The sequence below is a fragment of the Cupriavidus sp. SHE genome (genome assembly GCF_000812445.1).
Lineage (GTDB): Bacteria > Pseudomonadota > Gammaproteobacteria > Burkholderiales > Burkholderiaceae > Cupriavidus > Cupriavidus metallidurans.
Genome location: NZ_JWMB01000047.1, coordinates 114,506 through 206,800, shown reverse-complemented (window position 1 = coordinate 206,800; position 92,295 = coordinate 114,506). Strand labels below are relative to the sequence as shown.

General features: G+C 64.0%; 99 protein-coding genes and 4 tRNA genes (1 of these 103 running past the window's edge). 64 read left to right on the top strand and 39 right to left on the bottom strand.

Annotation, left to right across the window (positions count from 1 at the left end):
• From RN01_RS34370 to RN01_RS22625, 25 genes are all read left to right on the top strand, one after another.
• On the top strand, positions 1-189 hold a 189-nt coding region (locus RN01_RS34370; RefSeq protein ID WP_197067582.1), incomplete at its 5' end, for a hypothetical protein.
• On the top strand, positions 186-554 hold the full coding sequence (locus RN01_RS22725) for a phage protein NinX family protein (protein WP_024569420.1): 369 nt from the start codon (positions 186-188) through the stop codon (positions 552-554). The genes RN01_RS34370 and RN01_RS22725, both read left to right, overlap by 4 nt.
• The gene (locus tag RN01_RS32565) at positions 547-1,170 is read left to right on the top strand and encodes a hypothetical protein (protein ID WP_017514730.1); all 624 of its coding nucleotides are present in this window, start codon (positions 547-549) and stop codon (positions 1,168-1,170) included. The genes RN01_RS22725 and RN01_RS32565 overlap by 8 nt, the downstream gene beginning before the upstream one ends.
• Positions 1,171-1,379: 209 nt before the next feature.
• Complete coding sequence (locus RN01_RS22715) at positions 1,380-1,661, top strand: hypothetical protein (RefSeq protein WP_017514731.1); 282 nt, start codon at positions 1,380-1,382, stop codon at positions 1,659-1,661.
• 208 nt (positions 1,662-1,869) lie between these two features.
• Positions 1,870-1,946: transfer RNA gene (locus RN01_RS22710), tRNA-Met, on the top strand.
• A 208-nt stretch (positions 1,947-2,154) separates the two neighbouring features.
• Positions 2,155-2,688, top strand: coding sequence for a helix-turn-helix domain-containing protein (locus tag RN01_RS22705; RefSeq protein WP_017514732.1), 534 nt, complete (start codon positions 2,155-2,157; stop codon positions 2,686-2,688).
• Positions 2,688-4,016 carry a hypothetical protein gene (locus tag RN01_RS32560; protein ID WP_017514733.1) on the top strand — a complete coding sequence of 443 codons (1,329 nt, stop codon included), beginning with the start codon at positions 2,688-2,690 and terminating at the stop codon, positions 4,014-4,016. The genes RN01_RS22705 and RN01_RS32560 overlap by 1 nt, the downstream gene beginning before the upstream one ends.
• A gap of 1 nt (position 4,017) precedes the next feature.
• A complete protein-coding gene (locus tag RN01_RS22695) occupies positions 4,018-5,502 on the top strand; it encodes a phage portal protein (protein WP_024569421.1) in 1,485 nt (494 codons plus the stop codon).
• 68 nt (positions 5,503-5,570) lie between these two features.
• On the top strand, positions 5,571-5,846 hold the full coding sequence (locus tag RN01_RS22690; RefSeq protein WP_017515431.1) for a hypothetical protein: 276 nt from the start codon (positions 5,571-5,573) through the stop codon (positions 5,844-5,846).
• The gene (locus RN01_RS22685; protein WP_017515430.1) at positions 5,843-6,442 is read left to right on the top strand and encodes a hypothetical protein; all 600 of its coding nucleotides are present in this window, start codon (positions 5,843-5,845) and stop codon (positions 6,440-6,442) included. The genes RN01_RS22690 and RN01_RS22685 overlap by 4 nt, the downstream gene beginning before the upstream one ends.
• 100 nt (positions 6,443-6,542) lie before the next feature.
• A complete protein-coding gene (locus RN01_RS22680; protein ID WP_017515429.1) occupies positions 6,543-7,871 on the top strand; it encodes a hypothetical protein in 1,329 nt (442 codons plus the stop codon).
• A 50-nt stretch (positions 7,872-7,921) separates the two neighbouring features.
• Positions 7,922-8,161 (top strand): hypothetical protein, encoded by a 240-nt coding sequence (locus RN01_RS22675; protein ID WP_024569422.1) that lies wholly within the window; start codon positions 7,922-7,924, stop codon positions 8,159-8,161.
• A 1-nt stretch (position 8,162) separates the two neighbouring features.
• Positions 8,163-8,339, top strand: a complete 177-nt coding sequence (locus RN01_RS34040; protein ID WP_017514389.1) for a hypothetical protein — start codon at positions 8,163-8,165, stop codon at positions 8,337-8,339.
• Positions 8,336-8,644, top strand: a complete 309-nt coding sequence (locus RN01_RS22670; RefSeq protein ID WP_017514390.1) for a hypothetical protein — start codon at positions 8,336-8,338, stop codon at positions 8,642-8,644. The genes RN01_RS34040 and RN01_RS22670 overlap by 4 nt, the downstream gene beginning before the upstream one ends.
• Before the next feature lie 8 nt (positions 8,645-8,652).
• A complete protein-coding gene (locus tag RN01_RS22665; protein WP_017514391.1) occupies positions 8,653-8,916 on the top strand; it encodes a hypothetical protein in 264 nt (87 codons plus the stop codon).
• 2 nt (positions 8,917-8,918) lie between these two features.
• The gene (locus tag RN01_RS22660; RefSeq protein WP_017514392.1) at positions 8,919-9,305 is read left to right on the top strand and encodes a hypothetical protein; all 387 of its coding nucleotides are present in this window, start codon (positions 8,919-8,921) and stop codon (positions 9,303-9,305) included.
• A complete protein-coding gene (locus RN01_RS22655) occupies positions 9,306-9,950 on the top strand; it encodes a hypothetical protein (protein ID WP_017514393.1) in 645 nt (214 codons plus the stop codon). It abuts the gene before it with no gap.
• 11 nt (positions 9,951-9,961) lie between these two features.
• Positions 9,962-10,171, top strand: coding sequence for a hypothetical protein (locus RN01_RS22650; RefSeq protein ID WP_017514394.1), 210 nt, complete (start codon positions 9,962-9,964; stop codon positions 10,169-10,171).
• Positions 10,164-11,039, top strand: a complete 876-nt coding sequence (locus tag RN01_RS22645; protein ID WP_017514395.1) for a hypothetical protein — start codon at positions 10,164-10,166, stop codon at positions 11,037-11,039. The genes RN01_RS22650 and RN01_RS22645 overlap by 8 nt, the downstream gene beginning before the upstream one ends.
• Before the next feature lie 7 nt (positions 11,040-11,046).
• The gene (locus RN01_RS34035; RefSeq protein WP_017514396.1) at positions 11,047-11,217 is read left to right on the top strand and encodes a hypothetical protein; all 171 of its coding nucleotides are present in this window, start codon (positions 11,047-11,049) and stop codon (positions 11,215-11,217) included.
• A 64-nt stretch (positions 11,218-11,281) separates the two neighbouring features.
• Positions 11,282-12,808, top strand: coding sequence for a phage tail sheath C-terminal domain-containing protein (locus RN01_RS22640; RefSeq protein WP_017514397.1), 1,527 nt, complete (start codon positions 11,282-11,284; stop codon positions 12,806-12,808).
• Between the two features lie 55 nt (positions 12,809-12,863).
• Positions 12,864-13,295: a hypothetical protein gene (locus tag RN01_RS22635; protein ID WP_024569424.1), complete on the top strand. Its 432-nt coding sequence runs from the start codon at positions 12,864-12,866 to the stop codon at positions 13,293-13,295.
• 98 nt (positions 13,296-13,393) lie between these two features.
• Positions 13,394-13,792: a hypothetical protein gene (locus tag RN01_RS22630; protein ID WP_024569425.1), complete on the top strand. Its 399-nt coding sequence runs from the start codon at positions 13,394-13,396 to the stop codon at positions 13,790-13,792.
• 71 nt (positions 13,793-13,863) lie between these two features.
• Positions 13,864-13,995: a hypothetical protein gene (locus RN01_RS34935; RefSeq protein ID WP_255354652.1), complete on the top strand. Its 132-nt coding sequence runs from the start codon at positions 13,864-13,866 to the stop codon at positions 13,993-13,995.
• Positions 13,992-14,468, top strand: coding sequence for a hypothetical protein (locus RN01_RS22625; RefSeq protein WP_017515425.1), 477 nt, complete (start codon positions 13,992-13,994; stop codon positions 14,466-14,468). Before RN01_RS34935 ends, RN01_RS22625 begins: the two co-directional genes overlap by 4 nt.
• On the opposite strand, the gene RN01_RS22620 is transcribed toward RN01_RS22625, so the two are convergent.
• Positions 14,453-14,698: a hypothetical protein gene (locus tag RN01_RS22620; protein WP_017515426.1), complete on the bottom strand. Its 246-nt coding sequence runs from the start codon at positions 14,696-14,698 to the stop codon at positions 14,453-14,455. The two genes, RN01_RS22625 and RN01_RS22620, sit on opposite strands and share 16 nt — an antisense overlap.
• Positions 14,699-14,734: 36 nt before the next feature.
• Between RN01_RS22620 and RN01_RS22615 the strand changes: the two genes are divergently transcribed.
• The 9 genes from RN01_RS22615 (at position 14,735) to RN01_RS33255 (ending at position 23,670) form a co-directional block, all read left to right on the top strand.
• The gene (locus RN01_RS22615; protein ID WP_024569426.1) at positions 14,735-16,654 is read left to right on the top strand and encodes a hypothetical protein; all 1,920 of its coding nucleotides are present in this window, start codon (positions 14,735-14,737) and stop codon (positions 16,652-16,654) included.
• Between the two features lie 2 nt (positions 16,655-16,656).
• The gene (locus RN01_RS22610) at positions 16,657-17,610 is read left to right on the top strand and encodes a hypothetical protein (protein WP_024569427.1); all 954 of its coding nucleotides are present in this window, start codon (positions 16,657-16,659) and stop codon (positions 17,608-17,610) included.
• On the top strand, positions 17,603-18,748 hold the full coding sequence (locus tag RN01_RS22605; RefSeq protein WP_029699930.1) for a phage late control D family protein: 1,146 nt from the start codon (positions 17,603-17,605) through the stop codon (positions 18,746-18,748). The genes RN01_RS22610 and RN01_RS22605 overlap by 8 nt, the downstream gene beginning before the upstream one ends.
• On the top strand, positions 18,745-19,398 hold the full coding sequence (locus RN01_RS22600; RefSeq protein WP_017514014.1) for a phage baseplate assembly protein V: 654 nt from the start codon (positions 18,745-18,747) through the stop codon (positions 19,396-19,398). Before RN01_RS22605 ends, RN01_RS22600 begins: the two co-directional genes overlap by 4 nt.
• Positions 19,395-19,796: a hypothetical protein gene (locus tag RN01_RS22595; RefSeq protein WP_017514013.1), complete on the top strand. Its 402-nt coding sequence runs from the start codon at positions 19,395-19,397 to the stop codon at positions 19,794-19,796. Before RN01_RS22600 ends, RN01_RS22595 begins: the two co-directional genes overlap by 4 nt.
• 57 nt (positions 19,797-19,853) lie before the next feature.
• On the top strand, positions 19,854-20,981 hold the full coding sequence (locus RN01_RS22590) for a baseplate J/gp47 family protein (protein WP_024569429.1): 1,128 nt from the start codon (positions 19,854-19,856) through the stop codon (positions 20,979-20,981).
• A gap of 83 nt (positions 20,982-21,064) precedes the next feature.
• Positions 21,065-21,655: a hypothetical protein gene (locus RN01_RS22585; protein WP_111733350.1), complete on the top strand. Its 591-nt coding sequence runs from the start codon at positions 21,065-21,067 to the stop codon at positions 21,653-21,655.
• Positions 21,656-21,721: 66 nt separating this feature from the next.
• A complete protein-coding gene (locus RN01_RS34725) occupies positions 21,722-23,473 on the top strand; it encodes a hypothetical protein (protein WP_017514011.1) in 1,752 nt (583 codons plus the stop codon).
• 8 nt (positions 23,474-23,481) lie between these two features.
• Positions 23,482-23,670 (top strand): hypothetical protein, encoded by a 189-nt coding sequence (locus tag RN01_RS33255; protein ID WP_197067581.1) that lies wholly within the window; start codon positions 23,482-23,484, stop codon positions 23,668-23,670.
• A gap of 49 nt (positions 23,671-23,719) precedes the next feature.
• On the opposite strand, the gene RN01_RS32555 is transcribed toward RN01_RS33255, so the two are convergent.
• From RN01_RS32555 to RN01_RS22560, 3 genes are all read right to left on the bottom strand, one after another.
• On the bottom strand, positions 23,720-24,415 hold the full coding sequence (locus RN01_RS32555) for an SGNH/GDSL hydrolase family protein (RefSeq protein WP_080672748.1): 696 nt from the start codon (positions 24,413-24,415) through the stop codon (positions 23,720-23,722).
• 5 nt (positions 24,416-24,420) lie between these two features.
• Positions 24,421-24,702, bottom strand: coding sequence for a hypothetical protein (locus RN01_RS22565; protein ID WP_017512819.1), 282 nt, complete (start codon positions 24,700-24,702; stop codon positions 24,421-24,423).
• Between the two features lie 114 nt (positions 24,703-24,816).
• A complete protein-coding gene (locus RN01_RS22560) occupies positions 24,817-25,008 on the bottom strand; it encodes a hypothetical protein (RefSeq protein WP_017512820.1) in 192 nt (63 codons plus the stop codon).
• Positions 25,009-25,113: 105 nt separating this feature from the next.
• Between RN01_RS22560 and RN01_RS22555 the strand changes: the two genes are divergently transcribed.
• The 7 genes from RN01_RS22555 to RN01_RS34930 all read left to right on the top strand — a co-directional run bounded on the left by RN01_RS22555 (position 25,114) and on the right by RN01_RS34930 (position 27,793).
• The gene (locus tag RN01_RS22555) at positions 25,114-25,515 is read left to right on the top strand and encodes a hypothetical protein (RefSeq protein ID WP_017512821.1); all 402 of its coding nucleotides are present in this window, start codon (positions 25,114-25,116) and stop codon (positions 25,513-25,515) included.
• Positions 25,508-26,056 (top strand): glycoside hydrolase family 19 protein, encoded by a 549-nt coding sequence (locus RN01_RS22550; RefSeq protein ID WP_017512822.1) that lies wholly within the window; start codon positions 25,508-25,510, stop codon positions 26,054-26,056. Before RN01_RS22555 ends, RN01_RS22550 begins: the two co-directional genes overlap by 8 nt.
• Positions 26,053-26,394, top strand: a complete 342-nt coding sequence (locus RN01_RS22545; RefSeq protein ID WP_017512823.1) for a DUF6527 family protein — start codon at positions 26,053-26,055, stop codon at positions 26,392-26,394. Before RN01_RS22550 ends, RN01_RS22545 begins: the two co-directional genes overlap by 4 nt.
• A gap of 62 nt (positions 26,395-26,456) precedes the next feature.
• Positions 26,457-27,014, top strand: a complete 558-nt coding sequence (locus tag RN01_RS22540) for a hypothetical protein (RefSeq protein ID WP_017512824.1) — start codon at positions 26,457-26,459, stop codon at positions 27,012-27,014.
• Positions 27,001-27,420: a hypothetical protein gene (locus RN01_RS22535; protein ID WP_017512825.1), complete on the top strand. Its 420-nt coding sequence runs from the start codon at positions 27,001-27,003 to the stop codon at positions 27,418-27,420. Before RN01_RS22540 ends, RN01_RS22535 begins: the two co-directional genes overlap by 14 nt.
• Positions 27,417-27,671, top strand: coding sequence for a hypothetical protein (locus RN01_RS22530; protein ID WP_017512826.1), 255 nt, complete (start codon positions 27,417-27,419; stop codon positions 27,669-27,671). Before RN01_RS22535 ends, RN01_RS22530 begins: the two co-directional genes overlap by 4 nt.
• A complete protein-coding gene (locus RN01_RS34930) occupies positions 27,662-27,793 on the top strand; it encodes a hypothetical protein (RefSeq protein ID WP_017512827.1) in 132 nt (43 codons plus the stop codon). The genes RN01_RS22530 and RN01_RS34930 overlap by 10 nt, the downstream gene beginning before the upstream one ends.
• Before the next feature lie 595 nt (positions 27,794-28,388).
• Here RN01_RS34930 and msrA read toward each other — a convergent pair.
• From msrA to msrB, 3 genes are read right to left on the bottom strand one after another with little or no spacing between them, the layout of a single operon-like run.
• Positions 28,389-29,120, bottom strand: a complete 732-nt coding sequence (gene msrA, locus RN01_RS22525; RefSeq protein ID WP_017512829.1) for a peptide-methionine (S)-S-oxide reductase MsrA — start codon at positions 29,118-29,120, stop codon at positions 28,389-28,391.
• A gap of 27 nt (positions 29,121-29,147) precedes the next feature.
• Entirely contained in the window at positions 29,148-30,938 is a 1,791-nt protein-coding gene (locus tag RN01_RS22520; RefSeq protein ID WP_017512830.1) for a cytochrome c biogenesis protein DipZ, read from the bottom strand.
• A 36-nt stretch (positions 30,939-30,974) separates the two neighbouring features.
• On the bottom strand, positions 30,975-31,490 hold the full coding sequence (gene msrB, locus RN01_RS22515) for a peptide-methionine (R)-S-oxide reductase MsrB (protein ID WP_017512831.1): 516 nt from the start codon (positions 31,488-31,490) through the stop codon (positions 30,975-30,977).
• 151 nt (positions 31,491-31,641) lie between these two features.
• Between msrB and RN01_RS22510 the strand changes: the two genes are divergently transcribed.
• Entirely contained in the window at positions 31,642-32,385 is a 744-nt protein-coding gene (locus RN01_RS22510; RefSeq protein ID WP_017512832.1) for a response regulator transcription factor, read from the top strand.
• The gene (locus RN01_RS22505; protein WP_024569434.1) at positions 32,382-33,896 is read left to right on the top strand and encodes a HAMP domain-containing sensor histidine kinase; all 1,515 of its coding nucleotides are present in this window, start codon (positions 32,382-32,384) and stop codon (positions 33,894-33,896) included. The genes RN01_RS22510 and RN01_RS22505 overlap by 4 nt, the downstream gene beginning before the upstream one ends.
• Here the strand turns inward: RN01_RS22505 and RN01_RS22500 are convergent.
• On the bottom strand, positions 33,817-34,716 hold the full coding sequence (locus RN01_RS22500; protein WP_024569435.1) for a LysR substrate-binding domain-containing protein: 900 nt from the start codon (positions 34,714-34,716) through the stop codon (positions 33,817-33,819). The two genes, RN01_RS22505 and RN01_RS22500, sit on opposite strands and share 80 nt — an antisense overlap.
• 119 nt (positions 34,717-34,835) lie before the next feature.
• On the opposite strand from RN01_RS22500, the gene eno reads away from it, so the two are divergent.
• Positions 34,836-36,113, top strand: a complete 1,278-nt coding sequence (eno, locus tag RN01_RS22495) for a phosphopyruvate hydratase (RefSeq protein ID WP_024569436.1) — start codon at positions 34,836-34,838, stop codon at positions 36,111-36,113.
• A gap of 4 nt (positions 36,114-36,117) precedes the next feature.
• Here the strand turns inward: eno and RN01_RS22490 are convergent, their stop codons facing one another.
• A complete protein-coding gene (locus RN01_RS22490; protein ID WP_008650459.1) occupies positions 36,118-36,378 on the bottom strand; it encodes a hypothetical protein in 261 nt (86 codons plus the stop codon).
• Between the two features lie 125 nt (positions 36,379-36,503).
• Between RN01_RS22490 and RN01_RS22485 the strand changes: the two genes are divergently transcribed.
• From RN01_RS22485 to RN01_RS22475, 3 genes are all read left to right on the top strand, one after another.
• Positions 36,504-37,007, top strand: a complete 504-nt coding sequence (locus RN01_RS22485) for a hypothetical protein (protein WP_017514691.1) — start codon at positions 36,504-36,506, stop codon at positions 37,005-37,007.
• Positions 37,008-37,064: 57 nt separating this feature from the next.
• Positions 37,065-37,304, top strand: coding sequence for a hypothetical protein (locus RN01_RS22480; RefSeq protein ID WP_017514692.1), 240 nt, complete (start codon positions 37,065-37,067; stop codon positions 37,302-37,304).
• A gap of 69 nt (positions 37,305-37,373) precedes the next feature.
• Positions 37,374-37,769 (top strand): hypothetical protein, encoded by a 396-nt coding sequence (locus tag RN01_RS22475; protein ID WP_017514693.1) that lies wholly within the window; start codon positions 37,374-37,376, stop codon positions 37,767-37,769.
• Between the two features lie 21 nt (positions 37,770-37,790).
• Here RN01_RS22475 and RN01_RS22470 read toward each other — a convergent pair whose 3' ends face one another.
• The 5 genes from RN01_RS22470 to RN01_RS22450 form a co-directional block, all read right to left on the bottom strand.
• Positions 37,791-42,662 (bottom strand): NAD-glutamate dehydrogenase, encoded by a 4,872-nt coding sequence (locus tag RN01_RS22470; protein WP_024569437.1) that lies wholly within the window; start codon positions 42,660-42,662, stop codon positions 37,791-37,793.
• Positions 42,663-42,782: 120 nt separating this feature from the next.
• Complete coding sequence (locus tag RN01_RS22465) at positions 42,783-43,304, bottom strand: hypothetical protein (protein ID WP_017514406.1); 522 nt, start codon at positions 43,302-43,304, stop codon at positions 42,783-42,785.
• 407 nt (positions 43,305-43,711) lie between these two features.
• Entirely contained in the window at positions 43,712-44,050 is a 339-nt protein-coding gene (locus tag RN01_RS22460; RefSeq protein ID WP_024569438.1) for a hypothetical protein, read from the bottom strand.
• Between the two features lie 174 nt (positions 44,051-44,224).
• Entirely contained in the window at positions 44,225-45,205 is a 981-nt protein-coding gene (locus RN01_RS22455; protein ID WP_020379899.1) for a tripartite tricarboxylate transporter substrate binding protein BugE, read from the bottom strand.
• 253 nt (positions 45,206-45,458) lie between these two features.
• Positions 45,459-45,534 (bottom strand) — tRNA-Lys (locus tag RN01_RS22450).
• A gap of 121 nt (positions 45,535-45,655) precedes the next feature.
• Here RN01_RS22450 and RN01_RS22445 point away from each other — a divergent pair.
• On the top strand, positions 45,656-46,555 hold the full coding sequence (locus RN01_RS22445) for a LysR family transcriptional regulator (protein WP_017514410.1): 900 nt from the start codon (positions 45,656-45,658) through the stop codon (positions 46,553-46,555).
• Positions 46,556-46,682: 127 nt separating this feature from the next.
• Entirely contained in the window at positions 46,683-48,074 is a 1,392-nt protein-coding gene (locus tag RN01_RS22440) for an 8-oxoguanine deaminase (RefSeq protein WP_024569439.1), read from the top strand.
• A 193-nt stretch (positions 48,075-48,267) separates the two neighbouring features.
• On the opposite strand, the gene RN01_RS22430 is transcribed toward RN01_RS22440, so the two are convergent.
• Positions 48,268-48,343: transfer RNA gene (locus tag RN01_RS22430), tRNA-Lys, on the bottom strand.
• Between the two features lie 249 nt (positions 48,344-48,592).
• On the opposite strand from RN01_RS22430, the gene RN01_RS22425 reads away from it, so the two are divergent.
• A complete protein-coding gene (locus RN01_RS22425; protein ID WP_008650441.1) occupies positions 48,593-48,856 on the top strand; it encodes a DUF1488 domain-containing protein in 264 nt (87 codons plus the stop codon).
• Positions 48,857-48,975: 119 nt separating this feature from the next.
• On the opposite strand, the gene RN01_RS22420 is transcribed toward RN01_RS22425, so the two are convergent.
• The 5 genes from RN01_RS22420 to folD all read right to left on the bottom strand — a co-directional run bounded on the left by RN01_RS22420 (position 48,976) and on the right by folD (position 55,184).
• On the bottom strand, positions 48,976-50,787 hold the full coding sequence (locus RN01_RS22420; RefSeq protein WP_017514934.1) for a SulP family inorganic anion transporter: 1,812 nt from the start codon (positions 50,785-50,787) through the stop codon (positions 48,976-48,978).
• A gap of 3 nt (positions 50,788-50,790) precedes the next feature.
• Positions 50,791-51,588, bottom strand: a complete 798-nt coding sequence (xth, locus tag RN01_RS22415) for an exodeoxyribonuclease III (protein WP_017514935.1) — start codon at positions 51,586-51,588, stop codon at positions 50,791-50,793.
• A complete protein-coding gene (locus RN01_RS22410; RefSeq protein WP_024569440.1) occupies positions 51,585-52,040 on the bottom strand; it encodes a hypothetical protein in 456 nt (151 codons plus the stop codon). Before RN01_RS22410 ends, xth begins: the two co-directional genes overlap by 4 nt.
• A 38-nt stretch (positions 52,041-52,078) precedes the next feature.
• A complete protein-coding gene (locus RN01_RS22405; RefSeq protein WP_024569441.1) occupies positions 52,079-54,181 on the bottom strand; it encodes a M3 family metallopeptidase in 2,103 nt (700 codons plus the stop codon).
• Between the two features lie 145 nt (positions 54,182-54,326).
• Positions 54,327-55,184, bottom strand: a complete 858-nt coding sequence (gene folD / locus RN01_RS22400) for a bifunctional methylenetetrahydrofolate dehydrogenase/methenyltetrahydrofolate cyclohydrolase FolD (protein WP_024569442.1) — start codon at positions 55,182-55,184, stop codon at positions 54,327-54,329.
• Positions 55,185-55,353: 169 nt separating this feature from the next.
• Between folD and RN01_RS22395 the strand changes: the two genes are divergently transcribed.
• The gene (locus RN01_RS22395; protein ID WP_024569443.1) at positions 55,354-56,049 is read left to right on the top strand and encodes an energy-coupling factor ABC transporter permease; all 696 of its coding nucleotides are present in this window, start codon (positions 55,354-55,356) and stop codon (positions 56,047-56,049) included.
• A gap of 98 nt (positions 56,050-56,147) precedes the next feature.
• Here the strand turns inward: RN01_RS22395 and RN01_RS22390 are convergent, their stop codons facing one another.
• Together RN01_RS22390 and RN01_RS22385 are read right to left on the bottom strand one after the other, a co-directional pair.
• On the bottom strand, positions 56,148-56,780 hold the full coding sequence (locus tag RN01_RS22390) for a response regulator transcription factor (protein WP_008650428.1): 633 nt from the start codon (positions 56,778-56,780) through the stop codon (positions 56,148-56,150).
• A gap of 137 nt (positions 56,781-56,917) precedes the next feature.
• Positions 56,918-59,530 (bottom strand): PAS domain S-box protein, encoded by a 2,613-nt coding sequence (locus RN01_RS22385; RefSeq protein WP_017513727.1) that lies wholly within the window; start codon positions 59,528-59,530, stop codon positions 56,918-56,920.
• A 437-nt stretch (positions 59,531-59,967) separates the two neighbouring features.
• Between RN01_RS22385 and aceE the strand changes: the two genes are divergently transcribed.
• The 4 genes from aceE to lpdA all read left to right on the top strand — a co-directional run bounded on the left by aceE (position 59,968) and on the right by lpdA (position 66,990).
• Positions 59,968-62,655 (top strand): pyruvate dehydrogenase (acetyl-transferring), homodimeric type, encoded by a 2,688-nt coding sequence (gene aceE / locus RN01_RS22380; RefSeq protein ID WP_017513728.1) that lies wholly within the window; start codon positions 59,968-59,970, stop codon positions 62,653-62,655.
• 201 nt (positions 62,656-62,856) lie between these two features.
• Positions 62,857-64,512: a dihydrolipoyllysine-residue acetyltransferase gene (gene aceF, locus RN01_RS22375; protein ID WP_039016771.1), complete on the top strand. Its 1,656-nt coding sequence runs from the start codon at positions 62,857-62,859 to the stop codon at positions 64,510-64,512.
• Between the two features lie 63 nt (positions 64,513-64,575).
• Complete coding sequence (locus tag RN01_RS22370) at positions 64,576-65,172, top strand: MFS transporter (protein WP_024569450.1); 597 nt, start codon at positions 64,576-64,578, stop codon at positions 65,170-65,172.
• A 39-nt stretch (positions 65,173-65,211) separates the two neighbouring features.
• Positions 65,212-66,990 (top strand): dihydrolipoyl dehydrogenase, encoded by a 1,779-nt coding sequence (lpdA, locus tag RN01_RS22365; RefSeq protein ID WP_011515978.1) that lies wholly within the window; start codon positions 65,212-65,214, stop codon positions 66,988-66,990.
• 272 nt (positions 66,991-67,262) lie between these two features.
• On the opposite strand, the gene phaP1 is transcribed toward lpdA, so the two are convergent.
• The gene (gene phaP1 / locus RN01_RS22360) at positions 67,263-67,841 is read right to left on the bottom strand and encodes a TIGR01841 family phasin PhaP1 (RefSeq protein WP_011515979.1); all 579 of its coding nucleotides are present in this window, start codon (positions 67,839-67,841) and stop codon (positions 67,263-67,265) included.
• A 434-nt stretch (positions 67,842-68,275) separates the two neighbouring features.
• On the opposite strand from phaP1, the gene RN01_RS22355 reads away from it, so the two are divergent.
• From RN01_RS22355 to pbpG, 4 genes are all read left to right on the top strand, one after another.
• On the top strand, positions 68,276-69,199 hold the full coding sequence (locus RN01_RS22355) for a histone deacetylase (RefSeq protein ID WP_017513884.1): 924 nt from the start codon (positions 68,276-68,278) through the stop codon (positions 69,197-69,199).
• A 106-nt stretch (positions 69,200-69,305) separates the two neighbouring features.
• Positions 69,306-69,752, top strand: a complete 447-nt coding sequence (locus RN01_RS22350; protein ID WP_024570904.1) for a thioesterase family protein — start codon at positions 69,306-69,308, stop codon at positions 69,750-69,752.
• A 32-nt stretch (positions 69,753-69,784) separates the two neighbouring features.
• Entirely contained in the window at positions 69,785-70,480 is a 696-nt protein-coding gene (locus tag RN01_RS22345) for a nitroreductase (RefSeq protein ID WP_024570903.1), read from the top strand.
• A 307-nt stretch (positions 70,481-70,787) separates the two neighbouring features.
• Positions 70,788-71,969, top strand: a complete 1,182-nt coding sequence (gene pbpG, locus RN01_RS22340) for a D-alanyl-D-alanine endopeptidase (protein WP_017514839.1) — start codon at positions 70,788-70,790, stop codon at positions 71,967-71,969.
• 98 nt (positions 71,970-72,067) lie between these two features.
• Here pbpG and RN01_RS22335 read toward each other — a convergent pair whose 3' ends face one another.
• Complete coding sequence (locus tag RN01_RS22335; protein WP_008648598.1) at positions 72,068-72,853, bottom strand: IclR family transcriptional regulator; 786 nt, start codon at positions 72,851-72,853, stop codon at positions 72,068-72,070.
• A gap of 240 nt (positions 72,854-73,093) precedes the next feature.
• On the opposite strand from RN01_RS22335, the gene RN01_RS22330 reads away from it, so the two are divergent.
• The 3 genes from RN01_RS22330 to RN01_RS22320 are packed head-to-tail and all read left to right on the top strand — an operon-like array spanning position 73,094 to position 75,517.
• Positions 73,094-73,819, top strand: a complete 726-nt coding sequence (locus RN01_RS22330) for a (Fe-S)-binding protein (RefSeq protein ID WP_011515983.1) — start codon at positions 73,094-73,096, stop codon at positions 73,817-73,819.
• A 22-nt stretch (positions 73,820-73,841) separates the two neighbouring features.
• Positions 73,842-75,254 (top strand): LutB/LldF family L-lactate oxidation iron-sulfur protein, encoded by a 1,413-nt coding sequence (locus tag RN01_RS22325; protein ID WP_024570901.1) that lies wholly within the window; start codon positions 73,842-73,844, stop codon positions 75,252-75,254.
• The gene (locus RN01_RS22320; protein ID WP_008648602.1) at positions 75,251-75,517 is read left to right on the top strand and encodes a hypothetical protein; all 267 of its coding nucleotides are present in this window, start codon (positions 75,251-75,253) and stop codon (positions 75,515-75,517) included. Before RN01_RS22325 ends, RN01_RS22320 begins: the two co-directional genes overlap by 4 nt.
• Before the next feature lie 56 nt (positions 75,518-75,573).
• On the opposite strand, the gene RN01_RS22315 is transcribed toward RN01_RS22320, so the two are convergent.
• From RN01_RS22315 to RN01_RS22290, 6 genes are all read right to left on the bottom strand, one after another.
• Positions 75,574-76,368: an ABC transporter ATP-binding protein gene (locus RN01_RS22315; protein ID WP_024570900.1), complete on the bottom strand. Its 795-nt coding sequence runs from the start codon at positions 76,366-76,368 to the stop codon at positions 75,574-75,576.
• 1 nt (position 76,369) lies between these two features.
• Entirely contained in the window at positions 76,370-77,266 is an 897-nt protein-coding gene (locus RN01_RS22310; protein ID WP_011515986.1) for an ABC transporter permease, read from the bottom strand.
• A gap of 102 nt (positions 77,267-77,368) precedes the next feature.
• Entirely contained in the window at positions 77,369-78,340 is a 972-nt protein-coding gene (locus RN01_RS22305; protein WP_008652195.1) for an ABC transporter substrate-binding protein, read from the bottom strand.
• Positions 78,341-78,632: 292 nt separating this feature from the next.
• On the bottom strand, positions 78,633-79,691 hold the full coding sequence (locus tag RN01_RS22300) for an aldo/keto reductase (RefSeq protein ID WP_017514993.1): 1,059 nt from the start codon (positions 79,689-79,691) through the stop codon (positions 78,633-78,635).
• Positions 79,692-79,736: 45 nt separating this feature from the next.
• Positions 79,737-80,771, bottom strand: a complete 1,035-nt coding sequence (locus RN01_RS22295) for a quinone-dependent dihydroorotate dehydrogenase (protein WP_017514992.1) — start codon at positions 80,769-80,771, stop codon at positions 79,737-79,739.
• 73 nt (positions 80,772-80,844) lie between these two features.
• Positions 80,845-81,633, bottom strand: a complete 789-nt coding sequence (locus RN01_RS22290; protein ID WP_017514991.1) for an arginyltransferase — start codon at positions 81,631-81,633, stop codon at positions 80,845-80,847.
• A 177-nt stretch (positions 81,634-81,810) separates the two neighbouring features.
• Here RN01_RS22290 and RN01_RS32550 point away from each other — a divergent pair, with 177 nt between their 5' ends.
• Entirely contained in the window at positions 81,811-82,242 is a 432-nt protein-coding gene (locus tag RN01_RS32550; RefSeq protein ID WP_024570898.1) for a hypothetical protein, read from the top strand.
• Positions 82,243-82,357: 115 nt separating this feature from the next.
• Here RN01_RS32550 and aat read toward each other — a convergent pair whose 3' ends face one another.
• The 9 genes from aat to RN01_RS22240 all read right to left on the bottom strand — a co-directional run bounded on the left by aat (position 82,358) and on the right by RN01_RS22240 (position 90,807).
• Entirely contained in the window at positions 82,358-83,107 is a 750-nt protein-coding gene (aat, locus tag RN01_RS22280; protein ID WP_024570897.1) for a leucyl/phenylalanyl-tRNA--protein transferase, read from the bottom strand.
• 59 nt (positions 83,108-83,166) lie between these two features.
• Positions 83,167-83,751: an NUDIX hydrolase gene (locus RN01_RS22275; RefSeq protein WP_008652183.1), complete on the bottom strand. Its 585-nt coding sequence runs from the start codon at positions 83,749-83,751 to the stop codon at positions 83,167-83,169.
• Between the two features lie 151 nt (positions 83,752-83,902).
• Positions 83,903-83,978: transfer RNA gene (locus RN01_RS22270), tRNA-Met, on the bottom strand.
• A 122-nt stretch (positions 83,979-84,100) separates the two neighbouring features.
• Entirely contained in the window at positions 84,101-84,865 is a 765-nt protein-coding gene (locus RN01_RS22265) for an RES family NAD+ phosphorylase (protein WP_029700539.1), read from the bottom strand.
• A complete protein-coding gene (locus RN01_RS22260) occupies positions 84,825-85,214 on the bottom strand; it encodes an MbcA/ParS/Xre antitoxin family protein (RefSeq protein WP_017512978.1) in 390 nt (129 codons plus the stop codon). The genes RN01_RS22265 and RN01_RS22260 overlap by 41 nt, the downstream gene beginning before the upstream one ends.
• A 105-nt stretch (positions 85,215-85,319) precedes the next feature.
• On the bottom strand, positions 85,320-86,567 hold the full coding sequence (boxA, locus tag RN01_RS22255) for a benzoyl-CoA 2,3-epoxidase subunit BoxA (protein ID WP_017512979.1): 1,248 nt from the start codon (positions 86,565-86,567) through the stop codon (positions 85,320-85,322).
• Positions 86,568-86,593: 26 nt separating this feature from the next.
• The gene (gene boxB / locus RN01_RS22250) at positions 86,594-88,018 is read right to left on the bottom strand and encodes a benzoyl-CoA 2,3-epoxidase subunit BoxB (protein ID WP_017512980.1); all 1,425 of its coding nucleotides are present in this window, start codon (positions 88,016-88,018) and stop codon (positions 86,594-86,596) included.
• Between the two features lie 41 nt (positions 88,019-88,059).
• The gene (gene boxC / locus RN01_RS22245; protein ID WP_017512981.1) at positions 88,060-89,736 is read right to left on the bottom strand and encodes a 2,3-epoxybenzoyl-CoA dihydrolase; all 1,677 of its coding nucleotides are present in this window, start codon (positions 89,734-89,736) and stop codon (positions 88,060-88,062) included.
• 120 nt (positions 89,737-89,856) lie between these two features.
• Positions 89,857-90,807 (bottom strand): helix-turn-helix transcriptional regulator, encoded by a 951-nt coding sequence (locus tag RN01_RS22240; protein ID WP_017512982.1) that lies wholly within the window; start codon positions 90,805-90,807, stop codon positions 89,857-89,859.
• Between the two features lie 248 nt (positions 90,808-91,055).
• Here RN01_RS22240 and RN01_RS22235 point away from each other — a divergent pair, with 248 nt between their 5' ends.
• Positions 91,056-92,295 carry the 5' portion of a benzoate-CoA ligase family protein gene (locus tag RN01_RS22235; protein ID WP_024570895.1) on the top strand. It continues 410 nt past the right edge of the window, so only the first 1,240 of its 1,650 coding nucleotides appear in the window; it begins with the start codon at positions 91,056-91,058; the stop codon falls past the right edge of the window.

The following is a 92,295-nucleotide window of genomic DNA, read 5'->3' as shown; positions in this document are numbered from 1 at the left end:
CCTGCGTACATGTATCGCGACCCCGCCGAGGTCTACGAGCAGAACGAGGCCCGCAGCTGCAAGGGCTGCGTCTACGAGAAGTCCGCCAGGCTGATGGGCACGGTGCACACGGTCTGCACGAAGCTGCTGCCGAACGGCAAGCGAAGGAATCACGGCAAGCGTTGCCAGTTTTTCGGGGAAAAGGAATGAAGGTATCGGAATTGGAGGGCTATCTCCTGAACTACTGGGTAGCGCGCGCTGATGGCCTACGCTGCGAGATCCGCAAGCGCCAGCCATGCGAGACGATGCACGCGTACATCTTCATCGACACGGCCGTACACACGGGATACCCGCGCATCTACTCGGCATCGACCTACTGGAATGAGGGTGGCGAGATCATCGAGCGGGAGAGGATTGGCTTGATGCCGGCAGTGGAGGGCGGCGTGGCGTTTTGGATTGCTGCCCATCCGGACTATAGCGATCCCGTCCGGGGAAGTACGGCGCTGATCGCCGCAATGCGCGCCTATGTCGCCAGCAAGTTCGGAAACGAGGTCACGGAGGCCGCCCATGGATAAGCCGCTGTTCGCAGATGTCTCCCACGCCCTGCATGTGTCCTACCTGGTGCTGTCGATGCCGCCACGGCAGAAGGCGCCATTCCGCAACATGTTGATCCAGCTGCTCGAGGCAATTGACGAACCAACGGCCGCGCAGGAGAAGTGGCTGGCCGAGCTGCGCGGGCCGCAGGGAGACTTCGACCCTGACCGGTTGAGCATGGATGAATATCGCGCCCAGTACGCGATGATCACGGACGCGGCGAAGACGCGCCTGCCCACCCCGGAATACGCAGCGGTGCTGGCCCGCTATGGCCACGGCGAGGAAAAGCTGGCCGGCTGCAAGCGCCTGGCGCTGTATGCCCGGCGCGCGTGCGGGATGACTGCGCTGGCGCTGCTGCTCGACCTGGTGATCCGCCACTACCTGCCGAAGGAACAGCGCGAGGACTACACGCTGCGCGCGATCGCCGAGAAGCGCAAGGTCACGAAGGACAAGGTATTCCGCGCGGCGAAGTGGATGGAGGCAAATTTCCGGTCGCTGGAGCTCATGGCCCTGCAGCGCCTTGAACCGTCTTTCGTGGCGCACGGTCTCGTTCCGGACCGTACAGCATGCGAAGAGGCGGCAGGCGTTGCCACATAAGGGCTGGCGGCGAAAATCTCCTTGCCTTTTTGCGACAAGCGTTGTATGTTTCACCCAGACTCGCCGCAAGAGTCCCCAAAAGCCCGCCCGGTTCGCGCCGCGCGGGCTTTTTCCATTGGAGCCCGCCATGTTCTGGATCACCTACTGGTTCCTGCTGTGGGGTGTCTCGGCACGTGCCTGCTGGCCCAACAACGATGGCTAAGGCAACCATGGCAAACACCTACAACTCCACCATCTCCCGCTGGTCGCGCATTAGCACCGCGCTGCGCCTGTTCGCCGTGTCGATCGCCACTGCGGTGACCGACTTTGCCCGCTACGTCGTGCGCCATGTCGTCGGCTGGGTGCGTCGCGCCGCCGGTCGCCCGTATCTGGCTCTGGCCGAGCGTGAGCCGCTGGCCGGCCTGAACGCCCGCGAGTCGTTCCACCTGCGCGCCGCCAAGCGTGGCCGCCCGACGGTGATGCCGCGCTGGCGCATGTGCGCATCGGTTTAAGCCTTTCAGCAGTACCTGGCTCCTACGGGAGCCTTCTCAGCCAAGCGGGCAGCGCCGACGAGGTCGGATGATCGGGTTCCGTGCGAGCCAACGACTCGCCCGCTTGGCTGAGGGAATGCGCAGGCTGATGCGCCAGGGAGCATACGCACCTCAAACGCTCCGTCATTCCGAGGTGCATGCCGGAGATCAGCGCCGGCCCCCAATTCTTTGGCGGTGTAGCTCAGACGGTAGAGCGATGGGCTCATAACCCATAGGTCGGTGGTTCGAGTCCACCTGCCGCAACCAGTGTCTCCATCCACACTCCCTGTGGACTTTGCCCGCCCAGTGCGGGCTTTCTTCTTCTGGGATCTTGGCTCTGTCGAGATCACCCCCGGCCGGCGGTGGGGCAAAACACCGGCAGCCGCCGACGTAACGTAAGCCAGTCTCCTCCCTGCTCTGCGGTGCAGGTCCTCGATGGCGACGGGCGGCGGCAACACCCCTCTCTGGATCGAATATGGGCCGCAAGTCGAAATTAAGCGATGCCCAGTGGGAGGACATAGGCAAGCGCCTCGCTTCCGGCGAATCCACATCGGCGCTCGCCAAAGAGTTCGGGGTAAGCAAGTCGGTCATTTCCACACGGTTTTCAAAACGTACGGAAACGATAAAAGCCGTTGCTAATCAACTGTTTGAGGCCGAATCGGCTTTTGACAAGCTCGGCATTTCTGAACAGATTTCCGCCCGTTCGCTTGCGGATGAGCTGAAAGCCGTGTCTGCCCATCTGGCAGGTGCTGCCAAGTTCGGTGCAATGACCGCGCATCGGCTCGCCGGTATTGCCCACGGCCAGGTGCACGGCATCGATGACGCTCAGCCAGAGAAGTCGATGGAAGCTCTGCAGCGCATTGGCGTCCTGACCAAGATGGCGAATGCCTCCAGCGAGATCGGGCTGAATCTGCTCCGGGCGAACAAGGATGCCATCGACAAGATGAACAAGCCGGAGACTGACAGCGCGCAGTTGCTCAAGGACATCGCCGAACACCTGCCTGACTGATGACTCTCAGCCTCCAGACAAAGCGAGAGCTTGAGCGCTGGTACAAGCTGATCGATCACCCGGTCCAGACGGATCTGATCCACGCGGTGGCAAACGGCGTCCGGTTCCCGGTGGTTCCTGCTGGCCGCCGCTCTGGCAAGACCGAGCGCGCCAAGCGTTTCGTGGCCAAGATGGCCATGAAGAACCCGGGCGAGATGTACTTCATTGCTGCGCCGACGCGCGACCAGGTGAAGAAGATCTACTGGGCCGACATGAAGCGGCTCTGCCTGACCAGCCTGTGCAGCAAGCCGCCGTCAGAGACCGAGCTGACGATCTTCATGGATAACGGCACGCAGGTGCAGTTGATCGGGCTGGACCGCCCCGAGCGTATCGAGGGCGTGTTCTGGTCGGGCGGCGTGATCGATGAGATCGCGGATATCCGCTCGGAAGCGTGGGAAGCTAACATCCGCCCCGCGCTCGATACGTTCAACCCGTCTCGTCCTGGATATCGGGCGTGGTGCTGGCTCATCGGTGTGCCTGATGGCCTGAACCACTATTACGAGATGGCGCAGTACGCGGAGACTGCGAACGATCCTGACTGGAAGGTTTTCCACTGGAAGAGCTCGGAGATCCTGCCGGCCGAGACCATCACCGCGGCAAAGCGGCAGATGTCGGCAAAGCAGTACAAGCAGGAATACGAGGCCAGCTTCGAGACCGCCTCGGGGCGGATCTATGAGGACTACAGCAAGGACAACTACACGCTGGAGACGATCCAGCCGCACGAGCAGCTTCTCTGGTACCACGATTTCAACTTCACGCCGCTGTCGTCTGGCATTGGTGTGCGGCGTGCTGACTCGCTGTATCTGCTGGAGGAGATCATCCTCACGTCGGCGGTGGCGCGCCAATCTGCGCTTGAGTTCGTCGAGCGCTACAAAGAGCACCAGAACCGGAACGTGGTGATCTACGGCGATCCGGCGGGCAAGGCTGGCGAGAAGCATGGCCACGCCTCGGACTACACCGAGATGGAGAAGATCCTCCGCGAGCACGGCTGGAAGTTCACGCGCAAGGTGAAGCCTGCCGCGCCGGCGATCAAGGACCGGCAGAACGCCGTGCGCGCCAAGATCAAGAACGCCTCCGGCCAGGTCTCGCTGTACGTGAACGCCAAGCAGGCGCCGTACACGCACAAGGGCCTGGCGACGACGCAGCTCAAGGAAGGCTCGACGTTTCTGGAAGAAGAAACGGACTACCAGCACATCACGACCGCGATCGGCTACATGGTCGATGTCGAGTTCCCGGCTCTGAGGCCGACGCCGACACACACAACGCACCTGCCTCACATGGGCCGCTGACATGCCTGACTTCAAGACCCTGCAGGCCACATACCAGCAGGACAAGGACTATCCGGAGCGCACGTTCCGGCTGTCGTCGCTGACGCGCGTGCTCGATGGCACGCTGTACGACGAGCTGAAGCACCCATTCAGCGAAGAGAAGAACGGCGCTGGCGAGTATGTGCCGCTGGCTGATCGCCGCCCGTCGGCGCGCACGCGGATCTGCCGCACCGTGGTCAACGATTCGGTGTCGCTGCTGTTCTCCGAGGGTCATTTCCCGGCCGTGGAGTGCGCCGACGAGGCCACTCGCGACGCCCTGACGCTGATCGTCAAGGAGACGCAGCTCAACCAGGTGATGATCGACGCGGCCACCACCGGCTCGGTGGGCTCGGTCGCGGTGTTGATGCGTGTGCTGAAGGGGCGCGTGTTCTTCCTGGTGATGCCGACGGCGTACCTCACGCCTGAGTGGGACAAGGACGCGCCCGACACGCTGGCGAAGGTGACCGAACGGTACAAGGTGCAGGGCAGGACGCTGAAGGCTGACGGCTATGCGATCGCCGAGAGCGATCTCAAGACGGACTTCTGGTTCCAGCGCATTTGGGACACCAGCGCCGAGACCTGGTACCAGCCGCAGACGCTAAAGGATGCCAGCGACGGCAAGGCACCGGCGGTCGATAAGGCGCGCACCACGTCGCACAACCTCGGTTTCGTGCCCATCGCATGGGCGCGCAACCTGCCCGGCGGTGACAGCACCGATGGCTGCGCGACGTTCCCCGGCGAGGCGATCGACACGCAGATTGAGGCCGATTACCTGCTCAGTCAGGGCGGTCGCGGCCTGAAGTACCAGTCCGATCCGACGCTGCACATCAAGGAGCCGGCGTTCGACGCGAGCGGCGGCGCCAAGGTCGTGAAGGGCGCGGCCAATGCCATCGTCACCAGCGAACAGGGCGACGCCAAGCTGCTGGAGATCAGCGGCGAAGCGGCCAAGGCGGTGATGGACTGGGTGAAGGGCCTGCGCGAACTGGCGCTGGAAGGTGCCGGCGGCAACCGGTCGAACGCGGACAAGCTGTCTGCCGCCCAGTCTGGCCGGGCCATGGAACTGATGAACCAGTCGCTGATCTGGCTTGCCGACAAGCTGCGTATCAGCTACGGCGAGGGCGCACTGCTGTCGCTGCTGGACATGGTGGTGCGCGCGTCGAAGAAGTACCCGCTGAAGGACAAGAAGGGCCGCGAGATCGGTGCTCTGAGCCAGGACAAAGACTTGTCCCTGCGCTGGCCACAGTGGTACGCGCCGACCTACGCCGACAAATCCACGCAGGCGACGACGCTCGACGTGCTGCGCGGTGCTGGCCTGTTGTCCCGCGAGACCGCGGTGAAGTCGATCGCGCCGAGCTACGACATCGCCGACCCGGCCGACGAGATCCGGCAGATCGAAGCCGATCCGCCGCCGCCGAACAGCATGGCCGCGAAGCCGAAAGATCCGCCGCTGTCGGAATCCAATGACTAGCCGCTGGGCCTGGTGCCCGGCGATCTGTAACCCCCGCCCTGGTGGCGGGCTTTGACTCTGGAGTCCCGATGGACCTGCCGCAAGACATTCACTTGGGGAATGTCGCTCCCGCGATTTGCCACAAGCTCAGCGTTGCTGGCTGTGTGGTGCTGACGCTCAACCACGATGGAACCATTGGCATGGCTGGCCACGGTGTCAACCACGCCAAGGCCAACGAGCTGCTGTCCGTCGGCATCCACATGAACCTCACGCAGATGGACAACGCCATCGCCGCCGGTGCGGCCGGCGAGGAAGCTCAGGAACAAGAGCTCCGTCTGCGCGCCCTGCGTAAGGAGGCCGCATGAAAGGTCGCGCACTGAGCCACCTGATGCGCGGCCTGATGAGCCGCTACATGGCACCAGAGGGTGATCCGCCTGCTGGCGGCGGAGGCGGTGGTAATAACCCTCCTGCCCCAGCCCCTGCGCCCGCTCCCGAGTCGTTCTCAAAGGAGTACGTCCACGAGCTGCGCAAGGAGAATCAGGGCTACCGGCTCCGGTACCAAGAGAGCGAGAACAAAGCCAAGGCGGCCGACGAGCGTGCCACCAAGGCTGAAACGGACGCGGACGCAAAGGTAAAGGCAGCCCAGGAGGCAGCTGACCAGCGCATCATCCGCGCCGAACTGAAGGCCGCCGCCCTGAAGGCTGGCATGGTCGACCTGGACGGTCTGAAGCTGGCCGACCTGTCGGGCGTGAAGCTCAACGAGGCCGGCGAGGTCGAGGGCGCTGAAGCACTGATGGAAGCCCTCAAGAAGTCAAAGCCGTATCTGTTCGGTGCGCCGAGCAGCAGCACGCCTGGCACACCGCCCTCGCCGAAGACTCCCGAGGCCAAGAAGGCCACGGAGATGACCGACGAGGAATACCAACAAGCCAAGGCCGCGCTCCTTCGGGGTGGCCGCCGCTAAGCAGTAACGCAGTGCCTCGCGCTTCGGCGCGGGGAAGCTCACCGGGGCCAGACGCCCATGGAGCTGACAACTCAACGTCAACCTTCATGGAGTCTGCCTCATGGGCATTCAGAACTTCCCGGCCTCCCTGCAGCCGATCATCCAGCAGAACTTCCTGCAACGTGAGTTTCAGGATGGCATCCAATCGATCCTCGGCTTCCGTGAGATCGCCCGCCGCGAGCCTTTCCCGAACAAGATTGGTGAAACCGTCACCAAGACCCGTCCGGGCCTGAAGGCGCCCGTCACCACCCCCATCACGCCGTCGACGAACACCAACCTCGACAACGGCATGACCCCGTCCACCTGGACTGTCGAGCAGTACACGTTGTCGATCAACATGTACGGCGACACCATCGACCTGAACACGGTCACTGCCGGTGTCGGCATCGCCAGTCAGTTCCTCCAGAACGCCAAGACCAACGGCGTCCAGTCAGCCCAATCGCTTGACCGTCTGGCCCGCAATGCGCTGTTCAATGCCTACATGGGCGGCAACACGCGCGTGCGCACCACGCTGGGCGCGCCGGCAGCTACCATCAGCGTCGACGACGTCCGTGGCTTCCAGCAGGTGTTCGTGAACGGCCAGCTGACCGCTGTGTCCGGCACCAACACCATGCAGGTCACGGTGGGATCGAACGTCTACACCCTGAACGGTGTGGCTGTCGACGGTTCGAACGTCTCGACCGCGCCTGGCGGCATTTCCGGTACGCTGACCTTCTCGGGTAACGTGACCGTCGCCGACGGCACGGCCGGCAACACCGTGACCGCCTACAACGGCGGCGCTGGTGTCGCTCCGTTCATCCTGCGCCCGAACGGCCGCGGTAACACCTCGGCCATTGTCGGTACCGACCTGCTCACCATGGGCAGCGTGCTGGATGGCGTGGCCTACCTGCGCCGCAACGGTGTGCCGACGGTCAACGGCATGTACAACTTCTACCTCGACCCGGTCTCGGCCCGGCAGTTCTTCGCCGACCCCGACTTCAAGCAGCTCTTCCAAGGCGCCACTGCGGCTGCCAAGGAGTTCCGCATGGGTCGCGTGGTTGAGCTGGTCGACGTGCGCTGCATCCCAACCACCGAGGCCTACGTGCAGGCGCTGGGCGGCGTGACCGTGCGTCGCCCGATCCTGGTTGGCGCTGAAGCGCTCGTCGAAGGTGACTTCGAGAACATGGGCAAGGAAGAAACGCCCAACGACAACGCCGTCATCGACATCGTCGACGACATCGTGCACGTCACTCGCGAGCCGCTGGACCGCCTGCAGCAGATCATCGCCCAGTCGTGGTACTGGATCGGCGGCTTCACGGCTCCGACCGACCAGACCGTCAACACCAACATCGTCCCGACCGCCAGCGCGTCGTACTACAAGCGCGCCGTCGTGTTCGAGCACGCCGGCTGATCGTTGCTGGTAACGGCGAGGGCTTCGGCCCTCGTCCCCTGGAGGTCATGATGTCCGATTCCTACGGCAACCCAAATTCCATCCCGCACGCGGTCGGCAACGGCCAGTTGCAGGAACTGACCCCCGCGCAGCTCAGCACGAAGTACGGCGCTGGCAACATCAAGACGCCGACGGCGAACTTCAACATCCCCTACAAGGGCACGCACCTGGTTGGCTACAAGGGCGTCCCCATCGTGTGTGATGCCGCGCTGCTGGCTGCCCTGACCGCCGCCGGAGCTCCGGTGTCCTGACATGGCGAAACTGAAAGACGAACAGTCGGCGCTGCCGTCTTCCATCCTGCTCGATGAGTCGATCGGCTGGATGGAGAACGGCATCCTGCGCCAATTCCACGAAGGGCAGCACGTCACCAATCGGGCTGATATCGCTGCCCTGATTCAGCACGGCGCGCAATACCTGGAGCTGAAATGAGCGATGGCGTCTACACCCGCCAAGGCAAGGGCTCGTACCTGAACATCGCCGCCGCGACGGTGGTGGCCACGGTGCCTAAGGACTTCGCGCTCGGCCAATGCCGCCTTGTACGCGTCCAGGTGCTGGTGGCTGGCTCGGCCGGCGGCGCGGCCTATGACTCGGCGAGCCTGACCGGCAACAGCGCGGCCAACCAAGTTGGCGCGTGGCCGAATACGGTCGGCTCGTATCTGATCGACATGCCCTGCCTGGCTGGCATTTGCATCGTTCCCGGTGCTGGCCAGACGGTGGCGGTTTCCTACGACTGAGGTGAGAAATGGACCAGAACACTGAACTGAACCAGCAGGGCGGCGAAGGCGCCGGCGTCCCAACCAAGCAGCCCGACGCCGCGCCGAAGAAGCCCGACGCCGCGCCGAAGGCCAAGCTGCCGAAGAAGATGATCCTGCAGGCGCTGTACGGCTTCTACGACGACGCCGGCCGGCTCTGGCAGTGGGTGGAAGGGCAGATCGTCGACGATGTCGAGCACATCAAGATGCTCGTCGAGCGCAAGGCTCCGGCCGTGGAGCACAAGGAAGACTGACCATGGCATTCACTACCGCCGAGAAGGTCGATATCCGCCGGCACTGCGGTTACCCGATGTACGGCGGTACGCCATCGTCATTCCAGTCCTACCGCTTCTTCACCGCCTACGGCACCCTCGAATACCGCATGAACAACATGCTGGCCGAGGAAGAGGCGGTGGTGCGCACGACGTACCTGGCCAACCTGACCACGCTGGAGACTGCCATCCCCGCCGCTGGCACGAATCTGGACACGGATCAGGCGGCGGTCTGGACGCACAACAAGAACGAGGTGCGCGATCGCGCGACGCTGTTCAACAAGTGGCGCCGTGATCTTTGCTCCTTCATCGGCGTGCCGCCCGGGCCCGGCCTCGGCGGTGGTGAAGGATCGGTTCAGCTGGTGGTGTAAATGGACGGCACAACGCTCAACTCCCGCGTATGGGCCGGCTACGCCAAGGCGGCCAAGTACATCGGCACGACCTACCAGCATTACCGGCCAAACGGTCCGAACTCGCCGCTCGCCGCCGGCAATCGCCTGGCCGACATGCCGGTCAGCCTGAACGCCGAGGATCCGCGCTTCGCGCGCCCGAACGTGTATGGCAAGGCGACCTGGTATGCGGTCGCGGACGGCGCGCAGTTGCAGGTCGGCGACTACATCGTCGGCGTCGAGGGCACGCTATTCGTCGCAGCGCTGCAGCAGTTGCTTCCGATCTTCATGGTCGACTGCAACCGCACCGTGTCGCTCCTGCGGCCGGCACAGCAGTCTGGTGTCGGCGCTCAGGGATATGGCGGGGACACCACGGCCACCGAGTTGCCGCTGATGACTGGCTGGCCGGCGAGCGTCCTTCAGGGCACCAAGGGCGAGCGCAACGATGTGGGCCTGCCGGGCGACGTGAAAACACCGTGGTGGATCGTTCTTCTGCCGCAATGGGCTGGCGTGACGCTCCGGACGTCCGACATCATCACCGACGATCTTGGCCGTCGCTACGTGATCTCCAGCGCTGAGCTGACCGATCTGGGATGGCGCCTGACTGCAATGCAAGCGCAAACGTGACAGGAGACGCAATGTCGAGCGGCAGATACAAGATCATCAGCGACGGCACTGCGACGGGCACGCATCTGTTCGATCCGGACGGCAAGGACATCACGCGTCATTGCACTTCCATCGAATGGAAGGTCGAGGCCGATGGCTTTGGCATTGCCACTGTGAAGTACAGCTTCGTCGATGTGAACGTCGAGGCTGTGTTGGAAGTCGAGGTCGGTGAGGATGGCTGATCTTTCCGACGTCTCCGATGCGCTGGTCGCGCTGATCGCGAGCACACTTTATCCGAACGGTACCGGGGGCGGCCAGAACTCGGTGGCGGGCTTGCCGTGCCGCATCTATGCCGGGTGGCCTACGCCCGCGCAGCTCGACGCGGATCTGGCCGCAGGCACCGCGCACGTGACGGTGTTCAACCGGCCGGAAGCCAAGAACACGACGCGCTACCAGACGGTCCCGCAAGAACAGACCACCACGCCGCCCGCGCTGACGCTGACCATCAATGGCCGCACGGTCACGGTCGGCGGCGCCGTGGCTGCGGGCGTGAACACGGCTGTCATCGTCGGTACGAAGGGGTATGTCTACCAGACGCTCGGTACCGACACGCTGAACAGCGTCGCCACGACGTTGGCCGGGTTGATCAACGCCGACTTCCCAGGCACCACGGCCACCGGCGCGGTCATTACGCTGCCATCCGCTGGCCCTGCGATCACCGCGGCGCGCGTGGGCGGCTCTGGCCAGCAGGTCACGGAAGTGGGGCGGATCGAGCAGAGCTTCCAGATCACGATCTGGGCGAACACGCCGGCCAACCGCAAAGCGATCGCGAGCCTCGTGGCTCCGACGCTCATGAACTCGCGTTTCATCACGCTGGCGGACGGCTCAGCTGCGCGCCTGATCGTCAAGCGGCAGTGTGATGACGACATGCGCCAGAAGGCGGTGCTGTATCGCCGCGACATTGTGGCGACGATCGAGTACGCGGAGACCCTGACAACCACCTCGACGGCTGTGGTCGACATCGTCGAGAACATTTCTGTCGGCGTGAACGGATACAACGGCACGACGAACAGCCAGCTGTACCCGAACACCACCACGACCAATATCTGAGGACTCCATGGACTTCCATCTGATCGTCAAAGAGCCGTTCGGCGGCTACGCGAAAGGCGACGAAATCACCGATTCTGCCGAGGTAGCGCGCGTGCTGGCCTCGGAGAACGAGAACCACGTGATCAAGCGCGCCGCGCCGCCGGCCGAGCCGGCCAAGGCGGGCAAGACCGCCGACTGAGCCGCCCCTTACCTCAAAGCCCTGAAGGCCCGCCAAGCGCGGGCCTTTTTCATTGGAGTCTCAGATGACCCAGATTGTCCAGTACGGGCAGGTCAACACGACGGCGCTGATCGTTCCCGACCTGATCGTGCAGATCATTGCGCCCCAGGTGGCGCAGCTCAACGGCGTGCCGACCAACGTGGCCGGCTTCGTCGGTACCGCCCAATGGGGCCCTGTCAACTCGCCGACCATCGTCGGCAGCATGGCCGACTATGCGCGCAACTTCGGCGCGATTCAGAACCGCCTGTACGACATGGGCACGGCCGTCGCTGCTGCTGTGCTGCAGGGTGCGAACAACTTCCGCTGCGTGCGCGTGACGGACGGCACCGATACGGCCGCAAGCATCATCGCGCTGGCGACCTGCATCACGTTCACGAGCAAGTACACCGGTACCCTTGGCAACAATGCTCAGGTGCAGGTTGCTCCTGGCTCGCAGGCCAACACGCAGAAGGCGATCGTGTCGATGCCTGGCCAGACGCCGGAAGTGTTCGACAACATCCAGGGCTCTGGCAACGCGCTGTGGGTCAACATGGCGAACGCCATCAACAATGGCCAGGTCGGCGCGCGCGGTCCGTCGCAACTCATTGTCGCGACGGCGGGTGCTGGAACGACTGCTCCGGCCGCGGCGACGTACTCGCTGACTGGCGGCACGGACGGCGTCACCACGATCACCAGCGCGATCCTGCTGGGACAGGACACCATCCCCCGCAAGGGTATGTACGCGCTGCGCGGCACTGGCGCCTCGGTCGCGGCGCTGGTCGATGTCTCGGACACCACCACCTTCGCCAACCAGGTCGCCTACGGTCAGTCCGAAGGCACGTACATGGTCGGCGTCACGCCAGCGGGCGACACGATCACCAACGCCGTGTCGACCAAGGCGACGGCCGGTATCGACAACTACTCGTTCAAGTACCTGTTCGGCGATTGGGTCTACTTCAACGACCCGGTCAACGGTGGCGTGCGCCTGATCTCGCCGCAGGGCTACGCAGTCGGTGTGATCGCCAACCTGGGCCCGCAGCATTCGTCGCTGAACAAGCAGCTGTACGGCGTCGTCGGCACGCAGAAGTCGTTCCAGAACCAGCAGTACAGCTCGGCGGAACTGCAGACGCTCGCGCAAGCAGGTATCGACCTGATCACGAACCCGATCCCTGCAGGCAACCAGTTCGGATTCCGGATCGGGCACAACAGCTCGTCCGATCCGACGCGCAACGGCGACAACTACACGCGGATGACCAACTACCTCGCGGCCACCACGGCTGCCGGCATGGGCATCTACGACGGGCGCCTGCAGTCGTCGCAGCCGACGGACCCGCTGCGCCGGAACGTGAAGGCCACGCTGGACAACTTCTATCTGGGGTTGCAGCAGCAGAACATGATCGACGACTTCACCGTCCAGTGCGATCTGAACAACAACCCGCTGGCGCGCATTGCGCAGGGGTATCTGCAGGCCGATGTGCGTGTCCGCTACCTGGCGGTGGCCGAGAAGATCCTGATCAACCAGGAAGGCGGCCAGTCGGTGACGATCACGCGCCAGCAATTGCAGAGCTTCTAACCCATCCCTGACCTGAGCCGCCTCCGGGCGGTTTTCCCATTTCTGGAGCTGATTCATGTCTATCGGTCCATTCAATACCGGTCGGGACGTGGTGCTGGACGTCACGCTGCCCACCGGCCCGCTGCGCCTGCCGAGCACCACCACTGGCTGGGAGGCCAAGCCAAAGTACAAGCAGATCGAGAGCATCGCCATCACCGGCGAGAACAACCACGCCAATATCCCCATCGGCTGGACGGGCACGATCGAACTTGATCGCACGGACAACGTCGTCAGCGACGCGTTCGCCACGATCGAAGCGAACTACTACGCCGGCATCAACATCGGCTACGCGACCATCACCGAGACGATCAGCGAGTCGAACGGCTCGGTGACGCAGTATCGCTACACCAAGGTGTCGCTGCGCCTCGAGGAGAACGGCAAGTTCGTGGGCGACGACCGCGTGCAGGTCAAGATCGGCTTCGACGCGTCGCGCCGGATTCGCCTGTAAGCCTTTCCGGCTGCGGATAGATTGGCCGATCGACAAGCGCGCATCCCTGAGCGCGTTTCCGCAGCCCCTTATCAGGGGTTTTACAGGGGAAACCCAACATGTCGAAAATACCCACCCTCGAACTGACTCCTGGTCAAGACGCGCCGGCGCCAGAAGCGCCGAAAGACGACAACATCGTCATCGATTCGACGGGCCGCGTCCTGAAGCTCGCCGAACTCGATGTGCTCGCCGAGAGCCGCCTGATCCGTCTGGTAGGCGCCGAGGCGGCGATCAACCAGGCTTACATGCAGCTCTACGTGATGCCTGCGATGGCGGTGGTCGAGATCGATGCCGAGCCGATGCCGCTGCCTCAGACGCAACGCGAGATCGACGCCGCGATCAGCCGACTCGGGCACCATGGCATCAATGCTGTCATCAAACACTGGGCCAAGCAGCGCGAGGACAAGGCGGATCAGGCCGACAAAGAAGCCGCCGAGAAGGCCGCGCTAAAAAACTAGCCCGGAACCCTGCCTTTCAGGAGGCCTGCCTGCTCATGAAGAGCGGGGTTCCATTTCACACGGCTCTGCGCATGCCCAAGGAAAGGGCCGACACGTTGCAGCTTGAACGGCTGGAGCGCCAGGCCTTCGCCATCAACTTCTCGATTCTGAACGGCGCCCAGTTCGACTGGGATGCTATGCGGTTCAAGGAGCCGAACGCATGAAGCAATTCAACAGCTTCGGGGCCTTCGCTGCGCACCTCGAGCGTCTGGCCGCTGCCGGGCCGGCCGTGACGCATCACATCGCGGACAAGGCTGCGGAGGAGATCCAGAAGACCGCGCAGGGCATGATCGGCGACTACCAGGAGGCGGTCGGCCCCTATCCCAAATGGGAAGAGCTGGCCGACTCGACTAAGGAAGAGCGCGCGCGGCTGGGGTTCTCGGAGAACGACCCGGGCTACCGCTCCGGGGCGATGCAGGCCTCCATCGAGCGCACGGTGCACGGTTCCGAGGCCGCGATCGGCTCGAACGATCAGCACCTGGTCTGGTTCGATCTGGGCACGCCGAATCAGCCCCCGCGCCCGGTGCTCGGGCCGGCGGCGATTCACAGCGAGGGCAGGGTGAAGAAGATCATCGGCGCCACGGTCTTCGCGTGGCTGACGGGCAGGGGCTGGCGCAGGCCTCAGCGCTTGAAGTAGACGAACAGGAAGACGGCGGCAAGGATCGCCAGATAGACCCCCACGCGGGGGACAAACAGCATCGCCGTTGGCAGGCATATCGCGACGGCAGTGTTCATTTTCGGGCGCAGTTGCCAGCGCAGGCGCCAGCCGTGGGCGTGGCCACTGAGACTCCGGACGCGCGGTTTCGGGTACTGGATCCAGCTAACCCGGTCTGCCAGCCACTCTTGGGCGCGGTAAATGAGGTCCATGGAGTCTCCCTGTAAGTTCTTGATTGTAGTGCACACATGATCAACGTCTACGAGATCGGCTCCACGCTGAAGCTGACGGACCTCGTCACGCCCAAGCTGCTGCAGCTGTCGCGCGAGTTCGCCAAGGTTGATTCGACCATCCTGCAGATCAACAAGCGCCTCCAGAAGATGGGGGCGGAAGTGGTTGGGGTCCGCAACCTTGCCGCCTCGGCCAAGTCGCTGGGCGGCAGCCTGAAGAATATCGGCGACCAGGCGAAGATCGCCGAAAGCCGGATGTTCGCCATGCGCGGCGCGTTGCCGGCTGGCGGTCTGGGCATCGAGGCAGAGCTGATCGCCGCGAATGCGCAGGCAAAGGCGCTTGCGGCCACGCTGACCGGCATCCGTGGCATTGGCCGTGGTGGCGCGCCGCTCCTGCCTGGTGCCGGTGGCGGCGGCGGTGGCCGGCACGGCGGCCGCATCCATGTCGGCAACATGCACGTCGGCCCGAACGGGTTCGGCATCGGCGGCGTCGGTCTGGGCATGGCCACGAACATGCTGGTGCCGCTCGCAGCCGCTGGCGCCGCAGTCTACGTCGGGCACAAGCTCTACGATTCGGCCAAGGATCTCCAGACTGAGCAAGCACGCTTCCGACTCTATGGTCTGAGCGACGAGCAGAACCGCAGCGCCTACGAATTCGCGCACAAGCTGCGCCCGTTCGGCACGTCTGAGATCCAGACGATGCACTTCATGAACGAGGCGCAGGGCGTGTTCCGGGAGTCTGGGGCCAGCGGCGAGCACGCGCTGGAAGGCGCCAAGATGGCTGCGCCGTTCCTCGCCAAGATGATGTCGGCCAGCTCGGTCCTGTCAAGCGAGTCCAAGGCGAAGCTGGAGCACGAGTCGCTGGCCATGCTGCGCGCGGTCGAGCTGCAGGGCGGTGCCCGGGATACCGCGCAGTTCAGCAAGCTCGCTGACTTCGGCTTCCGCATGACGCAGACGTCCGGCGGCCAGGTGAACTGGGAACAACTGCGGCAGTTGTATCGGACTGGCGGTGTTTCGGTGCAGCGCATGAGCATGGATGCGATCGCCGAGCTCGAACCGCTGATCGGCGAATTCAAGGGCGGCCCGTTCGCCACGTCGATGCGCACGGCCTACAACCGCATGAACGGCATCGTCAAGCTGCCGAACCAGGCTACGCACGAGCTGATGAACGCGGGGATCTGGGATGCGTCCAAGGTCCAACTGAACGCCAACGGCGGCATCAAGCGTTTCCTCGGTAATCCGCTGCAGCACGCCGATGAATACGCGACGAACCCGGCGGAGTACTACTTCAAGTACGTCAAGCCCTACTACGACAAGCAGGGCTACAAGGACACCGAACGCGATCGGATGAACGCCATGTTCTTCGGCAGCACCGGCGGCGCTCTGTTCTCGAAGTTCGATCAGCAGGAAGAGGTGATCAAAAAGGCCGGCGAGGCATTCCGCAAGGCCCTCGGGATCGACGCCGCGCTGGAGATCGCCAAGGGCACGGCAACGGGTGCGGAACAGGACTTCCAAGCGGCCTGGACGGACTTCAAGACGGAGTTCGGCAAGAACGTGTTGCCCGCGGTGACCAGCATGCTGAAGGGCGGCGCGGACATCCTGAGAAAGATCACGGATGCGCGCGGTACAACCGAGGGACAGGCGCAACTGGCGGCCGGCGGCTCGGTATGGCACGCCTACACGTGGCCCTGGCGTGCGGCGAGCAATGCGCTGTTCGGCAATGCCGAGGCCAAGACCCCGGGGCAGGATAGCCCGTATGTGAAGACAGGGCCGCAGCAGCCGATCAAGCTGCAGGCAACGATCAACCTCGACAAGCAGAAGGTCGGTGAGGTGGTCGCGGATTACCTTGCCGGTGGGCTTGGGCATGCGCAGACCACCAATTCTGGCTTCGACTTTACCCGCACGGCGCCGCCGATCGGGCACTCATACGCGAAATAGGCATGGCGACCATCCTCTCCCTTGGCGACGTGCTGTTTAACGATCTGGAAGCGCCTGAGCGCATTCCGTTCGGCGGTAGCCAGCAGTTGGTCGTGCACAAAATGGTCGGAGGCACGCGCACGGTCGATGCAATGGGCCGCGACGACTTGCCGTTAGGCTGGTCTGGCACCTTCATGGGGAAGGACGCTCTTTCGCGCGCACGGTACCTCGATGCGATGCGGATTGCCGGACAGGCGCTGCCTTTGGCATGGTCGGAATTGCTCTATACGGTGGTCATCCATCGCTTTTTGCCAGTTTTCGAGCGTGAATGGATGATCCCCTATTCGATCGTCTGCGAGGTGGTGGCAGACCATTCGCAACCGCAGACGTCGCTATCCGGCCCGTCGATCAATGACCTGATCGGCGCGGATCTGTCGACGGCGAACTCGCTGACAGCATCGATCGGAAACGGCACGCTGACGGGCCTGATGGGCACGGTCAACACGGCCATCGCTGGGGTGTCGAGCCTTGCCAACGCCGCGCAGAGCACGATCAACGGCGTGTTGGCGCCGATCGCAGCCGTGCAGACGCAGGTATCGACGCTGATCGCCAGCGCCTCGAACACGATCGCCAATGTGTCGACGCTCGGCGGGATCGTGCCGAACAATCCGATCTCGGTCGCGGCGGCCAAGCTGACGTCTCAGGTCACGGCGTACCAGAGCCTGCCGACGCTCTACAACCTGCAATCGGTGATGGGGCGCATGTCGGCCAACCTGGGTGGCGTCTCTGGCGCCGCGCAGCAGATCACGATGGCCGGCGGCAACCTGATGCAACTCGCGGCCAATGTCTACGGCGACGCCAAGGCATGGACCGGCATTGCCAAGGCCAACAAGATCACGGACCCGGTGGTACAGGGCGTGCAGACGCTGAATGTACCGGTGCGGCCGGACAACGCTGGCGGAGTGCTGAGTGGCTAACAGTCTGAACATCGTCCCGGCCGTGCCAAGCGCACGAGCGCCGCGGGGGATCGTCCTGCTCGGAGACCCGAACCAGCCTGGTACCCGCGTGCCGTGGGTGGACTGGGAGGTCGAGCAGAACGTCTGGCACTCGGCCAGCACGTTCCGCATGCGGTTGCCGATCTCCGCGCTGTCCGACCCGATCAACCTGAACTACATCCTAGGCACCAACCCGATTCAGGCACAGGTCTATGCTGGATTCCCCCCTAACCCGGACCAGTACGGCACATCGGACCTGCAGCAGCTGATCCTTGGCAACGTCGACAGCGTCAACTTCGATCCGTCTGGGCGGACGGTGGATATTTCAGGGCGGGACTACACGTCGCTGCTAATCGATTCGAAGACGTTTGACCGGTGGGCGAACCAGACGGCAAGCCAAATCGCGACGACGCTGGCCAAGCGGCACGGCCTGACGCCGCAGGTTACGCCGACCACAGGGCTCGTCGGCAAGATCTACGAGATCGACAAGATCCACGATCGCCACGGCACAACCGAGTGGGAGTTGCTGACTTGGCTTGCTGGCGTCTATGACTATGTGGTCTATATCCAGGGCATGACGCTTTACTTCGGGCCCAAGCCGGATCCAAAGACGGCGACACCATACCTGATCCAGTGGCAGAACCCCGACCAGAACAGCGCGTTCTTCCAGGCGAACGTGCTGGATCTGGGGTTCTCGCGCACGTTGACGGTAGGCAAGGGCGTGATTGTCCAGGTGCACAGCTTCAACCACAAGCAGAAGGCCGGATTCTCCGTGACCTACCCGCAGGGGAAGGCGAAGGGCATCACGCCGGGCACGGCGAAGGCGCCAGCGCAGGTCTACAGCTACATCATCGCCAATCTGAGCCAGCAGGACGCCCAGGAGCGGGCCGCGAAGATCTACAACGACATCATCCGGCACGAGCTCAAGATGAACGCCAACCTACCGGGCGACAACATCCTGGTGCCAAACGTGATGGTGCAGGTGTCCGGTACGCAGACGCCGTTCGACTCGCTCTACTACGTCGAATCGGTGGCGAGGCGGATGAGCTTTGATGGTGCCTACCGGATGTCGGTGCGCGGCAAGAACCACAGTCTTGATACCTCGGTGATCCCGTCATGAGCGTCTCTCACTTCGCCAACATCATGCGCGCGCATGCGCAGATGGCGCAGGGCGAGAAAACCACGCACCGGGTCGGGCAAATCACGGCTTATGACCCGAGTAAGTACGCCGTCCGGGTGAAGTTCTGGCCGGACACCGTGGAGAGCTCTGGCTGGATCCCGCTGGCCTCGACCTATGTAGGCGCGGGCTGGGGGCTGGTGGCTGCGCCGACCATCGGCGACCAGGTGATCGTCGCGTTCGATCGCGAGGATCAGGATGCCGGGGTTGTGGTCGGCCGGTTCTTCACCGATGTCGAGCAGCCGCCAGCCGCGCCGTCCGGTGAATTCTGGCTGGTGCACAAGTCGGGCTCGTTCCTGAAGTTTCACAACGACGGCACGGTGGAGCTTACGGCGAACAGCACCATGAAATACACGGCCACGCAGCATCACTTCGTCGGGCCAGTGCAGATGGATAGCACGCTGAACGTCAACCAGACGATCAGCGGCGAAGGCGGCATGTCGATCTCAGGCGACAACGGCAGTGGTCACGCTTCGACGGTTACCGGCAACACCAATTTCGTTGGCGGTGTAACGGCGAACGGTCACGACATCGGCAGCACGCACCAACACATCAACTCCGGTGGCTCTGGCCTCGGCGGGGTGCCGCAATGACCGTCCAATTACTCAACGACCTGAACCATCTCTGGGGCCAGGACATAGTCACGAGTCCGACCGGGGACCTTGGCGTGGTGAGCGCGGGAACGCGCAGCCAGCAGCGAGTGATCCGTCGGCTCTTGACCAACCCGCTCGATGCGAATGGGCCGCCGGATTATCCGTTGCACCCGACCTATGGGGCCGGGCTCGCGCGGTACGTCGGCCAGGCCGTCGACGCGGGCAAGCTGCGCGCGCTGATCCGCGGCCAGATGCTGCTGGAGGATTCAGCGGCAAGGAATCCCGAGCCGCAGATCACCGTGACGCGCCCTGACCCGTCAACGATCTCGGTCTATATCCGGTACACGCTGGCCGGGACGGGCGCGCCGGTAACGCTCTCATTCAACGTGAACGCATAAGCGCTCACTGCCTGACAACTGGGCCGCCTTCGGGCGGCTTTTCCATTCCTGGACGCCATGCCTCAAATCACTTCGTGGGATCTGCCGACGACCATCCAGAACATGGCCACGTCGGTGCAGCAGAAGGCCAAGGTCCTGGTCGACTTCACGGTCGGCTCCGTGACGCGCGCGGTGGTCGAGGCGACCGCGCAGGTGGTGATCTGGCTGGAAAGCCTGATCCTGCTGTTACTGCAGGCCACGCGCGCGGCGACGTCGAGCGGCGCGGATCTCGACAGCTGGATGCTCGACTACGGCCTGACTCGCCTAGCGGCCACAGCGTCAACGGGCCAGGTCACGTTCTCGCGCTTCACGCCGACCTATCAGTCCGTCATTCCCGTGGGCACGGTCATCCAGACGTCCGACGGCACGCAGCAGTTCACGTTGATCGCGGACACGACGCAGTCTGCCTACAGCGCGGCGCTCGGGGGCTATGTGATCGCGGCGGGGATTGCCAGTGCTGTGGCCACCGTCCAGGCGGTGAATACCGGCTCCGTGACCAACGTGCTCGCCAATACGATCACGACGCTGACGCAAGCGGTCCAGTACGTGGACACGGTGACGAATGCGGCAGGCTTCACGAACGGCACCGACGCTGAAACGGACGGCGCCTTCCGCGCACGGTTCATCACCTACATCAACGGCCTGTCCAAGGCCACGAAGACGGCGATCGGCAACGCCATCCTGGTTGTCAAGCAGGGCTTGAGCTATGTGCTGGTCGAGAATCAGACTTATGGCGGCGTTTCTCAACCCGGTTACTTCTATGCCGTGGTCGACGATGGCACGGGCAGCCCACCGAGCACGCTGCTGTCGTCGGTGTCCAATGCCATCGATGCGGTGAGGCCGTTCACATCGACCTTCGGGGTCTTCGCGCCTGTGGTCGTGACGGCGAACGTGGCCATGACCATTACCACGGCGGCAGGCTATAGCCATTCCGCGGTGGTCACCCTAGTGCAGGCCGCGTTGCAGAGCTATATCAACTCGCTGGCAATCGGTCAGACCCTGAGCTACAGCCGCCTGGCGCAAGTAGCCTACGACGCCTCTCCGGGCGTTACCAACGTGACCGGCACCACGCTCAACAGCGGTACCGCCGACCTGGCGGCGACCAACCAGCAGATTGTGAAGTACGGGACTGTGACGGTGGCGTGATGGCGACAGGCGACAACAACGATATCTTCGCGCGCCTGAAGTCAGCGCTGCCATCCCGGTGGTTCGGATCCACGGCCGACTCCATGCCGGTCGTCGACTCACTGCTGGCGGGCATCGCGACGGCGCTCAGTTTCGTCTATTCGCTGTATGTCTACGCGAAGCTGCAGACGCGGATCCTGACCGCGACGGATGGCTGGCTTGATCTGATCGCTGCCGACTTCTTCGGTTCGGCTGTCCAGCGCAAAGCCAACCAGTCCGACGCATCGTTTCGCGCCAACATCATCGCGAACATGTTTCGCGAGAGGGCGACCCGGAACGGGATGGTCAAGGTCTTGAAGGATCTGACCGGGCGCACGCCGACGATCATCGAGCCGGCAAGGCCGGCGGATACCGGCTCTTATGGCGGCCCGTTGATCGGCTACGGCGTGGCGGGAGCCTACGGTTCGCTGCTGATGTCGTACCAGTGCTTCGTTGTCGCTTACCGTCCCTTCGGGTCTGGCATTCCTAACGTTGCAGGATATGGGGTATCCACAGGCGCCTATGGGACGCCATCCCAAGCCGAATACGCATCGCTCTCGATGATCCAGGGCAGCGTCACGGACGCCGACATCTACGCCGCGATTGAGGCGACAAAGCCTGTCGCTACGACCATCTGGACAGCGATCCAGAACTGATACCGACCCTACCTTTCGAGCAAGCCCGCCATAGCGCGGGCTTTTTTCATTCTTGGAGCCAGTTGAATGGACCGCCAGATCATCTATCCGGGGCAGATTCCCCTCGAAACGGACCTGCTGAACACCAACAAGAACACCATGATCGCACTGTCAAAGCTGGCTGCGGCCGTGCTTGGAACGACGATGCTCGTCAATGGCTTGAGCGTTGGCCCGAACAGCCCGGCCGCGTTGAACGTCGTTGTGTCGCCGGGGGAGGTCTACGCGCTCGCAAACGTCGACACGAACCCATATAGTTCGTTGGCCGCCGACACAACGCACCTGGTGATGAAGCAAGGCGTTGCGCTTGATGCGGTGACGGTCGCGTGCCCGGCTCCAACGACGAGTGGGTTCTCGATCAACTATCTGATCCAGACGGCATTCACCGAGTCCGATGGTCTGCCGGTGACTCTGCCGTACTACAACGCCTCCAATCCGTCGCAGGCGTTCAGCGGCCCCGGCAACAACGGCGCAGCGCAGAACACCAGGCGCTTCGGCATCGTCGTCACGAACGCCAAGGCCGGGACCGCCGCCCCGACCGGCTCGCAGACGACGCCATCGCCGGATCCGGGCTTCGTCGCGCTGGCGATCGTGACCGTTGCATACGGCCAAACCACCATCACGACGACGAGCATCGCGGTTGCTACCACTGCGCCTGTTATTCCATCTGGCGGTCTTCTGCCGGCAGTTCAGGCGAGCAGCCTCACCGTGGCCGCTGACGTGGGTGCGGCGAACGTCTGTGTCGTGAACTACCAGCCTCCGGTCTACGCACTGACCGACGGCATGGTGTTGTGGTTCAAGGCGAAGGCGGCGAATACCGGCGCTACGACGCTGAACGTCAACGGGCTGGGCGCATTCCCGCTGATCGGTGGCGCGCACCAGGCGCTGACCGGCGGGGAGATTATCCCGAACGGAAAGTGCCAAGTCGTCTGGCGTGCCGACATCAACTCGTTCATCCTGGTCGAGTGCACGGGCGGCGCTCTGCAGGTGTCGCCAGGCATCAACATCAACCATGGCGCCCAGTTCGGCCAGTTGACCGGTGTCGTTGGTTCGGCAAGGAATCTCAAGGCTTCGGTGTCGGGGGCGGCAGCATCCAGCGTTGCCTATACCGCCGACGAAATCATCGTCGAATCCGCGCTTGGCGGTCTGCAGTACAAGCTCAGCTCGTTCAGCCAGACGCTGAACGTCGCGACGACCGGTATCGGCGGGATGGACACGGGCAGCGCGCCAGTGAGCGGGTATGTCGCCATCTATGCGGCTTACAACCCGTCGACGAAAGCGGTCGGTATCTTCGCGCAGAACGCTCCTGCTCTAGCGGTTATGGGGAACGTGTATGGAGGGGCAAACCTCCCGGCGGGGTACACCGCAACTGCGCTGATTGGGATCTGGCCGACGAATGGCAGCGGTCAACTGATCGTCGGGAACCAGTTCGACCGCACGTTTTGCTTCGTCCCTATCCTGCTGATCAGTACCGCGACCCAGCAAGCAACCTATTCCGGCCTGAACGCGACGCCGGCAATCCCTGCAAACGCGAAGACGTGTCGTCCGACTGTCTCTATCACTTGCAGTTCTACAGGCGGCACCTTAGTGGCGAAGATCGCCAGCGCATCTTCTGGAATTGGGGAGGAAGCTGTGTCGGGCGTCTCGGCTGTCGCTAGTGCTGGCGTTCAGGTGCCATTGCCGCATGTGCAAATCACTTCCGCCCAGCAGTTGTTCTACGTAGCCACAGCATCAGCAGGAACCATGACCTTCAGCGTCCAGGTATCCGAATACACTTTCTAAGGAAAGCCATGCAGACAATCTATGTGCAATTCTCCGATGAATCTGAGTCGACGGTGGCGAGTTACTTTGCAGGGCCGCAAGACCCAGAAGATCATCCTCATCAAGGAGAATTGGCTGCGTCCGATCCGCGTTGGGCGAGTTTCTACAATGAAATGCCGGCGATCATGAAGGGCAGCTTACCGGCGCCCACGGCATAGGGTTGCGCACGCTGGCTTGTCCACCGCGCGCTTCCGGCTTCGCTTGGCGTTATTGCCGCATGGCCGCGACAGTTGACCACATGACCGCGGCCATGCGCTCACCCATCGCAGCATAGGTCGCAGCGGTAGGGTGGATGTTGTCGGGTGTGACGGCAGGATAGGCGTAGTTCGGCACCAGGGGCGTATTGGTTGCCGCGGCTACATCTCGCATGACCGTGACGTATGCCGCCATGTTGGGCCGGTTGACGGGATCGTTGATCATGTTCGGCTCGACAAGGAAGATGGTCTTGCCGGCGCCCAGTGCGATGTCAATAATCTGCACCAGCAGCGCGCGGTATTGCTCGGGCGACTCGTTGTTGGCGAGGTATGCATCATTGATGCAGAAATTAATGGCGACGATCTGCGCCGTTGAATTCGCCATCAGTTGCTGCCAGGGCAAGTGCTTGCCGTCCGTGCCGTTGATGAGGTTTGCCGCATTCGTGCCTGGCACACCTTCATTGACGACCGTAACAGTTTGGCCGTAACCGGCTTGCAAGGCTGCCTGCGCGCTCGACGGCTGCGTAACACTAGCCTGTATAACGGGCGGTTGCGCCCCATCTTGCCCCCACATCGTGCTGTCACCGTATGCCTCAATCTTGACAGTCTTCGGAGCAGCGGCAGGCGCACTGGCTGCCTGTTGAGGCGCGGCATCACCTCCACCGCCGCACCCTGACAATAGGAACGCGCCAACGAGGCCCGCGAGCATCCCCTTCAAGATTGAGGCTCGCTGAAATCGAATGCCGCTCCCAGTTCGCGCATCTTTGCCAGCACTGCCCCGAATTGCTCGTCGCTGAGTTCCATGCGCGCAGCGATCCAGAACAGCATGTGCGGTCCAACGCTGCGTGGCGTGTGCCCACCTGTGTACTTCCGCCACTGATTGGAGCCAGCGACCGCCGCCAGTTCCGCCATCTGCTCGCCGGTCATCGACAACCGCGCTTTCAGGGCGGCCAGATCCTCCGTCGACGGCGCGACGTAGTTGCGAAGGGTTTTCATGGGAAATGCGGATGGGAGTCATGAATCGTCCTTTCGGGTTGGCGGGCTGCGCGATACGCTACCCTTTGAAAGAAAATAGCCCCGATGGGGCTACGTGTCAAGGGGAAGATAGCACTACTTTCTCCTGCCCCAGGATTTCTCGCTGCTCACCCACAGCACCAGGCCAGCAAGCGACATGAGCACGGAGTCCGTGCTGATGGGGATCGCATCAAAGCCAACAGCTTCGCCAAGGCGCAAGCCGATGATCGCGAGCGATATGAAGCCGGCGACGCGAACGAAGAGTTTCGGAAAGCTGAACTGTTCCATGGCCGCGATTGTAGCAGCGACTGAAGGCTGCCCTATGGGGCTAATGTCAAGTTTCGCTAATCACAGCCCGCCTCGAGCGGGCATTTTCATTTCCGGGGTCTCAACATGTCCGATCCAATTACGGCGACTGGCGTTGGCGGCGCTGCCGGCTGGAAACTTCTCGGCGGCGCGGCGGGCGCTGGCGCAATCGGTGCGGGCTTAGCTTCCATCGTCGTCATGTGCATAACAACTCCGCGAAGCCCGAAGGAATGGGCGGTAGGGCTGGTTTCGACTGTCGTCGGATCGATCGGCGGCGGGTCGGCCGTGATCATGAAGTTCGGCCTGCAGTCGTGGGCGCACGATCCGTTCGGCCTGGTGGCCATGCTGGGTCTGGTGTTCGCCTGCGGGCTGCCTGCCTGGTCCATCGTCCGATGGGTGTTCAACTGGATCGAGAAGCGCAAGGACAAGGACCTGGCAGAGGTGGTGCAGGACGCGCGCGACGCGGTGGCGGGAGCGAGGAATGGCTGACGCGCTGATCACTGCCGCGCAACTGCGCAAGATCATGCCGATGGCCGGCGCGCGCGCGGACGTGTTCGCGCCATACCTGTCGGCGTGCATGCTGCAGTTCGAGATCAGCACGCCGACGCGCTCGGCCGCGTTCCTCGCCCAGGTCGGACACGAATCCGGCCAACTGCGCTTGCTCCGCGAGATCTGGGGACCGACGCCGGCACAGATCCGGTATGAGGGTAGGGCTGACCTTGGCAACACCGAGCCCGGAGACGGAAAGCGGTACATGGGACGCGGCCTGATCCAGATCACCGGTCGCAAGAACTACCTGCTGTGTGGGTTCGATCTGCACCTCGACCTGATCGCCCACCCCGAGTTGCTCGAGCAGGCGGAGCATGCCGCGGCGTCGGCAGGATGGTACTGGCACACCCACAACCTAAACCGCTTCGCCGATGCCGGCGACTTCGTCGGGCTGACGCGAGCCATCAACGGTGGCACGAACGGCATCGCCGATCGCCGCGCGCTGTGGAACACGGCAAAGCAAGTACTGGAGGCCGCATGAAGATCGAAGAACTGAAGCGCAACGACGCCATCCGGACGATGCTGTTCGAGTGCCCCGGTTGCGGCATGGGGCACCATGTGCATATCGCCGGCACCGGCGTTCCTGTGTGGGGCTGGAACGGCAGCATGGAGCGGCCCACATTCACGCCCAGCGTGCTTGTGACTGGCGTGGCCCAAATGACTGACGACGAGCACGCAGCCTACATGCGCGGCGAAGGGTTGCCCGCAGCGCGCCCATTGCGTTGCCACTCGTTCGTGACGGACGGCCGTATTCAGTTCCTCGGCGACTGCACGCACGCTCTCGCCGGCCAGACAGTCGAGCTGCCCGAAGTCGCCTGACTCCACCCATCCCCATCTGAGCCCCGCCGCGCGCGGGGCTTTTTGCTTTTCTGGAGGGCCACATGGCCGTCACCGATACCCACGAAGAGAAAGAGACGCTGGCCGTCGACGTCCTGCTGCCTGGCCACGAGGCGCGCACCACCACGCCGCTGTTCCTGCATTCCAAGAAGGCGCTGATCGCGCGTGAGGGCGGACGCTGCTTCATCTGCAACGCGACGGCAGAGGAGTCCGGCCATCCACTCGAGGCTCATCACCACCCGATTGAGCGGTCGCTGGCCAATCTGATCGACTGGGACCGCGTGGCAGCCCAAGCCAAGGGCGGCGAGTTCGGAGAGCGCGCCGCCGCGTTCGACTGGGTCGGCTTCTTCAAGGGCGCCAAAACGGTGACGGTGGCCGGTGAGACGCCGCTTCACCCTGACGTGCATTACAAGGTTCCGGCCGATCCGTACCTGTTCGTCGACGACATGACGGTGAACGGGCTGCTGCTCTGCAAGGAGCACCACACCGGCAAGGACGCTGGTATCCACGACATGCCTTTCCCGCTCTGGATTGCACAGAAGTACGCGCGCGAAGGCTACCAGTTCAGCCCCACGGAGGTGATCCACCATGCTGATACTTGACGCCATCGGCACCGCACTGAAGGCGATATTCGCCACGCCGCAGCGGATCTTCGTCGCGGCGGTGCTGGTCATCCTGGCCGTGGCCGGTGGCGCTGTTCTGGTCTACCGGGATGAGCGGGACACGGCGCGCGCGGCGCTGAAGACGGCACAGGCAGACCTCGGCAAGGCGCAGGCGGCCAATCGGGAACTGACCGGCATGCTTGGCACGCAGAATGCCGCGGTGGCCAACCTCGCGGCGCAGGCCAAGCTGCGCCAGTACCAGGCCGCCAAGGCCGATGCCGATGCCCAGGCCGCGCAGTCGAAGTACACCCTGCTGGCCGGGAAGATCCAGGCGCAAGCCGCCGGCGCAGACCAATGCGCGTCGCTGCATGGCCTGCGGCTGACCTACGTGAAGGAGCGCCCATGATCCGCGCGCTGATGTTGTGTCTGCTGCTGGCAGGCTGCGCCGCGCCGCAAGTGGTCGAGAAGCCGGTGGAGGTGAAAGTGCCGGTCCCGGTGCCGTGCAAGACGGCCGAGATTCCGGAGCCGGACTGGCCGCTGGCCAAGGTCGCCGCCACTGCCAGCGATTTCGAGTGGTTCAAGGCTGCGCTTGCCGAGCTGGCGCTCCGCGCAGGCTACGAGGCTCGCCTGAAGGCGGCAGTCGCGGCATGCCAGTGATCCGCGTGCTGGTTGCCGTCGGCGCGGCTGTGCTGCTTGCCGCCTGTGCGGCGCTGGACTGTGGCGCCGACGGCGGCAATGGCGGCTACGAGGCCGAGTGTAGTGCTGAAATTCGCTTCTGATTGGCATCCAATAATTGGACTAGAGTCGCCCGGAAACCCGCATGCTGTCGTGCTCACTAATTGAGCACTTTCTTGGATGGATTCCGCGCCGCGCCTTACTGCATAAGGCTTTGCTGCCGTTTTTCACTCTGCATGGGGTGCAGGTGGTCGGAGGTTCAAATCCTCTCGCCCCGACCAGAAAATGAAAGGCCTGACAGGTTTCCTGTCAGGCCTTTTGTCTTTTTGGTCCCGCCGGTCCCGCAAATGGAAGGTTTGGAATCTGAGGCTCCGTAGCCGGCACTCGTGTTGTGAGTTCGAGCGGCAAGAATGCGGGGTAGGAACTCCTCTTTCATCTTGTAACGCTGTCCGAAATAAAGCGCAGCACGTTGCAATCCTTCCTTACATTTCGGACATAGGTTCTCACCCTGTCATCGACTAGCCTTTCCCCATTGCATCGACACGGCAGCTTGCGCTGTCGGAGTAGGAACGGATGAACTGGCGAGACATATTTCTGATTGGTTTTGGATGGGTGGGGGCCTGCCTGGCTGCGGGCTGGTTCCTGACGATAGCGGTCAAGGTGCTGGGCTGACCCTGGCGCCATCTCTCACCGATCGCTTCAACCTCCCTTCGATACCAGCACCGCATCATTCCGATACACGTCCGGGAACATCGTTTTCAGATTGCCGATCTTCGGCAGGTCATTGATGACGATGTACGGATAGCTCGGATTCTTGACGAGAAAATCCTGGTGATAGTTCTCGGCCGGAAAGAACCCCTTGTAATCCTCGACGCGCGTGACGATCGGCGCGCGGTACGCTTTTGACGTGTCGAGCTGGGCGATATACGCCTCGGCAATCGAGCGTTGCACCGGCGTGCGCGGGAAGATCGCCGAGCGGTACTGCGTGCCGTGATCGGGCCCCTGATAGTTCAGTTGCGTGGGATTGTGCGCGACCGAGAAGAAGATCTGCAGCAGCTTGCCGTAGCTGATCTGGGTGGGGTCGTAGCGGATTTCGACCGACTCCGCGTGTCCGGTCATGCCGGTGCCCACCATCTCGTATTGCGCGTTGCTGGCCGAGCCGCCAGAGTAACCGGACGTTACCCGTGTAACGCCGCGGACATGTTGGAACACGCCTTGCACGCCCCAGAAGCATCCACCGGCGAACACGGCGGTCTCGGTATGGCTCGTGCCGGCTCTTTCGTCGACGGCCGGCGCGGGGATCTTCACGGCGGCCTCGGCCGAGATCGCGGGTAGCTCCCACATTGCGGCCGCCACCATCAGCACGGCCAAGCTTGCGAGCTTCAGCGCGGTGGGGCGGGTCCAGCGTTGCAGTGTTGTCATGGCATCCATGGTCAGACTCCTTGAAAGAAGCGTAGATCAGCCGAACGTGAACGCATAGGCCTGCACGCCGGGGTCGAGGAACTCGATGGCGAACGTGCGATCGGCGACGTCGCCTTGCTGGCGTACGAGTTGATACAGGCGCTGTCCGGTGACGGTCCCGCTGCCGTCCGCGGCGACATCGGTGCCGTGCGATGCGCCCGGTGCCTTGCCGTCGATCGTCACGCGGAAGCGCACTGGCTTGCCGTCCGCAGCGGGGCCGAGCACTAGGTGCAGGTCGCGGGCGTGGAAGCGATAGACGATCTTCCCGCTGGCCTGTTCCAGCGTTGCCTGTTCCTCGCCAACCTTCCAGTTGCCCGCCAGGCCCCACTCATTGAGCGTGGGGCGGGCCGGCGCAGCGTATTCCTTCGATTGATCCGGCCGGGCGCCACCCGGAGACGCGAAGTTCTCGGCACGGGCGTAGCCCACATAGGTCTCCTGCGAACGCAGCGCGCTGGCATCGGCGGGCATCTCCACGCCGTGCATGGCGTTGTCCGCGGTCATTGCCACCTTCGTCACGTCCACGTGGCCCGCTTCGGCCAGCAGTTGCCGGATCACGGCTTCCGATTTCTCGTATTCGCCTTCGCCGAAATGATGGAAGCGCACGCGTCCCTGCGCGTCGATGAAGTAATGCGCCGGCCAGTAGTTGTTGTTGAACGCGCGCCAGATCGCGTAGTTGTTGTCGATGGCCACCGGGTAGGTCACGCCGAGATCCTTCGTGGCCTTGCGGACGTTGTCGATATTGCGTTCGAACGCAAACTCGGGGGCATGGACGCCGATGACGACCAGGCCCTGATCCCGGTACTTCTCTGCCCAGGCCTTTACGTAGGGCAGCGTGCGCAGGCAGTTGATGCACGAGTACGTCCAGAAATCGACCAGCACGACCTTGCCGCGCAGCGCTTCCGCAGTCAGCGGCGGCGAGTTGAGCCATTCCACCGCGCCATTGAGGCCCGGGAACTGGCCTTCCACTGGCAGTGTGGCGGGACGGTCGACGGCTCGCATCATCATGGCTCCGCCTTCTGCTGGAACGCTGGTGGCGGCCATCATCGCGCCGCCGCTACGGTCCTTGTGTCCCAGTGCGTCGACCAGGCGCTGCTCCAGGCCGCCGGTGGCCACGGTCGAGACGCGTGTCAGGATGCCCGTGTCGAGTCCGAGCGCGATTGCCGCCACGCCGGCCAGCATCGCCACGCCGATCCCCCGGCGAACCCATTCGCCGGCGTCGAGCGAACGCTTCATCGCGGTGAATACGCGTCCGCCGATCAACAGGGCCACCGCCAGCGATGTGGCCGCGCCTGCGGCGTAGGCCAACAGCAGCAGCGTGGTGCCCAGGCTTGCCCCCTGAAGGGCTGCGCCGGTCAGCACGAGACCGAGGATCGGGCCCGCGCATGGCGCCCACAGCAGGCCGGTGGCAATGCCGAGCAGGAAAGACGAGGCAGGGCTGGCGGGCTTGCCGTCGGCCTGCGCGAAATTCGACAGCCGGCTGCCCGCATTCACCAGCGGCCGCATCAGGCGTTCGGCAAGCCGGGGCAGCAGCAGCGTCAGTCCGAATACGGCCAGCAGCGCGATGGCGAGCCAGCGGCCATATTGGTTGGCTTGAGCGACCCAGCCGCCACCGACCGCGGCGAGCGTGGCCACGCCGGCGAAGGTGAGGCCCATGCCGGCCAGCAGAGGCAGGCCGCTGCGCACGAATGGTTGATCGGCGCGCGCGAACACGAACGGCAGTACGGGCAGGATGCAGGGGCTCAGGATCGTGAGCGCGCCGCCCAGGTAGGAGAGGATCAGTAGCAGCATGGCAATGGGTCCGTGATGGGTCTGCGATAGGCCTGGTCAGGCGGATGCGGGGCGGAACGTCATGGCTACGCCGTTCATGCAGTAGCGCAGTCCCGTAGGCTTGGGGCCGTCGTCGAACACGTGGCCAAGGTGGCCGCCGCAACGGCGGCAATGCACTGCCGTGCGCGCCATGCCGAACGTGCGGTCCTCGGTGGTGCCCACCGCGTTGGCCAGCGGCGCCCAGAAGCTCGGCCAGCCAGTGCCGCTGTCGAACTTGGTCGACGACGAGAACAGGTCGAGCTGGCAGCCCGCGCACGAGAAAACGCCCTTGCGATGCTCATCATTGAGCGGGCTGCTGAAGGGGCGCTCGGTGCCTTCGTGGCGCAGTACCGTGTACTGGGCCGGCGTCAGCTTCTGGCGCCACGCCTCGTCGCTCAATGTGACTTCGAAGGATTGGGCGCCGGCTCCGGCGGCGTTGGCATTGCCGGCGGCCAGCAGCCGCCAGCCGCCGATGGCGGCAAGCGTAGCGGTCAGCGAGCCGCCCGAAAGCAGAAAGCGTCTGGTGATGCGCATGGTGGTCTCCGTGCTCAGGATGGGTTGAACGCATGGTAGGCAACCATCCATGGCGGAGTCCTCGCCAAACCTTAAACAATTCGTGATAACTGGACTGGCGGATTTCTGCACAATAGAGCCAGTTCAGAACCGAGGGCCAAGCCGCCGCACCATGGAACACGCCAAACGCATCCTGCTGGTCGAAGACGATGTCGGTATCGCCAACGTGCTGGCCATGCACCTGCGCGACGAGCGCTACGAAGTCGTGCATAGCGCCGATGGCGCCGAGGGGCTGCGCCTGCTGGAGCAGGGCGGTTGGGATGCGCTGGTGCTGGACCTGATGCTGCCCGGCGTGGATGGTCTCGAGATCTGCCGCCGGGCCCGGGCGATGACGCGCTACACGCCGATCATCATCACCAGCGCGCGTTCCAGCGAGGTGCATCGCATCCTGGGGCTCGAACTCGGTGCCGACGACTATCTGGCCAAGCCGTTCTCGGTGCTGGAACTGGTGGCGCGCGTCAAGGCGCTGCTACGTCGGGTGGAGGCAATGGCGCGCGACGTGCGGGCCGATGCCGGCAGTCTGGAGCTGGCCGGACTGGCCATTGATCCTCTCGCGCGAGAGGCCGCTGTCGACGGCAAGCGCCTCGACCTGACCCCGCGCGAGTTCGATCTGCTGTACTACTTCGCGCGCCATCCGGACAAGGTGTTCTCCCGCATGGATCTGCTCAACGCGGTATGGGGCTACCAGCACGAGGGCTACGAGCACACGGTGAACACGCATATCAACCGGCTGCGCACCAAGATCGAGGTCGATCCGGCGCAGCCGAGGCGCATCCTGACTGTGTGGCGGCGCGGCTATCGGTTCGTGGCCGATCCGCAAGCCGACGCCACGCAGGACGAAGGGGAAGCATCGTGAACCTGTCCCTGACACAACGGCTGTCCGCCGTTTTCGCCGCGTTGTTGCTGGCCTGCTGCGGGGCCTCCGCCTGGCTGCAGGTGCGGGCCAACGCGATGCATGAGAAGGAGGTGGTCCAGGACATATCGCGCGGGCTCGCCGCATACATCGCGCGCAATGCGCTGCTGGAGGATCAGAGCGCCATCGCGCCGCAGGCATTGCGCCAGCTCTTCGGGCAGTTGATGGTCGTGAATCCGAGCGTTGAGGTCTATCTGCTCGACGATCAGGGGCGCATTCGCGGGCACGATGCGCCGACCGGGCACCTGGTGCGCGATCACGTGAACCTGGCGCCGGTGAAGAAGCTGATCGACGGTGGGGCGCTGCCGATCTTTGGCGACGACCCGCGCAGCGACAGCGGGCGGAAGGTGTTCAGCGCGGCGCCGTTGCGGCAGGGCGGCTATATCTACGTGGTGCTGCAGGGCGAGGCGCATGACAAGCTGGCCGCGCTGGCATCGCGCGACGCGGTCATGCGGACCACGCTCTGGTCGATGGCGTTGGTGGCCGCGCTCGGGCTGGTGGCGGGGCTGGTGGCTTTCGGCCTGATCACGCGCCCGCTGCGACGCCTGACGCTAGAGATCCGGCAATTTGATTCCGGCGATGCCGGCGATTTGCGGGGTTCAGGCATCCCGGGCGCCGGAGCTGCCGACCGGATACAAGAGCCGATGCAGCGCGACGAGATCGCCGCGCTACGCACGGCGTTCCGTCAGATGGCCGACCGGATCGAGACACAATGGCGCGCGCTCAAGCAGCAGGATCAGGAGCGGCGCGAGATGGTGGCCAATATCTCGCACGACTTGCGCACACCGCTGACGTCGCTGCACGGGTATCTGGAAACGCTCTCGCTGAAGGCGGACAAGCTCAGCGCCGAGGAACGCCAGCGCTACCTTGCCATCGCGCTGGCGCAGAGCGCCAAGGTGGGCGGGCTGGCGCAGTCGCTGTTCGAACTGGCGCGGCTCGAACACGGCATGGTCCAGGCGATACCCGAGACATTCTCGATCGTCGACCTGACACAGGACGTGCTCGAGAAATTCGCCCTGCCGGCCGAGGCCAAGCATCTGCAATTGCGCGCCGGCGTGCCGCCCGTGCTGCCTGCCGTCACCGCCGACCTCGGCATGATCGAGCGCGTGCTGACGAACCTGCTCGACAACGCGATTCGCCATACACCGGCGGGTGGCACTGTCGAAGTCGACCTGACCAGCCAGAATGGCAGCGTGGCGGTGACGGTCAGCGATACGGGACCGGGGATTCCGCCGGCCTTGCGCGAGTCGTTATTCCAGCGGCCGTTTCCGTCGGGCGGCGCGCACCGGGGCGGCGGGCTCGGTCTGCTGATCGTGCAGCGAATGCTCCAGTTGAACGGCAGTCAGGCGCGGCTGGTCGAGGGGCAGGTGGGCACTACGCTCCGTTTTGTCCTGCCTGTCGCGGGGCGCGAGAGTCGGCCGGCGGCAATAGCCGACGCTGCAACCACGCGATAAACACATCGGCATCGGCCGGCACGTCGCGCGTGGCCGGGACCGCCATCAGACCGCCGCCAAACGCGGTGAATCCGTAGGGCGCCACGAGGGTGCCTGCCGCCAGTTCCGCCTGGATCAGCCGTTGCTCGATCAGCGCCACGCCCAGCCCCGACAGGGCGGCCTGGATGCAAAGATGCGTGTGCGGAAACGTCAGCCCTGCGCCGGGTGCGATGTGATGACCGGTCAGCGCTTCCCACTGGTCCCACGCGCTCGATGTGAAATCGTGCGTGATGCGCGCGCCGGTGGCCACTTCCGGCGCATAGGCGGGCGCGCAGACCGGGCCGAAGGCGACCGGCGCCAACTGGATCGCGCGTTGCCGTTCGGCGGCGGGGTACGACGACAGGTCCCAGGCAATTACCACGTCTGCGCCTTCGGTGCGGATCTCGCGCGCCGATGTCATCGAGAGCCGGATACGGATATCGGGCCGCAGCCGATAGAAATCGACCAATTCGGGTACCAGCCAGCGCATCGCGAAGGTCGCGCTACAGGCCACGTGCAGCGTGGGCCCGCGCGCTTGATCGAGCAGACGACCGTAACCTTGTTCGAGCTGGTCCAGCGCCGTGCGTACCACCTCATAGAGCGCCTGGCCGTGCTCGTTCAGGCGCAGACCGGTCCCCTCGCGCTCGAATAGCTCCACGCCCGCATGTTCCTGCAATTGGCGCAACTGCCGGCTGACTGCGCCGTGCGTGCGAAATAGCTCTTCGGCGGCGCGGGTCACGGAGCCCGTACGGGCCGTGGCCTCGAACGCGCGCAAGGTTGACATTGGGGGCAGGGTTCGCACCGTATGCTCCGACTATGTGAGAAAAACTGACGAATTGAGGAAAATAACGCGATATTCAGCTTGGTGAAAGCCTTTTAGGATCGACGTATCTTCATTTTTCTCACAAAGGGAGTGCGCGAATGAGCAAGGTGGCTGAGATCCGGGGGCTGGAGGTGCTGGATAGTCGGGGGAATCCGACGGTGGAGGTGGAGGTCGTGCTCGACGACGGCGCGGTCGGCCGGGCCATTGTGCCGTCGGGGGCATCGACCGGCGCGCGCGAGGCCGTGGAGTTGCGCGATGCCGATCCACGACGCTATCTGGGGCGGGGTGTGTCGCGGGCGGTTCAGGCCGTCAACACCGAGTTGCGTGAGGCATTGCTCGGGCGTGATGCCGGTGACCAACCCGAGATCGACACGATCATGATCGACCTCGACGGCACCCCGGATAAGCGTCGGCTTGGCGCCAATGCGTTGCTCGGCGTGTCCTTGGCCGTGGCTCATGCGGCTGCGGTGTCGAATGGTCTGTCGCTATTCACCTACCTTGGCGGAGAGCGTGCTTCGTTGCTGCCCGTGCCGCTGATCAACGTGATCAATGGCGGAGCCCATGCCGACAATGCGCTCGATTTCCAGGAATTCATGATCATGCCTGCCGGAGCACCGACCTTCACCGAGGCGGTACGTGCCGGCTCGGAGGTTTTCCATACACTACGCGGCATGCTGAAGGCTGCCGGCTATACCACCAACGTGGGCGATGAGGGTGGCTTCGCGCCCGAATTTCACGCTGCCGAGGAGGCGTTGGACATTCTGGTCGCAGCCATCGCCAAGGCGGGCTATCGCCCCGGCGAGGACATCGCGCTGGCCATCGACCCCGCCGCCAGCGAGCTATATGTCAATGGCAGCTATGTCTATCAGGGGGAGGGCGTCGAGCGCTCGCGCGAGGAGCAGGTGGCCTATCTGGTACGCCTCGCGGACCGCTATCCGATTGTTTCGATCGAGGATGGCATGGCCGAAGACGATGCGATGGGCTGGCAATTGCTGACGCGGCAGCTCGGCAAGCGGTGCCAGCTTGTTGGCGACGATGTGTTCTGCACACATCCGACCTTGCTGAGGCAGGGGGTGGAGCAGGGTATGGCCAACGCCATCCTGGTCAAGGCCAACCAGATCGGCACGCTGAGCGAGATGCGCGAGACGGTTCGCGTGGCCCATGGTTACGGGTATTCGGCCGTGATGTCACATCGTTCGGGTGAAACCGAGGATGTGACGATCGCCGACCTTGCTGTGGCGCTGCGATGCGGGCAGATCAAGACGGGGTCGATGTCGCGTGCGGATCGCACTGCCAAGTACAACCGCCTGCTGCGCATAGAGCGCGAGCTTGGGTCGCGTGCCGAGTACGCGGGCGCGTTGCTGCGGCGCCGCTAGGGTACTAGAGCAGCGCGAAGCGCGCGGCCTGTGGCCCGATCACGGCGGGGCGGCTGACCGGGTAGCGATGGTGGTCGCCGCCATCGCTGAACGAGAGGTAGTCCGGCGTCCAGCGCAGCGCATGCAGATGCCGGATCTCCACGCCATCGACGAGAATTGCGCCGCTCTGAACCGTGACGCTCGCGCAAGGCAGGCGCAGCATCTCGGCATCGTCACCGAAGTAGTGGGCTTCCAGCAGGATCGAGGCAGGCTGATAGGCGGGCATGGCAGGGCGGCGGCGAAGTGATGGTTTGGGGATGTTTCGGAGATGTTTTGGAGATTTCCGATACTGTATGGATGTACAGTATATCCAGCTTGTCCACCCATTGCACGTGCCGGATTCTGATTTTCATGGAGGACCGCGTGTGCGACGCGGGGCTGGCTTCGACGTCGCATTGGTGTAACCTGAAACGCAACGAAGCTCCGGACATCCGTCCGCAGACGGAGATGCCGATGTTGCAGCGTGATGCGCAGTTCACGAGCAGGATCTGCTGGTTCGCGGCGGGCCTTCTGGCAGGCGCGCTGGCCGCCAGCCTGTGCGCCGCGCTAGGGATGCGTCGCGCGCGGCAAGTTGCCGATGACGATGACGCAGCCACGGCGCAGGACCCCCGCGCGATGGTGCGGGCGTCCATCTCGCCGGAAAGCGGCTCGGACATGTTCGAATACCGGGGGTTTGTCGTGCACCTGTTCTGGCAGGCGCTGGGCAGGGAACGATACAAGGCGTGGTGCGACATCTGGGAAGCCGGCGCGGTGGTGCAGGAGGCGGGTGGCCCGCCTGCCACGTACCCCACGGCCGCCGAGGCCCGCATGGCGGCCGGCGCATGGGCGCGGCACTGGGTCCAGAACAACGGCTAGGCCGCCACCGCTGGCGGGGTCGCATGTTACGATTCGCCGCAATTTCCGGAGTCGACAATGTTTTTTTGCCACAACCAGTCTTGCGGTGCGCGCTGGGCGCCCGACGAGGTGGATATCCACAACGAGGGGCAGGGCCCGCTTTTTCGCTGCCCGCTCTGCGGCGCGCGTAACCACCTGAAGGCCAATCAAGGGCGCGATGGCGCCGTCACCTACAAGCAGATTCCGCGCGAGCATGTCGCGAAGACGCCGCCCAGCGCCGAGGCGAAGCGCGCCACACCGCCGCGCCGGCGAAGCTGACTTCCCCTCCTAAGGGGGAGCGTGGCGGTTGCGGCTCAAGCCAGCGTGCACGGGGCCGTTAAGAAAGCCATGGAAATCAGCGACCTATCCCACGACTCCGCTTCTAACGCCGAGGTCATCGGCTGGGCGGCCGCATCGCCGCAAGTCATCGCGCGCGTGCTCAATACCGCGCTCGTGGCGCAGGACCTGTCGGGTTTTGCAGCCCTGCTGTCCGACATTGCGCGCGATCGCGGGCTCAAGGGGGCGCGCGGCACGCACCAGTCGATCTACGACATGCCCTACGCCAGCTTGCTGCCACGGCAGAAGCATCTGCTGGCGGACGCGTTCGACCTGTTCCTGCGGCTTGGCCTCGAGTTTCGCGCGCGGGGCGGCGAGCCGGATGACCTTTCCGATGACGACGACCTGGCGCCGCTGCGCGACATGGACGATGACGACGTCATCGATGACGAGGACGGTCACGCCTGAACCCATGGGTGGCAGCCGGATTCAGGCGCGTTCGAGCAAGCCGATCTCCCTGACCGCGACCGACAGCATCGACAAGGCCGCCACGCCTGAAACGCCCAAGGCGCGTTGGTCGGCCAGCATCTGGGCATAGCGGTCCAGCGCCGCCTGACGGGTGCCACGCCAGCCCTCGATGAGCGCCTGCGGGTCATCCGTGTCGCGCGACTGGCCCAGCACGCTCGTCGTCAACGCACGCTTGAGCCGACCCAGATCGTCGAGCGTGGTCGTGCGCGCCAGCAGATCCCAGTGCGTCTCCGCCGGCAGAGACAGCGCGCGCTCGCGCAGCCATCCGAAGTTGAGTTCGGTGTCCAGGGCGAAGTAGACCCCCGCCACGGCGCCAAGGCTGCGGCCGCATGTTCCAGAGACCTCCGCGATGTCGAGCGCCGCCGCCGCGATATCGCTGGCCGCCACACGTAGCGCCAGATCTTCGTCGACGCCGGCTTCGGTCAGGGCCATGGCGCGTTCGGCCATGGCCTGCGATGGCTCGGGCGGCAGCAGCGTCGGCAATTGTGGCGTGAGCCAGTGCGCTGCATCGACGAACCTGGCTGCACCCGGCTCCACGGTACCGCCCGCCCGCAGATAGCGGATGAACCAGAGCGTGGCGCGTTCGAGTAGCCGCGCCAGATCGCCAAACATGCGCGCCTGCACGGCGTCTTCGACGCGATTGTCGAGCGCGTCGATCCGTTCCCAGAGCCCGGTAAGCCCGAACACATCGCGGGCCAGCAGACAGGCGCGCACGATGTCAGCGGGCCGCGCGTCGGTTTCTTCCATCTGGTGATGGACGAACGTGGCACCGACGCGGTTTACCAGCATGTTGGTCAGGTGCGTGGCCAGGATCTCGCGCCGCAGCGGATGGCGCTGCATGGCCTCCGCGTAGCGCTGGCGAAGCGGCTGCGGGAAGTAGTCGGCCAGCAGCCCGGCCACGAGCACATCCTCGGGGATATCGGATGCAAGCAGTTCGTCGTAGAGCCACATCTTGCTGTAGGCCAGCAGCACCGCGCGTTCGGGCGATGTCAGTCCGGCGCCCAGCGCCTTGCGTTCGGTGATGTCCTCGTCCGTGGGCAGAAACTCGAGCGGCCGGTTGAGACGGCCCGCGCGTTCCAGCCAGCGGATCAGCCGCGCTTCGGCATCGACCAGCACCGGCGCCACGCGGCCCGCGACCGAGAGTGCCTGGGTCTGGAAGTAGTTGTCCTGCAGCACCAGCAGGCCGACTTCGTCGGTCATCTCGGCCAGCAGCTTGTTGCGTTGCTTCTCGGTCATCTCGCCATCGGCCACTACGATGCCAAGCAGGATCTTGATATTGACCTCGTGGTCGGAGCAGTCGACGCCGGCGGAATTGTCGATGGCATCCGTGTTGATACGGCCGCCGTGGCGGGCAAACTCGATACGCCCGAGCTGGGTGAAACCGAGGTTGCCGCCTTCGCCCACCACCTTGCAGCGCAGTTCGTTGCCGTTGACACGTACCGGGTCGTTGGCGCGATCGCCGGCTTGCTGGTGGGTTTCGGTACTCGCCTTGACGTAGGTACCGATGCCGCCGTTGTAGAGCAAATCCACAGGGGCCATCAGGATCGCGTGGATCAGTTCGGCCGGAGGCAACGATGCCGCCGTGATGCCGAGCACGGCCTGTACCTGCGGCGAGAGTGCGATCGTCTTGGCCGTGCGCGGATAGATGCCGCCACCCGCGGAAATCAGCGTGGCGTCGTAATCGGCCCAGCTCGAACGCGGCAGATCGAACATGCGCGCGCGCTCGGCCAGGCTCTTCGCACAGTCCGGATCCGGGTCGAGGAAGATATGGCGATGGTCGAACGCAGCCACGAGCTTGATGTGGGGCGACAGCAGCATGCCGTTGCCGAACACGTCGCCAGACATGTCGCCAATGCCGACCACCGTGAATGGCGTGGCCTGGATATCGGTGCCCATCTCGCGAAAGTGCCGCTTGACGCTTTCCCATGCGCCGCGCGCGGTGATGCCCATCTTCTTGTGGTCGTAGCCAACCGATCCACCGGAGGCGAAGGCGTCGTCGAGCCAGAAACCGTATTCGGCCGAGATGGCGTTCGCATAGTCCGAGAACGTGGCCGTGCCTTTGTCGGCTGCCACCACGAGGTACGGGTCCGAATCGTCATGACGCACCACCTCGGGTGGCGGCACGAGGTTGCCGGAGACGAGGTTGTCGGTCAGGTCGAGCAGGCCGCGCAGGAAGGTCTGGTAGCAGGCCACGCCTTCGGCGAGGAACGCATCGCGATCGGTGGGCGGCGGCGGCCGCTTGACGACGAAGCCGCCCTTCGAGCCGACCGGCACGATGACCGTGTTCTTGACCATCTGCGCCTTCATCAGGCCCAGCACCTCGGTGCGGAAATCCTCGCGCCGGTCCGACCATCGCAAACCGCCACGCGCCACGCGTCCGCCGCGCAGGTGCACGCCCTCCACCCGTGGCGAGTAGACCCAGATCTCGAACATCGGTCGCGGCTCGGGCAGCCCCTGTACCAGCGCCGGATTGAACTTGAACGAAATGTAGGGGCGTGGATGACCGTCCGCGTCGTGATGGAAGTAATTGGTGCGCACAGTTGCGCTGATCACGTTGAGGAACAGCCGCAGGATGCGATCCTCGTCGAGATTCGGTACCTGGTCGAGCGCGGATTCGATATCGGCCAGCAGCTTGCGGCAGCGGGCATCGTCGGGTGTGCCGGCGGCGGCAACGGCCGGGTCGAAGCGGGCGACGAACAGCGAGACCAGCATCGCCGCGATACGCGGGTTTGCCGCCAGCGCCTGTTCGATATAGGCGTTGCTGAACGTGGAGCCCACCTGGCGCAGGTACTTGGCGTAGGCGCGCAGGATCGTCACGTCGCGCGCGGCGAGGCCCGCCCGCAGCACCAGCCGGTTGAAGTCGTCGTTCTCGATCTCGCCATTCCAGGCGCGTCCGAAAGCGTCTTCGAACAGCGGCTTGGCGCGCTCGATCTCGATATCGACCGGCTGGCCTTCATGGTCGGCGGCGATCTCCAGGCCGAAGTCGTGAATCCATATCGGGTCGCCGGCGTCGGGTTCGATCAGGTAGGGACGTTCCTCGTCGACGCGCACGCCCAGGTGTTCGAGCATGGGCAGGCTTGCCGACAGCGCGATCGGCAGGCCAGCGCGGAACACCTTGAAGCGAAACGCGCCAGGGGCGGCTTCGATCGGGCGATACAGGTTCATGGCCAGGCCGTTCGGATGCTGGCGCGCGTGCTCCATCAGTTCGATATCGCGCACGGCGGTACGCGCGGGATAGTCCTCGCGATAGCCGGCCGGGAACGAGTCGCCATAGCGGCGCAGCAACCTGTTGCCGTGCTCCTCTCCACGGGTCTCGTGCAGCGCGGCGGACAGGTCGTCCTGCCAGCGGCGCGTGGCCTGCACGATCCGCTCTTCGAGCTCGCGTGTATCGGCCTCTGGCATCGTGCCGGGCTGCCCGCGCACCGTGATCTGGATACGTGCCAGCGGGGATTCGGATAGCAGCGGCGTGAATTCGCAGCCCGTGCCGTTGAACGCCTGCATCAGCAACTTCTGAATGCGTTGGCGCAGGTCGGTGTTGTACTTGTCGCGCGGCACGAACACCAGGCAGGAGATGAAGCGGTCGAAGCGGTCGCGCCGAACGAACAGGCGCGTGCGCTGGTGTTCCTGCAGCCGCAGGATGCCGAGCGTGATGTCGAACAGCTCGTCTTCGTCGGCCTGGAACATGTCGTCGCGTGGGTACTGTTCCAGGATGGTGATCAAGGACTTGTATAGATGACCCTTGGTCAGGAAGCCGGCGCGCGACAGGATGTTGGCGCACTTGCGGCGTACCAGCGGGATCTCGCTGGTGCTGACCATGTAGGCCGTGGACGTGTACAGGCCCACGAAACGGCGTTCGCCGAATAGCTTGCCGTTAGCGTCTAGCAGCTTGACCCCAACGTAGTCGAGGTAGCCGGGTCGATGCACCGTGGCGCGCGAATTGGCCTTGGTCAGGAAGATCGGCGTGGCGCCTTCGATGACGCTGCGGGCGGCCGCGGGCAGGGACGTGAGGTCTTCGGCCGCAGGGTCGCGCAGGGCCTCGCGCAGAATGCCTGCGCCGGAGCCGGGCACGCCGCGCAGCCAGAACTGGCCATCGCGCGAGATCAGCTCATAGTCGCGATGCCCGAGGAACGTGAAGTGGTCGTCCAGCATCCATTCCAGGAACGCGCGTGCTTCCACCGACTCCGGCGTGGCGGCATCTGGGGCCTGGGCCATGCCGCCGATTGTGTCGCGCGCAATCTGTTGCATGCGCGGCCAGTCTTCCACGGCTACCCGCACATCGCCGAGGACGCGCGCGATGGCATTGCGCAATGCTTCGAGTTGCGTGGCCTCGCCTGTGCGGTCGACTTCGAAATGGATGAACGATTCGAGCCGGCAGTTGGTGGCGCCCATCTCGCCGCCGCCAAGGCCGATGCTCTCGATGCCGCCGCGCGCGTCGCGGCAGACGCGAAAGACCGGGTGGATGGCCGAGTGCAGTGTCAGTCCGTGCCGGTTGATCTCCGTGGTGACCGAATCGACCAGGAACGGCATATCGTCGTTGACGATCTCGACGATGGAGTGGTCCGAGTGCCAGCCGTGTTCCTCGAGGTTCGGGTTGTAGACGCGCAATCGGGCGGTGCCCGGCACGAACTTCTGCGCCGTCTGCCAGTGCGCCATGACGGCGCCGTAGAGATCGGCCACGTTGCGTGCGAGCAGGTCCTCGCCATCCGCCAGGTCGTAGTAGTGCCGCAGCAGGGGTTCGACGATCCCGAACGTCGCAGCCGGTAGCCGTTCGTGCGCGAACGCGACCAACTCATCCAGCAACTGCGCAACCTTTTCTTCGTTTTCCGGGGGCATGGCGTCTCCTCGGCGGCGTGCCGGTGCATGATCACACTGTAGGAAAGAATTGCCTTGCCCGGGTGACAAAACAGAAACGCCCCGCGCGGGGCGGGGCGTCATGGCTGCGGTGCGGGTCGGTCAGGCGGCGATAGCCTGTTGCGCGACGCGGCGGAGTTCGTCCGGCACGACCATCGACATCTCGTCGCGTTCCCACGCCGCATGGCGAATATGGCGCGCAACGTGGTCTTCCAGCGTGGTGGTCATGCGATGCAGCAAGCTGCTTAGCGCCGCGCGCTCCGAGGTGCTGAACTGACCAGCGGATACCGAGTGCAGGGCCTTGATGGCCTGCGCCGCGCGTTTCATCCGCGCGACCGACGCCGGCGCGATGCGAGGCGTGCCGTCGGCATCGAAACTGAGCCAGCCATCGTCGCTCAGTTCGCCCAGCATATGCTCGCTCTGCGCGACATCGAGAAAGATGGCGGTTTCGCACGGCTTGCCGCGTACGAATTCCTCGTGGCGGATTGCCCGCAATAGCAGCCATTTGGGATAGGTCAGCCCCGATACGCCCAGGGTCTGTTCAAGCGCGCCTTGCCAGGCCGTGACGGCCTCGACCAGCGCGAGCACTACGGGTTCGTGGGTATCGAGTGCTTTGGGCTGCATTAGCTCAGGTCTCCCATATTAGGGTTGCCGCCTGATGCAATCTGGGCCGGTGCATTGGCCGGCCCGGGCGGCTTGGGTGCCTGCCTCTCAACGCGGGCAGGTCACGCCTGGTACTGCTCGAAATCATTGGTAGGCCGAACACTAGCAGCAATGTAGAGACATTGGTGTGACAGGTCGGGTATGTCCTAGTCAGTCTTTCGGATGAGGCGAACCGGGCGCCGCTTGGTGCGCTGGAAGGGGGCGGGAAACCTGCGTGACAGCGGCAACGCAGTGACGGATCTCAATCGCGTGGGAGCGACGGCTAATCCACTCGTGGGAGGCGGGGGAGGGGTAATGCGGAAGGGGAAATGCGGAAGGAAAGAGAAACATGGCCCCCGCCTGAGAACGGGGGCCATGAAGGACGACGCTTACTGCTTCTTGGCGCCGTCGGTGTACGGGTCGAACTTGCCGGACTTCGCGCCGTCAGTGTACGGATCGAACTTGCCGGACTTCGCCCCGTCAGTGTACGGGTCAGCCTTCTTGCCCGGAGCCAGTTCCGACTTGGTCGACTTCTTGGCGCCGTCGGTGTACGGATCGAACTTGCCGGACTTGGCCGCGCTCTTGTTCGGGTTGGCCTTGTCCTTCGAGTGGGCCCCGCTGTAAAGATCGCCGCCGTCCGTGTAGTTCTTCTGCGCATGGGCCAGTTGCATGGTGCCCAAGGCAGCCAGGGCGGCAACAACCAGCGTCGGTACGGTCTTCTTCAGCATCATCATCCTCACAGGTAACCGCCGGGCTTACGGGCCCGGCAAATAGGAAAAAAATGACTTCATCTGTACTGTACCGGTGATCGTGGACACTCGCCTAGCGAAAGTTGTAGTAACAATGTTCAGGCGGCGAGACAGCCACGTCACAAGGCCGGCATACGGTACTTATTGCGCCATTTACTCCAGGGTAATGTTCTGATCGACGGCGATCTTCTTGCGCAGTTCCAGTTCACGCTTGATCTGTGCCGCGTACTGTTGCGGCGTGTTGCCGTCGGGGTAGGCGCCGGCGTCGTGCAGACGCTTCTTCACATTGGGATCCTGCAGGGCCTTGACCGCCGCATCGTGCACCTTGGTGATGATGGCGGCAGGGGTGCCCGCCGGGGCCACCAGGCCATACCAGGCCATGTTGTTCATGTCCTTCATGCCTTCTTCCGCGAACGTCGGCACGTTGGGCAGGCCTTCCACGCGCCTCGGCGCGGCGACGGCCAGGGCGCGCAACTTGTCGCTCTGGATGAACGGCATCGACGACGGCAGGTTGTCGAACTGCGCGTTGACCTGTCCGGCCAGCGTGTCATTCAGCGCCGGGCCCGATCCACGGTACGGGATGTGGACCATATCGGTCTTGGTGATGTACTTGAACAGCTCGCCATCCAGGTGCGAGATGCTGCCCTTGCCGGCTGACGCATAGCTGTACTTGCCGGGGTTCGATTTCACCAGGGCAATGAATTCCTTCAGGTTCTTTGCCGGCACCTTCGGGTTCACGGTCAGCACGTTCGGCACGTTCACCAGGTTGGTGATCGGCGCGAAGTCCTTGATCGGGTCGTACGGGTTCTTGGGGTTGGTGGCCGGGTTCGTGGCCATCGTGCTGACCGTGGCGATACCCAGCGTATAGCCATCAGGCGCGGACTTGGCCAGCGCGTCGGCGCCGATCGCGCCGCCGCCACCGCCGCGGTTTTCCACCACCACCACCTGACCCAGTTCACGGCCGATCGCGTCAGATACGGCACGGCCAACGATATCGGTGGTACCACCGGCGGCGAACGGCACGATCAGGCGGATCGGCTTGGTCGGATACGCTTGTGCGTGGGCGATGCCGGTCTGGGTCAGGCCGAGGGCGGCGAGGGCGGCGATGGCGCCCGTATTCAGAACTGCTTTCAAAAGATGCCTCCAGGTGTTGCTAGTACGTGTTGCTAGTTGTGCTGGTTCCGCAATACGGAACTTCGTTCCGTGATGTACGTCGACGGGCATTCAACCGTGAAATGGAGGGGGCGGGGAATCGGGGAGAACCCGTGGATACGCGAGGGAGAGCGTAGCGGGTGAGCAATGACGCGCGTATGAAGCAGGAAACTCTGCGGGAGCGCCAAAGCAAAAGGCCGAAAGCAATGCTGCTTTCGGCCTTTTCTGAATTCGCTGGTGGGGCGTGAGTGACTCGAACACTCGACCTACGGATTAAGAGTCCGCTGCTCTACCAACTGAGCTAACGCCCCAACGAAGAAAGAGATTCTATCAAGGTACCGAATACTGCGCAAGCCCTTGCTCGCATTTTTTTCATCGGCATGTCAGGTGCCGCTTACAATGCGCCCACTGTCTCAATGGCTCCCATCCGTCATGCACGCCCGTGTCCTGCGCTATCTCGATGAAGTTGTGCGCCGTGGTTCGATCCGCCGCGCCGCCGAGCATCTGCACGTGGCGCCAACTGCGATCAACCGGCAGATCCTTGAGTTGGAGGCGGAGTTGGGGGCGCCGCTGTTCGATCGGATCAATCGCCGCTTGCACCTGACGCCGTTGGGCGAGATGGTGCTCGCTCACGTGCGGCAGACGCTGCGCGAGCATGAGGCGCTGCAGGCGCGCGTTGCCGAGATCAAGGGCGCGCGGCGCGGCATGGTCACGGTTGCGACCACGTCGGGTCTGGCGGGCTCCCTGCTGCCATCTCTCGTGCACGACTTCCGCCAGCATCATCCTGGCATCGTGGTGCGTGTGGCGGACCTGCCCGTGGCCGGCATTGTGGCGGCGGTGGAGCAGGGCGACGCAGACCTGGGGCTCGGCTACGACTTGCCGGAGGTGGCGGCGTTCCGCGTGATGGCCAGCCGTGACTGGTCGATTGGCGCGGTGGTGGCGCCGGGGCATCCCCTGGCCACGCAGCCGTCGACACGGCTGGCGGAGTGCGCCGGCTATCCATTGATCCTCCCGGCGCCTTCGCTATCAATCCGCGCGCTCGTCGACGACGCCTTCGCGCGCCAGTCGGTCGAGGTGACGTCCGCTGTGGAATCGACCTCGGTCGTGTTGATCCAGCGACTCGCGGCGGCCGGGGCTGGCGTGGCGCTGCTCAATCCGCTCGATGTGATGGATGAGCGCGCGCGTGGCGCCGTGGTGTTCGTGCCGCTGCGCGACAGCGATCTACGGCAGCAAGCGTTGAGGATGGTTGCGCGGGTGCGGGCGCCGCTGAGTCCCGCAGCCGAACTGATGGCGGAGCGTATCGGCACGGCGCTGGACGGCCTGTTCCGTTAGTTCCGCCCGTCCACGGTTCACGATCCAGGTGTCCTCATTTTGTGGACACCAAGCGCGAAATTCTGCGCTTTTGGTGCGTACTGGCGTTGCGTAGACTGCGCAACGTTCACAACCCATGCACATCACCATGACTTTGATCCTTCAGCACGCCGACGTACTCGTCACCATGGACGCGCAGCGGCGCGAAATTGCCGATGGCGCGCTGGTCGCGAACGGGCCAGCGGTGGAGTGGGTGGGGCCCACGGCCGAGTTGCCCGAGCAATACCGCCGGCTTGCCGACGAGGGGCGCGCCGAGGTCATAGATATGCGCGGACATGTGGTCATGCCCGGGCTGGTCAACACCCACCACCATATGTACCAGAGCCTGACGCGCGCCGTGCCGGCCGCGCAGGATGCCGAGCTATTCGGGTGGCTGACCAATCTCTACATGCTCTGGTCGCACCTGACGCCGGAGATGATCCGCGTGTCGACCCAGACTGCGATGGCCGAGCTGATGCTGTCCGGATGCACGACTACCAGCGATCACCTGTACCTTTATCCGAATGGATCGCGCCTGGACGATTCGATCGACGCGGCGCGCCAGATTGGCATGCGTTTTCACGCGGCACGCGGTTCGATGAGTGTCGGCCGTAGCCAGGGTGGCTTGCCGCCCGATGTCGTCGTGGAAACCGAGGCAGCGATCCTGCGCGACAGCCAGCGGCTGGTCGAGCAGTATCACGATGCGTCGCGGCACGCGATGCTGCGTGTGGTGCTGGCCCCGTGCTCGCCGTTTTCAGTGTCGCGCGACCTGATGAGAGAGTCCGCGAAGATGGCGCGCCACTACGGCGTGTCGCTGCATACGCACCTTGCGGAGAACGACAACGACATTGCCTACTCGCGCGAGAAGTTCGGCATGACGCCCGCGCAGTACGCGGAGGATCTGGGCTGGGTTGGGCACGATGTCTGGCACGCGCACTGCGTGAAGCTCGATGAGGAGGGGGTGGCGTTGTTCGCCCGTACCGGCACGGGCGTGGCGCATTGTCCTTGCTCCAACATGCGGCTGGCATCCGGCATCGCGCCGATTCGCCGGATGCGCGACGCCGGCGTGCCTGTGGGCCTCGGCGTCGACGGCAGTGCATCGAACGACGGCGCGCACATGCTTGGCGAAGCCCGTCAGGCGATGCTGCTGCAGCGGGTCGGGTATGGCCCGGCCGCGATGAGCGCGCGCGAGGCGCTCGAGACTGCCACGCTTGGCGGGGCCAAGGTGCTGAATCGGGATGACATTGGCGCGCTCGCGCCGGGTATGTCGGCGGATATCGTCGCCTTCGATATGTCTGGCGTCGGCTACGCCGGGGCTGGGCACGATCCGGTGGCGGCCCTGGTGTTCTGCACGCCGGGCAATGTGTCGATGAGCGTTATCAATGGCCGCGTGGTGATTCGCGACGGACATCTGCTGACTGCGGATCTGCCGAACGTGCTGTCAGATCATCGGCGCCTGGCGCGCACGCTGTTCGAGCGCGCGCAGGCGGCGGGTGCGTGATTCGTTGAAAGCGCCCGGCGTTTGATGAGCGGATGACATCAACGCCGGTCGGTGCTGGGGCTGGTGTGCCGCGATGGCGCATGCGCTGGACGGCACCGGCGCGACATCGGTGGCTCGGGACTCGGCATTGAGCGGCGCCAAGCCATCAAAGCAAAAGGCCGGAAGCATTGCTGCTTCCGGCCTTTTTGGTGTCTGGTGGGGCGTGAGTGACTCGAACACTCGACCTACGGATTAAGAGTCCGCTGCTCTACCAACTGAGCTAACGCCCCGACGAAGACCGAGATTCTAGCAGCATTTTTGGCTTTGTCAAATCTTTGATGAGAGATTCTTCAACTAGCCTGCACATCGCCCTGACATATACGGCTGACATGCTCGTGCCCCGCGATGGGAAATCGTCCGACATCGTGACGAGCATTGAGACACATCGCATTCTCAAATTTCCACGCATGGGATCGAAGACGATTTCCGCCAAGCCATGTTAGGATGCTTTTCCACTTGCATATTGGAGGGCTGTGATGATGGAAATCAAATTCCAGGAGCAAGACCGCTACGACATCAACAACGAGGGTTTGCTGTTCCACGCGATTGTCGATGGTGAGCAAGTGACATGTGTCGTAACACGCGAGGCGCTGTGGGAAGGCTTTAGTGCCGACCAGGTGCTGTCGCTCGAAGAGGCGTTCCGTGCTGGTCGTGAAACGATCGAGCGCGCGGCCTTGGTGCTGATAGAGCAGGGCGTGCCGCAACCTATCGTGGTCAAGCGCGCGCACGTGGCGCCGGTCTGACCCGGCGGCGCACCCCTCCGCCGCCGGCTTCGGCTACGTCTCACGCGTAGACCGGCCGGCGCGCTCACATACCTACCGTCTTTCGTCTTACATCAACGTCTGGTTGTTCCGATTGCCGCTCAGGCAGAGGCCGCTGCGTCTGACGCGTTGGCTTGTGGCGAGCGCGGCACGGCTCCCGGGCGCTGCGCGCATTCCTCGAAGATGCGCGCCTGGCATTGCGCGCAGATGTCGGGCGAAAGACTGCCGATGATCGTGTGCAGCGCCTGTCGCTTGGTGGGGAAGATGTGGTCGTCGCCGAGCTTGGCGGTGAAACCGGTCTGTTCCCAAGTCTCGAGGACCTGCGTGCGCGGACGGTGGAAATAGAGGTTGCCGCCGGCTGCACGCCGCTCGGCCAGCTCGGCTTCCCACATCTCCGCGCCGGCCAGATCGATGAAGTTCATGCTCTTGGTCATCGCCAGCAGATGCTTCTGGCTGGCGTTGACCGTGCGCAGCCAGTGCAGGCGATCGGTGACGTACTGCACGGCGCCGAAGTAGATCGCGCCTTCCATGCGCAGGAGCTTCAACTGCGGACATTCCGGTTGGGGTCGGCGCAGTTCGTCCAACGGTGTGAAGCGGCGGCCCGGGTCATCGGCATCTGGCACGAGGCTGCGCACGGCGGGGCGCGAGGTGCGATACAGGTACGCGACGAGCGACAGGATCGTGCCGAGCAATACGGCCATCTCGAGCCGGATCGCCAGCGTGGCGACGAACGTGCCTACCGCGATCGCGAACTCGGTGCGTGATAGTCGCGCGATACGGCGCAGGCGCTGGAAATCGAACAGGCCCCAGGCCACGAGCAGCAGCATGGCCGAGATCGCCGCCAGCGGAATCTGCGCCAGCAACGGGGCGCTGACCATGACGAGCACGACCAGCAGCAGCGCGGAGAACACGCTGGCCACTGGCGTCTGCGCGCCGGCCTCGAAATTCGGGACCGAGCGGTTCAGCGATCCACACGAAATGTAGCCGGAGAAGAATCCGCCCGCGATATTCGACAGCCCCTGGCCAATGAACTCGCGGTTGGCGTCGATGTGCTGGCCCGAGCGCAAGGCCACGGCCTTGGCAATCGAAATTGACTGGCCGAGCGCGACGATGGTCAGTGCCGAGGCAATGCCCAGCAGGTCAGGCACCGTGCGCCAATTGATGTCGGGGATATGGAACGGCGGGATCGCCGATGGAATCGGGCCCACCACGTTCACATGCCTGGCGGCGCCCCAACCAGTGGAGTTGAGTAGCAGCGCCACGCCGTAGCCGGCGAGCAGGCCGATCAGCATGAAAGGCGCGCGGCGCGAGATCCGTTTGACGAGCAGCGTGACCGCCAGCGTCACGGCGCCGACGATCAACGCACTTCCGCTGACCGTGTCGAGATTGTCGAGCAGGAAGCGCACCACGCCGAATGCGCTCGTGCCGGTTGGCACGGCAAGCCCGAGCAGATCCTTCAGCGCGTGAAGTCCGATCAAGGTCGCGGCGCCACAGGTGAAACCGAGTAGTACCGATGGCGAAATGAAGTTGGCGAGCGATCCGAGCCGGAGCGCGCCTACCGCCAGTTGCAGGATGCCGACCAGCATCGTGACCGCCAGCGCCAGCGAGATATAGGCGGGGCTGCCCGCAAATGCCACCGGGCTCAGCATGGCGAACAGCGCGAGGGAGTTGGCGTTGGTCGGTCCCGACATCACATGCCAGCTCGAGCCAAACAGGGCGGCGACGATGCAGGGGATCACGGCCGTATAGATACCGTATTGCGGGGGTAGACCCGCCAGCGTGGCAAAGGCCACGCCCTGCGGTAGCACCAGCACCGCGCCGAGCAGGCCGGCAACCAGATCGGCGCGCAGCGTCAGCGGCGTGACGCGCGGGAGCCAGGGAAAGCAGCGCGTCAGGGCCAGATTCGCACGCATCGGCTAGCCGAGCGTGAGCGTGGCCACGACAGGGGTGTGGTCAGACGGCTGCTCCCAGCGGCGCGGCTCCTTGTCGATGACGCACGTCGCGCACTGCCGCGCCAGGTCGGCCGAAAGCAGGATATGGTCGATACGCAACCCGGCATTGCGGCGGAAACCCATCATTCGGTAATCCCACCACGAGAACATTTTCTCGGGCTGTTCGAACATGCGGAAGGAGTCGACCAGACCCAGGCCGATCAATGTCTGGAACGCGTCGCGCTCCTGCGGCGAGACCAGGTTCTGGCCCTCCCACTTGGCCGGGTCGTGGACGTCGCGGTCTTCCGGGGCGATGTTGAAGTCGCCCAGCAGCGCGAGTTTCGGATACCGGGCCATTTCGGCGCGCAGCCACTCGATCATGGCCTTGAGCCAGTCGAGCTTGTAGACGAACTTGTCCGAGTCCAGCGCCTGGCCATTCGGGAAGTACGCGCTGATCAGACGTACGTCGCCGTACGTGCCGGCGATCACGCGTTGCTGCGCATCCTCATAGCCGGGAATGTTGCGCACCACGTCAGTCGGCACGGGCATGGCCGCGTTGCGTGCCAGGATCGCCACACCGTTGTAGGTTTTCTGGCCCGTGAAAATGCTATGGAAGCCGGCCGCTTCGAGTTCGGCCAGCGGGTACTTGTCATCGGGCAGCTTCAGTTCCTGCAGGCACAGCGCGTCGATCGGCGTGCCCGCGGCATCCTGAGCGCCTAGCCATTGCAGTACCTGCGGCAGACGTACCTTGAGGGAGTTGACGTTCCAGCTTGCGATTCTCATATCTCGTTTTTGTTTGGATTGTCGTTGTCGCCGTGCGCGTCGCCGATGGCGTCCATGCCGCCAAGGAGTCCGCGCTGGTCCAGGATCGCGTAGGCGATTTCCGGATGGGTATCCATGCTGCGGCGGATCGCGGCTGGGATCGCCTGCCGGGTCTTGCGGCACAGGCCTGGCTGGTCCGCAAGTTCAATGCGGAAGCCGCGCGTCGTGCGTACCACGTTGTCGCTCGGCGTGATGCGGACCTCGATGCCGAGCAACTCGCGCATCCTCGTCTTCATCCGCTCGAGTTCATCGAGTGTGGCAATGCTCTCCAGCCGGTCCACCAGCTTCTTCTCTTCCTGCTGCGTCAGTTGCAGGATGCGCAGATCGGCGTGGGGATCCGCCAGCAGCGCGTCGCGATTGCAGACGCAGGCGCCCGGTGGACATTCCTTGCGAATCGGGAAAGGAATGTTCATGGTCCGAGCGCCTGGGGGCAGGGCGGGGTGGGTGGCGGTCAGGCAGCGACTGCTGCTTCCGTCATGCCACCGTGCCGCAGCAGCGCGTCGATCTGCGGCGCGCGGCCGCGGAATGCCACGAACGATTCCATCGCCGGGCGGCTACCACCCACGGACAGGATCTCGCGGCGATAACGCTCGCCGGTGGCGCTGTCGAGCACGCTGCCGGAGAGCTGCGCGGCTTCCTCGAATGCTGCGTAAACATCGGCGGACAACACTTCGGCCCACTTGTAGCTGTAGTAACCGGCAGCATAGCCACCCGCGAAGATGTGGCTGAACGTATTCGGCCAGCGCGACAGCGGCGACTGGGGCACCACGTGCTTCGCGTCATTGATCTGGCGCGACAGTTCGAGCACCGATGCCGCACCCTGAGGGTCGTAGTCGGTATGCAGGTGCATGTCGAACGACGAGAACACGATCTGGCGCAGCGTCATCATGCCGTTCTGGAAGTTCTTCGCGGCCAGCATGCGATCGAACAGCGCGCGCGGCAGCGGCGCGCCGGTTTCCACGTGGGCCGTCATCGTTGACAGCACCTCGTATTCCCAGCAGAAGTTCTCCATGAACTGTGACGGCAGCTCCACGGCATCCCATTCCACGCCGTTGATACCGGACACGCCGAGGTCGCCCACCTGCGTCAGCATGTGGTGCAGCCCGTGGCCGAACTCGTGGAACATCGTGATCACTTCATCATGCGTGAACAGCGCCGGCTTGTCGCCGACCGGTGCGGTGAAATTGCAGGTCAGGTAGGCCACCGGCGTTTGCACGGTGCCGTTGCCGCGTTCCTTGCGGCCACGCGCATCGTCCATCCAGGCGCCGCCGCGCTTGCCTTCGCGCGCGTACAGGTCGATGTAGAACTGGGCGAGCAGCGCGCCCTGGGGCGACACCACGCGGAAGAAGCGCACGTCCTTGTGCCAGGTCTGCGTCGTGTCCGGCTGGATGCGGACCGAGAACAGCTTCTCGGCCACGCCGAACAGCCCTTCGAGCACCTTAGGTTCCTGGAAGTACTGCTTTACCTCGTCGTCGGAGAACGAATAGCGCTTCTGGCGCAGCTTTTCGGACGCGTAGGCGACATCCCACGGCGCAACGTCGTTCAGGCCGAGTTCGGCCGCGGCGAACTCGCGCAGTTCGGTCCAGTCGTGTTCAGCGAACGCGCGGGCCTTGACGGCCAGTTCGTCGAGGAACTTGAGCACTTCGGCTGGCGACTCGGCCATTTTCGGCACCAGCGAGACTTCGCCATAGTTGGCGTAGCCCAGCATATGCGCCTCTTCACGGCGTAGCGTCAGTTGCTCGCGCATATTGGCCGTGTTGTCCCAGTCGGCCTGACCATTGCCGTGCTGCGGGCCCAGTTCCGAGGCGCGCGTGACGCTGGCCTCGTACATGGTCTGGCGCAGCGCGCGGTCGTCCGCATACTGCAGCACCGGGAAGTACGACGGAAAGTGCAGCGTGAACTTCCAGCCTGCCTTGCCATCCTTCTGGGCGGCCAGCGCCGCGGCTTCCTTTGCGTCGGCCGGAATGCCGGACAGGCGTGCCTCGTCCTCGATATAGAGGGCGTAGCCATTGGTGGCATCGAGCACGTGGTCGGAGAACGCCTTCGACAGTTGCGCCTGCTGTTCCTGGATCTCGGCAAAGCGCGGCTTCTTGTCCTCGGCCAGTTCGGCGCCGCCCAGGCGGAACCCGCGCAGCTCGTTCTCGAGCAGTTGCTTGCGCGCCGGCGAAAGGCCTGCGAACTCGGGGCCAGCGGCGACGGCCTTGTACTTCTCGTACAGGGCCAGACTCTGGCCCAGCGATGACCAGAATTCGGTCATGCGGGGCAGGTTGTCGGCGTGTGCCTTGCGCAACTCGGGGGTGTCGGCTACGGCGCTGAGATGGCCGACCACGCCCCAGGCGCGGCCGAGCGGCTCGGTGGCGACTTCCAGTGCCTCGACGGCGCTGGCCCAGGTGGCGGGGGTTGCCGGGTCCTCGGCGCGGGCGACGGCTGCCTGCGCCTGGGCGAGCAGCACGTCCAGCGCCGGGCCAATGTGCTCGGGCCGGATCTCCGCGAAGCGCGGCAGGTCGGAGAAATCAAGCAGCGGGTTGCTGGCGCGGTCGGTAGTATCAGTCATGGTGGCAAATTCCGATTGGCTGCCGGGATGCGGCATCACACGTGCAAGATGAGGCCTATGCGCCGAAATATCCAGTACGACTTAGCTATTGGCGCAATTGGCCCATCGCTCAGGCCCTCACCTAGGCCATCACCCAAGGCATCACTCAGGCGATGCCGGCTTCGCGTTCCGCGGCTTCCAGCGTGTTGATCAGCAGCATCGTGATCGTCATCGGGCCGACGCCACCCGGAACCGGGGTGATATGGCCGGCCACTTCGCGCACACCGGCGAAGTCCACATCGCCGCACAGCTTGCCGGCGTCGTCACGGTTCATGCCTACGTCGATCACCACGGCGCCCGGCTTGACGATGTCGGCAGTAATGATGTTGCGGCGACCCACGGCGGCGACGATCACGTCGGCGTCACGGGTATGGGCAGCGAGGTCGCGCGTCTTGCTATTGCAGATCGTTACGGTTGCGCCAGCCTGCAGCAGCATCATGGCCATCGGCTTGCCGACGATGTTCGAGGCGCCCACCACCACCGCGCGCGCGCCGCGCAGCGGGTACTGGATCGATTCGAGCATCTTCATGCAACCGTACGGTGTGCAGGGGCGGAACAGGGGGGCGCCGGTCATCAGCGCGCCGGCGTTGGCCACGTGGAAGCCGTCTACGTCCTTTTCCGGGGCGATGGTTTCGAGCACCTTGTGGCTGTCGATATGCTTGGGCAGCGGCAGTTGGACCAGGATCCCGTGGATCTTCGGGTCGTTGTTCAGTTCGTCGATGCGGGCCAGCAGGTCGGCTTCGGACAGGTCGGCCGGGTAGCGGTTCAGCGACGAATAAAATCCGTTGTCCTCGCACGCCTTCACCTTGTTGCGCACATAGACCTGGCTGGCGGGGTCCTCGCCCACGAGCACCACGGCCAGGCCGGGCTGGTGGCCGGCCGCGGTCAGGCGGTCAGCGCGCTGGGCGGCCTCGGCGCGGATTTGTTTGGCAAGGGCGTTACCGTCGATCAGGTGAGCGGACATGGGGATACGTGACTGGAGAGGCTTGGGGAAACGGGGAGCGACGCCGGCGGGGGTCGCCAGCGTCGCTCGTGAAACCCGGATTATAAAGGGGTTGATCAGAATCAGAACGGGCTGCCTGGCTTGATCGGATACAACCCGGTTTCTGGCCGGGGCTGCTAGCATCCGCCCGATGCAGATCGACGATTCCTCACTTCAGGCCCTGCTGGCGACCTGGCCGCTTCCGACCCTCTCCGTGGCGATGCTCGCCTGGGTGGTGTCGCAGCGGCCATGGCGGCTGCTGCGGCAGGAACCGCTCCAGCACGCCTGGCTCGGCGGGCTCGTATTCCTGACCTTGCTGTGGTCGGCGCGGGCGACGGTCGGGACCGGGGTCGTGGTCCAACTGATGGGGGCCCCGCTGGCGGTGACGATGTTCGGGCTGCCACTGGCGATGCTGACGCTGGCCATTGTCGATCTGGTGTCGCTGCTGGGGCTGGCTTATCTGGCGGGGCAGGGCTGGGCGGATATCGCCTGGGTATCCCTGGCGCCGCGCTTTATCTGGATGGCGGTGGTTCCGGGGGTGCTGACTGCCGGGCTGCAGGCCGTGATGCGACGCCGGCTACCGCGCCACCCGTTCATCTTCATTCTCGGTCACGGCTATTTCGCCCCGCTGGTGGCCGCCATCGTTGCCGGCGGCCTTCGCACGCTCTGGCAGTTCCATTTGGGACCGCCCCACGCCGGGCTGACGATCGGGGACAGCCTGACCGGCGCCGTGGTGATCGGGTTCGGCGAGGCATTCCTGACGGGGATGCTGGTGGCGATCTTCGTCGTCTATCGCCCGCAATGGGTGCTGACGTTCACGGACGAGGACTATCTGACGGGGAAGTAACGAGCGGCCAAGGGACGGGCAGGCGCCGTTCGGTCGGCAATCGGCAAGGGGCCAGCTCCTTCCCGCCGCGACGGGGAGAAGGAGCGGCAAGGCGGGACTCAGCTATTGCGCGAGAGCGCCAGGCGCAGCAGATCGGCCACCGTGTTGACGTTGAGCTTTTCCATGATGTTGGCGCGGTGCGCCTCCACGGTCTTGATGGAAATGCCCAGGTCGTCGGCGATCTGCTTGTTCAGGCGGCCTGCCACGATGCGCTCGAGCACCTGCTGCTCGCGCGTGGTCAGCTTGCTCAGCAGGTCCTTGGCGGCACGCTGCTCGCGCGCGGCCGAGTGATCGGTGCGGGCTTTCTGCAGCATCCGTTCCACCAGCGAGCGCAGTTCCGATTCGTCGAACGGCTTCTCGATGAAGTCGATCGCACCGCGCTTCATCGTCGAGACCGCCATCGGCACGTCGCCATGGCCGGTGATGAAGACGATCGGGATGTCGATGTTCTCGGCGATCATGCGCTCCTGCAACTCCGGGCCGCTCATGCCGGGCATACGGACGTCCAGGATCAGGCACGAAACCTGGCTGGCGTCGTAGGCGGACAGGAACTGCTCGGCGCTGTTGAAGCTGCGCACCTGGTAGCCGTTGCCCTCGAGCAGCCAGGTCAGCGAGTCACGCATGGCTTCATCGTCGTCGACGATGAATACGGTCTCGCCACGATGAGGCGTGGGGCTGGGCGTTGCGGTCATGAAATCTCCTGGGGCAAAGTCGTTTGCAACGAAGTGTAACCGCCAGCGGCAGTGCGCAACACCCCGGGTGAACGATCCGGACGACCTCCCGATGCCCCGCGGCAGAGGGTCGTCCGCTTCGCCCGAGGGCATCCCCGTTACTGTTCGGGTAGCGCAGGCTGCAGCGGCAGGGTGATTTTAAACGTACAGCCGATGCCGTCCACATTGTTTTCTACCCACAGACGGCCCTGATGGGATTCGATGATCGAACGGCAGATATTCAGGCCCATGCCCATACCGTCCGATTTGGTGCTGAAGAACGGCTCGAACAGGCGCTCCTTGGTGGCTTCGTCCACGCCCGGGCCCTGATCGATCACGTCGATGCAGACGCACTGGCCAAACTCGACGTTTTCTACCCGGGCGTGCAACCGTACCACGCCCGCGGCGCGCAGGGCCGGCATGCCAGCCATCGCTTCCACGGCATTCTTGAGCAGGTTGACCAGTACCTGCTCGATCAGCACCGGGTCCACGTAGAGCATCAGCGGCGGGGTCGGCAGGCGGGTCAGGATTGTGACGCGGCGTCGCGTGGCCTCCAGGTCGGCCAGGCCCACGGCATCGGCCACGATGTCGTGCAGCGAGGCCTCGCGCCGTTGCGGCTGGCTACGTTTCACGAAACCGCGAATGCGGCTGATGATCGTGCCCGCACGCACCGCCTGCGCCGAGGTCTTTTCCAGCACCGGGATCAGGTCTTCTGGCGTGCTCCGGCCCGAATGCAGGCGAGCCACGGCGCCCATGCAGTAGTTGTTGATGGCCGCCAGCGGCTGGTTCAGCTCGTGCGCCAGCGACGACGCCATCTCGCCCATCGTGGTCAGGCGGCTCGTGAACTGCAGGCGTTCCTCGTGCTGGCGCGCCATTTCCTCGGCTGCCTTGCGCACCGTGATGTCGGTGGCGATCTGCATCTGCGCGAGATGGCCGTCCACCCACTGGATATAGCGGCGCCGCACTTCGAACCATTTCTGCATGTCCGGCACGAACACCTCACGGGCGTCGGACGCGTACGGCATCAGTTCCGAAGCAGGCAGGCCGGCATAGGCATCGACGAAGTCGGTGTTGTCGCTCGACATCTGGTCCTTGTCGAAGTCGTCCCCGGCCAGCTTCAGGTGGCCCTCGGCTTCCCAGCCGAAGAGCTGCCGATAGTAGCGGTTGGCGAACAGCAGTTCGGCCTTGTCCGTTGCCAGCACCGACACAGCCGCGTCCAGGCTTTCCAGCACCGTCGTGAAGCGGTCGTGCGCGGCGGCTAGTTCCTCGCGGGCGCGCTTCGGCTCGGTGATGTCCGTCATCGAGCTCATCCAGCCCGTATGGCGGCCACGGCCGTCTACCAGCGGCGATACGTACATGCGGGCGAAGAAGCTGCTGCCGTCACGGCGCATGACGCGCATTTCATAGCCGGTGGCCGGCGACTTGCCCTGCAGCGTCAGGTCGATCTGCTTCTGCATTTCCTGCTGGTCATTGGGTGGCCAGTACGGGAAGGGCGGCACGCGGCCGACCAGATCGCTCTCGGTCCAGCCCGTCATGCGGCAGAACGCGGGGTTCACGTAGGTGATTCGCCCGTTCAGGTCCAGTGCCCGCAGCCCGATCAGCATCGAGTTTTCCATCGCGCGACGGAACGAGGTTTCGGCCAGCAGGGCGCGCTGGGCCTCGGAGCGGCGGCTGGTATGGCGCCACATGCTCCACAGGCTCCACAGCAGGAAGCACGACAGGCCCACCACCAGCCACAGCAGCATGTTGTTGGGCAGGTTCGAGGGCGGCGGGTAGGCGTCGGCGCGCAGGGACAGCGAATGGCCCGGCGGGTCGAGCAGGACCTCGTAGGACAGCGCATTGCCCGGTACCGGCCGTACCGAGGTGCTGGCCCGGGTCTGGTTGTTCTTGTCGATCAGCGAGAAGCGGTAGCGCTCGGTCAGTTCCGGTGGCAGCAGGTGCGTCAGGATGCCGTTGATCGAGTAGAGCGCGCCCAGCGTGCCCAGGAACTCGTTATCGCGCACGATCGGCACTTCCATCAGCATGAAGCTGTCGCCGCGATCGTTCATCAGCGGCCGGGAATAGACCACACGCTGGGTTTCGCGCGCGGCGTCGAACGTGTCCAGGACCTCGGGCTCGAGCGGCTGATCGGCGGTTTCACGCAGGCGGGCAGCGAACTCCGACGTCGATGGCAGCGACCAGCGGCCGCGCCGCGTGGCGTCGAGCCAGTTGATGAAGACGATCTCTGGGTTCTCGCGCAGGATTTCCTGTGCGGCCGTCCGGTAAGCGCCCTGGTCGAGTTGTGCGGCGGCAATATCCCGCGCCAGCGAGGCCAACTGGTCCTGGTTGCTCAGCAGGGACAGGCGCACGCGCTGCTGTGCCCAGGCGGCGTCGCGGTACAGCGCGTCGCGCTGCTGCTGGTGCTCGGTTTCGTGGAGCGACCAGAGGATGACGCCCATCGCCACCGTGAACAGCACGATGGCCACGAGCGGGATGAACATGAACCAGCTCGTGGCGACAAGATTGCGCCAGCGCGTGATCCAGAGGCGGCGGGGGGCGGCGGCCAGCGGCGTGCCGCCGTCCGTGCCATCGGTGCTGTCTTGTGCCTCGGCCTGGGGGGCGCCATGGGCGTCGCCACCATTGCCACGGGCGGCATGAACTACCCCGTGAGGGGCATCGCTGACGGCGCCGGCAGGGTTCGGAGGCAGAATGGCCGTGCGTAGGCCGGAGAGAATTCGTTTGAGAAACTGCATAGGGGATTGACGGCTGACCGAGCAGTTTATCCACTTTATTGCGGTGCGTCGCTTGGGGAAAGCGCCTACACGGCACAGTATTTGCGCGCTGGTCGCGAGGCCTTGGAAGACGGACGCGATGCGATTTCTGATGCACTGCCGCAATATTTCACATTATAAGAAATGACTTCGTAATCTGAAAATTTAGCTTGTCATCACTTGCTGTGCTTCCATAGAATCGCTTCGACCGATCAATGCGGGCGGGCGCACTGCGCTTGCTGAGTACAGGATCCGGGCGATGAACGCGTCATCAGCCCCACGGAGGATCCGGCTTTGGCCTACCGATGCCAGGGCAAGGCTTGGCGCTCCGCCGCGACGTCACAAACCGTCAAGACCGGCCGCTGGAGTCCCGCGCTTCGCTGTGTGGGCACCGGGCAGGAATTCACCAGGAGACAGTCATGTCCGCTGTACCAGAGCAGATCCTCGGCGCCAGCAGCGCCAACGACGCAGATCCCCAGGAAACGCACGAATGGCTGGACGCCCTGCAGGGCGTCCTCAACGCGGAAGGCACCGAGCGCGCCGCGTTCCTGATCGACAAGCAAATCGAATACGCGCGCGTGAACGGCGTTACCCAGCCGTTCCATGCCGAAACGCCGTACATCAACACCATCCCGGTGGAGCAGCAGGCCCGCATTCCCGGCGACCAGGACATCGAGCACCGCATCCGCTCGTACACGCGCTGGAACGCGATGGCCATGGTGCTGCGCGCCAACAAGCACACCAACGTCGGCGGCCACATCTCGTCGTTCGCCTCGGCGGCCACGCTCTATGACGTGGGCTACAACCACTTCTGGCGCGCCCCGTCGGAGCAGAGCGGCGGCGACCTCGTTTTCGTGCAGGGCCATTCGGCACCGGGCGTCTACTCGCGCGCCTTCCTGCTAGGCCGCCTGACGCCCGAACAGCTCGACAGCTTCCGTCAGGAAGTGGACGGCAAGGGCATCTCGTCGTACCCGCACCCATGGCTGATGCCGGACTTCTGGCAGTTCCCGACCGTGTCGATGGGCCTGGGCCCGATCATGGCGATCTATCAGGCCCGCTTCATGAAGTACCTGGCCAGCCGTGGCCTGGTGAACGCCGGCGACCGCAAGGTATGGGCGTTCCTGGGTGATGGCGAGACCGACGAGCCGGAATCGCTGGGCGCGATCGGCATGGCCGGCCGCGAGAAGCTGGATAACCTGGTTTTCGTGATCAATTGCAACCTGCAGCGCCTGGATGGCCCGGTGCGCGGCAACGGCAAGATCATCCAGGAACTGGAATCGGAATTCCGTGGCTCGGGCTGGAACGTGATCAAGCTGGTCTGGGGCAGCCGCTGGGATCCGCTGCTGCAGCGCGACAACAAGGGCCTGCTGATGAAGCGCATGATGGAATGCGTGGACGGCGAGTACCAGACCTTCAAGGCCAAGGACGGCGCCTACGTGCGCGAGCACTTCTTCAATACGCCGGAACTGAAGGCCATGGTGGCCGACTGGTCCGACGACGACATCTGGCGCCTGAACCGCGGCGGCCATGATCCGCACAAGGTCTACGCGGCCTACAAGGCGGCTAGCGAGCACAAGGGCCAGCCGACGCTGATCCTGGCCAAGACCATCAAGGGCTATGGCATGGGCGATGCCGGCCAGGCCATGAACGTGGCCCACCAGCAGAAGAAGATGCCGGTGGACGCGATCCGCGCGTTCCGCGACCAGTTCAACATCCCGGTGGCGGACGACAAGCTGGAAGAAGTCCCGTACCTGACCTTCCCGGAAGGCTCGAAGGAACTGGAGTACATGCGCAAGGCGCGTATGGACCTGGGCGGCTACCTGCCGGCCCGCCGTATGAAGGCCGAGGCGCTGAAGGTGCCCGAGCTGTCGGCGTTCGAAGCGCTGCTCAAGGCCACTGGCGAAGGCCGCGAAGTGTCCACCACGATGGCCTTCGTGCGTATCCTGAACACGCTGCTCAAGGACAAGCAGGTCGGCAAGCACGTGGTGCCCATCGTGCCGGACGAGTCGCGCACCTTCGGCATGGAAGGCCTGTTCCGCCAGGTTGGTATCTGGAACCAGGAAGGCCAGAAGTACGTGCCGGAAGACCATGACCAACTGATGTTCTACAAGGAATCGCAGACGGGTCAGGTGCTGCAGGAAGGCATCAACGAAGCCGGCGCCATGTGCGACTGGATCGCCGCCGCCACGTCGTACTCGACGCACGGCGTGCAGATGATTCCGTTCTACATCTACTACTCGATGTTCGGCATTCAGCGTATCGGCGACTTGTGCTGGGCCGCCGCCGACATGCGCTCGCGCGGCTTCCTGCTGGGCGGTACCGCTGGCCGCACCACGCTGAACGGTGAAGGCTTGCAGCACGAGGACGGTCACTCGCACGTGTTCCACGCTGTGATCCCGAACTGCATCTCGTACGATCCGACGTTCCAGTACGAACTCGCCGTGATCATGCAGGACGGCCTGCGCCGCATGTATGCCGAACAGGAAGACGTGTACTACTACCTGACGGTGATGAACGAGAACTACGAGCATCCGGAAATGCCGGCTGGCGTGGAACGCGACATCGTCCAGGGCATGTACCAGTTCCGCAAGGGCGTGGAGAACAGCAACGCGCCGCGCGTGCAACTGCTGGGCTCGGGCACGATCTTCCGCGAGGTGATCGCTGCCGCCGACCTGCTCAAGAAGGACTGGGGCGTGGAATCGGATCTGTGGAGCTGCCCGAGCTTCACCGAACTGGCCCGTGAAGGCCAGGAAGTCGAGCGTCACAACCTGTTGAACCCGACCGGCACGCAGCGCGAATCGTTCGTCGCCCAGAAGCTCAAGGGCGTGCGCGGTCCGGTCATCGCGTCCACCGACTACATCCGTGCGTTCGCCGAGCAGATCCGTCCGTTCGTGCCGCGTCGCTACGTGGTGCTGGGCACCGATGGCTTCGGCCGCTCGGACACCCGCGAGAAGCTGCGCCACTTCTTCGAAGTGGACCGCTACTGGGTCACGGTGGCCGCGCTGAAGGCGCTGGCCGACGAAGGCGCGATCGGTCGCGAGAAGGTGGCCGAGGCCATCAAGAAGTACAACCTCGACCCGAACAAGCCGAACCCGATGTCGGTCTGACCCCGGACTTGCACGACTGAACCCCCGCAGCGCGGCACCCGCCGCGCCGCGGTGTGCCACCGGCCGACCCGGCGGCGCACCACGGCGAATGGTGATGCGCGGCAGCGTGACAGATGCGTGTGGCGAGAGTAACCTCGCCGATTGCGTTTGTCGCGTTTGTCGTATCTGGCCAGAGTGCCGGCTGCCCAGGAGAGACACTGAATGAGTCAAGCGATTGAAATCAAGGTGCCGGATATCGGCGACTACGACGCCGTTCCCGTCATCGAAGTGCACGTGAAGCCGGGCGACACGATCAACGCGGAAGACGCGCTGGTGACGCTGGAATCCGACAAGGCCACCATGGACGTGCCGTCGCCGCAGGCCGGCACGGTCAAGGAAGTCCGGATCAAGGTGGGCGATAGCGTTTCCGAAGGCTCCGTGCTGGTGATGCTCGAGCCCGCAGGCGCCGCTGCCGCCGCTCCGGCTCCCGCAGCCGCTGCTGCTCCGGCCCCTGCCGCTGCGGCACCGGCGCCGGCCGCTCCCGCTGCCCCGGCTCCGGCCGCTGCCCCTGCTGGTGGTGGCACGGTCGAGGTCAAGGTGCCCGATATCGGCGACTACGACGCCGTGCCGGTCATCGAAATCCACGTCAAGGTGGGTGACCAGATCAACGCCGAAGACGCGTTGGTGACGCTGGAGTCCGACAAGGCCACCATGGATGTGCCGTCGCCGCAGGCCGGCACCGTCAAGGAAATCAAGGTCAAGGTCGGTGATAACGTCGCCCAAGGCACGCTGATCCTGATCCTGGAAGCTGCTGGCGGCGCTGCCGCAGCAGCTCCGGCCCCGGCAGCCGCCCCGGCGCCTGCCGCAGCCGCTCCCGCGCCCGCACCGGCGGCCGCGGCGCCGGCACCTGTTGCCGCGCCGGCCGTCGCGCCAGCGGTGCAGGGTACGACCGGCAAGGCCGCTCACGCCAGCCCGTCCGTGCGCAAGTTCGCGCGCGAGCTGGGTGTCGACGTGTCGCGTGTGCCGGGCACCGCTCCCAAGGGCCGCATCACGCAGGAAGACGTGCAGAACTACGTCAAGAGCGTCATGAGCGGCCAGACTGCCACGCCGTCCGCACCGGCTGCCGCCGCCGGCACCGGCGTGGGCCTGGACCTGCTGCCGTGGCCGAAGGTGGACTTCACGCGCTTTGGCGAAGTGGAGTCGAAGCCGCTGTCGCGCATCAAGAAGATCTCTGGCGCCAACCTGCATCGCAACTGGGTCATGATCCCTCACGTCACGAACTGTGACGAAGCGGACATCACCGAGCTCGAGGCATTCCGCGTGCAGCTCAACAAGGAAAACGAGAGGGCTGGCATCAAGGTGACGATGCTTGCGTTCATGATCAAGGCCACCGTTGCGGCGCTCAAGAAGTTCCCGAACTTCAACGCCTCGCTGGACGGCGACAACCTGGTGCTGAAGAAGTACTTCAACATCGGTTTCGCGGCCGACACCCCGAACGGTCTGGTCGTGCCGGTGATCAAGGACGCCGACAAGAAGGGCGTGCTCGAGATCAGCCAGGAAATGAGCGATCTGGCCAAGCTGGCGCGCGACGGCAAGCTGAAGCCTGACCAGATGCAAGGCGGCTGCTTCTCGATCTCGTCGCTCGGCGGCCTCGGTGGCACGTACTTCACGCCGATCATCAATGCGCCGGAAGTGGCCATCATGGGCGTGTGCAAGTCGTATATGAAGCCGGTGTGGGACGGCAAGCAGTTCGCCCCGCGCCTGACGCTGCCGCTGTCGCTGTCGTGGGATCACCGCGTGATCGACGGCGCCGAGGCCGCGCGCTTCAACACGTACTTCGCGGCGCTGCTTGCGGATTTCCGCCGGATTCTGCTGTAAGCATCGGCAACGCCCGCCAGCGAACCTGGCGGGCGCGTCTGCATTGCATTCAAGGGGCGAGCCATGACTACCTGCGTTGTCGTCAGGAAAGGTGACGAGGTGGCGATCGGTGCCGATGCGCTGGTGACATTCGGCGATACGCGGCTGTCGCGCGCTTATGAGCGGAACCAGAAGGTGATTCCCGTTGGCGACAGTTTCGTCGGGCTGGCAGGCACCACTGCGCATTTCCCGGTCATGCGCAGCCTGCTGACGGGCATGGGCGAGGAATGCCGGCTGTATACCCGTGACGATGTGTTCCGAACCTTCCTCAAGGTGCATGAAAAGCTCAAGAACGAGTATTTCATCAACACCAAGGAAGACGAGGACGACCCCTACGAGTCATCGCAGATCGTTTGCCTGATCGCCAATTCGGGCGGCATTTTCGGCGTTTATTCGTACCGCGAGGTGTTTTCGTTCGATCGTTTCTGGGGCATTGGCTCGGGCCGCAACTACGCGCTCGGCGCCATGCACGCGGTGTATGACCGCCCGGACCTGGATGCTGGAGCGATTGCGCGAATCGGCGTGGAAGCGGGTATCGAGTTCGACAAGAGTTCGGCGGCACCGATCGACGTGCACACGGTACGGCTGCAAGTGGCAACCAACAAAGACGGCGCGGCCTGATCCCAAGGCGGGCAGGGCGCGCATCCCAGGAGGAAGAACATGAGTGTGATCGAAGTCAAGGTGCCGGATATCGGCGATTTCGACGCGGTGGAAGTGATCGAGGTGCTGGTCAAGGCTGGCGACACGGTCGAGGAAGAACAGTCGCTGATCGTGCTGGAGTCCGATAAGGCCAGCATGGAAGTGCCGTCGTCGGCCGCCGGCAAGGTCGTGGACGTCAAGGTCAAGGTGGGCGACAAGGTCGCGAAGGGCACGCTGATCTGCACCGTTGAAGGTGGCGCGGCGGCGGCTCCTGCCCCGGCTCCGGCGGCGGCGCCCAAGCCCGCGGCTGCGCCCGCTCCGGCGCCGGCAGCGGCTCCGGCGGCCGCCACGCATGCAGGTGGCGCCGACATCCAGTGCGAAATGCTGGTGCTGGGCGCAGGCCCCGGGGGTTACTCGGCGGCATTCCGCTCGGCGGACCTCGGCATGAACACCGTTCTGGTCGAGCGCTATGGCACCCTGGGCGGCGTTTGCCTGAACGTGGGCTGCATCCCGTCGAAGGCGCTGCTGCACAACGCGGCGGTGATCGACGAGGCCAAGGCACTGGCCGCGCACGGCATCCTGTTCGGCGAAGCCAAGATCGATCTGGACGGCCTGCGGCACTACAAGGAAAGCGTGGTCGGCAAGCTGACCGGCGGTCTGTCGGGAATGGCGAAGGCCCGCAAGGTGCAGGTGGTGCGCGGCATCGGCACGTTCCTGGATCCGCATCATCTGGAAGTGCAGGAAACGGAAGGCGACAGCAAGGCCACCAATGGCAAGAAGACCGTGATCCGCTTCGAAAAGGCGATCATCGCGGCTGGCAGCCAGGCCGTGAAGCTGCCGTTCGTCCCTGAGGATCCGCGCATTTTCGATTCGACGGGCGCGCTGGAACTGCGCGACATCCCGAACAAGATGCTCGTGATTGGCGGCGGCATCATCGGCCTGGAAATGGCCACCGTCTACAGCACGCTCGGCGCGCGACTCGATGTCGTGGAAATGCTCGACGGCTTGATGCAGGGCGCTGACCGCGATCTGGTCAAGGTCTGGGACAAGGTGAACAAGCATCGCTTCGATAACGTGATGCTGAAGACCAAGACTGTCGGCGTGGAAGCGAAGCCGGATGGCATCTACGTGAAGTTCGAGGGTGAGTCCGCGCCGGCCGAGCCGCAGCGTTACGACGCCGTGCTGGTGTCGGTGGGCCGTTCCCCGAACGGCAAGAAGATCGGTGCCGAGAAGGCCGGTGTGGCTGTGACCGACCGTGGTTTCATTGATGTCGACAAGCAGATGCGCACCAATGTGCCGCATATCTACGCGATCGGCGATATCGTCGGCCAGCCGATGCTCGCACACAAGGCGGTGCATGAGGCACACGTGGCCGCCGAAGCCGCGCATGGCGAGAAGGCCTACTTCGACGCGAAGCAGATCCCGTCCGTGGCGTTCACCGATCCGGAAGTGGCATGGGCCGGCAAGACTGAAGACCAGTGCAAGGCCGAAGGCATCAAGTACAGCAAGGGTGTGTTCCCGTGGGCCGCTTCGGGCCGCGCGATCGCCAATGGGCGTGACGAAGGCTTCACCAAGCTGATTTTCGACGAGGAAACCCATCGCATCATCGGTGGCGGTATTGTCGGCACCCACGCGGGCGACCTGATCAGCGAAGTCTGCCTGGCCATCGAGATGGGCGCGGATGCCGTGGATATTGGCAAGACGATTCACCCGCACCCGACCTTGGGCGAGTCGATTGGCATGGCCGCGGAAATCTACGAAGGTGTGTGCACCGACGTGCCGCCGCCGCGCAAGCGCTGATTGCTGGCGCCGTAGTGAGAGAACCCGCCGATTCGGCGGGTTTTTTTTTATTTGTCTCGACTCTTCTGCGAGCACTGGGGGGAGAACGCGACGAAAAAAAGCCCGGCCTCTGGTAGTCAGAGGCCGGGCTTGAACGATACCTTTTGGAATCGGGTACCGAGGAGACACCGGTACGAGGCGATCGGGATCGCCTCCGTTGGCAAAACGCCCCGCGTGTGCGGGGCGTTTTGCCAACGGACCGGCCAGAGCCGGCGCGTTGGTATTACAGATGCTTAGGCAGCAGCAGCCGACTTCTTGGTGGCGGTGCGGGCCGTGGCGCTGGCTTGCTGGGCAGCCTTGGTCGCGGCGGTGGCAGCGGCCTGGAAGTTGCTCTCAGCCATTTCAACGGCTTGCTTGGTAGCCTTCTGCACCGACTCGTAGGCGTTGTTGGCCGCCGAGATCGCCGACTTCACGATGGCTACGGTCGACTCCGAACCCGCCGGAGCGTTCTTGGCCAGGTTGTCGACCAGGGCTTGCACGTTCTTCGTGCCTTCGGCCAGTTGGGCTTCAGCAACCTTGGTGAACTCGCTTTGGGTTTCCGAAGCGATTTCGTACAGGTGACGCGTGTAGGCCAGGGTCTTCTCGGCAACCGGCTGCACCAGCGATGCCTGGATGGCCAGCAGTTCCTGGGCGTCCTTGGCGGTCAGCGCCTTCTTGGCGTTGTCGGCGTTCTCGGCCAGGGTGGCCTTGACCACTTGCAGGTTCAGCTCAACGAGCTTCTCCACGCCTTCGAAAGCCTTCGAGGTCAGGCCGAACAGGGTTTCGAGGTTGGCTTTTTGTGCGGCTGCAACTTGTTCCGGGGTCAGGATCATTGCGGGTCTCCAGTGGTGAGCTTCAAGGTCAAGCAAAAGTGAAATTAAGCCGCCCAGATGTCAAAGCCATGACTTCAGTGTCCTGGCCAGCCCGAGCGTGTGTCTCGTTTTTCGGCGCTGCCCGAAGGCTTTGATGCGCCGCAACAATTGCAATTCTAAGAGAACAACGATGAGTGTCAAGCGGTTTTTGTGCGTTGCACAAAAAATCGCCCGGAACACCCCGTCGAAAGCGCATAGAAGTCGACGTAGGCCGCGTAAATTAAGGGTTTTTCCTGAGTCTGTCGCTTGATGCGGCGCGGGAGATCCTGGCGATTTCTGGCGGTTTCGGCGATTGGTGTGCCGCAGCGGGAGGGGAGTGCTACCATCGCTGACTGCCCGGTCGGATAATGATGTCATTCAGGCACTTGCCGGGCCGCTCATCCTGCCCCATCCCGATGCTTGCCTTTTACGCCGATCATTTCGTCCTGCCGTTGCCGCCGGGTCACCGTTTTCCTATGCGCAAATACAGCATGCTGCGTGATGCGGTGGTGCGTGAGGTGGGCGGGGTGGAACTGCGCGAGGCGCCGCGTGCCGATGATGAAACACTCGCATTGGCCCACACCGCTGCCTATATCGAGGAGGTCTCCACCGGCCAACTCGATGCGGCGCGTCAGCGCGAGATCGGCTTCCCCTGGTCGCATGAAATGGTGGAGCGTTCCCGGCGCTCGGCCGGCGCGACGATTGCCGCTTGCAGGGTGGCGCTGGAGCAGGGTATCGCGGCGAATCTGGCTGGCGGCACTCACCACGCGTACGCGGACAAGGGAGCAGGGTTTTGCGTATTCAATGACGCGGCGATTGCGGCGCGTCGCCTGCAGCGCGACGGCAGCGTCCGGCGTGTGGCGGTCATCGATCTTGACGTCCACCAGGGCAACGGTACCGCATCGATCCTGCGTGATGACCCAACGATATTCACGCTGTCGCTGCATGGCGAGAAGAACTACCCGTTCCGTAAGGAAGCTAGCGATCTCGACGTCGGGCTGCCGGATGGGTGCGATGACGGTACCTATGCCGTCGCGCTGGCGTCCGCCCTCGATACTCTGTTCGACCGATTTGACCCTGATCTGCTGATCTACCTGGCCGGCGCCGATCCTCATGAAGGTGATCGCCTGGGGCGATTGAAGCTCACCATGGCCGGTCTCGCGCGGCGAGACAGCATGGTGTTCGAAGCGGCGCGATCGCGTGGGTTGCCGGTCGCCGTCGCGATGGCGGGTGGCTATGGCAACCAGATCGAGGACACAGTCGCCGTGCATACGCAGACCATCATGCTTGCCGCGCGGTATCACGCACAGCTTGCCGCCGAACGCGCGAGCGTGTCATGAATCGATTGCAATCCGTTGGAACCTTGTGGCGGCCAGTGCGCTCATATCGAGCTGTCGCGCATCTGGCCGGTGCCGTTTGTCCGAGCCATTCCTGACCCCAATAACAATGAAGCCCGAACCCGACCGCCGCAGTGCCTACGCACACTTCCAGCCGATCACGACGCGTTGGATGGATAACGATGTCTATGGTCACGTCAACAACGTTGTCTACTACAGTTATTTTGATACGGTCGTTAACACGTACCTGATCCGGGCTGGCGTGCTGGACATCGAGGCGGGCGAGACGATCGGTCTGGTGATCGAGACGCAGTGCAACTACTTCTCGTCGCTGAGCTTTCCCGACACAGTGGTGGCGGGGCTGCGCGTGGCGAAGCTCGGCAATTCGAGCGTGCGCTACGAGGTAGGGCTGTTTTGCAACGATGATGACGTCGCCGCCGCGCAAGGACATTTCGTGCACGTGTATGTCGATCGCGAAACGCGTCGGCCGGTGCCGCTGCCGCAGCCTTTGCGCCAGGCGCTCGAGGCGCTGGTGATTGGCCAGCAGGCACAGTGACCACATTAACAAGAACAAGGAGACCGCAGAGCATGTCGACCCCTGGTGACGCAGCGATCGTCGATCGCGCCATCACAACGCGCCGTTCGATTCGCGCATTCCTGGATACGCCGGTACCACGCGAGACCGTCGAAGAGATTCTTGCGGTGGCAAGCCGCGCACCCTCCGGTACCAACACCCAGCCGTGGAAAGTGTATGTGCTGGCCGGCGATGCCAAGGCCCGCCTGTGCGCGGATGTGCTGGGCGCGTACGAGGATCCCGAGCGCGATGCCAAGTACCGCGAGGAGTATCCGTACTACCCGCGCGAGTGGACCAATCCGTATCTGGCGCGCCGCCGCAAGGTTGGCTGGGATCTGTACAGCCTGTTGCAGATCAGCCGCGAAGACAAGGCGCGAATGCACGAACAGCATGCGCGCAATTTCCGTTTCTTTGATGCCCCTGTAGGCATGATCTTCACGATTGATCGGATCATGGAACAAGGAAGCTGGCTGGATTACGGCATGTTCCTGCAAAGCATCATGGTGGCGGCGCGCGCACGTGGCCTGGATACGTGCCCGCAGGCCGCCTTTACGCAGTTCCACAGGATCATTGGGCAGCACTTGCGTTTGCCCGAGGAAGAGATGGTGGTGTGTGGCATGTCGCTTGGATATGCCGACCCCGAGGCTACGGCCAATCAATTGACGACGGAACGTGAACCGGTCAGCGGGTTCGCGCGTTTTCTTTCCTGAGTCGCTGCCGGTGTCCTCAGGAATCGACGAAATCGACCGATATGGACGCCGAGGGCACTTTGATTTTGTAAAGGGTGGCTGGCTGTGCCGGGGTGTCGACATGGTTTGTCGACGTGATGCCGGTTACACAGCAGCCGACCCAGTTGTTGTTTTTGGAGTTGCGGAAATATGACGAAGTAGGCGCTTTTCCCGTGATGTGGAAATGTTTGCCAACCAAACTTTAACGAGCGCTTCTAAGTCATTAATCTTGCTAACAATTTCTTAATTTCCTAAACTAGCGCCATTCCGCAGCCGCGCTGATCAGATCATGTTCCGGATCGAATCTCTCATGCCCCGATTCTTCGGCCTACCTCAATTGACCGCGCTCGCCACTTCGGCGGTCGTGTCCATTGCCCTGCTGGCCGCGCCGGCCTCGTACGCAGCGACGTCGTCGACTGCGACGAAGTCGTCGTCGAAAAAGCAGGCAAAATCCACTAAAACCACCAAAAAGGTGGCTTCCGCGAAAGCGGAGGCGTCGCCACGCAAGGTGATCGTCCTGCGCAACGGCAAACGTACCGTCGTCGCAAGCCGCGCAACGCCGGTGCGTGCGGCGTTTGTGCCGTCCAAGCCGTCGCTGGGCGAGGCGATGGGCCTGCGCGATACCGAGGATGCGCTTGCCCTGCGTTCGTCAGTGGCGCTGGTCATGGATCAGAACACCAATGAGGTGCTGTTCCAGAAGAATCCCACGGCTGTGCTGCCGATCGCATCCATCACCAAGCTGATGACCGCGCTGGTGGTGATGGACGCACGTTTGCCGATGGACGAGATGCTCACGGTGACCGAGGAAGACCGCGATACCGAGAAGCACAGCAGCTCGCGTCTGCGCTTTGGTACCCAGCTGACCCGCCAGGAGATGCTGTTGCTGGCGCTGATGTCGTCGGAGAACCGTGCTGCTTCGGCGCTGGGTCGTAACTATCCGGGTGGCCTGCCTGCCTTTGTTGGCGCGATGAACCGCAAGGCGCGCGAGCTTGGCATGAGTGACAGCCACTTCGTCGATTCGAATGGCCTGTCGAGCAGCAATGTGTCGAGCGCGATGGATCTGGCTCGCCTGGTCAATGCCGCCTATCGCAATCCGACGATCCGCGAGTACTCGACGCAACCCGAGCACGAAGTCACCGTGTTTGGCCGTCCGATGCACTACGTCAGCACCAACCGCCTGGTGCGTGGCGGCAACTGGGATATCGGTCTGCAGAAGACCGGTTATATCTCCGAAGCCGGCCAGTGCCTGGTGATGCAGACACGGGTGAATGATCGCAATGTGGTGATGGTGTTCCTCGACTCGGTTGGCAAGCTGTCGCGCTTTGCCGATGCCACGCGCGTGCGTAGCTGGCTCGAACATCAACCGGCGACGTCGGCGCAACCGCGCCCTTTCCCGTCGAATCCCAATCTCACTCAGGGCCCTAAATCGCCCACGGCGATCCTGGTCTCGCAGCAGTCGCACGGTACCTGAGCGACGACATCTGAGCGTTTGGGCCGTACAAGAAAAACGCGCCGCCGGGCGAAAACCCGGCGGCGCGTTTTTTGTTTGCCTAGGCTGCGATCAGGCGATCAAGCTGTAGGCTCGGGGACATATCCCATGCCACGCGAGATCTGCAGTGCGGTGTCCTTGAGGTTCTGCAGCCAGCTATCCTGAAGCCGATCGGCCGGGGCGGAGAGTGACAGGCCGGCGACAAGGCGTCGCGAGTCGTCATAGATGCCTGCGGCGATACAGCGGACGCCGAGTTCCAGTTCCTCGTTATCGCGTGCGTAGCCATTCGAGCGCACCCAGGTCAGTTCGCGTTCGAGCTTGGAGATGTCCGTGATCGACGTGCGCGTATGGCCGGCCAGCCCAGTACGGGTGGCGTAGTTGCGTACACGCGCGCCTTCGTCCGCGGCCAGGAACAGTTTGCCGACCGAGGTCAGGTGCAGCGGGGCGCGGCCGCCGATGGCACGCACCACCTGCATCCCCGAACGCTCGCTGTAGGCGCGCTCGATGTAGACGATTTCGTCGCCCTGGCGTACCGACAGGTTGACGGTCTGGCCGGTGACGCGGTGCAGGGCACGCATTGGCGCCAGTGCAGCGTCACGCACCGAAAGGCGTGCCTTGACCAGATTGCCCAGCTCGAGCAGCCGCATACCCAGCCGATAGCTGCCCGGATCGGAGCGGTCGACAAAGCGGCACGCCACCATGTCGTTCAGGATCCGGTGGGCCGTGGACGGGTGCAGGCCGGTGGCCAGCGAAAGCTCTTTCAGGCTGACGGGGTCGGCGTGCTGGGCCAGCGCGTCCAGCAGCGTCATCATGCGCTCGATCACCTGGATCGAGGTCTTGCCGGGTGACTTGTCTGCTTCTGCCATGGAGAAAATTTGTGCCGTGCGGCAAATTAAGCGTTTGCCTGATTCTATCTCACATCGTGAAAATTTCAACTGATGAAACGTGATTACTGAAATCAACCTCCAATCGCTTGCGCGATGACCGAACATTTCGCGTGAGCCGCATTGTGCGGCGGGATGAACAAGATTGCGGCGCCGGATGCCCGCAGCGGCGGGGGCAAGGGGCATAATTGCGATGTTTCTGGGTCTGGAAAAAGGGAAGCGATGCGAATCGGACTGTTCGCCACCTGTCTGGTGGACCTCATGCGCCCCGAGATCGGGTTCTCGGTGCTGAAGCTGCTGGAATCGGCTGGCTACGAGGTCATGGTGCCCGAGGCGCAGACCTGCTGCGGACAGCCTGCCTACAACTCGGGTGAGCGCGCTGTATCACGTGACCTGGCGGAGAAATTCCTGCGCGAGTTCGAGATGTTCGACTACGTGGTGGTGCCGTCAGGCTCCTGCGGCGGCATGATTCGCCAGCACTATCAGGACCTGTTGCGCGACGATCCGGAACTGCATGGCCGCTACGAGCGCCTGCGGGAGCGCGTCTTCGAACTGACCGATTTCCTCGTCAACGTGGCAAAGATTGACCGGTTCGATTCCACTTTTGCCGGCCGTGTCACCTATCACGATTCCTGTTCCGGCCTGCGCGAGCTGGGCGTCAAGCAGCAGCCACGCGAGCTGCTGGGCAAGCTGCCGGGCGTGACGCTGACCGAAATGAAGGACTGCGAGGCGTGCTGCGGATTCGGTGGCACGTTCTCGGTCAAGTACGGCAACATCTCCACGGCGATCGTCGACGAGAAGTGCGCCAATATTCAGTCCAGCGGGGCCGATGCGGTGGTGCTCGGTGACCTCGGCTGTATCCTCAACATCGAAGGCCGGCTGCGTCGCACGGGCGATACGCGCACACGTGTGCTGCATATCGCCCAGGTGCTGGCTGGTGACGCCTGAAGACCCGCAACGAGCCCCCACGATGCAAGTCCACAGCATGGAATTCAAGGCGCGCGCAGGGCAGAAGCTTGCCGACCAGCGCCTGCAGCAGAACCTCAAGAAGCTCTCGACCAAGTTTGTCACCGCGCGCGCCGATGCGATCCGCGACATCGATTTCGATGCCACGCGCGCCGCGTTGAAGGAGCGGCGCAACCGGGCGCTCGAGAACCTCGATGTCTGGCTGGCCAAGTTCGAGGAGAGCGCGACGAAGCGTGGCGCCACGGTGTTGTTTGCCGAATCGACCGCCGATGCCGCGAGGCTAGTGGGCGAAATCGCGCAAAAGCATGGCGTGAAGAAGGTCATCAAGAGCAAGTCGATGGTGACTGAGGAGATGCGCCTGAACCAGGTGCTTGGCGAGATGGGCGTGCAGAGCATCGAGACCGACCTCGGCGAGTACATCCTGCAGATCAACGATGCCGAGCCGCCGTCGCACATCATTGCGCCGGTGATCCACAAGGATAAGGACGAGATTGCCGACCTGTTCGCCAAGGTCCATAACAAGCCCCGTCTGACTGATATCCCCGAGATGACGCGCGAAGCGCGCGAGGTGCTGCGGCCAGAGTTCCTGTCCGCCGACATGGGCGTCACGGGCGGGAATTTCATCATCGCCGAGACCGGCTCGGTGGCCGTGGTCACCAACGAAGGCAATGAGGGCATGTGCACGATCATGCCGCGCGTGCACGTGGCCGTGACCGGTATCGAGAAAGTCCTGCCGACGCTGGAGGATCTGGCCACCGTGATGCGGCTGCTGCCGCGTTCGGCAACGGGGCAGGCGATCTCGAACTATTTCTCGCTGTTGACCGGGCCGCGTGCCGAGGGCGAGCGGGATGGTCCGGAGCATATGTACTTCGTGCTCGTCGATGGTGGACGCAGCGGCCTGATCGGCGGTGAGTTCCAGGAGATGCTGCGCTGCATCCGCTGCGGCGCCTGCATGAACCACTGCCCCGTGTACCAGAAGATCGGCGGGCACGCCTATGGCTGGGTTTATCCGGGCCCGATGGGCAGCGTGCTGACGCCGAGTTACGTCGGGCTGGCGAATGCCCTGGACCTGCCGCAGGCAGCCACGCTGTGCGGCGAATGCAACCGCGTCTGTCCGGCGTCGATCCCGCTGTCCGATCTGCTGCGCAAGCTGCGCGAGAAACAGATGGAACGACGCCTGCGTCCGTGGCAGGAGCGGGCGGCGCTGCAGGCCTGGGGTTTTATTGCACGACGCCCGGATCTGTACGCGTTTGTCACGCGCATGGGCGCGCGCCTGCTCGCACGCATGGGCGGCCGTGGAAAGCTGATCGCGAGCCTGCCGATGGCGGGCAAGGGATGGACGGACACGCGTGACATGCCGGCCCCGAGCGGCCGGACGTTCCGCGAACTTTACAAGGAAAGGAGGGCGCGTTCATGAGCGCCAATCAGGAGACGCTGGCCGCAATGCGGACTGCGCTGGATGCACACGTCGCCGGCAGCCTGCCGGTGGGGGATCTGATCGAACAGTGGCGTGCCTCGGCATCGTCGCTGACGCTGCCGCCGGTATTCGGTCAGGCCATGGAAGAGTTGCTGCGCAGGATGGAGATGTCGGCCGTGTTCGCGCAGGATAGCTGCTCGTTCTCGAGCACTGCGGTGACCGACCAGCTCAAGAAGTGGCTGGATAAGGCGGGAACGATATAAGGTACTGCCACAGGTTTGCTCCCCTCCCGCAATGCGGGTGAGGGGAGCTTACCTATTTACCCCAGCAGCAGCGCGTCGTCATCGAGCTGCTCATGCCGCGTCTGCTCGAACATCTTGAGCAGATCGGGCACGTCCAGCCCCTTGCGCTGGTCGCCGGACACATCCAGAACGACCTGGCCCTGGTGCAGCATCACCGTGCGCTGGCCATAGTCGAGTGCCTGGCGCATCGAGTGCGTGACCATCATCGTCGTGAGCTTGCTTTCCTCGACGATCCGGGCCGTCAGTTCGAGCACGAATGCCGCCGTCTTCGGGTCCAGCGCCGCGGTGTGCTCATCGAGCAGCAGAATGCGCGACGGCTGCAGCGATGCCATCAGCAGGCTTACTGCCTGGCGTTGGCCCCCGGACAGCAGACCAATCCGGTCCGTCAGCCGGTTTTCGAGGCCCAGGTTCAGCAGGCGCAGCTTGTCGCGAAACAGCTCGCGCGACGACTTGTTCAGCGCCGGGCGGAAGCTGCGACGCGAACCACGTGCCATCGCCAATGCCATGTTTTCCTCGATCGTCAGCGCCTCGCAGGTGCCGGCCATCGGGTCCTGGAACACACGGGCCACCAGATGGGCGCGATCCCAGGCCGGCTTGCGCGTGACGTCGGCGTCATCGATCATGATTCGGCCGGTGTCGATCATCAGGTCGCCGCTGACCGCGTTGAGGAAGGTCGATTTGCCGGCGCCATTCGAGCCGATCACGGCAACGAACTGGCCAGCCGGAATCTCCAGGCTCAGGCCGCGCAGCGCGCGGTTCTCGATCGGGGTGCCCGGGTTGAAGGTGAGCTTCAGGTTTTCGGCGCGCAACATATCAGGCACCTCCGTTCTTGCGGGCGAACAGCTTCTTGCGCGTGGCCGGCAGCACCAGCGCCAGTGTCACGAGGGCAGCCGTCACCAGGTTCAGATCCTGTGCCTTGAGGCCGATGAATTCGCTGTTCAGCGCCAGCGCGATGAAGAAACGATAGAGGATTGCGCCAACCACCACAGCCAGCGTGACGTACACCAGACGTCGTGCCGGAATGATCGTTTCGCCGATGATCACGGCGGCCAGGCCGATCACGATCGTGCCGATACCCATCGAGATGTCGGAGCCGCCTTGCGTCTGCGCGAACAGTGCGCCTGCCAGTGCGACGAGCGCATTCGATAGTGCCATGCCGGCCAGCGTCGCGCGGCCGGTGGGCACGCCCTGGGCGCGGGCCATGCGCGGGTTGGCGCCGGTGGCGCGCATCGCCAAGCCAAGCTGCGACGAGAAGAACCAATCCAGGCCAATCTTGGCGATCACGACCACCACGAACAACACCACAGGGCGCAGCACGTAGTCGGGCATCCATTCCGGCTGCAGGATCGTGAAGATGGTCGGTTCGGTGATCAGAGGCACGTTCGGGCGGCCCATGACGCGCAGGTTGACCGAGTACAGCGCGATCATCATCAGGATACTGGCCAGCAGGTCCATGATCTTGAGTCGCACGTTGAGCCAGCCCGTGATGAAACCGGCCAGCGATCCGGCGATGATGGCGGCCACCGTGGCGGTGAACGGGTCGTGCCCGGCCGAGATCAGCGTGGCAGCCACGGCACCGCCCAACGGGAAGCTGCCGTCGACGGTCAGGTCGGGGAAATTGAGGATGCGGAAGGAAATCAGCACCCCGAGCGCCACGAGACTGAAGATCAGGCCGATCTCGAGGGCGCCCAGAAGGGAAAAGAGGGACATTGGGGAAAATCCTGTTGCTAGCCCGACCGGTTTGGCCCGGGTAGGGCCCTGGGGGCGCTCAAGGCCGCGCTCGTAGGGTAGGCGGCGCGGCCTCGTTGGGTCTTACTTGATGACGGTCTTGGCTTCCTTGATCAGGTCCGGCGACAGGGTGACGCCTTGCTTCTCGGCGGCGCCCGTGTTCACGAACAGCTCAAGGTTGTCGGAGGTTTGCGAAGCAATCGCGCCCGGCTTTTCACCCTTCAGGATGCGCAGCACGACCTTGCCGGTCTGATGGCCCAGGTCGCCGTAGTTGATACCCAGGGCGGCGATGGCGCCACGCTTCACGCTGTCGGTGTCCGAAGCCACCAGCGGGATCTTCGATTCGTTGGCCACCTTGACCAGCGATTCATACGCGGACACGACGTTGTTGTCGGTGTTCGTGTAGATCACGTCCACCTTGCCGATCAGGCTCTTGGCGGCCGGGCCGATGTCCACGGTACGCGGCGCGGCGGCTTCCTTCAGGGTCAGGCCTTCCTTGGCCAGCAGTGCCTTCAGTTCCTTGACCACCACCACCGAGTTGGCTTCACCCGGGTTGTAGACCATGCCCACGTTCTTGGCCTTGGGCACCACGCGCTTGATCAGGGCGACCTGCTTGTCCAGCGGCAGCTTGTCCGACACGCCGGTCACATTGGTGCCGGATGCGCCCCAGCTCTTGACCAGCTGAGCAGCCACAGGATCGGTCACGCCCGAATACACCACGGGGACGGACTTGGTGGCAGCCACCACGGCCTGCGCCGACGGCGTGGCAATGGCCACGATCACGTTCGGCTGGTCACCCACGAACTTGCGGGCGATCTGGGCGGCCGTGCCGGTGTTGCCCTGGGCGCTTTGGTATTCCCACTTCAGGTTCTTGTCGGCGTCGTAGCCGTTGGCCTTCAGTTCGTCGCGCACGCCGTCACGAATGGCGTCGAGTGCCGGGTGATCCACGATCGACAGGACCTTCACAGTCTGGGCCTGCACGGCGCCGCCGTAGAGCAGAGCCAGCGCGACTGCGCTGCCGAGGATGGTTTTGGTGGATGCCTTGAGACGCAGCATGTATTTGTTCTCCCCCGAGGGTTCGGTGCTTTAGATCAGCCGCAAAAACGTGACCGCCGTCCTGACAGTAAGCCTGCTGGCACTGGAAACATGTCAGGCAGGGTGACCCGGTCGGTCCGCGTGCGGGCGCGCTGCGCCCGGCGGCAGGTGCGGGCGCGCGCGCGGTCGCAACGGATACGACGGCGCGAAGGCTCGCAGCATACCATTTTCACCGCCTGGATGGCTCGCTTTTAATGCCGCACCGCGCCATATCCTGCTGAAAAACACCTCTACCGAGGAGGTGCACCGCAAATTATTGCGCCGGATTGTGGATTTCGGCGTGAATGCGCTCAACGGCCGACAGCACCTCGGCTGAAAGTGCGGTATCCAGGGCGTCTACGTTTTCTTTAAGTTGCGCAAGGCCCGTGGCGCCGATGATCGTGCTGGCGATAAACCAGCGCGAATAGCACCATGCCAGTGCCAATGTGGCGCCCGACATCCCGTGCGCGCGGGCGAGTTCCAGGTACCGCGCGGCGGCCGCCATCGTCTCGGCTCGCATGTAGCGCGGGCTCCAGTCAGGGGAGAAGCGCGTCAGCCGGCCAACGGCGTCCGGGTTGAATACGGGGTGGTTTGCATCACCGGTCAGGTACTTGCCGGTCAACTGGCCGAACCCGAGCGGGCTGTACGCCAGCAGGCTGACCTCGGTGCGGAAGCAGGTCTCGTCCAGCCCCTGCTCGAAGCTGCGGTTGACGAGGTTGTACGGGTTCTGGATTGTGGCGATGCGGGGCAGGCCATGCCGCTCGGCCACATTGACGAACTCCGTCACGCCCCACGGCGTTTCGTTCGACACGCCGACGTAGCGGATCTTGCCGGCCCGCACCAGATCGCCCATTGCTTCGAGTTGCGCCTCGATTGTCGCGCACTGGCGCTCAGCTTCGGGGTTGAAGCGCTTCTGGCCGAAAATCGGTGCATTACGCGCCGGCCAATGAATCTGGTAGAGGTCGATGTAGTCGGTCTGCAGCCGCTTGAGGGAGTCCTCCACCGCGGCGCGGATGCTGTCAGGCGTCAGATCCCCGGCATTGCGTATCCACGGGTTGCGCGCCGGGCCGGCCACCTTGCTGGCGAGCACGACGCGATCACGCGGTTGCTTCTTCAGCCAGGTGCCGATGATCCGCTCGGTGCTGCCGTACGTCTCGGCGCGTGGCTTGACCGGGTACATCTCGGCGGTGTCGATGAAATTGATGCCGCGCGAGAATGCGTAGTCAAGCTGGCTATGGCCCTCGGCCTCGGTGTTCTGCTCGCCGAAGGTCATCGTGCCCAGGCAGATGCGCGAGACTTCAAGGTCGCTGCGGCCGAGTCGGATCTTTTTCATGGTGTTTCCCTGGATCGTGTCGGCCGACAGAATGCCTGAAAAGCGCTATCGGCGCAGGGCGCTGGCGCATTCGCGCACCAGCGTCGGCCCGCGATAGATCAGGCCGCTGTAAACCTGCACGAGCTGCGCGCCGGCGTCGATCTTGGCGCGCGCATCGGCGCCGCTGAAGATGCCGCCCACGCCGATGATCGGCAGCGCGTCGCCAATGACTTCGCGCAACGCGCGCACCACCCGCGTGGACGCTTCGAACACCGGCCGGCCGGACAGGCCGCCAGCTTCCTCGGCATGAGGCAGGCCCTTCACGGCGTCGCGCGAGATCGTCGTGTTTGTGGCGATCACGCCGTCAATCTTGTGGCGCACCAGCGCATCGCCGATGTTGCGAACCTGGTCATCGTCGAGATCGGGAGCGATCTTGAGCGCCACGGGCACGTAGCGCTTGTGCTGGTCGGCCAGCCGCTGCTGGGCGGCCTTGAGAGTGGACAGCAGGCTATCGAGTTCGCTGGCGCCCTGGAGCTGGCGCAGGTTCTTGGTGTTAGGCGATGAGATATTCACCGTGACATAGCTTGCGTGCGGATAGACGCGCTCAAGACAGTACAGGTAATCGTCTGCCGCGCGCTCGATCGGCGTATCGGCGTTCTTGCCAATATTGAGCCCCAGCACACCGCCTTCGGCCTTCCAGCGGGATGCCTGGACGTTCCGGATGAATGCATCGACGCCCCCGTTGTTGAAGCCCATGCGGTTGATCAGCGCGTCGGCCTGCGGCAGCCGGAACATGCGCGGGCGCGGGTTGCCCGGCTGCGCCCGAGGTGTGACCGTGCCGACTTCGATGAAGCCGAAGCCGAATGCCGCCAGGCCATCGATATAGGCGCCATCCTTATCCAGGCCGGCCGCCAGGCCGACCGGATTCGGGAAGCGAACGCCCATGACCGTGCGCGGGTCGTCGGCGATGCTGTTGCCGATGCATCCGGCCAGCCCCATGCGCTTGGCGCGCATCAGGTTATTGAGCGTGAAATGGTGGGCGTCCTCCGCATCCATGGAAAACAGGGCGGGGCGCAGCAGGGGGTAAAGCGCGTTGAGCACGAGGGTGGGGCGCGGCCAGGGCCGGCGAGGAGTCTGAACCAAGGCGGCATTGTAGCGCCTCCTGCGTCCGTTCTTACTCCAGGGCTGGGCCGGGTGCAGGTTGCTCGGATGCCTCCGCCGGAGCCTCGAAGGTGTGCCACTGATTGCCGGTGAGTACCTGCAATGGCTGAAAGCGTGCCTTGTAGGCCATCTTGCGGCTGTCGGCGATCCAGTACCCGAGGTACAGGTGGGGCAGGCCAAGCTCGCGGGTCTGGTTGATCTGCCACAGGATGTTGTAGGTCCCGTAGCTCGCGCCCACGATCAGGGGGTCATAGAACGTGTAGACAGACGACAGGCCATCGTCGAGCACGTCGATCATGCTGACCATGCGCAGGCGTCCCGCTTCCGGGGATCCCGGTGGTTCACGAAACTCCACCAGACGGGAGTTCACACGGCTCTGCAGCAGGAACTGCTCGTACTGGTCGCGGCTGTCCTGGTCCATGCCGCCGCCGGCATGGCGCATCGACTGGTAAAGCAGATACAGCGCGTAATGCTCCTCGACGTAGGTGAGCGGCGCCACGAGGGCCTGAAGGCCTTGATGGTCTCGCCATGCGCGGCGCTGGCTGCGATCGGGTCTGAACTGGTCGACCAGCACCCGGCATGGCGTGCAGGCGCGGCATTCGTCGCAATAGGGGCGGTAGGTGAAGATCCCGCTGCGCCGGAAGCCAGCCCGCACCAGCCGCGAGTAGACGTCGGCATTGATCAGGTGCGCCGGCGTGGCCACCTGAGAGCGTGCCATGCGGCCTTCAAGGTAGCTGCAAGCGTAGGGCGCCGTCGCATAAAACTGCAGCGCGGAAAGCGGGAGTTCCTTCAGCTTGCTCATGGCGTCGGAGATGGGCGGGGGCTTGTCTGGCAGTCTATCAGAGCGGGCCGGCGCACGTCTGCAAGGTGATGCCGTGGCCTGCTGGCGAGATGGGGCACCATTTTGAGATTCCTCGCATGGTGTGGCGGATGGCGGACGCCTAGCATGTGAGTCATCTGACACAGCGGAGAATTTGCAATGACAGCCATGGTCATTCAAGCAGAGGCTATCGAGCGCAGCGTCGTAGACGCCAGCACCGACGGGCCGCGTGAATCGCGGCCGTCCAAGATCACGGAGATCGCCGCCTTGATCGCGGCGATCGCTGCGGGCGGCGCGACACTTGTCGCGGTGATGAGCTATCAGAATGCGGTCATGGAGGAAAAGCTCACGGCCGCGGTGAGTCCGCTTGCCACGTCGATCATTGAGATGGATAAGCGTCTCACTACATCGATCGGCGAAATGGACAAGCGTCTCACCAATTCGATCGGTGAGATGGACAAGCGGCTTACCAATTCGATTGGTGAGATGGATAAGCGACTCACGGGGCGGCTGGACCAGGTCGATCGACGCCTGCATCAGATGGATCAGCGAATGGATCGGATCCAGGTGGGCAGACGAAATGTCCCGTAGCCGCGCATACGTGGGGTGGGCTGCAGTGAGCGCAATCCGCGGGGTACGCGTCGAGGGAGCGCTGATACCAGTGTGGGCACGTGACGCCGACGCTTGTCCCCAATGATCCGTGCAATCAGAGTTCGGTACTTGCCTGTGATGTCCAGCGCGTCAGTTCAGATTTGTCAAAACGCCAGGGAGAGATATTGGCTTCGGCAGCCGTATGGCGAACGTGTGCAATGAACTGCTCGCGAGGGATTGGTTCGGCGCCGAGCGAGGCGAGGTGATCGGTCTCCTGCTGGCAGTCGATCATGGTCACGCCGTGGCGTTCCAGGAATCCGCATAGCGCCGCTAGGGCGATCTTCGACGCATCCGTGCGGTGGGCGAACATCGACTCACCGTAGAACATGCGCCCCAGGGCCACGCCGTAGAGGCCGCCAACGCGTTCGCCGCGATACCAGGTCTCGACAGAGTGCGCGAGTCCGAGGCGATGCAGGCTGCCGTACGCTGCGACGATCTCGTCCGTAATCCAGGTGCCGAGCTGGCCATCACGTGGGGTCATTGCGCAAGCCTGCATCACGGCGACGAAATCGTCATCGACGCGGATTTCCCAGTCGGGGTCCCGCAGGATGCGACGCAGGGTCTTCCGCAGGGACACCGAAATCTTCAGCCGATGCGGGGCCAGCACCATTCGCGGGTCGGTGCTCCACCATAGAACGGGCTGGCCTTCCGAGTACCAGGGAAAGATGCCTTGTCGATAGGCTAGAAGCAGGCGCTGCGGTGAAAGATCGCGGCTGGCCGCAAGGAGTCCCGGCGCGTCACTTGCTGGTCCGAGCGCGCGCTCGACCGGTGGAAACGGGTCCTGCGGGTCGAGCCAGGTGATCATGCTCTGAGGCTGGAGTTGCGGCTGGAATTGCGGGAAATCTGCGGGTTGGACGTCGCCTGTTACGGCGTGACCGTGGCGCGGCTGGTCAGCGGGCGCATCGGCTTGTCGATGTCGAGCGTATGCAACCGGAAGCTACTATCGGCGATCCTGCCCGCAGCGCGGTCGGCGAAGAAGCAGCGCAGCGTGTGGATGACCGTGGGGAATGCCAGATCGTCCCAAGGCACGTCGGCTTCGTCGACGAGCTTGACCTCGAGGCTTTCTTCGCCCGGGGCTACATCCAGGTCCAGCAGGCGGGCCAGATAGAAAAGATGCACTTGATGCACGTGCGGCACGTTCAGCATCGAGAACAGTTCACCCACTTCGACGCGGGCGCCGGCTTCCTCCAGCGTTTCGCGCGAAGCGGCTTGTGCGGTGGTCTCGCCAATTTCCATAAACCCCGCCGGCAGCGTCCAGAAGCCATAGCGCGGCTCGATTGCGCGTTTGCAGATCAGGATCTTGTCTTCCCACACCGGGATCGTGCCCACGACATTGCGCGGATTCACATAGTGGATGGTGCCGCAGCTATCGCACACGCTGCGCGGGCGGTTGTCGCCTTCAGGCACGCGCAAAACTACCGCATGGCCACAGTTCGAGCAGAATTTCATGAGGGAAGCATTCGGGAGGAATGGCGCCAAGTGTATCACCGCGCCGGGGCGCTTCTGTATGGCCCCTGCCGTCCGGCGCGTCATGCAAAGCGTGCGTGCCAAGGCAAACAAAAAACCCGCCAGTAGGCGGGTTTGCTGTGCGACGGTCGGTTGGTTGCGGGGGCAGGACTTGAACCTGCGACCTTCGGGTTATGAGCCCGACGAGCTGCCAACTGCTCCACCCCGCGTCCGTCGAAGCTGTGATTATAGGTGAGTCGTTGACGCAATGCAACAGAAACATCCGAATAATTGCGGAGATACGCTGGATGACCTGCTGACAAGGGTTAGATCGTTGCGCGTGGCAGTTGGTTCAGGGCGTGGAAGGGCTTTCGCTTGTGCGCTGCCGTAGGGCATCCCACCAGGCACCTTCGAACTCGAAACTGTCGCGTTGCTGCAGGTCGTCGCGTTGCCACATCACGCGGTCGCGGCGTACGGTGAGCATCCAGGTGGTGGTGGCGAGCGGCTCGGGCACGTCGAAGGCGCGGGGGGTGAGGATAGCGGCGCAAGCGCCGTGCACGGGGTCACGCGCCGATGTGTACCGGATCAGGCCGATGGCTGCCTCGCGCGCGGTGCGTCCGAACGCCTGACATTCATCATGCTGGTTGGGGTCGGTCCAGCGCGCGCCGTCGTCCACAAACGGCGGCGTATCGAGTGCCACCCCGTCGGTCTTCACGCTGACCTGGAACAGGGTCTGCGCGCGTGCATCGATGCGCGGCAGCGCCGGGCTGTCCTGCAGGAACCGCCAGCGCCAGAATCCCAGCTCTGCGCAGGCTGTGCGAATGGCTTCAGCGCCATAGAACACACCGATGTCCTGGGGGCCGCGAAAACGTGAGCCCTCGGCGGCGGGCGGGTAGCGGAACGGTGTGTAGATCAAATAGTGCAGATGCCGCGCATCGAGTGGCACGACGGGCTTGCCGGCGTCGAGGACGGCCTCCAGCACGGCCTGCTCCTCGAGCGTATCGACCAGCGGCATGGTCGATACCACGTGTTGCGCTTCTACCGCCCGCCAGAGCCTGAGCGCGAACGGCTTGCGCTCAGATGCGACCGCGGGTGGCGTCCAGGTAGTGAACGACACGTACGATGCCCTCCGTTGTGCGGATCAGTTCGAGCGGCTTGCCGCCGAGTGCGAGATTGTCGTGGGTCAGCCAGAGCCGTGCCTGTTCCTCGTGGCCAAGGATGGCATCGAGTGAGCGGAACAGGCGCACGAACAGGACGGCGAACTCCCATTCCTTGCGATGGACATCGAGCACGTAGCCGCCCGAGGCCATGCGCGAAACTGAAGCGGTGCTGATCCCCAGCACGCTGGCCACGATGGCCTGGCTGATGCCGAGAAAGCCAGCCGCGCGCATCACGGCCTTGGTGAGCGTCACGCCAGGATCGGGGGCACTTCCGGGGTCCGGCGTCGGAATCTGACCAGATTGCATCGCCTATGCTCCTGTTTCTTGAGAAACATTATAGGCACCCGGTTTCAGAAGGGAAGCTGCAAATGGTGGTGATTCCTGTGGCGATTCCGTTTCCCGATCCTGTTCCTAATACGTTTCGATATGCAGGCGACCTTCGGCACGCAGACGCGGTTCGATGTCCTGCCACGACTGACCCGACGTGGCGCAGACCTCGGCGAATGCATCCAGCACGCCTTCCTCCATCCCCTTGAGTCCGCAGATGTAGATATGGCCATGTGGGTCCGCCAGCAACGCGGCCACCTGGGCCGAGGCCTCGCGAATGGCGTCCTGCACGTACCGGCGTGGCACCTCCGGATCGCGCGAGAACGCGAAGTGGATGTCCAGGAAGTCCTTGGGTAGCTTCAGCAGCGGGCCAAAGTAGGGCAGTTCGCGCCGATTGCGGGCGCCGAAGAACAGGAGCCGGCGACCGCTGAAGTGGTCCATGTTGCGGCGCATACGCTCGGTCATTGCCCGCATCGGCGCGGATCCGGTACCGGTGCAGATCATCATCACGCTCGCTTCGCGGTGGTTCGGCATCAGGAACGTGCTTCCGAATGGCCCGACCACCTGCACCGGGTCACCCTTGGCCAGGTCGCACAGGAAGTTCGACGCCACGCCGCGCACTGGGTTGCCATCGTGATCGGTGTCCACGCGCTTCACAGTCAGAGCGAGGTTGTTGTAACCCGGCCGTTCGCCGTCGCGCGGGCTGGCCACCGAATACATGCGGATGTAGTGCGGCTTTCCGGATGCATCGGTGCCGGGCGGGACGATCCCGATTGCCTGACCTTCCAGCACCGGAAAGAAGTGATTGCCGAAGTCGAGCACGATGTGATGGATGTCGCTCGAAGCATCCTCGGCGGTCAGCCGGTAGTTGCCGGCCACCGTGGCGGTCACCGGCTCGCGCACGCCGTGCAGGTTGACGTACGGGTGCGCGGCCGACCACGGCGCCCTGGATGATGTATGCCGACTGGCCTCCACCTCCTGAACGGCCACGGATTTGCTGCCGCGCGACGCTTCCTCGATGACCTGCCCGGCCGCAGCCGCTGCCTCGATCTCCGCTTCCGGCAACGGCACCTCTTCCGGCAGTTCGTCCCAGGTCAACTGGGCTTCGATGGTGTAGGCCTGGCCCTTGAGCATCGTGCGCCAGTTGTCGATGGCGCCGGTGGGGCAGGGCGACAGGCATGCATTGCAGGCATTGCAGACGTCAGCCTTGACCACGTAATTGCGGTCGTCGTGAGTGATGGCATCTATCGGGCACGTGTCTTCGCAGGTGTTGCAGCGAATGCAGATTTCCGGGTCGATCAGATGTTGCTTGATGATGTCGGCGGCGCCCATGATCGTCAGCCTCGATGGATAGGTCGTCAGTTGAAACGAACGTACTCGAAATCAATCGGCTGGCGGTTGATGCCAACAGCCGGCGGCGCGATCCAGTTGGCGTACTTGCCGGGTTCTACCACCCTCCCCATCAGCGAAGCCACGTACTTGCGATCTTGTTCGGTCGCCAGCCATTTGTCCTTGTTGGCTTCCCATTCGGCGGTCGTCAGTATTTCGCCGGTGGGTGACACGTGCAGGTTCGCGAAGGTGCCGATCTTGCGGTTGAACGCCTTGTGCGGCACGGTCAGGCGGAACGGGATGCCTGCCTTCTCGATGACCTTGTTCCAGCGCGCCACGCCGCCCATGGAGTCTTTAATGTAGTCGTCGCGCAGCACTTCGTTCAGCGCATTCAGCATCGGCACTTCACGCTCGGTCAGCTTGCCATCCCGCACGTCGAGGATGCGGTACACGTCGCCCTTGAGCAAGTGGTCATCGTCGCGCTTGCCTTCGTCGAAGCGACCCTTGAGGCCGGCGCTGTAGAACGTGGCGGCGTTGGAGGACTGGTCCGCCCCGAACAGGTCGATCGTGACGCTGTAGTGGAAGTTCAGGTAGCGCTGGATCGTTTCCAGGTCGATCACGCCAGCGGCGCGCACGTCCGCCGGGTCCTGGATGTCGCGCTCGCGCATGACCTCGCAGGTACGCTGGATCACTCGCGAGACGCCGGACTCACCCACAAACATATGGTGTGCTTCCTCGGTCAGCATGAAGCGCGTGGTGCGCGCAAGCGGGTCGAAGCCAGATTCAGCCAGCGCGCAGAGCTGGAACTTGCCGTCGCGATCGGTGAAGTAGGTAAACATGAAGAACGACAGCCAGTCCGGGGTCCGCTCGTTGAACGCGCCCAGGATGCGCGGATTGTCCTCATCACCCGAGCGGCGGCCCAGCAGCGCTTCCGCTTCCTCACGGCCGTCGCGACCGAAATGGCGGTGCAGCAGGTAGACCATGGCCCACAGGTGTCGGCCTTCTTCCACGTTGACCTGGAACAGGTTGCGCAGGTCATAGAGCGACGGCGCGGTCAGGCCCAGATGGCGTTGCTGCTCCACCGATGCCGGTTCCGTGTCACCCTGCGTGACGATGATGCGGCGCAGATTGGCGCGGTGTTCGCCCGGTACTTCCTGCCAGGCCGCTTCACCCTTGTGCTCGCCGAAGTGAATCCGGCGATTGGGGTCCGCCGGCTGCAGGAAGATGCCCCAGCGATAGTCGGGCATCTTCACGTGCTCGAAGTGCGCCCAGCCTGACGGATCGACGGAGACCGCAGTGCGCAGGTAGACATCGAAGTTGTGCGAGCCGTCCGGCCCCATGTCGCGCCACCAGTCCAGGAACGCCGGCTGCCAGTGTTCGAGCGCGCGCTGCAGCGTGCGGTCCTCGGAGAGGTTCACGTTGTTCGGAATCTTCTGGCTGTAGTCGATGCTCATTGCGGGTCTCCTTTTATATTTGCCGTCAGATCGGACAGTCGTCAGACCCGATCCCAGTCGAAGCGTGCCTTGTTACCGGTGCCGAATACCTTGAGCGCGCCGTGTTCACCGACCGCGTTGGGCCGGTTGAAGATCCAGTTCTGCCAGGCCGTCAGGCGGCCGAAAATGCGCGTTTCCATCGTTTCTCGGCCACCGAAGCGCAGGTTGGCTTCCAGGCCGGTCAGGGCGTCGGGCGACAGGCTCGCGCGTTCCTCGGTGGCGATACGGATTTCGTCCTCCCAGTCGATGTCGTCGAGCGCGGCCGTGATCAGGCCAAGTGCTTCGGCGGCGGGACCGTCTAGCGGCTTTCCGGCTTGTTCGCGCACGGCGGCGATGGCGTTGGCATCTTCATAGAAGCGTGCGGCCAGGCGCGTCAGGCTGTTCGGCATCGGATAGCGGCCGAAGTTGGCGACGTCGGCATGAACGCGGGGAGCTTCGTCTGGCGTGTCGGGCAGTTGCAGCATGTAGGCGCGGTCCGCGGCCAGCACCAGTTCCAGCAGCGTGCCGGCAAAGCAGGAGCCCGGTTCCACCAGCGCGAACAGACTGCGCGACGACACATCCAGGCGCGCCAGCGTGCGGCGCAGCATGCCGATCGTCTCGCGCACGAACCAGTGGCTGGCGTGCGCATCCATCAGTGCATCGGCCGCCAGCACCTGTGCGGCATCGCCGGTGGTCTTGAGGATCCACATGCCGATATCGAGATGATTGGTGCGCAGCGTCAGGATGGCGTCGTCTAGCTCGCGCGCCATCTTGAGCGGCCACCACTGGGCGCCGGCGGCGAGGATGCCAGCCAGATCCCGGGGTTGACCGGCGTCGGGCGTCGACACGGTGATCGTTGCGCGGCGTGACTCATGGTCGATGTCGACGCGAACGGTTTCGTACCGATAGCCTTCGGGCGTCACGGTGCGCGTCAGTGGCGTCAGTCTCACGCCCTGTGCATCGGCGGGGCGGTCGCTCTGGGCGGCCAGCGCCTGCGCGCGCTCGCGCACGAATTCGGCAAAGCGTGCGGGTTTGACCACCTCATCGACAAGCTTCCAGTCCTTGGCGCGTTGCCCGCGCACCCCTTCGGTGGTCAGGCAGAAGATGTCGGCGTGGTCGCGGCGCACATGGCGCTTGTCGGTGACGCGCGTCAGGCCGCCGGTGCCCGGCAGCACGCCCAGCAGCGGCACTTCGGGCAGGCTCACGGCCGAGGAGCGGTCGTCGACCAGCACGATCTCGTCGCAGGCCAGCGCCAGCTCGTAGCCGCCGCCCGCCGTGGTGCCGTTGCAGGCGGCGATGAATTTGATGCCCGAGTGGAGGCTGGCGTCCTCGATGCCGTTGCGGGTCTCGTTCGTGAACTTGCAGAAGTTGACCTTCCACGCGTGGCTGGACTTGCCGAGCATGAAGATGTTGGCGCCCGAGCAGAAGATGCGATCTTTCGTGCTCGTCATCACGACGGTGCGCACTTCCGGATGTTCGAAGCGAATGCGCTGCAGGGCATCGTGCAGTTCGATGTCGACGCCCAGGTCATAGGAGTTCAGCTTCAGCGCATAGCCAGGGCGCAGTCCGCCTTCCTCGTCGACGTTCATCGCCAGCGTGGCGACGGAGCCCTCGAACGTAAGTTGCCAGTGACGGTATTGCTCGGGATCGCGCTCGAACGTGACGGGGGCGCTGGATGCGATGGGGGCGGTGTCCGACATGAGGGCTGTCTCCTTGATGCACTATAGTGCCTTATCTTCTGGCATGAAATATAGTGCATCAATCGGTGCGATGCAAGATCGCGCAAGCCCGTTGCGAAGAAAAAACTGAGGGGAGGGGTGTCAGGCCCGTGTGTGCAGGATCTGCGCCTGCAGCGTGTGCAGTGACGTGGCGGCATCCTGGCCGCTCGTGTCGATCGAGGCGTCCGCGCGCGAATAGAGTGGCGTGCGGGCTTGCAGGATGCGCCGCAGGTCGGTCATCGCCTCGCGGTTGCCTTCCATCGGCCGCATGTCGCCTTGCGCTACCACGCGGGCCATGTGTTCCTCGGGTGACGTGCGTACCCAGATCGTGAAGCACCGCGACAGCAGCAGGTTGAACGTGGCGGGTTCGGAGACCAGGCTGCCCGGCGTGGCCAGCACCATGGTGTCGTTCTCGCGCAGCACGCGCTCCAGTGCGCGCATTTCGTAGCGGCGATACGCGGCCTGGCCGTACAGCGAATGGATCTCGGACAGGCTGGCGCCGGCCTCCTTTTCGATGGCGGCGTTCAGTTCGACGAACGGCATGTCCTCCGCGGCCGCGAGCGCGCGGCCCAGCGTCGATTTGCCCGCACCGCGCAGGCCGATCAGCGCGATACGGCGATGGCGGGCGTCACGGGATTCCGTTGGCGACAGCGCGTGCCGCGCGGCTTCCCGCACGCGGGCCAGATCGCTTGCCGGCAGTTGTGCAAGCCACTGAATCAGTTGCGAGAACTCTGTGGCGCGAGGGTTGCCAGCGCCGCCCGCATCGGCATGGCCGTCGACCTCCGCCAGCACCACGGGCAGTGGCACGTCCAGCGCGTTGGCCACCTGCCGCAGCAGCAGCACCGATGCGTTGCCGGTGCCGGTTTCGAGATTGGCGAGATAGCGTTCCGATACGTCCGCGCCGCGCGCCAGATCCTTGCGCGACATGCCGCGTGCCGCGCGCAGTGAGCGGATGCGCTCGCCCAGGTGCGTGAGATACGGGTCCCGTTCACCGGTCGCGCGGTTGTCCGGGCGGCCTTCGGCGGTCATAAGCGGATCAGGGTCGCGGCGCATGGTTCAGGGCGGTTGGGGTTCCACAATCGGAGCGGCGGCATTATACGTGCAGGAAAGTGCGCGGCGGATCCGTGCCTCTGCGGTCATATAGTGCATACCCTTGCTTGCATAATAGTCGATATGCAATAAAATGCATCGCACATCGTCGGCGACCTCTCTTGGCTGTCGGCACAAAAAGACAAACCTGCTGGATGCCATGCCGCGCGCAGTGTTGTTCGAGAACGCCGGATGGCCAGAGGAGTGGAGACATGACGCCCCCGATCTCGAGCGTTGGCCAGGCCGGCTGCGCCGCCGCATCGACCGACCCCCATGCCGAAACGGCGATTGCCGCGTTGCCGCCGCGCTATAACGCCGCCGAGGATTTGCTGACACGCAACCTTGTCGCAGGACGGGGCGTCAGGACGGCATACATTGATGACGCGAGCAGTCTGACCTTCGCCGAACTCGACGACCGCTGCCGCCGTTTCGCCGGCGCGCTGTTGCGGGCGGGCTTCCGCCGCGAGGAGCGTGTACTGCTCTGCGCGTTCGATACGATCGACTTTCCCACCGTGTTTCTTGGCTGCCTGCTTGCCGGCGTGGTGCCGGTGGCGGTCAATACGCTGCTGACGACCGAGGACTACGCCTACATGCTGGAGCACAGCGGGGCGCGGGCGGTGGTGGTCTCGGCGCAATTGCTGCCGACGATGCGCGCGGCAATGACCAAGGCGGGTGTCACACCGGATCTGATCGTGGCCGCGCCGCATACCGAGGATTCGGCCAAGGCGGCCAATACGGTCAGCGCCATGGCGGCGAGTGCGCCGCCGTTGGCGCAATCCGTCGCAACCGGGCCCGACGATATGGCGTTCTGGTTGTACTCCTCCGGGTCGACCGGTCGGCCCAAAGGCACGGTCCACACGCATGGCAACCTGTTTCACACCGCCGATCTCTACGCGCGTCGCGTGCTGGGCATCCGCGAGGACGACACCGTGTTCTCGGCGGCCAAGCTGTTCTTTGCCTATGGGCTCGGCAACGCGCTGACGTTTCCGCTGGCGGTGGGCGCCACGACGATCCTGATGGCCGAACGGCCAACCCCGCAGGCCGTGTTCCAGCGGCTGACCACCCATCGCCCCACCGTGTTTTGTGGGGTGCCTACGCTGTTCGCCGGTATGCTCGCCTCGCCAGATTTGCCGCCGCGCGCCGATGTGGCGATGCGTGTGTGCACGTCAGCAGGTGAGGCGCTGCCCCAGGACATCGGCAACCGCTTCCTCGCGCATTTCGGGTGCGACATCCTCGACGGCATTGGTTCCACCGAGATGCTGCACATCTTCTTGTCGAACCGGCCAGGTGAGGTGCGCTATGGCACCACGGGCAAGCCGGTGCCGGGCTACGAATTGAAACTGCTCGACGAGCGAGGCGAGCCCTGCGCGCCCGGAGAAGTCGGAGACCTCTATATCAAAGGCCCTTCGGCCGCGCTGATGTACTGGTGCAATCGCGAAAAGAGCCGCGACA

What these genes read in the sequence shown, in the direction of transcription:
- RN01_RS22705 (WP_017514732.1), top strand. Translation starts at nt 2,155, where the DNA reads ATGGGCCGCAAGTCGAAATTAAGCGATGCCCAGTGGGAGGACATAGGC.
- RN01_RS34930 (WP_017512827.1), top strand. Translation starts at nt 27,662, where the DNA reads ATGCCAGTGATCCGCGTGCTGGTTGCCGTCGGCGCGGCTGTGCTGCTT.
- RN01_RS22530 (WP_017512826.1), top strand. Translation starts at nt 27,417, where the DNA reads ATGATCCGCGCGCTGATGTTGTGTCTGCTGCTGGCAGGCTGCGCCGCG.
- RN01_RS32565 (WP_017514730.1), top strand. Translation starts at nt 547, where the DNA reads ATGGATAAGCCGCTGTTCGCAGATGTCTCCCACGCCCTGCATGTGTCC.
- RN01_RS22460 (WP_024569438.1), bottom strand. Translation starts at nt 44,050, where the DNA reads ATGCTGAAGAAGACCGTACCGACGCTGGTTGTTGCCGCCCTGGCTGCC.
- xth (WP_017514935.1), bottom strand. Translation starts at nt 51,588, where the DNA reads ATGAGAATCGCAAGCTGGAACGTCAACTCCCTCAAGGTACGTCTGCCG.
- RN01_RS22560 (WP_017512820.1), bottom strand. Translation starts at nt 25,008, where the DNA reads ATGGAACAGTTCAGCTTTCCGAAACTCTTCGTTCGCGTCGCCGGCTTC.
- RN01_RS22330 (WP_011515983.1), top strand. Translation starts at nt 73,094, where the DNA reads ATGCGAATCGGACTGTTCGCCACCTGTCTGGTGGACCTCATGCGCCCC.
- RN01_RS22695 (WP_024569421.1), top strand. Translation starts at nt 4,018, where the DNA reads ATGCCTGACTTCAAGACCCTGCAGGCCACATACCAGCAGGACAAGGAC.
- RN01_RS22590 (WP_024569429.1), top strand. Translation starts at nt 19,854, where the DNA reads ATGCCTCAAATCACTTCGTGGGATCTGCCGACGACCATCCAGAACATG.
- RN01_RS22445 (WP_017514410.1), top strand. Translation starts at nt 45,656, where the DNA reads ATGCACGCCCGTGTCCTGCGCTATCTCGATGAAGTTGTGCGCCGTGGT.
- RN01_RS22345 (WP_024570903.1), top strand. Translation starts at nt 69,785, where the DNA reads ATGTCGACCCCTGGTGACGCAGCGATCGTCGATCGCGCCATCACAACG.
- RN01_RS22350 (WP_024570904.1), top strand. Translation starts at nt 69,306, where the DNA reads ATGAAGCCCGAACCCGACCGCCGCAGTGCCTACGCACACTTCCAGCCG.
- RN01_RS22335 (WP_008648598.1), bottom strand. Translation starts at nt 72,853, where the DNA reads ATGGCAGAAGCAGACAAGTCACCCGGCAAGACCTCGATCCAGGTGATC.
- RN01_RS22480 (WP_017514692.1), top strand. Translation starts at nt 37,065, where the DNA reads ATGTTTTTTTGCCACAACCAGTCTTGCGGTGCGCGCTGGGCGCCCGAC.
- RN01_RS22475 (WP_017514693.1), top strand. Translation starts at nt 37,374, where the DNA reads ATGGAAATCAGCGACCTATCCCACGACTCCGCTTCTAACGCCGAGGTC.
- RN01_RS22565 (WP_017512819.1), bottom strand. Translation starts at nt 24,702, where the DNA reads ATGAAAACCCTTCGCAACTACGTCGCGCCGTCGACGGAGGATCTGGCC.
- RN01_RS22675 (WP_024569422.1), top strand. Translation starts at nt 7,922, where the DNA reads ATGTCCGATTCCTACGGCAACCCAAATTCCATCCCGCACGCGGTCGGC.
- RN01_RS32560 (WP_017514733.1), top strand. Translation starts at nt 2,688, where the DNA reads ATGACTCTCAGCCTCCAGACAAAGCGAGAGCTTGAGCGCTGGTACAAG.
- RN01_RS22660 (WP_017514392.1), top strand. Translation starts at nt 8,919, where the DNA reads ATGGCATTCACTACCGCCGAGAAGGTCGATATCCGCCGGCACTGCGGT.
- eno (WP_024569436.1), top strand. Translation starts at nt 34,836, where the DNA reads ATGAGCAAGGTGGCTGAGATCCGGGGGCTGGAGGTGCTGGATAGTCGG.
- phaP1 (WP_011515979.1), bottom strand. Translation starts at nt 67,841, where the DNA reads ATGATCCTGACCCCGGAACAAGTTGCAGCCGCACAAAAAGCCAACCTC.
- RN01_RS32555 (WP_080672748.1), bottom strand. Translation starts at nt 24,415, where the DNA reads ATGCTCGCGGGCCTCGTTGGCGCGTTCCTATTGTCAGGGTGCGGCGGT.
- RN01_RS22725 (WP_024569420.1), top strand. Translation starts at nt 186, where the DNA reads ATGAAGGTATCGGAATTGGAGGGCTATCTCCTGAACTACTGGGTAGCG.
- RN01_RS22635 (WP_024569424.1), top strand. Translation starts at nt 12,864, where the DNA reads ATGTCTATCGGTCCATTCAATACCGGTCGGGACGTGGTGCTGGACGTC.
- RN01_RS22240 (WP_017512982.1), bottom strand. Translation starts at nt 90,807, where the DNA reads ATGCGCCGCGACCCTGATCCGCTTATGACCGCCGAAGGCCGCCCGGAC.
- RN01_RS33255 (WP_197067581.1), top strand. Translation starts at nt 23,482, where the DNA reads ATGCAGACAATCTATGTGCAATTCTCCGATGAATCTGAGTCGACGGTG.
- folD (WP_024569442.1), bottom strand. Translation starts at nt 55,184, where the DNA reads ATGTCCGCTCACCTGATCGACGGTAACGCCCTTGCCAAACAAATCCGC.
- RN01_RS22610 (WP_024569427.1), top strand. Translation starts at nt 16,657, where the DNA reads ATGGCGACCATCCTCTCCCTTGGCGACGTGCTGTTTAACGATCTGGAA.
- RN01_RS22320 (WP_008648602.1), top strand. Translation starts at nt 75,251, where the DNA reads ATGAGCGCCAATCAGGAGACGCTGGCCGCAATGCGGACTGCGCTGGAT.
- RN01_RS22545 (WP_017512823.1), top strand. Translation starts at nt 26,053, where the DNA reads ATGAAGATCGAAGAACTGAAGCGCAACGACGCCATCCGGACGATGCTG.
- RN01_RS22310 (WP_011515986.1), bottom strand. Translation starts at nt 77,266, where the DNA reads ATGTCCCTCTTTTCCCTTCTGGGCGCCCTCGAGATCGGCCTGATCTTC.
- RN01_RS22260 (WP_017512978.1), bottom strand. Translation starts at nt 85,214, where the DNA reads ATGCAATCTGGTCAGATTCCGACGCCGGACCCCGGAAGTGCCCCCGAT.
- RN01_RS22390 (WP_008650428.1), bottom strand. Translation starts at nt 56,780, where the DNA reads ATGACCGCAACGCCCAGCCCCACGCCTCATCGTGGCGAGACCGTATTC.
- RN01_RS22540 (WP_017512824.1), top strand. Translation starts at nt 26,457, where the DNA reads ATGGCCGTCACCGATACCCACGAAGAGAAAGAGACGCTGGCCGTCGAC.
- RN01_RS22315 (WP_024570900.1), bottom strand. Translation starts at nt 76,368, where the DNA reads ATGTTGCGCGCCGAAAACCTGAAGCTCACCTTCAACCCGGGCACCCCG.
- msrB (WP_017512831.1), bottom strand. Translation starts at nt 31,490, where the DNA reads ATGCGCATCACCAGACGCTTTCTGCTTTCGGGCGGCTCGCTGACCGCT.
- RN01_RS22535 (WP_017512825.1), top strand. Translation starts at nt 27,001, where the DNA reads ATGCTGATACTTGACGCCATCGGCACCGCACTGAAGGCGATATTCGCC.
- RN01_RS22650 (WP_017514394.1), top strand. Translation starts at nt 9,962, where the DNA reads ATGTCGAGCGGCAGATACAAGATCATCAGCGACGGCACTGCGACGGGC.
- RN01_RS22405 (WP_024569441.1), bottom strand. Translation starts at nt 54,181, where the DNA reads ATGACTGATACTACCGACCGCGCCAGCAACCCGCTGCTTGATTTCTCC.
- RN01_RS22615 (WP_024569426.1), top strand. Translation starts at nt 14,735, where the DNA reads ATGATCAACGTCTACGAGATCGGCTCCACGCTGAAGCTGACGGACCTC.
- RN01_RS22630 (WP_024569425.1), top strand. Translation starts at nt 13,394, where the DNA reads ATGTCGAAAATACCCACCCTCGAACTGACTCCTGGTCAAGACGCGCCG.
- RN01_RS22665 (WP_017514391.1), top strand. Translation starts at nt 8,653, where the DNA reads ATGGACCAGAACACTGAACTGAACCAGCAGGGCGGCGAAGGCGCCGGC.
- RN01_RS22685 (WP_017515430.1), top strand. Translation starts at nt 5,843, where the DNA reads ATGAAAGGTCGCGCACTGAGCCACCTGATGCGCGGCCTGATGAGCCGC.
- RN01_RS22465 (WP_017514406.1), bottom strand. Translation starts at nt 43,304, where the DNA reads ATGCAGCCCAAAGCACTCGATACCCACGAACCCGTAGTGCTCGCGCTG.
- RN01_RS22690 (WP_017515431.1), top strand. Translation starts at nt 5,571, where the DNA reads ATGGACCTGCCGCAAGACATTCACTTGGGGAATGTCGCTCCCGCGATT.
- RN01_RS22520 (WP_017512830.1), bottom strand. Translation starts at nt 30,938, where the DNA reads ATGCTGCTACTGATCCTCTCCTACCTGGGCGGCGCGCTCACGATCCTG.
- RN01_RS22300 (WP_017514993.1), bottom strand. Translation starts at nt 79,691, where the DNA reads ATGAAAAAGATCCGACTCGGCCGCAGCGACCTTGAAGTCTCGCGCATC.
- RN01_RS32550 (WP_024570898.1), top strand. Translation starts at nt 81,811, where the DNA reads ATGACAGCCATGGTCATTCAAGCAGAGGCTATCGAGCGCAGCGTCGTA.
- RN01_RS22645 (WP_017514395.1), top strand. Translation starts at nt 10,164, where the DNA reads ATGGCTGATCTTTCCGACGTCTCCGATGCGCTGGTCGCGCTGATCGCG.
- RN01_RS22370 (WP_024569450.1), top strand. Translation starts at nt 64,576, where the DNA reads ATGACTACCTGCGTTGTCGTCAGGAAAGGTGACGAGGTGGCGATCGGT.
- RN01_RS22620 (WP_017515426.1), bottom strand. Translation starts at nt 14,698, where the DNA reads ATGGACCTCATTTACCGCGCCCAAGAGTGGCTGGCAGACCGGGTTAGC.
- RN01_RS22275 (WP_008652183.1), bottom strand. Translation starts at nt 83,751, where the DNA reads ATGAAATTCTGCTCGAACTGTGGCCATGCGGTAGTTTTGCGCGTGCCT.
- RN01_RS22420 (WP_017514934.1), bottom strand. Translation starts at nt 50,787, where the DNA reads ATGCGTGCGAATCTGGCCCTGACGCGCTGCTTTCCCTGGCTCCCGCGC.
- pbpG (WP_017514839.1), top strand. Translation starts at nt 70,788, where the DNA reads ATGTTCCGGATCGAATCTCTCATGCCCCGATTCTTCGGCCTACCTCAA.
- RN01_RS22600 (WP_017514014.1), top strand. Translation starts at nt 18,745, where the DNA reads ATGAGCGTCTCTCACTTCGCCAACATCATGCGCGCGCATGCGCAGATG.
- RN01_RS22395 (WP_024569443.1), top strand. Translation starts at nt 55,354, where the DNA reads ATGCAGATCGACGATTCCTCACTTCAGGCCCTGCTGGCGACCTGGCCG.
- RN01_RS22425 (WP_008650441.1), top strand. Translation starts at nt 48,593, where the DNA reads ATGGAAATCAAATTCCAGGAGCAAGACCGCTACGACATCAACAACGAG.
- msrA (WP_017512829.1), bottom strand. Translation starts at nt 29,120, where the DNA reads ATGGATGCCATGACAACACTGCAACGCTGGACCCGCCCCACCGCGCTG.
- aceE (WP_017513728.1), top strand. Translation starts at nt 59,968, where the DNA reads ATGTCCGCTGTACCAGAGCAGATCCTCGGCGCCAGCAGCGCCAACGAC.
- RN01_RS34935 (WP_255354652.1), top strand. Translation starts at nt 13,864, where the DNA reads ATGCCCAAGGAAAGGGCCGACACGTTGCAGCTTGAACGGCTGGAGCGC.
- RN01_RS22680 (WP_017515429.1), top strand. Translation starts at nt 6,543, where the DNA reads ATGGGCATTCAGAACTTCCCGGCCTCCCTGCAGCCGATCATCCAGCAG.
- RN01_RS22305 (WP_008652195.1), bottom strand. Translation starts at nt 78,340, where the DNA reads ATGCTGCGTCTCAAGGCATCCACCAAAACCATCCTCGGCAGCGCAGTC.
- RN01_RS22485 (WP_017514691.1), top strand. Translation starts at nt 36,504, where the DNA reads ATGGAGGACCGCGTGTGCGACGCGGGGCTGGCTTCGACGTCGCATTGG.
- RN01_RS22585 (WP_111733350.1), top strand. Translation starts at nt 21,065, where the DNA reads ATGCCGGTCGTCGACTCACTGCTGGCGGGCATCGCGACGGCGCTCAGT.
- boxA (WP_017512979.1), bottom strand. Translation starts at nt 86,567, where the DNA reads ATGGGCGCCGCCGACATCATCAAGCAACATCTGATCGACCCGGAAATC.
- aceF (WP_039016771.1), top strand. Translation starts at nt 62,857, where the DNA reads ATGAGTCAAGCGATTGAAATCAAGGTGCCGGATATCGGCGACTACGAC.
- RN01_RS22355 (WP_017513884.1), top strand. Translation starts at nt 68,276, where the DNA reads ATGCTTGCCTTTTACGCCGATCATTTCGTCCTGCCGTTGCCGCCGGGT.
- RN01_RS22470 (WP_024569437.1), bottom strand. Translation starts at nt 42,662, where the DNA reads ATGCCCCCGGAAAACGAAGAAAAGGTTGCGCAGTTGCTGGATGAGTTG.
- RN01_RS22510 (WP_017512832.1), top strand. Translation starts at nt 31,642, where the DNA reads ATGGAACACGCCAAACGCATCCTGCTGGTCGAAGACGATGTCGGTATC.
- RN01_RS22325 (WP_024570901.1), top strand. Translation starts at nt 73,842, where the DNA reads ATGCAAGTCCACAGCATGGAATTCAAGGCGCGCGCAGGGCAGAAGCTT.
- RN01_RS22555 (WP_017512821.1), top strand. Translation starts at nt 25,114, where the DNA reads ATGTCCGATCCAATTACGGCGACTGGCGTTGGCGGCGCTGCCGGCTGG.
- RN01_RS22410 (WP_024569440.1), bottom strand. Translation starts at nt 52,040, where the DNA reads ATGAACATTCCTTTCCCGATTCGCAAGGAATGTCCACCGGGCGCCTGC.
- RN01_RS22640 (WP_017514397.1), top strand. Translation starts at nt 11,282, where the DNA reads ATGACCCAGATTGTCCAGTACGGGCAGGTCAACACGACGGCGCTGATC.
- boxC (WP_017512981.1), bottom strand. Translation starts at nt 89,736, where the DNA reads ATGTCGGACACCGCCCCCATCGCATCCAGCGCCCCCGTCACGTTCGAG.
- RN01_RS22595 (WP_017514013.1), top strand. Translation starts at nt 19,395, where the DNA reads ATGACCGTCCAATTACTCAACGACCTGAACCATCTCTGGGGCCAGGAC.
- RN01_RS22625 (WP_017515425.1), top strand. Translation starts at nt 13,992, where the DNA reads ATGAAGCAATTCAACAGCTTCGGGGCCTTCGCTGCGCACCTCGAGCGT.
- boxB (WP_017512980.1), bottom strand. Translation starts at nt 88,018, where the DNA reads ATGAGCATCGACTACAGCCAGAAGATTCCGAACAACGTGAACCTCTCC.
- RN01_RS22440 (WP_024569439.1), top strand. Translation starts at nt 46,683, where the DNA reads ATGACTTTGATCCTTCAGCACGCCGACGTACTCGTCACCATGGACGCG.
- RN01_RS22715 (WP_017514731.1), top strand. Translation starts at nt 1,380, where the DNA reads ATGGCAAACACCTACAACTCCACCATCTCCCGCTGGTCGCGCATTAGC.
- RN01_RS22550 (WP_017512822.1), top strand. Translation starts at nt 25,508, where the DNA reads ATGGCTGACGCGCTGATCACTGCCGCGCAACTGCGCAAGATCATGCCG.
- RN01_RS22670 (WP_017514390.1), top strand. Translation starts at nt 8,336, where the DNA reads ATGAGCGATGGCGTCTACACCCGCCAAGGCAAGGGCTCGTACCTGAAC.
- aat (WP_024570897.1), bottom strand. Translation starts at nt 83,107, where the DNA reads ATGATCACCTGGCTCGACCCGCAGGACCCGTTTCCACCGGTCGAGCGC.
- RN01_RS34035 (WP_017514396.1), top strand. Translation starts at nt 11,047, where the DNA reads ATGGACTTCCATCTGATCGTCAAAGAGCCGTTCGGCGGCTACGCGAAA.
- RN01_RS34040 (WP_017514389.1), top strand. Translation starts at nt 8,163, where the DNA reads ATGGCGAAACTGAAAGACGAACAGTCGGCGCTGCCGTCTTCCATCCTG.
- RN01_RS22385 (WP_017513727.1), bottom strand. Translation starts at nt 59,530, where the DNA reads ATGCAGTTTCTCAAACGAATTCTCTCCGGCCTACGCACGGCCATTCTG.
- RN01_RS34725 (WP_017514011.1), top strand. Translation starts at nt 21,722, where the DNA reads ATGGACCGCCAGATCATCTATCCGGGGCAGATTCCCCTCGAAACGGAC.
- RN01_RS22290 (WP_017514991.1), bottom strand. Translation starts at nt 81,633, where the DNA reads ATGAGCAAGCTGAAGGAACTCCCGCTTTCCGCGCTGCAGTTTTATGCG.
- RN01_RS22655 (WP_017514393.1), top strand. Translation starts at nt 9,306, where the DNA reads ATGGACGGCACAACGCTCAACTCCCGCGTATGGGCCGGCTACGCCAAG.
- RN01_RS22490 (WP_008650459.1), bottom strand. Translation starts at nt 36,378, where the DNA reads ATGCCCGCCTATCAGCCTGCCTCGATCCTGCTGGAAGCCCACTACTTC.
- lpdA (WP_011515978.1), top strand. Translation starts at nt 65,212, where the DNA reads ATGAGTGTGATCGAAGTCAAGGTGCCGGATATCGGCGATTTCGACGCG.